Annotated in this window: 103 protein-coding genes and 2 pseudogenes (2 of these 105 cut by a window edge); 56 read left to right on the plus strand and 49 right to left on the minus strand. The window is 61.4% G+C overall.

The window, feature by feature from the left end; genetic code table 11:
* On the minus strand, positions 1-840 hold the 5' portion of the coding sequence (locus tag J7U39_RS00255; protein ID WP_210629746.1) for an ROK family protein. It extends 78 nt beyond the left edge of the window; 840 of the gene's 918 nt are visible here — the first part of the coding sequence; its start codon is at positions 838-840; its stop codon lies off the left edge, out of view.
* A gap of 306 nt (positions 841-1,146) precedes the next feature.
* Between J7U39_RS00255 and J7U39_RS00260 the strand changes: the two genes are divergently transcribed.
* From J7U39_RS00260 to J7U39_RS00300, 9 genes are all read left to right on the plus strand, one after another.
* Positions 1,147-1,725 carry an exopolysaccharide biosynthesis protein gene (locus J7U39_RS00260; RefSeq protein WP_210631558.1) on the plus strand — a complete coding sequence of 193 codons (579 nt, stop codon included), beginning with the start codon at positions 1,147-1,149 and terminating at the stop codon, positions 1,723-1,725.
* A gap of 113 nt (positions 1,726-1,838) precedes the next feature.
* Positions 1,839-2,792, plus strand: coding sequence for a sugar-binding transcriptional regulator (locus tag J7U39_RS00265; RefSeq protein WP_064805109.1), 954 nt, complete (start codon positions 1,839-1,841; stop codon positions 2,790-2,792).
* 145 nt (positions 2,793-2,937) lie between these two features.
* Positions 2,938-4,248: a sugar ABC transporter substrate-binding protein gene (locus J7U39_RS00270; RefSeq protein WP_210629747.1), complete on the plus strand. Its 1,311-nt coding sequence runs from the start codon at positions 2,938-2,940 to the stop codon at positions 4,246-4,248.
* A gap of 136 nt (positions 4,249-4,384) precedes the next feature.
* A complete protein-coding gene (locus J7U39_RS00275) occupies positions 4,385-5,257 on the plus strand; it encodes a sugar ABC transporter permease (protein WP_085780200.1) in 873 nt (290 codons plus the stop codon).
* 1 nt (position 5,258) lies between these two features.
* On the plus strand, positions 5,259-6,089 hold the full coding sequence (locus tag J7U39_RS00280; RefSeq protein ID WP_085860523.1) for a carbohydrate ABC transporter permease: 831 nt from the start codon (positions 5,259-5,261) through the stop codon (positions 6,087-6,089).
* Positions 6,090-6,105: 16 nt separating this feature from the next.
* The gene (locus J7U39_RS00285; protein ID WP_210629748.1) at positions 6,106-7,104 is read left to right on the plus strand and encodes an ABC transporter ATP-binding protein; all 999 of its coding nucleotides are present in this window, start codon (positions 6,106-6,108) and stop codon (positions 7,102-7,104) included.
* Between the two features lie 82 nt (positions 7,105-7,186).
* Positions 7,187-8,668 carry a mannitol dehydrogenase family protein gene (locus tag J7U39_RS00290; RefSeq protein ID WP_210629749.1) on the plus strand — a complete coding sequence of 494 codons (1,482 nt, stop codon included), beginning with the start codon at positions 7,187-7,189 and terminating at the stop codon, positions 8,666-8,668.
* A gap of 98 nt (positions 8,669-8,766) precedes the next feature.
* Positions 8,767-9,456, plus strand: a complete 690-nt coding sequence (locus tag J7U39_RS00295; RefSeq protein ID WP_210629750.1) for an HAD family hydrolase — start codon at positions 8,767-8,769, stop codon at positions 9,454-9,456.
* Complete coding sequence (locus tag J7U39_RS00300; RefSeq protein ID WP_210629751.1) at positions 9,456-11,039, plus strand: FGGY-family carbohydrate kinase; 1,584 nt, start codon at positions 9,456-9,458, stop codon at positions 11,037-11,039. The genes J7U39_RS00295 and J7U39_RS00300 overlap by 1 nt, the downstream gene beginning before the upstream one ends.
* Before the next feature lie 10 nt (positions 11,040-11,049).
* Here J7U39_RS00300 and J7U39_RS00305 read toward each other — a convergent pair whose 3' ends face one another.
* Positions 11,050-11,904, minus strand: a complete 855-nt coding sequence (locus J7U39_RS00305) for a MurR/RpiR family transcriptional regulator (RefSeq protein ID WP_011426888.1) — start codon at positions 11,902-11,904, stop codon at positions 11,050-11,052.
* 230 nt (positions 11,905-12,134) lie between these two features.
* Here J7U39_RS00305 and J7U39_RS00310 point away from each other — a divergent pair, with 230 nt between their 5' ends.
* Entirely contained in the window at positions 12,135-12,848 is a 714-nt protein-coding gene (locus J7U39_RS00310; RefSeq protein WP_210629752.1) for a sulfate transporter family protein, read from the plus strand.
* Positions 12,849-12,851: 3 nt separating this feature from the next.
* Here J7U39_RS00310 and J7U39_RS00315 read toward each other — a convergent pair whose 3' ends face one another.
* On the minus strand, positions 12,852-13,277 hold the full coding sequence (locus tag J7U39_RS00315) for a VOC family protein (protein WP_210629753.1): 426 nt from the start codon (positions 13,275-13,277) through the stop codon (positions 12,852-12,854).
* 78 nt (positions 13,278-13,355) lie between these two features.
* Between J7U39_RS00315 and J7U39_RS00320 the strand changes: the two genes are divergently transcribed.
* On the plus strand, positions 13,356-13,934 hold the full coding sequence (locus J7U39_RS00320) for a TetR family transcriptional regulator (protein ID WP_210629754.1): 579 nt from the start codon (positions 13,356-13,358) through the stop codon (positions 13,932-13,934).
* Here the strand turns inward: J7U39_RS00320 and nth are convergent.
* Positions 13,899-14,696 carry an endonuclease III gene (nth, locus tag J7U39_RS00325; protein ID WP_210629755.1) on the minus strand — a complete coding sequence of 266 codons (798 nt, stop codon included), beginning with the start codon at positions 14,694-14,696 and terminating at the stop codon, positions 13,899-13,901. The two genes, J7U39_RS00320 and nth, sit on opposite strands and share 36 nt — an antisense overlap.
* On the opposite strand from nth, the gene J7U39_RS00330 reads away from it, so the two are divergent.
* Entirely contained in the window at positions 14,695-15,192 is a 498-nt protein-coding gene (locus tag J7U39_RS00330; RefSeq protein WP_210629756.1) for a DUF2244 domain-containing protein, read from the plus strand. The two genes, nth and J7U39_RS00330, sit on opposite strands and share 2 nt — an antisense overlap.
* A gap of 78 nt (positions 15,193-15,270) precedes the next feature.
* Positions 15,271-16,143, plus strand: coding sequence for a bifunctional helix-turn-helix domain-containing protein/methylated-DNA--[protein]-cysteine S-methyltransferase (locus tag J7U39_RS00335; protein ID WP_210629757.1), 873 nt, complete (start codon positions 15,271-15,273; stop codon positions 16,141-16,143).
* A gap of 65 nt (positions 16,144-16,208) precedes the next feature.
* On the opposite strand, the gene J7U39_RS00340 is transcribed toward J7U39_RS00335, so the two are convergent.
* Entirely contained in the window at positions 16,209-17,192 is a 984-nt protein-coding gene (locus J7U39_RS00340; protein ID WP_210629758.1) for a sugar-binding transcriptional regulator, read from the minus strand.
* 426 nt (positions 17,193-17,618) lie between these two features.
* On the opposite strand from J7U39_RS00340, the gene tal reads away from it, so the two are divergent.
* Complete coding sequence (gene tal / locus J7U39_RS00345; protein WP_210629759.1) at positions 17,619-18,584, plus strand: transaldolase; 966 nt, start codon at positions 17,619-17,621, stop codon at positions 18,582-18,584.
* Positions 18,585-18,676: 92 nt separating this feature from the next.
* The gene (locus J7U39_RS00350; RefSeq protein ID WP_210629760.1) at positions 18,677-19,351 is read left to right on the plus strand and encodes a DUF1345 domain-containing protein; all 675 of its coding nucleotides are present in this window, start codon (positions 18,677-18,679) and stop codon (positions 19,349-19,351) included.
* Here J7U39_RS00350 and J7U39_RS00355 read toward each other — a convergent pair.
* The 3 genes from J7U39_RS00355 to J7U39_RS00365 all read right to left on the minus strand — a co-directional run bounded on the left by J7U39_RS00355 (position 19,348) and on the right by J7U39_RS00365 (position 21,187).
* Positions 19,348-20,145 (minus strand): anti-sigma factor, encoded by a 798-nt coding sequence (locus tag J7U39_RS00355; RefSeq protein WP_210629761.1) that lies wholly within the window; start codon positions 20,143-20,145, stop codon positions 19,348-19,350. The two genes, J7U39_RS00350 and J7U39_RS00355, sit on opposite strands and share 4 nt — an antisense overlap.
* On the minus strand, positions 20,142-20,885 hold the full coding sequence (locus tag J7U39_RS00360; protein ID WP_210629762.1) for a sigma-70 family RNA polymerase sigma factor: 744 nt from the start codon (positions 20,883-20,885) through the stop codon (positions 20,142-20,144). The genes J7U39_RS00355 and J7U39_RS00360 overlap by 4 nt, the downstream gene beginning before the upstream one ends.
* A gap of 92 nt (positions 20,886-20,977) precedes the next feature.
* A complete protein-coding gene (locus J7U39_RS00365) occupies positions 20,978-21,187 on the minus strand; it encodes a hypothetical protein (protein ID WP_210629763.1) in 210 nt (69 codons plus the stop codon).
* Here J7U39_RS00365 and J7U39_RS00370 point away from each other — a divergent pair.
* From J7U39_RS00370 to J7U39_RS00380, 3 genes and pseudogenes are all read left to right on the plus strand, one after another.
* Positions 21,186-22,152 (plus strand): annotated as a pseudogene (locus J7U39_RS00370) (MBL fold metallo-hydrolase). The gene J7U39_RS00365 and the pseudogene J7U39_RS00370 overlap by 2 nt on opposite strands.
* A gap of 20 nt (positions 22,153-22,172) precedes the next feature.
* Positions 22,173-22,638 (plus strand): annotated as a pseudogene (locus J7U39_RS00375) (tetratricopeptide repeat protein).
* A gap of 62 nt (positions 22,639-22,700) precedes the next feature.
* A complete protein-coding gene (locus tag J7U39_RS00380) occupies positions 22,701-23,144 on the plus strand; it encodes a DoxX family protein (RefSeq protein WP_210629764.1) in 444 nt (147 codons plus the stop codon).
* An 82-nt stretch (positions 23,145-23,226) separates the two neighbouring features.
* Here the strand turns inward: J7U39_RS00380 and J7U39_RS00385 are convergent, their stop codons facing one another.
* The 7 genes from J7U39_RS00385 to J7U39_RS00415 form a co-directional block, all read right to left on the minus strand.
* A complete protein-coding gene (locus tag J7U39_RS00385) occupies positions 23,227-23,400 on the minus strand; it encodes a DUF1328 domain-containing protein (protein WP_004678026.1) in 174 nt (57 codons plus the stop codon).
* Between the two features lie 118 nt (positions 23,401-23,518).
* Entirely contained in the window at positions 23,519-24,946 is a 1,428-nt protein-coding gene (locus J7U39_RS00390) for a gamma-aminobutyraldehyde dehydrogenase (RefSeq protein WP_210629765.1), read from the minus strand.
* Between the two features lie 13 nt (positions 24,947-24,959).
* Positions 24,960-25,772 carry an ABC transporter permease gene (locus tag J7U39_RS00395; RefSeq protein WP_210629766.1) on the minus strand — a complete coding sequence of 271 codons (813 nt, stop codon included), beginning with the start codon at positions 25,770-25,772 and terminating at the stop codon, positions 24,960-24,962.
* Positions 25,762-26,724: an ABC transporter permease gene (locus J7U39_RS00400; protein ID WP_210629767.1), complete on the minus strand. Its 963-nt coding sequence runs from the start codon at positions 26,722-26,724 to the stop codon at positions 25,762-25,764. The genes J7U39_RS00395 and J7U39_RS00400 overlap by 11 nt, the downstream gene beginning before the upstream one ends.
* Positions 26,721-27,707: an ABC transporter ATP-binding protein gene (locus J7U39_RS00405; RefSeq protein ID WP_210629768.1), complete on the minus strand. Its 987-nt coding sequence runs from the start codon at positions 27,705-27,707 to the stop codon at positions 26,721-26,723. Before J7U39_RS00405 ends, J7U39_RS00400 begins: the two co-directional genes overlap by 4 nt.
* 213 nt (positions 27,708-27,920) lie before the next feature.
* On the minus strand, positions 27,921-29,081 hold the full coding sequence (locus J7U39_RS00410; protein WP_210629769.1) for an ABC transporter substrate-binding protein: 1,161 nt from the start codon (positions 29,079-29,081) through the stop codon (positions 27,921-27,923).
* A 118-nt stretch (positions 29,082-29,199) separates the two neighbouring features.
* The gene (locus J7U39_RS00415; protein ID WP_210629770.1) at positions 29,200-30,108 is read right to left on the minus strand and encodes a LysR family transcriptional regulator; all 909 of its coding nucleotides are present in this window, start codon (positions 30,106-30,108) and stop codon (positions 29,200-29,202) included.
* A gap of 179 nt (positions 30,109-30,287) precedes the next feature.
* On the opposite strand from J7U39_RS00415, the gene J7U39_RS00420 reads away from it, so the two are divergent.
* Complete coding sequence (locus tag J7U39_RS00420) at positions 30,288-31,049, plus strand: hypothetical protein (RefSeq protein ID WP_210629771.1); 762 nt, start codon at positions 30,288-30,290, stop codon at positions 31,047-31,049.
* A 67-nt stretch (positions 31,050-31,116) separates the two neighbouring features.
* Here J7U39_RS00420 and lysS read toward each other — a convergent pair whose 3' ends face one another.
* From lysS to J7U39_RS00445, 5 genes are all read right to left on the minus strand, one after another.
* Positions 31,117-32,613, minus strand: a complete 1,497-nt coding sequence (lysS, locus tag J7U39_RS00425) for a lysine--tRNA ligase (RefSeq protein ID WP_210629772.1) — start codon at positions 32,611-32,613, stop codon at positions 31,117-31,119.
* 22 nt (positions 32,614-32,635) lie between these two features.
* On the minus strand, positions 32,636-34,102 hold the full coding sequence (gene gltX, locus J7U39_RS00430; RefSeq protein ID WP_210629773.1) for a glutamate--tRNA ligase: 1,467 nt from the start codon (positions 34,100-34,102) through the stop codon (positions 32,636-32,638).
* 242 nt (positions 34,103-34,344) lie between these two features.
* A complete protein-coding gene (locus J7U39_RS00435) occupies positions 34,345-35,094 on the minus strand; it encodes a TerC family protein (protein ID WP_210629774.1) in 750 nt (249 codons plus the stop codon).
* A gap of 99 nt (positions 35,095-35,193) precedes the next feature.
* Positions 35,194-36,033, minus strand: coding sequence for an AraC family transcriptional regulator (locus tag J7U39_RS00440; protein ID WP_210629775.1), 840 nt, complete (start codon positions 36,031-36,033; stop codon positions 35,194-35,196).
* 107 nt (positions 36,034-36,140) lie between these two features.
* On the minus strand, positions 36,141-36,821 hold the full coding sequence (locus J7U39_RS00445; RefSeq protein ID WP_210629776.1) for a TetR/AcrR family transcriptional regulator: 681 nt from the start codon (positions 36,819-36,821) through the stop codon (positions 36,141-36,143).
* A gap of 152 nt (positions 36,822-36,973) precedes the next feature.
* Here J7U39_RS00445 and J7U39_RS00450 point away from each other — a divergent pair, with 152 nt between their 5' ends.
* From J7U39_RS00450 to xylA, 5 genes are all read left to right on the plus strand, one after another.
* Entirely contained in the window at positions 36,974-38,182 is a 1,209-nt protein-coding gene (locus J7U39_RS00450; protein WP_210629777.1) for an HlyD family secretion protein, read from the plus strand.
* A 44-nt stretch (positions 38,183-38,226) separates the two neighbouring features.
* Complete coding sequence (locus J7U39_RS00455; RefSeq protein ID WP_210629778.1) at positions 38,227-39,828, plus strand: DHA2 family efflux MFS transporter permease subunit; 1,602 nt, start codon at positions 38,227-38,229, stop codon at positions 39,826-39,828.
* Positions 39,829-40,029: 201 nt separating this feature from the next.
* Positions 40,030-41,052, plus strand: a complete 1,023-nt coding sequence (locus J7U39_RS00460) for a LacI family DNA-binding transcriptional regulator (protein WP_210629779.1) — start codon at positions 40,030-40,032, stop codon at positions 41,050-41,052.
* A 20-nt stretch (positions 41,053-41,072) separates the two neighbouring features.
* Entirely contained in the window at positions 41,073-42,527 is a 1,455-nt protein-coding gene (xylB, locus tag J7U39_RS00465) for a xylulokinase (RefSeq protein WP_210629780.1), read from the plus strand.
* A 202-nt stretch (positions 42,528-42,729) separates the two neighbouring features.
* Complete coding sequence (xylA, locus tag J7U39_RS00470; RefSeq protein WP_210629781.1) at positions 42,730-44,040, plus strand: xylose isomerase; 1,311 nt, start codon at positions 42,730-42,732, stop codon at positions 44,038-44,040.
* A 61-nt stretch (positions 44,041-44,101) separates the two neighbouring features.
* On the opposite strand, the gene J7U39_RS00475 is transcribed toward xylA, so the two are convergent.
* Positions 44,102-45,133, minus strand: a complete 1,032-nt coding sequence (locus tag J7U39_RS00475; protein ID WP_097597195.1) for a LacI family DNA-binding transcriptional regulator — start codon at positions 45,131-45,133, stop codon at positions 44,102-44,104.
* 256 nt (positions 45,134-45,389) lie between these two features.
* Here J7U39_RS00475 and J7U39_RS00480 point away from each other — a divergent pair, with 256 nt between their 5' ends.
* The 5 genes from J7U39_RS00480 to J7U39_RS00500 all read left to right on the plus strand — a co-directional run bounded on the left by J7U39_RS00480 (position 45,390) and on the right by J7U39_RS00500 (position 51,714).
* Positions 45,390-46,916 (plus strand): sugar ABC transporter ATP-binding protein, encoded by a 1,527-nt coding sequence (locus J7U39_RS00480; protein WP_210629782.1) that lies wholly within the window; start codon positions 45,390-45,392, stop codon positions 46,914-46,916.
* Positions 46,917-46,993: 77 nt separating this feature from the next.
* A complete protein-coding gene (locus J7U39_RS00485) occupies positions 46,994-47,998 on the plus strand; it encodes an ABC transporter permease (protein ID WP_210629783.1) in 1,005 nt (334 codons plus the stop codon).
* A gap of 86 nt (positions 47,999-48,084) precedes the next feature.
* A complete protein-coding gene (locus tag J7U39_RS00490) occupies positions 48,085-49,032 on the plus strand; it encodes a substrate-binding domain-containing protein (RefSeq protein ID WP_011426857.1) in 948 nt (315 codons plus the stop codon).
* A 248-nt stretch (positions 49,033-49,280) separates the two neighbouring features.
* Positions 49,281-50,336 carry a sugar phosphate isomerase/epimerase gene (locus tag J7U39_RS00495; RefSeq protein ID WP_210629784.1) on the plus strand — a complete coding sequence of 352 codons (1,056 nt, stop codon included), beginning with the start codon at positions 49,281-49,283 and terminating at the stop codon, positions 50,334-50,336.
* A 190-nt stretch (positions 50,337-50,526) separates the two neighbouring features.
* On the plus strand, positions 50,527-51,714 hold the full coding sequence (locus tag J7U39_RS00500; protein WP_210629785.1) for a Gfo/Idh/MocA family oxidoreductase: 1,188 nt from the start codon (positions 50,527-50,529) through the stop codon (positions 51,712-51,714).
* An 85-nt stretch (positions 51,715-51,799) separates the two neighbouring features.
* On the opposite strand, the gene J7U39_RS00505 is transcribed toward J7U39_RS00500, so the two are convergent.
* The gene (locus tag J7U39_RS00505) at positions 51,800-52,201 is read right to left on the minus strand and encodes a DoxX family protein (protein WP_210629786.1); all 402 of its coding nucleotides are present in this window, start codon (positions 52,199-52,201) and stop codon (positions 51,800-51,802) included.
* 252 nt (positions 52,202-52,453) lie between these two features.
* Between J7U39_RS00505 and J7U39_RS00510 the strand changes: the two genes are divergently transcribed.
* Both J7U39_RS00510 and J7U39_RS00515 read left to right on the plus strand, forming a co-directional pair.
* The gene (locus J7U39_RS00510) at positions 52,454-53,848 is read left to right on the plus strand and encodes a GH1 family beta-glucosidase (RefSeq protein WP_210629787.1); all 1,395 of its coding nucleotides are present in this window, start codon (positions 52,454-52,456) and stop codon (positions 53,846-53,848) included.
* Positions 53,849-53,929: 81 nt separating this feature from the next.
* Positions 53,930-56,143 carry an EAL domain-containing protein gene (locus J7U39_RS00515; protein ID WP_210629788.1) on the plus strand — a complete coding sequence of 738 codons (2,214 nt, stop codon included), beginning with the start codon at positions 53,930-53,932 and terminating at the stop codon, positions 56,141-56,143.
* A gap of 42 nt (positions 56,144-56,185) precedes the next feature.
* Here the strand turns inward: J7U39_RS00515 and J7U39_RS00520 are convergent, their stop codons facing one another.
* The 3 genes from J7U39_RS00520 to J7U39_RS00530 form a co-directional block, all read right to left on the minus strand.
* A complete protein-coding gene (locus J7U39_RS00520; protein WP_210629789.1) occupies positions 56,186-57,115 on the minus strand; it encodes a rhodanese-related sulfurtransferase in 930 nt (309 codons plus the stop codon).
* Positions 57,116-57,201: 86 nt separating this feature from the next.
* Positions 57,202-58,110 carry a CHAD domain-containing protein gene (locus J7U39_RS00525; RefSeq protein WP_210629790.1) on the minus strand — a complete coding sequence of 303 codons (909 nt, stop codon included), beginning with the start codon at positions 58,108-58,110 and terminating at the stop codon, positions 57,202-57,204.
* Entirely contained in the window at positions 58,088-58,576 is a 489-nt protein-coding gene (locus J7U39_RS00530; protein ID WP_210629791.1) for a CYTH domain-containing protein, read from the minus strand. Before J7U39_RS00530 ends, J7U39_RS00525 begins: the two co-directional genes overlap by 23 nt.
* 154 nt (positions 58,577-58,730) lie before the next feature.
* Between J7U39_RS00530 and J7U39_RS00535 the strand changes: the two genes are divergently transcribed.
* The 4 genes from J7U39_RS00535 to J7U39_RS00550 all read left to right on the plus strand — a co-directional run bounded on the left by J7U39_RS00535 (position 58,731) and on the right by J7U39_RS00550 (position 61,219).
* Positions 58,731-59,369: a 2-dehydro-3-deoxy-phosphogluconate aldolase gene (locus J7U39_RS00535; RefSeq protein WP_210629792.1), complete on the plus strand. Its 639-nt coding sequence runs from the start codon at positions 58,731-58,733 to the stop codon at positions 59,367-59,369.
* Between the two features lie 111 nt (positions 59,370-59,480).
* On the plus strand, positions 59,481-60,200 hold the full coding sequence (locus J7U39_RS00540; RefSeq protein WP_210629793.1) for a tellurite resistance TerB family protein: 720 nt from the start codon (positions 59,481-59,483) through the stop codon (positions 60,198-60,200).
* A gap of 117 nt (positions 60,201-60,317) precedes the next feature.
* Entirely contained in the window at positions 60,318-61,013 is a 696-nt protein-coding gene (locus tag J7U39_RS00545) for a GNAT family protein (protein ID WP_210629794.1), read from the plus strand.
* On the plus strand, positions 61,010-61,219 hold the full coding sequence (locus J7U39_RS00550; RefSeq protein WP_210629795.1) for a hypothetical protein: 210 nt from the start codon (positions 61,010-61,012) through the stop codon (positions 61,217-61,219). Before J7U39_RS00545 ends, J7U39_RS00550 begins: the two co-directional genes overlap by 4 nt.
* A gap of 37 nt (positions 61,220-61,256) precedes the next feature.
* Here J7U39_RS00550 and J7U39_RS00555 read toward each other — a convergent pair whose 3' ends face one another.
* The 3 genes from J7U39_RS00555 to J7U39_RS00565 form a co-directional block, all read right to left on the minus strand.
* Positions 61,257-62,333 (minus strand): nickel/cobalt transporter, encoded by a 1,077-nt coding sequence (locus tag J7U39_RS00555; protein WP_210629796.1) that lies wholly within the window; start codon positions 62,331-62,333, stop codon positions 61,257-61,259.
* Positions 62,327-62,968, minus strand: coding sequence for a DUF1007 family protein (locus J7U39_RS00560; RefSeq protein WP_210629797.1), 642 nt, complete (start codon positions 62,966-62,968; stop codon positions 62,327-62,329). The genes J7U39_RS00555 and J7U39_RS00560 overlap by 7 nt, the downstream gene beginning before the upstream one ends.
* Before the next feature lie 130 nt (positions 62,969-63,098).
* Positions 63,099-63,992, minus strand: a complete 894-nt coding sequence (locus J7U39_RS00565) for a LysR family transcriptional regulator (RefSeq protein ID WP_210629798.1) — start codon at positions 63,990-63,992, stop codon at positions 63,099-63,101.
* 23 nt (positions 63,993-64,015) lie between these two features.
* Between J7U39_RS00565 and J7U39_RS00570 the strand changes: the two genes are divergently transcribed.
* From J7U39_RS00570 to J7U39_RS00595, 6 genes are all read left to right on the plus strand, one after another.
* Entirely contained in the window at positions 64,016-64,525 is a 510-nt protein-coding gene (locus J7U39_RS00570; protein WP_210629799.1) for a hypothetical protein, read from the plus strand.
* Entirely contained in the window at positions 64,522-65,655 is a 1,134-nt protein-coding gene (gene odc2, locus J7U39_RS00575) for a type III PLP-dependent enzyme (RefSeq protein WP_210629800.1), read from the plus strand. The genes J7U39_RS00570 and odc2 overlap by 4 nt, the downstream gene beginning before the upstream one ends.
* A gap of 96 nt (positions 65,656-65,751) precedes the next feature.
* The gene (locus J7U39_RS00580; RefSeq protein ID WP_210629801.1) at positions 65,752-66,342 is read left to right on the plus strand and encodes an N-acetyltransferase; all 591 of its coding nucleotides are present in this window, start codon (positions 65,752-65,754) and stop codon (positions 66,340-66,342) included.
* Between the two features lie 221 nt (positions 66,343-66,563).
* Positions 66,564-67,589, plus strand: a complete 1,026-nt coding sequence (locus tag J7U39_RS00585) for a serine hydrolase (protein WP_210629802.1) — start codon at positions 66,564-66,566, stop codon at positions 67,587-67,589.
* 110 nt (positions 67,590-67,699) lie between these two features.
* On the plus strand, positions 67,700-68,854 hold the full coding sequence (locus J7U39_RS00590; protein WP_210629803.1) for a GGDEF domain-containing protein: 1,155 nt from the start codon (positions 67,700-67,702) through the stop codon (positions 68,852-68,854).
* A 141-nt stretch (positions 68,855-68,995) separates the two neighbouring features.
* Complete coding sequence (locus J7U39_RS00595) at positions 68,996-69,973, plus strand: phosphodiester glycosidase family protein (protein WP_210629804.1); 978 nt, start codon at positions 68,996-68,998, stop codon at positions 69,971-69,973.
* Positions 69,974-70,070: 97 nt separating this feature from the next.
* Here the strand turns inward: J7U39_RS00595 and cysE are convergent, their stop codons facing one another.
* The 4 genes from cysE to J7U39_RS00615 all read right to left on the minus strand — a co-directional run bounded on the left by cysE (position 70,071) and on the right by J7U39_RS00615 (position 74,214).
* The gene (gene cysE / locus J7U39_RS00600) at positions 70,071-70,892 is read right to left on the minus strand and encodes a serine O-acetyltransferase (RefSeq protein WP_210629805.1); all 822 of its coding nucleotides are present in this window, start codon (positions 70,890-70,892) and stop codon (positions 70,071-70,073) included.
* 319 nt (positions 70,893-71,211) lie between these two features.
* A complete protein-coding gene (locus J7U39_RS00605; RefSeq protein WP_210629806.1) occupies positions 71,212-72,201 on the minus strand; it encodes a WD40 repeat domain-containing protein in 990 nt (329 codons plus the stop codon).
* On the minus strand, positions 72,201-73,280 hold the full coding sequence (locus tag J7U39_RS00610; RefSeq protein WP_210629807.1) for a GTP-binding protein: 1,080 nt from the start codon (positions 73,278-73,280) through the stop codon (positions 72,201-72,203). The genes J7U39_RS00605 and J7U39_RS00610 overlap by 1 nt, the downstream gene beginning before the upstream one ends.
* Before the next feature lie 145 nt (positions 73,281-73,425).
* Complete coding sequence (locus J7U39_RS00615) at positions 73,426-74,214, minus strand: creatininase family protein (protein ID WP_210629808.1); 789 nt, start codon at positions 74,212-74,214, stop codon at positions 73,426-73,428.
* Between the two features lie 85 nt (positions 74,215-74,299).
* Between J7U39_RS00615 and J7U39_RS00620 the strand changes: the two genes are divergently transcribed.
* The 3 genes from J7U39_RS00620 to J7U39_RS00630 all read left to right on the plus strand — a co-directional run bounded on the left by J7U39_RS00620 (position 74,300) and on the right by J7U39_RS00630 (position 76,947).
* A complete protein-coding gene (locus J7U39_RS00620) occupies positions 74,300-74,812 on the plus strand; it encodes a MarR family transcriptional regulator (RefSeq protein ID WP_210629809.1) in 513 nt (170 codons plus the stop codon).
* Positions 74,813-74,931: 119 nt separating this feature from the next.
* A complete protein-coding gene (locus J7U39_RS00625; protein WP_020922290.1) occupies positions 74,932-75,954 on the plus strand; it encodes a LacI family DNA-binding transcriptional regulator in 1,023 nt (340 codons plus the stop codon).
* A 27-nt stretch (positions 75,955-75,981) separates the two neighbouring features.
* Positions 75,982-76,947 carry a 2-hydroxyacid dehydrogenase gene (locus J7U39_RS00630; RefSeq protein WP_210629810.1) on the plus strand — a complete coding sequence of 322 codons (966 nt, stop codon included), beginning with the start codon at positions 75,982-75,984 and terminating at the stop codon, positions 76,945-76,947.
* 92 nt (positions 76,948-77,039) lie between these two features.
* On the opposite strand, the gene J7U39_RS00635 is transcribed toward J7U39_RS00630, so the two are convergent.
* A complete protein-coding gene (locus J7U39_RS00635) occupies positions 77,040-77,819 on the minus strand; it encodes a gamma-glutamyl-gamma-aminobutyrate hydrolase family protein (protein ID WP_210629811.1) in 780 nt (259 codons plus the stop codon).
* Between the two features lie 289 nt (positions 77,820-78,108).
* Here J7U39_RS00635 and J7U39_RS00640 point away from each other — a divergent pair, with 289 nt between their 5' ends.
* Positions 78,109-79,215: a TRAP transporter substrate-binding protein gene (locus J7U39_RS00640; RefSeq protein WP_210629812.1), complete on the plus strand. Its 1,107-nt coding sequence runs from the start codon at positions 78,109-78,111 to the stop codon at positions 79,213-79,215.
* 81 nt (positions 79,216-79,296) lie between these two features.
* On the opposite strand, the gene J7U39_RS00645 is transcribed toward J7U39_RS00640, so the two are convergent.
* Both J7U39_RS00645 and J7U39_RS00650 read right to left on the minus strand, forming a co-directional pair.
* Entirely contained in the window at positions 79,297-80,790 is a 1,494-nt protein-coding gene (locus J7U39_RS00645) for a TRAP transporter large permease subunit (protein WP_210629813.1), read from the minus strand.
* A gap of 20 nt (positions 80,791-80,810) precedes the next feature.
* Positions 80,811-81,350 carry a TRAP transporter small permease subunit gene (locus J7U39_RS00650; protein WP_210629814.1) on the minus strand — a complete coding sequence of 180 codons (540 nt, stop codon included), beginning with the start codon at positions 81,348-81,350 and terminating at the stop codon, positions 80,811-80,813.
* A 327-nt stretch (positions 81,351-81,677) separates the two neighbouring features.
* Between J7U39_RS00650 and J7U39_RS00655 the strand changes: the two genes are divergently transcribed.
* The 6 genes from J7U39_RS00655 (at position 81,678) to J7U39_RS00680 (ending at position 88,583) form a co-directional block, all read left to right on the plus strand.
* Entirely contained in the window at positions 81,678-83,981 is a 2,304-nt protein-coding gene (locus J7U39_RS00655) for an EAL domain-containing protein (protein ID WP_210629815.1), read from the plus strand.
* Positions 83,982-84,123: 142 nt separating this feature from the next.
* Positions 84,124-84,876, plus strand: coding sequence for a hypothetical protein (locus J7U39_RS00660; protein WP_210629816.1), 753 nt, complete (start codon positions 84,124-84,126; stop codon positions 84,874-84,876).
* A gap of 224 nt (positions 84,877-85,100) precedes the next feature.
* On the plus strand, positions 85,101-85,325 hold the full coding sequence (locus tag J7U39_RS00665) for an aa3-type cytochrome c oxidase subunit IV (protein WP_011426827.1): 225 nt from the start codon (positions 85,101-85,103) through the stop codon (positions 85,323-85,325).
* Between the two features lie 309 nt (positions 85,326-85,634).
* A complete protein-coding gene (locus J7U39_RS00670; protein ID WP_210629817.1) occupies positions 85,635-86,783 on the plus strand; it encodes a Re/Si-specific NAD(P)(+) transhydrogenase subunit alpha in 1,149 nt (382 codons plus the stop codon).
* Entirely contained in the window at positions 86,783-87,181 is a 399-nt protein-coding gene (locus J7U39_RS00675; protein WP_003582338.1) for a proton-translocating transhydrogenase family protein, read from the plus strand. The genes J7U39_RS00670 and J7U39_RS00675 overlap by 1 nt, the downstream gene beginning before the upstream one ends.
* A 7-nt stretch (positions 87,182-87,188) precedes the next feature.
* Entirely contained in the window at positions 87,189-88,583 is a 1,395-nt protein-coding gene (locus J7U39_RS00680) for an NAD(P)(+) transhydrogenase (Re/Si-specific) subunit beta (protein WP_210629818.1), read from the plus strand.
* Positions 88,584-88,614: 31 nt separating this feature from the next.
* On the opposite strand, the gene J7U39_RS00685 is transcribed toward J7U39_RS00680, so the two are convergent.
* From J7U39_RS00685 to J7U39_RS00705, 5 genes are all read right to left on the minus strand, one after another.
* Positions 88,615-89,097 carry a DUF992 domain-containing protein gene (locus J7U39_RS00685; protein WP_210629819.1) on the minus strand — a complete coding sequence of 161 codons (483 nt, stop codon included), beginning with the start codon at positions 89,095-89,097 and terminating at the stop codon, positions 88,615-88,617.
* 59 nt (positions 89,098-89,156) lie between these two features.
* Positions 89,157-90,809, minus strand: coding sequence for a sensor histidine kinase (locus J7U39_RS00690; RefSeq protein ID WP_210629820.1), 1,653 nt, complete (start codon positions 90,807-90,809; stop codon positions 89,157-89,159).
* A gap of 431 nt (positions 90,810-91,240) precedes the next feature.
* A complete protein-coding gene (locus tag J7U39_RS00695; protein WP_210629821.1) occupies positions 91,241-92,107 on the minus strand; it encodes a tetratricopeptide repeat protein in 867 nt (288 codons plus the stop codon).
* Between the two features lie 134 nt (positions 92,108-92,241).
* A complete protein-coding gene (gene rpsU / locus J7U39_RS00700) occupies positions 92,242-92,454 on the minus strand; it encodes a 30S ribosomal protein S21 (RefSeq protein ID WP_003585885.1) in 213 nt (70 codons plus the stop codon).
* 156 nt (positions 92,455-92,610) lie between these two features.
* On the minus strand, positions 92,611-94,161 hold the full coding sequence (locus tag J7U39_RS00705; RefSeq protein ID WP_247241746.1) for an adenylate/guanylate cyclase domain-containing protein: 1,551 nt from the start codon (positions 94,159-94,161) through the stop codon (positions 92,611-92,613).
* Between the two features lie 355 nt (positions 94,162-94,516).
* On the opposite strand from J7U39_RS00705, the gene J7U39_RS00710 reads away from it, so the two are divergent.
* A complete protein-coding gene (locus tag J7U39_RS00710) occupies positions 94,517-96,688 on the plus strand; it encodes an adenylate/guanylate cyclase domain-containing protein (RefSeq protein WP_210631559.1) in 2,172 nt (723 codons plus the stop codon).
* 6 nt (positions 96,689-96,694) lie between these two features.
* Here J7U39_RS00710 and J7U39_RS00715 read toward each other — a convergent pair whose 3' ends face one another.
* Positions 96,695-97,714, minus strand: coding sequence for a FecR domain-containing protein (locus J7U39_RS00715; RefSeq protein WP_210631560.1), 1,020 nt, complete (start codon positions 97,712-97,714; stop codon positions 96,695-96,697).
* Positions 97,715-98,021: 307 nt separating this feature from the next.
* Between J7U39_RS00715 and J7U39_RS00720 the strand changes: the two genes are divergently transcribed.
* The 4 genes from J7U39_RS00720 (at position 98,022) to J7U39_RS00735 (ending at position 103,257) form a co-directional block, all read left to right on the plus strand.
* Positions 98,022-99,275 carry a sarcosine oxidase subunit beta family protein gene (locus J7U39_RS00720; RefSeq protein WP_011426818.1) on the plus strand — a complete coding sequence of 418 codons (1,254 nt, stop codon included), beginning with the start codon at positions 98,022-98,024 and terminating at the stop codon, positions 99,273-99,275.
* A gap of 109 nt (positions 99,276-99,384) precedes the next feature.
* Positions 99,385-99,726 (plus strand): sarcosine oxidase subunit delta, encoded by a 342-nt coding sequence (locus J7U39_RS00725; RefSeq protein WP_210629823.1) that lies wholly within the window; start codon positions 99,385-99,387, stop codon positions 99,724-99,726.
* Entirely contained in the window at positions 99,723-102,716 is a 2,994-nt protein-coding gene (locus J7U39_RS00730; RefSeq protein WP_210629824.1) for a sarcosine oxidase subunit alpha, read from the plus strand. Before J7U39_RS00725 ends, J7U39_RS00730 begins: the two co-directional genes overlap by 4 nt.
* Complete coding sequence (locus tag J7U39_RS00735; RefSeq protein ID WP_210629825.1) at positions 102,709-103,257, plus strand: sarcosine oxidase subunit gamma; 549 nt, start codon at positions 102,709-102,711, stop codon at positions 103,255-103,257. The genes J7U39_RS00730 and J7U39_RS00735 overlap by 8 nt, the downstream gene beginning before the upstream one ends.
* Positions 103,258-103,394: 137 nt before the next feature.
* On the opposite strand, the gene J7U39_RS00740 is transcribed toward J7U39_RS00735, so the two are convergent.
* The 8 genes from J7U39_RS00740 to J7U39_RS00775 all read right to left on the minus strand — a co-directional run.
* Positions 103,395-103,883 (minus strand): MaoC family dehydratase, encoded by a 489-nt coding sequence (locus J7U39_RS00740; RefSeq protein WP_210629826.1) that lies wholly within the window; start codon positions 103,881-103,883, stop codon positions 103,395-103,397.
* A gap of 89 nt (positions 103,884-103,972) precedes the next feature.
* Positions 103,973-105,949: a glycogen debranching protein GlgX gene (gene glgX, locus J7U39_RS00745; protein WP_210629827.1), complete on the minus strand. Its 1,977-nt coding sequence runs from the start codon at positions 105,947-105,949 to the stop codon at positions 103,973-103,975.
* Between the two features lie 12 nt (positions 105,950-105,961).
* On the minus strand, positions 105,962-107,593 hold the full coding sequence (locus J7U39_RS00750) for an alpha-D-glucose phosphate-specific phosphoglucomutase (protein ID WP_210629828.1): 1,632 nt from the start codon (positions 107,591-107,593) through the stop codon (positions 105,962-105,964).
* Between the two features lie 6 nt (positions 107,594-107,599).
* Positions 107,600-109,042, minus strand: coding sequence for a glycogen synthase GlgA (gene glgA / locus J7U39_RS00755; protein ID WP_210629829.1), 1,443 nt, complete (start codon positions 109,040-109,042; stop codon positions 107,600-107,602).
* A 3-nt stretch (positions 109,043-109,045) separates the two neighbouring features.
* A complete protein-coding gene (glgC, locus tag J7U39_RS00760) occupies positions 109,046-110,308 on the minus strand; it encodes a glucose-1-phosphate adenylyltransferase (RefSeq protein ID WP_210629830.1) in 1,263 nt (420 codons plus the stop codon).
* 18 nt (positions 110,309-110,326) lie between these two features.
* Positions 110,327-112,534, minus strand: coding sequence for a 1,4-alpha-glucan branching protein GlgB (gene glgB, locus J7U39_RS00765; RefSeq protein ID WP_210629831.1), 2,208 nt, complete (start codon positions 112,532-112,534; stop codon positions 110,327-110,329).
* On the minus strand, positions 112,531-114,993 hold the full coding sequence (locus tag J7U39_RS00770) for a glycogen/starch/alpha-glucan phosphorylase (RefSeq protein WP_210629832.1): 2,463 nt from the start codon (positions 114,991-114,993) through the stop codon (positions 112,531-112,533). The genes glgB and J7U39_RS00770 overlap by 4 nt, the downstream gene beginning before the upstream one ends.
* A 274-nt stretch (positions 114,994-115,267) precedes the next feature.
* On the minus strand, positions 115,268-115,343 hold the 3' end of the coding sequence (locus J7U39_RS00775; RefSeq protein WP_210629833.1) for a TadE/TadG family type IV pilus assembly protein. It continues 1,157 nt past the right edge of the window; the window shows 76 of its 1,233 coding nt (coding positions 1,158-1,233); the start codon falls outside the window, past its right edge; the stop codon is at positions 115,268-115,270.

The following is a 115,343-nucleotide window of genomic DNA, read 5'->3' on the forward strand; positions in this document are numbered from 1 at the left end:
CACCACCAGCGGACGGTCGAACTTGCGCAGGGTGCGGGTGCGCACCGCCCGGTCGAGCTTGGCCAGCAGCGGCTCGACATTGGAAAGCCCGCCGCCGACCGGCACGATGGTCGCGCCGGTGATGTTGATCGTCAGGGCGAGCGGCGAGGCGACGAGATCGACATAGACGTCGATGGTGCGGGTTGCCTTCTCCTCGCCGCGCCGCCACTGATCGATGATTTCTTCGCTCGCAAGGTCGAGATCATGCAGCGTCTTGTGCAGGCGCTCCAGGCCGCGCGCGCCGCCAACGGTGTCGACACAGCCCTTCTGGCCGCAGCCGCAGGCATAGGCGGGAATGGCGACGGGAGGATTGCCGGCCGCCGATGCGATGATCGGTCCATGACCCCATTCGCCGGCAAAACCTCCGGCCTCGTTGACGAGGCGCCCATCGGCGACCAGGCCGCCACCGACACCGGTGCCGAGAATGGCGCCGAAGACGATACGGTGGCCGCGGCCGGCTCCGAGACCGGCTTCAGCCATGGCGAAACAGTCGGCGTCATTGGCGATCAAAACAGGCAGGGCGAGTTCGGCTTCTAGGTCGGCTGCGAGCGTGCGGTCGTGGATGCAGGGAATGTTGGCGCAGGTCAGGCGCTGGGTATCGGGATCGACGACGCCAGCGATCGACAGGGCAATGCGGCTCGGCTGTTCGCCGGTCTCGGCGATAATGCTGCACAGGGTCTCGACGAAAGCGGCAAAATCCTCCTTCGGCGTCGGACGGCGGCCGAGGGGGACGATGTCTGTCTCGGAGCGGGCGATGCCGCCCTTGATGGCGGAGCCGCCGATGTCGAATGAAATAATCATTGCCTGCCTGCCGTTTCTCTGGCCATCAGCGTCTGCTCGCACTGTTGGCCGGGAATTTCAAGCCTTCATGCACCTGCCTGCCATGCGCTTGCGGCGCAAAGGAGCGACGGTCGAACGTAAATCGCCGCCGACAGGTCTTTCATTGATTTCCTGTCCCTTAAGTCATTCAATTGGCATATTGCGCGGCCAGGATCGGACCCCGCACTTCCATCATCTACCGGTATCATGACCATCGAAAACGCCGATTCCAACAGACGCAGAAGACCCCGTCCGCCACGTCCCAAAGGCCGCCGCCTCTCAGCGGTCCTGCGGCAGCTGGCAGGCGACCGAAGCCGGGAGTGGATCTCGATCGGCGATCTGTTCGAGACGATGGGTGACAGGGCGATCAGTGCTCTGATGCTGATCTTCGCGCTGCCGAACGCCTTTCCCACCCCGCCCGGCACCTCGGCAGTGCTCGGCGCGCCGCTGGTTTTCCTGGCGGTGCAATTGACCTTCGGGCTGAAACCCTGGCTGCCGAAGGCGATCGCAAACCGGTCGATGCGGCGGGAAGACTTCGAGACCATCGTCGGCCGCATCCACCGTTGGCTCGCCTGGGCGGAGCGCATGCTGAAGCCGCGGCTTGCGATCTTCGCCGAGCCGCCGGCGGAATATTTCGCCGGCCCTGCCTGTCTGCTGCTTTCGATCGTGCTGGTTCTGCCGGTTCCGCTCGGCAACATCCTGCCGGCGATCACCATCTCGGTCTTCGCTTTCGGCATCATGGGGCGTGACGGGCTCTTCGCGCTCATCGGCTTTATCATGACGACCGTGTCGCTCGTCATTGCCGGCAGCGTGATCTACGGTCTCGCAAAGGCGTCGATTTATTTCGTCATGCAATGGTTTGCCTGAGCGGTGGCGTCAACAGGCTCGACATTTTCGGGAATTTTGTTTTGATCTGGCGCATAGAGACTCACATCAAGCCGGCGGCGGCAAGCCGGCTCATTTTGCGCGGTAGGCAGTAGATGGCAAAAAGATCAGAGACCCCTGCACGGCTCGACGATGCAGCCCGTGCCGGCTGGCTTTATTACGTCGCCGGACGCACGCAGGATGAAATCGCCGCCGCGATGGGCATTTCACGGCAATCGGCGCAGCGGCTGGTCTCGCTTGCGGTCGCCGAGCGTCTGATCAAAGTGCGGCTCGACCATCCGATCGCCGCCTGCCTCGAGCTTGCCAACCAGCTGCGGCGAAAATTCGGGCTGAAACATGTGGAGGTGGTGCCGAGCGACGCGGGTTCCTCATCGACCACCGTCGGCATCGCCGAGGCGGGTGCGGCCGAGATCGAGCGCTGGCTGAAGCGGCCGGAACCGATCGTGCTGGCGGTCGGCACCGGCCGCACGCTGAAGGCGGCGGTCGACCAGCTTCCGGCGATCGAATGTCCCAATCACCGGATCGTCTCGTTGACCGGCAATATCGCGCCGGACGGTTCGGCCGCCTATTACAACGTCATCTTCAGCATGGCGGATGCGGTGAAGGCGCGGCACTATCCGATGCCGCTGCCGGTGCTCGTCACCTCGGCCGAAGAACGGGAGCTGCTGCATGGCCAGCAATTGGTGCGCTCGACGCTCGACATGAGCGCGCAGGCCGACGTCACCTTCGTCGGCATCGGCGAGCTCGGCATCGACGGGCCGCTCTGCGTCGACGGCTTTCTGGAAAAGGACGAGATGATGGAACTGATGCGCGGGGGCGCCGTCGGTGAAATCTGCGGCTGGATCTTCGATGTCGACGGCAAGCTGCTCGACAACCCGATCAACGAGCGCGTCGCCTCGGCGCCGATCCCATCCCGCGAGGCATCGATGGTCATCGGGCTCGCCAAAGGCAAGCGCAAATTCAAGGCGATCAGAGCGGCCGTTGTCGGCCATCAGATCAACGCTCTGATCACCGACGAAGAGACGGCCGAATTTTTGCTCAAAAGCTGAGCAAAAAATATCTCAATCAAATCAAAGGGATGACCTTTGTCTTCGGCATCGCAGCAACGATTGCCGATTGACATTTTTCGTCAAGTGGTGAGTAATTGCTCATGAGCAAAGCGAATGCTCACATCTCGTCTTCTGGGAGGAAGATATGACATTGAGAACTTTCCTGCTGGGCGCCTGCTCAGCATTGGCGTTTGCCAGCATGGCTTCGGCCGAAACGCTGACAATCGCGACCGTGAACAACGGCGACATGATCCGGATGCAGAAGCTGACGGATGATTTCAAGGCGAAGAATCCCGGTATCGACCTTGAATGGGTCACCCTCGAAGAAAACGTGCTGCGCCAGAAGGTCACGACCGACATCGCGACCAAGGGCGGCCAGTACGATGTTCTGACGATCGGCACCTATGAAGTTCCGATCTGGGCGAAGCAGGGCTGGCTGCTGCCGCTCGACAACCTAGGCGACGCCTACGACGTCAACGACCTGCTGCCGGCCATCCGCAGCGGCATCAGCATGGACGGCAAGCTCTATGCAGCGCCGTTCTATGGCGAAAGCTCGATGGTCATGTACCGCAAGGATCTTTTCGACGCCGCCGGTCTGAAGATGCCCGATGCGCCGACTTGGGACTTCATCGCAGACGCTGCGAAGAAGATCACCAACAAGGACAAGGAAATCTACGGCATCTGCCTGCGCGGCAAAGCCGGTTGGGGCGAAAACATGGCCTTCCTGACGGCGATGTCGAACTCCTTCGGGGCGCGCTGGTTCGATGAGAAGTGGAAGCCGCAGTTCGATCAGCCCGAGTGGAAGGACACGCTGACCTTCTACGTCAACCTGATGAAGGAAGCCGGCCCTCCGGGCGCCTCCTCCAACGGTTTCAACGAGAACCTGGCGCTGTTCCAGACCGGCAAGTGCGGGATGTGGATCGATGCAACGGTCGCCGCGTCCTTCGTCTCCGATCCGAAGCAGTCGCAGGTCGCCGACAAGGTCAGCTTCGCGCTCGCTCCGGACAAGGGCCTCGGCAAGCGCGGCAACTGGCTCTGGGCCTGGAACCTCGCTATTCCGGCAGGCTCGCAGAAGGTCGAAGCCGCCGAGAAATTCGTCGCCTGGGCAACGAGCAAGGACTACACCAACCTTGTTGCCGAGAAGGAAGGCTGGCTGAATGCACCTCCCGGCACCCGCACCTCGCTTTATGCGAATGCGGAGTATCAGAAGGCTGCCCCCTTCGCCAAGATGACGCTCGATTCGATCAACTCGGCCGACCCGACCAAGCCGACCGTCAAGCCGGTCCCCTATGTCGGCGTCCAGTTCGTGGCGATCCCGGAATTCCAGGGCATCGGCACGGCGGTGGGCCAGCAGTTCTCGGCAGCCCTTGCCGGCCAGATTTCGGTCGATCAGGCGTTGAAGAGCGCACAGCAGCTGGCAACCCGCGAAATGACCAAAGCCGGCTACATTAAATAAAACCTCCTGAGAAGAGGCGGATCCTTGACAATCCGCCCCTCTGGGCCGCCGATTGCCCGAACCGCATCGGCGGCCTCTTTCCAGATTAAAGCTGCCTTGCGGCCGCTCCCTGCTTCAGATCAGATCGGTGATTGCCATGGCAACAACACATACTCGCTCCGCGGCGCGCCTGATGATTGCGCCCTCCGTGCTGTTCCTCTTTGCGTGGATGATCGTTCCGCTCGCGATGACGATCTACTTCTCGCTGCTGAACTACAATCTGCTCAGCCCCGGCATGGAGAGCTTTGTCGGCCTGCTGAACTACGAATATTTCCTGTCCGATCCGGCCTTCATCGCCGCGCTGATCAATACGCTGCTGCTTGTCGCCGGCGTTCTCGTCGTTACCGTCGTCGGCGGAATTGCCTTTGCGCTGTTGCTCGACCAGCCGATGTACGGCCAGGGCATCGTGCGCATCCTCGTCATCGCGCCGTTCTTCGTTATGCCGACAGTGGCGGCACTCGTCTGGAAGAACATGTTCATGAACCCGGTCAACGGCCTGTTTGCGCATCTGGCGAAGGCGCTCGGCCTGCAGCCGATCGACTGGCTGGCGAATGCGCCTCTGTTGTCCGTCATCCTCATCGTCGCCTGGCAGTGGCTGCCCTTTGCCACCCTCATTCTGTTGACGGCGCTGCAGTCGCTCGACGAAGAGCAGAAGGAGGCCGCCGAAATGGACGGCGCCGGAGCAATCTCGAAATTCATCTATATCATCCTGCCGCACATGGCGCGCGCCATCACCGTGGTGATCCTGATCCAGACGATCTTCCTGCTTTCGGTCTTCGCCGAAATCCTCGTCACCACCAATGGCGGGCCGGGCACCGACAGCACCAATCTCACCTATCTCGTCTATGCGCAGGCACTCCTGCAGTTCGATATCGGCGGCGCTTCGGCAGGCGGCATTGTCGCGGTCGTGCTTGCCAACATCGTCGCGATCTTCCTCGTCCGCCTCGTCGGCAAGAATCTGGAGGCTTGAGATGGCCAGAAAAGTCACAACTCAGCGCAAGGTCATCATGACCGCGATTGCCTGGACGCTCGGCATCCTGATCTTCTTTCCGATCCTCTGGACGTTCCTGACCAGCTTCAAATCGGAAGCCGATGCCATTGCCTCGCCGCCGCAGTTCCTGTTCTTCCACTGGACGACGGAAAACTATGCGGAAGTGCAGAGCCGGTCGAACTATCTCAGCCACTTCATGAACTCGGTGGTCATTTCCTTCGGCTCGACGCTGATCGGGCTGGTCATCGCCATTCCGGCCGCCTGGGCGATGGCTTTCGCGCCCACCAAGCGGACCAAGGACGTGCTGATGTGGATGCTCTCGACCAAGATGATGCCGCCCGTCGGCGCGCTCATCCCCATCTATCTGATGTTCCGCAATTCTGGTCTGCTCGACACGCGCACCGGGCTGGTGATCGTGCTGACGCTGATCAACCTGCCAATTATCGTCTGGATGCTCTACACCTACTTCAAGGAAATCCCCGGCGAGATCCTGGAAGCAGCCCGCATGGACGGAGCGTCGCTGATGAAGGAGATCGTCTACGTGCTGACGCCGATGGCGGTGCCCGGCATTGCCTCGACGCTGCTTCTGAACATCATCCTTGCCTGGAACGAGGCGTTCTGGACGCTCAACCTCACCGCCTCGAAGGCAGCGCCCTTGACGGCCTTCATCGCCTCCTATTCCAGCCCGGAAGGCCTGTTCTACGCCAAGCTTTCGGCGGCCTCGACCATGGCGATCGCGCCGATCCTGATCCTCGGCTGGTTCAGCCAGAAGCAACTCGTCCGCGGCCTGACCTTCGGCGCAGTGAAATAAGAAAAGGGAGACAAACATGGGCAGCATTACCCTTCAGAAGGTTTCCAAGGTTTTCGGCGAAGCCAAGGTCATCCCTTCGATCGATCTCGATATCAACGACGGCGAATTCGTCGTCTTCGTCGGTCCGTCCGGCTGCGGCAAGTCCACCCTGCTCAGGCTGATCGCCGGCCTCGAGGACGTCTCCGGAGGCAAGATCGTCATCGACGGCAAGGACGCCACCGAAAAAGCGCCGTCCGAGCGTGGCCTTGCCATGGTGTTCCAATCCTATGCGCTCTATCCGCATATGAGCGTGCGCAACAACATCGCCTTCCCGCTGAAGATGGCAGGCGTCGACAAGGCGGAGATCGACCGCAAGGTGACGGATGCCGCGCGGGTGCTCAATCTCACGGACTATCTGGAGCGAAAGCCGCGCCAGCTTTCCGGCGGTCAGCGCCAGCGCGTCGCGATCGGCCGCGCCATCGTGCGCCAGCCTTCGGCCTTCCTGTTCGACGAGCCGCTGTCGAACCTTGACGCCGCTCTGCGCGTCAACATGCGCCTCGAAATCAGCGAACTGCATCAGCAGCTGAAGACGACGATGATCTATGTCACCCATGACCAGGTCGAGGCCATGACCATGGCCGACAAAATCGTCGTGCTCAATAGGGGCAATATCGAGCAGGTCGGCTCGCCGCTCGAACTGTACAGCCGCCCGCGCAACCTTTTCGTCGCCGGCTTCATCGGTTCGCCGAAGATGAATTTCATCAAGGGTCAGAATGCTGCCGTGCTTGGCGCGCATACGATCGGCATCCGCCCCGAACACATGCTGCTGTCGATGGAGAGCGGCGACTGGAAGGGCAGGGTCGTGGTCGCCGAGCATCTCGGCTCCGATACGTTCCTGCATATCGATGTCGAGGGGATCGGCATGGTGACGGCGCGCGGCAGCGGCGATTTCGCCGCCAAGGCGGGCGATATGGTCTATCTGACGCCGGATCGTTCGCGCATTCATAAATTCAACGAGGGCGGCCTTGCCATCTGAGCAGGCGGCCGGGTGGGGGCAGGCATGCGAGCCGGGCGATGGCGCCCGGCCGTCTCGGTAAGACCTTCAAGAGGACTGAAACATGACGTGCAAACTATCGCTGGCAACGCTTTCGGACGCGGCGCGCACTGCCGCCATCCCTTCCTATGAGAGGGCGTCGCTGAATGCCGGCATCATGCACTTCGGCGTCGGCAATTTCCACCGCGCCCATCAGGCGATCTATCTCGACGATCTCTTCAACCACGGCGTCGATCACGACTGGGCAATTGTCGGTGCCGGCGTTCTGCCATCGGATGCCGCCATGCGCGAGAAGCTTGCGGCGCAGGATTTCCTGACGACGGTGGTGGAGCAGGACAACAACAAAACGGCGGCGCGAGTGACCGCCCCGATGATCGATATTCTGCCGGTGGGCGATCCCGCCGCCATCATCGCCAGGCTTGCCGATCCTGAGATCCGCATCGTCTCGCTGACGATCACCGAGGGCGGTTATTTCATCGATGCGTCAGGCACGTTCAATCCGGCCCATCCTGCTATCGCCGCCGACGGACAAAATCCCGGTGCTCCGAAGACGGTCTTCGGTCTGATCGTTGCCGGCCTGAAGGCGCGCAAGGACAAGGGCATCGGGCCCTTCACCGTGATGTCCTGCGACAACATTCCTCATAACGGCGTCGTCACCGCCAATGCCGTGATCGGCACAGCCGCCCTTTCGGATGCCGCCCTTGCCGACTGGATCAGGGCTAACGTCGCCTTCCCAAACGCGATGGTCGATCGCATTACGCCGGCGACCGGCCAGCGGGAGATCGATTTCCTCAGGGACAATTTCGGCATCGAGGATAACTGGCCGGTTTATTGCGAAGAATTCAAGCAGTGGGTGCTCGAAGACAAGTTCACGGCTGGCCGCCCGGCCCTGGAAAAGGTTGGCGTCACCTTCGTTCCCGATGTCACGCCTTACGAGCATATGAAGATCCGCATCCTGAATGGCGGACATGCCGCGATCGCCTATCCAGCGGCGCTGATGGACATTTATTTCGTGCATGATGCGATGGAAGATCCGCTGATCCGGGCTTTCCTGGCCAAGCTTGAGAAGGACGAGATCATTCCGATCGTACCGCCGGTGCCGAATACCTCGCTGACGGATTATTTTGCTCTCATCGAGCATCGGCTTCTCAATCCGAAGATCGCCGACACCATCCCGCGTCTGGCGCAGGACGGCTCGAACCGCCAGCCGAAGTTCATCCTGCCGTCGACGCTCGACAATCTGCGCCAGAGCAGGGACGTCATCGGCCTGGCGCTGGTCTCGGCGCTCTGGTGCCGTTATTTCGCCGGCAAGACCGACAGCGGCAAGGATATCGTCTTCAACGACGCCAGCGCCGAGCGCCTGCACGCGGCGGCCCTGAAGGCAAAGGACGATCCGTCGGCCTTCCTTGCCTTTGATGATATTTTCGGCGAGGTGGCGAAATCGGACCTTTTCCGAAGACGGTTCGCTCATGCTCTTAAAACCTTGTGGGAAAAGGGTACGCGGGAAACGCTGCAGCTCTATCTCGACGACAAGCTCGCAATGTAAGGGAATGCGGATGGCGGCATCGGCTGGCGCCATCCATCCCGCTTTGCGGGCGAAGCGGCATGATCACGAGTCTGAATTGAAGTCAGGTTGGGTCTTTCATGGCTGATGCTGAACCACGGCTGGTCATTTTCGATTGCGACGGGGTGCTCGTCGACAGCGAGCCGATCTCGATCAGCGTACTCGTCCGGGCGATGAGCGATCTCGGCGTTTCGATCACCGAAGACCAGGCCTATGAGCGTTTTCTCGGTCGCAGCCTGGCAACCCTCATCGATACGCTTGAAACCGAGTTCAATATTCACGCCGGCGAAGAATTCCTCGAGCGCATCCGCACCGATCTCTACGCGCGGTTCCGCACCGAGCTGAAGCCGATGGACGGCATCGCGGCGACGATCGACGGGCTCGGCATTCCCTGCTGTGTCGCTTCATCAAGCCAGATGGAGCGAATCCGGCTGTCGCTGTCCGTCACCGGACTTCTCGACAGGCTCCCCGACATTTTCAGCGCGACGATGGTCAAGCGCGGCAAACCGGCGCCCGATCTCTTCCTCCACGCGGCGCGACAGATGCATGTCGAGCCGGGATCCTGCCTTGTCATCGAGGACAGTCCGGCCGGCATTGCCGCCGCCAAGGCGGCGGGCATGACGGTCTTTGCCTTCACCGGCGGATCGCATGCGAATTTCGCCGGATACCGGGCCGAACTCGACCGGCTTTCGCCTGATGTGGTGTTTGACGCCATGCCGGATTTGATACACCTTGTCCGCAACCATAAGCTGGACGGGACCGAGATTTGATGCGTGATCATGTGGTTGCGGTGGATGTCGGCACCGGCAGCGCGCGCGCCGGCGTCTTCGATGCCAGCGGCCGTCTGCTGGCCAAGGCGGAACATCCCATCGTCATGAACCGGCCGCGTGAAAACCACGCCGAGCACGATTCCGAAGACATCTGGTCGGCCGCCTGCACCGCGGTGCGCAGGGCGATGGAGCAATCCGGTATCGCCGCCGCCTCGGTCGGAGCAATCGGCTTCGACGCGACTTGTTCGCTCGTCGTCCGCGATGTCGAAGGCCGGCAGATCAGTGTATCCACCAGCGGCGAGCAGCGTTTCGACACCATCGTGTGGCTCGATCATCGGGCGCTGAAGGAAGCCGACTTCTGCACGGCGACGGAGCACAGGGTGCTCGAACATTCCGGGCACGTCATGTCGCCGGAAATGGAAATGCCGAAGCTGATGTGGTTGAAGAAGAAGCTGCCGGCGACATGGGAAAAGACGGGCTATTTCTTCGATCTTGCCGATTTCATGACCTGGAAATCGACGGGATCGACTGCCCGTTCTCGCTGCACGCTGACGGCAAAATGGAACTATCTCGCCCATCTCGAAAAGGGATGGCAGCAGGATTTTCTGCAGCGGATCGGGCTCGACGATCTTCAGGCCCGCGGCGGGCTACCGGATGAGACTGTGCCGGTCGGCGGCAGTATAGGCCGGCTGACGGCTGATGCGGCCGAGGCGCTGGGGCTGACCACGGAGTGCCATGTCTCGGCGGGAATGATCGACGCCTATGCCGGCGCGCTCGGGGCGCTCGGCGGTTATGCCGCCGATCCTGTAACACGTGAGCTTAAGCTGGCACTGATCGCCGGCACGTCGAGCTGCATCGTCGCCTTCTCGCAGGAGTGTAAGCCGAGCCACGGCATGTGGGGGCCTTATTATGAGGTTGTCTTCCCGCAGTCCTGGCTGGTGGAGGCGGGGCAATCTGCGACCGGTGCGCTGCTCGACCATATCGTGCGCATGCATGCGGCCGGCGGCGAGCCGACGGCGGCGCTGCACCAGAAGATCGTCGCGCGCATCGCCGAATTGCGGGCAGAGGAGGGCAACGCTTTCGGCGAGCGCATTTTTGTGCTGCCAGACTTTCACGGCAATCGCTCGCCGCTTGCCGATCCGCATGCCGTCGGTGTGATCAGCGGGCTGACGCTCGACACCTCCTTCGACGGGCTCTGCGCGCTCTACTGGCGGTCTGCAGTCGCGATCGCTCTCGGGATCCGCCATATCCTGGAGACGATGAAGGAATATGGCCACGTGCCCGATACGCTGCATATCGCGGGCGGACACGTGAAGAACCCGGTGCTGATGGAGCTTTATAGCGACGCCACCGGCTGCAAGGTCGTGGTGCCGAAGATGAACGAGGCGGTGCTGCTCGGCACGGCGATTGCGGCATCCGTCGCCTGCGGCCTGCACGAGAATTTGGCGGCAGCCGGCGAAGCGATGTATCCGGGTGGCGACGAACGGCTTCCAGACAAGGCAAAACAGGCGCTTTACGACCGCGACTATCGCCGTCTTCTGGCCATGCACCGGCACCGCGCCGAACTGGAAGCGATGTTCTGAAAGCTCACATCTAATGGTTCGCGGTTTCACCGAGGACGGTCGCAAATTCCAGCATGCGGCGGCGGCGGAGGGCTGCCTCCTCTCCGACTTCGAGAATGACGGATTCGGACAGGCAATCGAGCAGCGCAATCAGCGGCGGAAGATTGTCGAGATCAGGGGCGCGTGCCGGCGGCAAGGACAGCATGACGTTTGACTGATCCGCCATCCAGTCTGCTTGCTGCGGCGAAATTAGCACGACCTTGTAGCCGTAGCGCCGCGCGGTTCTGGCAAGCAGCCGCGCCTTGGCGAAACGGCGGCAATCGATGATGACGAGCAAAGCGTCGTCCACGGCCTGCCGGGCGAAGAGTTCGGCAAAACGGTTGTCGGTGGCATCGAGCGTGCGGACGCCATCGCGGGCCTGCGTCAGCCGCTGGCAGAAGTGATTGGCAAGGCTTGCGAGCCGCGCATGGGTGGCGATCGATACTTCGCGGGCCGTGCTGATCAGGCGGACGGCTTCGGCCCAAAGCGGCTGCGCCGTCAGATGATAGATGTGATGCAGGGCCTGGATCTGCTCGGCAACCAGCACGGCAAGCGGCTTGCCCTCCGCGGCGTCCGCATGCAGCTCGCTCATGGCGCTCTGCAATTGCGCCGGCGATGTCGTCACGGTCTCGCGAATTTCCACTTTGACGCTGTCCAAACCCTGGTAGCCGAGCGCGCGCAGGAAGCGCCCAACGGTCATCGGCGAGAGGTCCAGCCTGTCGGCGACAGATGCTGCCGTCTCAAACGGCAGGTCGTTGAGGTGCTCGGAGAAATATTTCGCGATGCGACGCTCGGCCGGTGTGCCGCTTTTTACGTATTGCCTGAGTTTGTGCACAAAGTCTTCCACATCAGCCTCCCCGTATTTCCTCAGAGGCGTTCCGTGGATGCGCTAACGCGACCCTTTGTCTTTGCAACTATTTTCGGAAGCTGCTTCTCAGGCTCGTATTTCTGCGTCCGATAATATTATATTCGTTCTAATATTGCGACAAGTTTCTATTAAAGCATGCAATTTTATTCTCTCTTGTCGGTAGCATTCGCCTTTCCTACATCTTCTGCGTAACCGGAGACGCTGAAGAAATGATTCTTGATGCCGCACGCCTTTCGCTCGCCAATCTGTTCGCGCCGGAGACACGCTCGGTCTTCTGGAAAGTGCTCGGCCTGACGCTTCTCGTCCTCGTCGGCCTCTGGTTCGCGCTACGCGGGGCCTTCATGGCCTTTCTCTTTCCCTGGCTCACCAGCTTCTTTCCCGAGATGCCGGACTGGGCGGGGTGGTTCGCGCTGGTTTTCGCGATCTTCGCCGGGATCGGCCTTGCGCTCGTGCTGGCGCTGCTGCTTTCGCCTGTGACGGCGCTGATCGCAGGCCTTTTCCTCGACGATGTCGCCGACGTTATCGAAAAACGTGACTATCCCGGCGACGCGCCGGGTGCCGCAATGCCGCTCGGCCCGGCGATGGCGAGCTCGATCAAATTTCTCGGGGTTGTGATCCTTGGCAATATCGTGGCGTTGTTGCTACTGTTCGTTCCCGGCGTCAATCTGGTCGCGTTCTTTCTGGTGAACGGCTACCTGCTCGGACGGGAATTCTTCGAATTCGCCGCCATGCGCTTCCGTCCGCCTCATGAGGCGCGGCTCTTCCGCACCAAACATGCGCCGACGGTCTTTCTCGGCGGGCTGGTGATCGCCCTCTTTCTGGCGATCCCGGTGGTCAACCTGCTGACGCCCCTCTTCGCGGCGGGTATGATGGTGCATCTGCACAAGCTGATTTCCGCAAAGGACGCCGGTTTCCGCGCCTGAGGCTCAGCCAGGTAATTCAGATGTCTCGTACATTGCCGCGAATTCGGCGCTCGGCGGGATCGGCTTGATGATGTCGATCAGCACGCCGTTCGGATCGGCGGTGATAAAATGCCGCTGGCCGAAATCCTCGTCGCGGATCTCCTGCAGGATCGGAAGGTTTGCGCTACGGCAAGCAGCGTAGACCGCATCGACATCGGCAACCTCGAAATTGAGGAGCAATCCGGACACTTTGCCCCGAGCCGCAGCCGGAATGGTTTCGTGGTTGCCATCGAGAACGGCGAGAGCGACATGCTTCTCCTCTTCCGACTGCAGATGTACGTACCAGTTGCTCTCGAACACTGCCCTGAAGCCGAAATGCGCGCAGTAGAAGCGGGCGGAACCGGCGACGTCGTCGGTCATGATGACAGGGTAATAGCTCGTCGATTTCATCCCTTTCCTCCTTGGATGCATACAGCCTGTATGTTTTTTGCTCTTAACATACAGGCTGTTTGTATGTAAATGGGAGAAATGAGCCGCAGCAATCGCCAAAGAACGGAACAGACAAAAAAGGCGCTGATCGATGCCGGACGACGCCTCTTCGTCGAAAAGGGGTATGCCGAAACGGCGACGCCGGAGATCGCAGCGGCGGCGGGTATGACGCGCGGAGCGCTCTATCATCATTTCGAGGACAAGAAGGCGCTGTTTCGCGCGGTCGTCGAAGCCGAGGCGCGCGCAGTTGCCGAAGCGATCGCGGCATCTTCGACACCCGATGATACGCCGCGCGACGCGCTGACTGCGGGCGCTGCGGCCTATTTCAATGCGATGATGGCAGAGGGCCGCACGCGGCTGCTGCTGATCGAAGCGCCCGCCGTTCTTGGTCTGGCGGCGACTCAGGCGATCGATGCTGACAATGCCGAAACGACCTTGCGGGCAGGACTTGCAGCCATGTTTCCGAGAGCCGGCGCTGCGCTCGAGCCTCTGGCATTGCTGCTATCGGCGGCCTTCGACCGCGCTGCGCTGGCGATCGAAGCGGGTGCCGAACGGCGGAGTTACGAGCAGGCAATCGCTGCTTTACTCGACGGCCTCGCCAATCACCTGCGGCGGTAGCTCGACGAGTGGGGCCGGCACGTCCGAGCTCTTCTCCGACGATTTGCAAATGTCGGCGATGACGCAGCACTCGCATTCGGGTCGGCGTGCCTTGCAGGTGTAGCGCCCGTGGAGGATCAGCCAGTGATGGGCGTGATAGAGGTAGTGTTTCGGCACCACTTTCATCAATCGCGCTTCGACTTCATCCGGTGTCTTGCCGGGAGCAAGCCTGATGCGATTGGCGATCCGGAAGATGTGCGTGTCGACGGCCATGGTGGCCTGGCCAAAGGCCATGGACAGCACGACATTGGCAGTTTTGCGGCCGACGCCAGGCAGGCGAACCAGTTCCTCACGCGTTTCCGGCACCTTGCCGGCGAAGTCGTCGACCAGCATTTGCGAGAGCGCGATGACGTTTTTCGCCTTGTTGCGGTAAAGGCCGATCGTCTTGATGTAATTGCGAAGCTTGTCCTCGCCGAGATCGAGCATTTTCTGCGGCGTATCGGCCACCTTGAAGAGCGCCCGCGTCGCCTTGTTGACACCGGCATCGGTGGCCTGGGCGGAGAGAGCCACCGCCACGACAAGGGTGAAAGGGTTGGTGTGCTCCAGCTCGCCCCGCGGCTCGGGCCGCTGCACCGAAAAGCGACGGAAGATTTCCTCGCGTTCAGCCGGCGAATAGGCGGTTTTGACCGCCGCCGCCGGTTTGCGGCGGGTGATCATGTTCGTGCCTTGCGGCAGGGATTTGAGTTTCGGATTCGCCATAGAAACTCTATACTCAGCGGTCATGATGGAAAGCAACGCCAACAGCTCCAACGAGCAGCCTGTTTTCGCCGCCGAGCTCTTCCCCCACCGGTCGCTCGGCCGCCGGGGCTTCAAGGTGCTGCTCATTCTGTCCGGCGCCGTATGTTTCCTCTACGGGATGTTCTTCATCGCCAGCGGCGCCTGGCCGATCGGCTTCTTCTTCGGATTGGATTTCGCGCTTCTTTACGGCGCCTTCTGGCTGAATTACCGCTCCGGACGGGTGCGCGAACAGGTCACCGTGTCGCGCACGGACGTATCGGTGCGCAAGGTTGCCCCATCGGGGCGGATCGTGGAGCATCATTTCAACCCGTTCTGGGCGCGGTTCCTCGTCCGAAGGCACCAAGAGATCGGCATCCTCTCCATGCATATTTTCGGCGAGGGCCGGCGCACGGATATCGGCTCCTTCCTCAATCCTGACGACCGCGAAAGTTTCGCCAAGGCCTTCAAAGGCGCGCTCGCCACGGTCAAACAGCGTATCTGAGCCTATAGGCGAGCGCGCAAGAATCGGGTGGTTTACGCTCCGCCTATTGATTATCTCCTTGTTACAAGGAGAAAGACTATGGATATGATTGCGAACCTGCAGACCGACATCACGCCTGACGGCCCTGATTATGATATCGTCCGTCGGGTCATCGAACTCATCACCGAGGATTATCGCGATCAGCCGTCGCTGGAGGCGATCGCCGCTAGGCTCAACCAGTCGCCGACGCAATTGCAGAAGACCTTCACCCGCTGGGCTGGCCTCTCGCCGAAAGGTTTCCTGCAGGCGGTGACGCTCGACCACGCCAAGCGGCTGCTGCGCAAGGAAGACATGCCGTTGCTCGAGACGTCGATCGAAGTCGGCCTCTCCGGGCCAAGCCGCCTGCACGACCTTTTCGTGACCCATGAGGCGATGTCACCTGGCGAATGGAAGGCAAAAGGCGGCGGCCTCTCCATCCGCTACGGCTTCCACATCTGCCCCTTCGGCGTGGCGCTGATCATGGTGACCGATCGCGGTCTTGCCGGCCTTGCCTTCAGCGATTCCGGCGGTGAAAGGGCTTGCCTCGAGGACATGACCGGCCGCTGGCCGAATGCCGAATACATCGAAGACCTGCAGGCGACGATGCCCTATGCCGCCCGCATCTTCCAACCCGGAAAATGGTCTTCCGAGCAGCCGCTCCGCGTCGTACTGATCGGCACGGACTTCCAGGTGCGCGTCTGGCAGAGCCTCATGAAGATACCGTTCGGCAAGGCGGTCACCTATTCCGACATCGCCAACGATATCGGCCGGCCGACGGCGCAGCGCGCTGTCGGCGCGGCGGTGGGCGCAAATCCGATCTCCTTCGTGGTGCCTTGCCACCGGGCGCTCGGCAAGAACGGGGCGTTGACGGGTTACCACTGGGGCCTCACACGCAAACGGGCGATGCTCGGCTGGGAATCGGCGCATGCGTAAAGCATGCCTTGCTAAAAAGCACGGCATGAGGCGCGGCAAGCCGACCTGAAAGATCACGGCGCGCTTCAGGCCTGTTCGGCCAGATCAAGCAATGCTCGCGCCGCACCTTCATCGGTGATCAGCGTATTGCAGCCGATGCGCTTGATCGTGGCGCGGATGGCGGTGGCGCGGTGGGCGCCGCCGGAGGAAAGCACGATGTGCTTGGCCTCTTTCAACATATCGAGGTCGACGGACATCACGCGCTGGTTGATCGAGTGGTCGACCGAATTGCCGTCCCTGTCGAGGAAGTTGAACATGGTGTCGCAGACGCAGCCGGCATTGATCAGCTCGCGCAACTCGGCCTTCGATATCCAGCCTTCCGATAGCGAGGTCGAGTGCGGCCCGATATCACCGCAGCTGACGATCGCGAGATCGAGGTTCTCGGCGAGACGGTAAATCGTGTCCAACCCGCATTTGTCGATCAGATTGCGTTTGGTTTCGATGGAATCGACGAGAAGCGGCGCCAGGAACATGTAACATTCGGCGCCGAGCTGATTGGCCAGCCGCCAGGTGTAATCGATCGGGTTCGTCTGGTGCACGGCAACGATGCCGCCGAGCAGCGAAACGACCTTGCAATTGGCGCGGCGTGGCGGCCGGAAGCTCGCCAGCGAAGCGGTCATGGTGCGGCCCCAGCCGACGCCGATTGTATAGTCGTCGGGGATGGCTTCGGAGAGGAACTGGCCAAGCGCCAAGCCGACATTCTTTGCCAGCGAATCGACATCGCAATGAACCGGCGCAGGCACGACGATCGCCTCGTCAAGGCCATAGGCGCGCTCCAGCTTGACGGACAGCTCGACGCATTCGCCGATCGAATCGTTGATCCAGATCTGGACTTCGCTGCGTTTCATCGACTCGTCGAGCAGGCGGATCACCGTTGTCCGGCTGATGCCGAGCTGTTCGGCGACGTCTTTCTGGGTCAGGCCTTCATTGTAATAGAGCCATGCGGCCCTCAGCCGCAGCGAGGACGCTTCCGAATAGGCGGTATGGGTGCCGCGTTTGAGCTTGACCACGTCTCCTCCCGCAGGATTTTCGCCTAAGTCCCTTGTGGGACGAAAGGCTGCGCCTGTGCGTTTGTCGCCGGGATAATGACGGGTGTGACACTTATGTCAATCGGAATGCACAAATGTCCTTGACTTTTCCTTGCGCGAACGGCGATAGTCCTCGCGACACGAAGTCGTCCCTGTCCCGTTCGAGGAGGACATAGTGCGGGCATGCCGAAAGTCACGATCGGTCTCCGAGCCGCAGGCGACCCCGCTTGTGTTCGAGGAGCCGTTCGACTGCATCAGGAACATGGCCAGTGTGCTTCACGTTTATGAATCATCAGTGACGGTTGCGCCTGTCCTTCACCGCTGGATGCAGGCCGTTTGTCCCCAGATCACCTTTGCCGGGCGGAACGCGCCGGCCCCGCAGCCCAAGTTCAACAAGGATTATTGACCATGACATCCAAGCTTGACCAACTTCGCGAGATTACCACCGTCGTCGCGGATACCGGCGACATCGAGGCTGTCGCGCGCCTGAAGCCTGTGGATTGCACGACCAATCCGAGCATCGTGCTGAAGGCATTGGGTACGCCGATGTTTGCCGACGCCATCAAGGAAGCCGTCGCCTGGGGCAAGAAGCAGGGCGGCAATCCGGAAGCGGTCTCCTCGGCCGTCGCCGATCGCCTCGCGATATCCGTCGGCGCCGCGCTGGTGAAGCTCGTCCCGGGCCGCGTCTCGACCGAGGTCGACGCCGATCTCTCCTTCGATACCGAGGCTTCGCTTGCCAAGGCACGTTCGATCATCGCCGCCTACAAGGACCGCGGCATCGATCGGGACCGCATCCTCATCAAGCTCGCTTCCACCTGGGAAGGCATTCGTGCCGCGGAAGTGCTGCAGAAGGAAGGCATCGACTGCAATCTGACGCTTCTGTTCAGCAAGGCCCAGGCGATTGCTTGCGCCGATGCCAAGGTGTTCCTGATCTCCCCCTTCGTCGGCCGCATCCTCGACTGGTACAAGAAGTCGACCGGCAAGGACTACACCGCCGAGGAAGATCCGGGCGTCATCTCCGTTCGCGAGATCTACAATTACTACAAGGCGAACGATATCAAGACGATCGTCATGGGTGCCTCCTTCCGCAACGCCGGCGAGATCGAAGCCCTTGCCGGCTGCGACCGGCTGACCATCAGCCCGGCGCTGCTCGACGAACTTTCCAAGGATGACGGCAAACTGGAGCGCAAGCTCTCGCCGGAAAGCCGCAAACCCGATGCCAAGGTCTCGGTCGACGAAAAGACCTTCCGCTGGATGATGAACGAGGACGCGATGGCGACGGAAAAGCTCGCCGAAGGCATCCGCGCCTTCGCCAAAGACCTGACGACGCTGCGCACCATGGTGCAGAAGGAACTGCAGCTCGCCGCCGCGTGATAGAGCACCTCAAGGATCGAAGGCGCGGATGCCGGCTGGCAACCGCGCCTTTTTCATGCTCTTATCAATGACATATGCTGTCGGAGACCGATATGGCGGAGGAGGAACCGGCAAGTTCGCCTGTGGCACTTGCACTTGCCCGCAAGCACGCAAGCTTCATCATCGCCGCTGTTGCTGGACTGGTGGTCTTCTTGGCTGTCACCTCGCGGGAGGTCAGCGCCGGCAATATCCTGTTCGGCTGGAATATCAGCGCCATTGTTTTTGTCGCGCTCAGCTGGCGCAAGATGCTGCGGGCGACGGTCGAAACGATCCGGAAACGCTCCGCCGATCTCGATTTTTCGGATACCGTTTTGCTGTCCCTTTCGATCGGCGCTGCGCTTGCGAGCATCGCCGGCATCGGCACCGAGCTTCATTCGATCAAGGAGGCGCCACCTGACGTCGCGCTGACGCGGGCGGGTGCCGCGGTGCTGACGATCCTGATCTCCTGGATTTTTCTGCATACGCTTTTCACCATCCACTATGCCCATTACTTTTATGGCGGGGCGGACGAAGAGAGCGGCCTCAAATTTCCCGACGGAATCGAAGAGCCCGGCTATTGGGACTTCCTCTATTTCTCCTTCACCATCGGCGTTGCCGCGCAGACCGCGGATGTCGGGGTCAGTTCGACCAGCATGCGCAAGCTAACATTGCTGCATGCCGTGCTGTCGTTCCTGTTCAACACGACGATCCTGGCGCTGGCGATCAATGTCGGCGCAAGCCTGCTTTAACCCCTTGCCGCCTTCCTGAAGAGCGCCTCGAACTCGGCCAGATCGCCGGCGGCGACATCTGAAATCGCTGAGAAAACGAGCCCGCCATCCGACCATTGCTCCATATTGTAGCCGTCATGCACGGCTGTCGTCTCTGCGGCCGATCCTGCGGGCCAAACGAACAGGTTGATGACATGGCCGTGGCGCCGATAGACGAGGGCCGCAACGGCGCGACCACCGAGATAGTCGACCCGCCCGCCGATCAGTGGAAAGCCGTCCTTGGATAGGTCGCTGACCGGCGGTGAAAAATCGAGCTTGCCGTTGAACCACGGTTTTACCGTATGCTGATCCGAGGTCAGCACGTCGGTCAGATGGTCGGCCATCATCGACCTGATATGGCTTGAAAGGATCTGTTCCTGCAGAAGCGCGGTCTGAGACGGTGCGTTGACGAACAGGAAGGCGCCGACCGCCAATGCCGCGAGTGAAGGAACGAAGCTCCATTGCCGGAAGAAAACCAGGGCGCGGCGCCATCCGGCCACCCGGAGTGGCAACGGCAGGCCGGATGTTGTCGCCTGTTCAAACGACAGCATCGACAGGACATGTGAACGCAGCGCTTCGGGCGGCCGCCATTTGACGCCATCTTGATCGATGATCTCTCTCACGGCCTGAACCCTTTCCACCTCCGCTCTGCAATCCGTACAGGCAGCAAGATGATCCTCGAATTGTGCCGCGTGGTCTGAATCGAGTTCGCCATCGACAAAGCCATGCAGCATGACACGCCATTCCGGGCAGCCTTTTTGGTGCGTGTCGCTCATCCTGCAATCTCGCCTTTGTCGCATGCGTGCCAGGCTTCACCAAATTCATGCCGCGCCCTTGCAAGCCTCGACATGACAGTGCCGATCGGCGCGTCGATGATTTCGGCGATCTGCCGGTAGGAGAGATCCTCAAGCTCCCGCAAGACGAGGATTTCCCGCATTGCCTCGGGGAGCCGACTAATGACAGCGCGCACGCGCTGCTGTTCACTTCGCCGGATCGTCGCCGCCTCTGGCGAATCCTCCTCCGAGGCGATCTCGTTCTCACCTGTTTCATCGTCGTCGCCATCACTCAGATGCCGCTCGAACCGCGCCTTGCGGCGATCCTGCTGGCGCCAGGCATGGCAACAGTTTCTCACGATGGCAAAGAGCCAGGCGCGCGGATCGCCACCGCGATAGCTATCGAAGTTGCGGAAGGCACGCAGGACTGCATCCTGGACGATATCTTGCGCCGCATCCGCGTCGCGGCTGAGGAAGCGGGCAAAATTATAGGCAGCGTCAAGGTGCGGAACGATCAAGTTCTGAAAGCGCTGCATGAGTTCACGCTGCGCGCTCACATCGGCCGCCGAAGCAACCTGCTCGCCGCTCGACTTTTCCGAGACCATAGGGTGGAACAACCGCGCTGCGCTGTCGAGAAGCAAGGCCAGCGGCGATGGTCGAAGACGGTCCTTCCAATGTCGCCACGCCAACGGCAACCACTCGTTTGATCCGATGGGATTGGTGATCTGAGCGTCTGTCATCATCCTCCCCTGCCTCAATAGTAGCCGAATTTAAAAGCGAGATCCTCAGGCATGGAGTGCGGTCCCTTGCCGTCTAGACCGACCGGCACGCGGTTTTATTCCAACCGAAGCCAATTTATTGGCACGCGGCCGGACAGCCGGCCGGGGCGATAGAAATGACGATGTCTTTTCAAGCGCTTGAACAAACGACGCTCGAGATCGGGAATAAGCGCGTCCGGCTGGCGATCTAGTTCATCAGCGAGGGAATCCGAATAATTGCGGTCTTCGCCAGCTGAAATCTCATCGACAAGAGGAGGCATATCCATGTTTAACATGTCACGTCGCGCCGTCCTTGGATCGGCTGCCGCGGCAGCTGCATTCGGGCTGTCGTCGAAGCTCGAATTCGTCGGGCCGGCGCTCGCCGCAACAACGCTGGAGCCGACCGTCGGCTTCTACAAATATCAGGTCGGCGATGTCGAGGTCACGGCGGTCTACGACGGAATCTGGAAAAAACCGCATGACCCGACCTTCATCAAGAATGCCTCGATCGAGGATACCAAGGAAGCGCTTTTCAAGGCAGGGCTTACGACCGAATTCATGCCGATCCCGCTGACGGTGGTCGTCCTGAAACTCGGCAACCGGCTGATCATGATGGACGCCGGCTCGGGCGTCGGTCAATGGCAGGCAAATGCCACACATCTGCCGGCGAATATGGCAGCCGCCGGCATCGATTATAAGAGGATCGACACGATCATGCTCTCGCATTTCCACCCGGATCACGTCTGGGGATTGATGGAAAAGGGAACGAACGATCCCGTCTTTCCGAACGCCGAACTCATCGTCAATGCCATCGAATATAACTGAGCCCGGCCGGGTCGAGAAGCTTGCCGAAGGCCGCAGGCCGGCCGGCAAGCGCATCGCCGAGGTCTTTCCGAAATGGAAGAACTGGAAACTGGTGGACGAGGGTGCCGAGGTTGCGCCCGGCGTTCGGCTTCTTGCTGCGCCAGGCCATACACCGGGTCATTCGACCTATCTTGTCGCCTCCGGCAGCAAGCAACTGCTTGTCTCGGCCGATATCATGTACGTGCCGGCGCTGCTTGCGCCGCACCCCGACTGGCAGGGCAGTTATGATCAGGATGGGCCGGCGGCCATCGACACCCGCCGCCGTCTCATCGACCGCATCATTGCCGACAATATCGCCATTTGCGGCTCGCATTTCCCCTTCCCCGGCTCGGGCACCTTCGTCAAGGACGGAAGCGCCTATGGCTTTACGCCGACAGTCCAGGCCTGAAAGGCCGAATGGAGATCATCATGATGAAATATCTCATTCTCGGATTCATCTGGCTCTGCGCCATATCCGCGGGCTTCTCCGCGGTGACGGGCGCTTCCCGCTTTTGCTGTCGATAATATGGAATCGACGGACGCTCCCGATTTGACGTCGGTACGCGCCAAGATCGATGCTAAGGATTATGCCGGCGCCCTGGCGGAGCTTCGCGGTCTTGCCGAAGACAATCAACAGGCAGATGTCTATAATCTTATGGGGTATACGCTGCGCAAGACCGGCGACTACAGATCGTCGCTGACCTACTACACCAAAGCACTTGAGCTTCAACCCGATCACAAGGCTGCGCGTGAATATCTCGGCGAGCTCTTTGCCGAAACGGGCGAGATGGCGAAGGCGGAGGAGCAGCTATCATCGCTGAAGCAACTTTGCCCAAGCGGCTGCGAAGAACTCGAAGACCTGCAAAAGGCCATCGCTGCCAAGGGTGGCAACTGACGAGTCCATGAACGTGAGAACGGGCGGCCAAGCCGCCTGTTCTCTGCAAATCGGAGGGTGTAATGGATAGCGCCGCAAGCCGGTCTCAACTGGCCGATTTCATTCTTCTCCTGGGCAGGCTGCTCCTGTCGCTGATCTTCCTGCATGAAGGTTCGGTGCTCGCATCAGATATCAGCGCGACCGTCGACACTTTCGCAAAACTGGGGCTTGCCACGCCGGTTGCATTTGCTGTCATAGCACTTCAGCTCGGCGCCGGCCTTTCCATTGCCGCGGGTTTCCTCAGCCGGCTTGGCGCGTTAGCGCTGGCCTTCTTCTGCCTGGCGACCGCCTTGATGTTTCACACGAATTTTGACAGCCAGAACGAGCTCCTGCATTTCGAGAAGGATCTGGCGATTGCCGGCGGCATGTTCGTCCTGGTGGCTTCGGGGGCGGGGTCGATATCGATCGACAACCTGCTGAGAAAGCGGGGTAGCAGCCTTCATCCCTGGCTGAGGGCGATGATGTAGCCAATTGGCTGCAAGCTTTTGCGCGCCATGAACATTCCGCGGCTCCGAGCCGCGGAATTGCTCCGGCTTGTGCGGTGCTCGGTTACAAGACCGCCTGGCCGGCCATCAACGCCAGAACCAGGAAGATCAGGAAAATCACCAGCGCGATACCGAAGAGCACGCGGGCGATGGTCGCTGTGGCGGCGGAAACGCCGGAGAAGCCAAAGAAGCCGGCGATGATCGAAATAACGAAGAATATCAGAGCCCATTTCAGCATGACACATCATCCTTTGCGTTTGCCTGAGAAGACGCGGCAACCGGGAAATTGTTCCACTACGCGCGAAATCGGATGATGTTCTCTGCCATTGGCTCCTATAATCCTGCCGGTTTCACCGTCAGCCATGATTGATCATCACGTGACGCACGGCGGTATAATCCTCCAGCGCATAGACCGACATGTCCTTGCCGTAGCCCGACTGTTTGAGGCCGCCATGCGGCATCTCGTTGACCAGCATGAAATGGGTGTTGATCCAGGTGCAGCCATATTGCAGGCGGGCGGCGGTCTTCATGCCGCGGCCGATATCCCTGGTCCAGACCGAGGAGGCGAGGCCGTAATCGCTGTCGTTCGCCCAGGCGATGGCATCATCGGCGTCGGAGAAGCGGGTGACCGAGACGACCGGGCCGAAGACCTCACGACGGACGATCTCGTCGTCCTGCAGGGCGCCTGATATGACGGTCGGGGTGAAGAAGAAGCCCTTGTCGCCGGAGACCTTGCCGCCGGTGGTGATTTCCATGTGCTTGTGCTCGGAAGCGCGGGCGACGAAGCTTTCGACGCGGTCACGCTGGCGCCTGGAGATCAGCGGACCGATCTCGTTTTCGGTATCGTCGGCCTGGTTGAAGCGGATGCTTGAGACGGCCGAAGAGAGATCTGCGACGAAATTGTCGTAGACCTTGGCGTCAGCATAGATGCGGCAGGCCGCGGTGCAGTCCTGACCGGCATTGTAATAGCCGAAGGTGCGGATGCCGGCGACGACGGCATCGATGTCGGCGTCGTCGAAGATGATAACCGGGGCCTTGCCGCCGAGTTCCAGATGAGTACGCTTCACGGTCTTGGCGGCGGCCTGCAGCACCTTCTTGCCGGTGGCGACATCGCCTGTTATCGAGACCATGTTGACCTTGGCATGGTTGATCAGCGCATTGCCGACGCTTTCGCCGCGGCCGAGGATGACATTGACGACGCCTTCGGGCAGGATATCGGAAAGCAGCTTCGCCATCTTCAGCGCGGTCAGCGGCGTCTGCTCCGACGGCTTGAAGACGACGGTATTGCCGCCGGCGATTGCCGGCGCCAGCTTCCAGGCCATCATCATCAACGGATAGTTCCACGGCGCGATCGAGCCGACGATGCCGATTGGATCACGGCGGATCATCGAGGTGTGGCCGGGCAGGTATTCGCCCGCGGCCGGTCCGTGCAGGTTGCGCACTGCCCCCGCGAAGAAGCGGTAACAATCGACGATCGCCGGGATTTCATCGTTCAGCACTGAATTGATCGGCTTGCCGCAGTTCAGCGCTTCCAGCGCGGCGAAACCGGCGGCATCCTTCTCGATAGCGTCGGCGATCTTCAACAGGTAACTCGAGCGTTCGGAAGGCGTCGTCTGCGACCAGCTCTTGAAGGCTTTTTCGGCGGCATCGACGGCGGCATCGACCTGGGAGAGCGAGGCTTCGGGAAGGTCGGTGACCGTCTCGCCAGTTTTCGGGTTCAGGATGTGCTCTTCCGTCTCCGTGCCTTTTTCGAAGCGGGAACCGATCAACATTTGCGTATCCATGATGTTCTCCCTGTTATTTGCCGGCGCCGGCGATCTGGTCGCCGTCGCGGGTGAGGTAATAGGCTGCCAGGATCGGCAGGAAGGTGACGAGCACCACGACCATGGCGACCACATTGGTGACGGGGCGCTGGCGCGGGCGGATGAGTTCTTCGAGCATCCAGATCGGCAGGGTCGATTGCTGACCGCCGGTGAAGGTGGTGACGATGACCTCATCGAAGGACAGGGCAAAAGCGAGCATGCCGCCGGCAAGCAAGGCGGTGCCGATATTCGGCAGGATGACATGGCGGAAGGTCTGGAAGCCGTCGGCGCCGAGATCCATCGAGGCTTCGATCAGCGAGCCGGAGGTGCGGCGGAAGCGGGCGACGGCGTTGTTGTAGACGACCACCACGCAGAAAGTGGCGTGGCCGAGCACGATGGTCCAGACCGAGAACGGGATGTCGAAGAGGCTGAAGGCGGAGCGCAGCGCTATGCCGGTGATGATGCCGGGAAGCGCGATCGGCAGGATGACCAGCAGCGAGATCGCCTCGCGGCCGAAGAACTTCGTCTGGCTGACGGCCGCGGCACAGAGCGTGCCGAGGATGAGCGCGATCGCGGTGGCGATGACGGCGACCTGCACGGAAAGGCCGAGCGCCGACCAGACGTCTGGCCGATTCCAGGCAACGGCGAACCATTGCAGCGTCAACGCGGGTGGCGGCCACTGATAGCTCTTCTCCTCCGTCGTGAAGGCATAGACGAAGATCAGCAGGATCGGCAGGTGCAGGAAGAGCAGCCCGCCTGCGGCGGCGATCTTCAGGGGCAGCGGCGATGTCTTGAGGTCAGAGCGCATCGAAGGCCCCCAGTCTTTTGGCGAGCGACAGATAAAGCGCCATGATGACGATTGGCACGACCGAGAAGGCGGCCGCCAGCGGCACGTTGCCGGCGGTTCCCTGCTGCGCATAAACGGCCTGGCCGATGAACAGCCTGGACGAGCCGATGATCTGTGGGATGATGTAATCGCCGAGGGTCAGCGAAAAGGTGAAAATCGAACCGGCGACGATGCCCGGCAGCGCCAAGGGCAACAGCACGGTGCGGAAGGTCTGGCGCGGTGTCGCGCCGAGATCCGCCGAGGCCTCTATCAGGTTGCCGGGCACACGCTCGAGCGCGGCCTGCGTCGGCAGGATCATGTAGGGCAGCCAGATATAGACAAAGACGATGAAGGTGCCGAGGTAGCTGACCGAAAGCGAATTGCCGCCGACGACGGGCAGGTTCAAGACGCCCTGGAGAAGCCAGGAGAGATGGAGCTGTTCGAAGATCCAGGTCAGGATGCCTTCCTTGGCGAGGATCAGCTTCCAGGCGTAGATCTTGACGAGATAGCTCGACCAGAGCGGCAGCATGACGCCGAGATAGAACAGCACCTTCCATTTGCCCTGCGCATAACGCGCCGCGTAGTAGGCGATCGGGAAGGCAATCAATGCAGAAGCGATGGTGACGAACGCGGCCATCATGACGGTGCGGATGATGATGTCGAAGTTCGTCGGGCTCAGAAGCTGGGCGTAGGTCGCAAGGGTGAATTCGTAATTCACCAGTCCGGAGAAATCGTCGATCGAGAAGAAACTCTGCAGAAGCAGGGCGATCAGCGAGCCGATATAGATGATGCCGAGCCAAAGCAGCGGTGGCGTCAGCATCAGGAAGAGCAGCAGTTTCGGGTGTCGCCAGAAGGCATCCGACATTCGGCCGAAGACGCCGCTGCGTGCCGGAAGGATCGATGTCTTGCCGTCGGAGATGATGAGTGCCGTCATGCCACATCGTCCATGTAGTGGATATCGGCGGGCTGCCAGGTGAGCCGGATGCCGGCGCCGACATCCGGCACAGGCGTGCCTGCCGGCAGCGTGACATGCAGCCGGCTGCCGCTCAGATCGACGCTGAGACGGGTGGCGGCGCCGAGGAAGCTCGCATGCTTGACCTTCGCCTCGATGCCATCGCTTGCCAGCCGGATCGCCTCGGGGCGCAGGCTCGCCCAGCGTTTCTCGCCGCCGAGCGCGGCCATCAGATCAGGCGCGATCACATTTGACGAGCCGACGAAATCGGCGACGAAGCGGGTCTTCGGGCAGCGGTAGATATCTTGCGGCGTGCCGTGCTGGACGATATTGCCATTGTTGAAGACAGCGACGCGATCGGCCATCGACAGCGCCTCGCCTTGATCATGGGTGACGAAGACAAAGGTGATGCCGAGCGCGCGCTGCAGGCTCTTCAATTCCTCCTGCATCTGCTCGCGCAGCTTCAGGTCCAGCGCACCGAGCGGCTCGTCGAGCAGCAGCACCTTCGGCTTATTGACCAGCGCGCGGGCGAGCGCCACGCGCTGCCGCTGGCCGCCGGAGAGCTGGCCGGGGCGGCGAGCGCCGTAGCCCGGCAGCTTGACAAGTTCGAGGGCATCGCTGGCCGCCTTCTTCCGCTCCGCCTTGCCGACGCCCTTGACCATCAGCCCGTAGGCGACATTGTCGAGAATGTTGAGATGCGGGAAGAGCGCGTAATCCTGGAAGACGGTGTTGACGTTGCGGCGGTAGGGCGGAATGCCGTCGGCCGTCTCTCCGAAAATCTGGATGTGGCCTGATGTCGGCTGTTCGAAGCCGGCGATTAATCTGAGGCACGTCGTCTTGCCGGAACCGGACGGCCCGAGCATGGCGAAGAACTCGCCCGGCGCGATCTCGAGATCGACACCGTCGACGGCGCGGACCTGGCCGAAATGGCGCGATACCTGCTGGAAACGGACGGCTGACGTCATGAGAGGACTCCGGGTCTTGTCTGTTTAAAGAGGGCTTGGTCCTGGCCAATATAGACCCCGCCCCAAGCCCCTCCCCCAGGGGGAGGGGCTTAACCCGCCGTACCCCTTCGCAAATACCTTGGTGTTTCGGCAGATTTGGCGGTGCCACTCTTAGCCGCTCCCCCTTGTGGGGAGGGGTTGGGGAGGGATTCTTACGCATACGATCGGATCGGCTCACCGTCCGCCGATCACGCCGATGTAATCCGACACCCAGCGGTGATAGGGCACGCATTCGTTCTGCGTTGCGCATTTGGCGACCGGGGTCTTCCAGAATTTGATCTTGTCAAAGTGATCGAAGCCGTTGGTGGCGCAGCCGGTTTCGCCCATCAGCTCGTTGCCCTTGCAGGCGGCGGGAACGGAGGGCACGGCGCCGAACCAGGCGGCGGCGTCGCCCTGGACCTTGGCCTGAAGGGAATGTTCCATCCACATGTAGGCGCAGTTCGGATGTTCGCTGTCGGCGTGCAGCATTGTCGTGTCGGCCCAGCCGGTGACGCCTTCATCCGGGAAGGTGGAGGCGATCTTCTGCTTGTCGGCCTGCAGCAGGTTGACCTGGAAGGGCCAGGAGCCGGAGGCGACGACACCTTCATTCTTGAAGTCGTCGATCTGGATCATCGCGTCGTGCCAGTAGCGCGAGACGAGCTTGCGCTGGCCGCGCAAAAGGTCGAGAGCGGCCTTGTACTGGTCTTCGGTGAGTTCATACGGGTCCTTGATGCCGAGATCCGGCTTGTGGGCCATCAGATACATGGCCGCATCGGCGATATAGATCGCGCCGTCATAGGCCTGCACGCGGCCCTTGTTCGACTTGCCGTCCGGCAGGGTCTGCTCCTCGAAGACGACGCCCCAACTGGTCGGCGCCTTGTCCTTGAAGGCATCGGTATTGTACATCAGCACGTTCGGTCCCCAGAGATAGGGCACGCCGTAATGTACGCCGCCGACCGTGTACCACGGGCCCTCCTGCAGGCGCTTGTCGACATTTTTGAAGCTCGAAATCAGATCGGTATTGATCGGCTGGACACGCTTGCCGGCAATGAGGCGGAGCGACGCGTCACCAGATGCGGTGACGAGATCGAAACCGCCCTCGTTCATCAGCGACACCATTTCATCGGACGTGGCGGCCGTCTTGACGGACACTTTGCAGCCGGTCTCCTTTTCGAAGCCGGTGACCCAGTCGTAATTCTTGTCGGTTTCGCCGCGTTCGATGTAGCCGGCCCAAGCGACGATGCTGACCGCGCCTTCCCCCTTGCCCAAGGCCTTCAGCGGTTCGGCGGCGACCACCTGTGTCGCGAAGCTCAGGCAGGCGAGCGCTGCCGTGCAGGATTTCAACAGATTCGTCATCGTTCGTCTCCCGGTTTGGTGCCACTTTGTGGCAATTTGTTCCCGGCTGAAAAAGTGACGCGAAAAACCCGGTTTCGCAAATTCATTTATCAGAAAGGCGATATCGGAAATTCCGATATCAGCGGATTCGACCGGAACGCAGAGTTTCGGCGATGCCGACGAAATCGCGCGCCGCCTGCGGCAGGCTGGAGCCCTTGCGCCAGACCATGCCTACCTGGACCACCGGCAGCGAGCCGGAGACGTCGCGGCTCTCGATGCGGTCACCTTCGAGCGACCACGGGCGGTAGACGAGATCGGGAAGCAGCGCCACGCCGGCGCCCGTGGCCACCAGGCTGCGCACCGCTTCCACCGAACGGGTGCGGAAGGCGACATGCGGGCGGGCGCCGAGTGCGGAGAGCAGCTTGCCGGTATTCTCCTCAATCTCGTCGACTGTCAGCATGATCAGTGGTTCGCGGGCGATATCGGCGACGGAGATGATATCGGCCGACACCAGCGGATGGCCCATCGGCAGCCAGAGGCGATAGGGCGAGGTTTCGAGGATTTCCGCCTGCAGCGCCATGCGGTCGCGCAGATTGGATATCACCATCACCGCCACGTCGAGTTCGCCGCCGACCAGGAGATGTTCGAGGTAGCCGCCATTGTCCTCGATGGCGCTGACTTCGATGCCCGGGCAGGCGCGGCGGTATCGCGCCAGCAGATCGGAGAGCACATAGCCGGCGACAAGCGAGGTGACGCCGATGTTCAACGTGCCGGAGAGAGCACTCTGCTGGCCGGAGAAGCTGGTTCGCGCATCGGAGACGGAGGCGAGAATCTTGGTCGCGTGACGGAGGAACTGATGTCCGTTGTGGGTGATCGTCAGGCCGCGCGGATGGCGCTCGAAGAGTTCGACGCCGAGATCAGTTTCGAGCTCCTTCAGCGCTTCCGTCACCGAGGATTGGGAGATCGAAAGGTTCTGCGCGGCTCGCGTCACCGAACCCTGTTCGGCGACGGCCACGAAGTATTGGATCTGGCGAAGCGTGAAGGCCATGGGCGTTTAGAGCATGGCGGAATGTGCCGTGGCAAGCAGCCGATAAATTCGGACCTTTTTTGGGATTTTCCTGAAATGGAGCGAGCTCGGCGCAGCCACTTAAACTTTCCGAAACGTCATTTCCCTAGCATTCTCAGCACCTGTCCTGCGTTGGAGTTTGAGATGGCGGAGCAGTTGGCGTGAAGGCCTTACTGCGCATATTCCGGCCTTCCCGGAAATTGGCAATCATCATCGGCGGAGTCGCGCTTCTGGCGGGCGTTTCCGGCGGCGCGGCGCTTTATGTCGGCAAGGACAGGCTGGTCGGCGTCTCTGGTGGCGGTCATGGGCTCGAATGCAGCGACGTCAACCTCGTGACGATCAGGAAGCAGGATCATGTCTGGGTCCGCAAATACATCAAGACCGAACCGACCGATGGCATGACGCGGGTCAGGACTGCACTTCGTGTTGCCCAGGCCGTCTATGCCGCGCAGAAACCGGATCTGGTACAGGTGGTGGTGCTTGATGAGAACGGCCCGACGCTGCGTGCCGATATTCGCGGTCGGGCGATCGGAGCTGATGTCGTCTTCATCCCGCATCCGGACAAGACCGTTCCCGGCCTCGACGACAAGCGCTATACCGCACGCTACTATGACGGCAAGGCCAGCGAAAACGGGCTGTTCTTCGGCGAGCGCATCGAACTGCCGGCCGACGAGATCGCGATGATCAGCGCTTCGTTCAAGGATCCCGAGGATTGTGTCGATCCGGTCGCCGTTGCATCGACCAAGGGCGAGGCGACGGGCAAGAAGACTGAGGATAAGGACAACAAGGCCGAGGGCGGCGGACACGGCGCGGCACCGGCTGCCGAAAGCGAAGCGCCGCCAACTGCAGAGAGTCACGGCGCCGATGCGGTGGCCGAGGCGCCGGCCGAAGAGCCGCCGGCGCAAGCCCCCAAGGCCCACTGAACGGGCGGCATGTAAAAAGCGGAGCGCCGGCCGGCACCCCGCTTTGCATTTTCCGATTCTTTTCCTGTCAGTCGGCCTTGTTGCGGCGGGCCGGGAAGAGAATGACGTCGCGGATCGACGGAGCGTTGGTCAGAAGCATGATCAGCCGGTCGACGCCGATGCCGAGGCCGCCGGCAGGTGGCATGCCCTGGTCGATCGCGTCGAGGAATTCGTCGTCCAGCTGTTTTTCCTTCTCGCCGCGAGCGAGCGCCTGTTCCAGTTGCTCGACCATGCGGCGGCGCTGCTCTTCGGGATCGTTGAGCTCGGAGAAGGCGTTGCCGAGTTCCCAGGCGTTGCAATAGGTCTCGAAGCGTTCGACAAGCCGCGGCTCGCCCGGCACTTCCTTGGCGAAAGGCGAGATGTCCTTTGGGAAATGCGTGACGTGAGCCGGCTGAATCAGTGTCGCTTCCACCTTTTCCTCGAAGATGAAGGCGAGGCATTCGCCCCAGGTCCAGTCCTTCTCGACCGCAAAGCCGGCAGCCTTGGCGGCGGCGCGGGCTTCCTCATCGGTCTTGATGGCGAGGAAATCGATGCCGGTCGCTTTCTTGACGGCATCCGGCATCGGCACGCGCTTGAACGGTCCCTTGAAGGAGAGGCGCTTGTCGACGAAGTCGAATTCCGTGGTGCCGTGGATCGAGAGCGCCAGGGTCTCGAACAGCCGCTCGACGAGATCCATCATGTCCTCGTAATCGGCATAGGCCCAATAACACTCCATCATGGTGAATTCGGGATTGTGCCGAGTGGAAACGCCTTCGTTGCGGAAGTTGCGGTTGATCTCGAAGACCTTGTCGGTGAGGCCTGAAACCAGAGTGCGCTTCAGAAACAATTCCGGCGCGATGCGCAGGTACATGTCGAGCTTCAGCGTGTTGTGATGCGTCTTGAACGGCTCGGCGGTGGCGCCGCCATAGACGGAATGCAGCATCGGCGTCTCGACTTCCATGAAGCCGTCATTTTCCATGAAACGGCGGATGCCGGAGACGATCTTCGAGCGCTGCTGGAAGCGCAGCTTCGAATCCTCATTGGTCATGATGTCGAGATGGCGCTTGCGATAGCGCAGCTCGATGTCGGAGAGGCCGTGCCACTTCTCGGGCATCGGCAGCAGCGACTTGGTCAGCATTTCGATCTTCTGGGCGTTGATCGTCAGTTCGCCGCGCTTGGTGCGGCGCACGATGCCGGTGACGCCGATGATGTCGCCGATGTCGATCATCGGCAGCAGGTCGCGGGCCTCTTCCGGCGTCGTGTCCTTGTGGCTGAAGATCTGGATCTTGCCGGAAGCGTCGCGGATATCCATGAACATGCCGGAGTTGCGCGAGGAATAGACGCGGCCGGCGACGGTGACGACATCCTGCGTCTCGACGTCCGGTTCCAGAGATTCATACTTGGCGCCAAGCTCGGCATTGGTCAGCGTCCGGTGGAAATGCGCCGGATAGACCTCGCCGATCTGCTCGCGCAGCAGCTTCAGCTTCTGGGCGCGCACTTCGGTCGCGTCGGAGGAGAGGGTGTTTTCGGTCTTGTTGTCAGCCACTGTCGAAATCCTCTGACTATTCTTACTTCGAGCCGACGAGGGCGGCGACCGCCTGGGCGGCGAGTTTGAGGCGCTGGCGCACGACGGAGCGGCCGAGGATGGCCATGGAATCGAAGAGCGGCAGGGAACGCGACGAGCCGGAGACGGCGACGAAGAGCGGCGAGACCACGACCTTCAGCTTCTTGCCCATGCGATCGGAGATGGCGCGCAATTCCGCTTCGATCGTCTCCACATTCCATTCCAGGATCTTTTCGAGATCCGGCTGAACGGTGTTGAGGATCTCGAGGATCTCCTCCGGCGGCGACTTGATCTTGGCGAAGTCGGACGGCTGCAGGCCGAGATCGGACTTCAGCAGGAAGCTGGCGAGATCGGGCAGCTCGCCGAGCTTGGAAATGCGGGTCTGCGACAGGCGCAGGCCAGCCTTCAGGCGGTCGTTCTCCATCGCCCAGGTCAGCACGCGCGCCTGGAATTCCTCTTCGGAGAGCTTCTCGCGGATCCAGCGGCCGTTCAGCCAGTCGAGCTTCTGGATGTCGAAGATCGCGCCGGCCTTGGAAAGGTTTTCGGGGTCGAACTTCTCGGAGAGCTCATCCATCGTCAACAGCTCTTCACCTTCAGCGATCTGCATGAAGAACAGGCCGAGGAAGTTCATCAGCGCCTCGGGGATATAGCCGAGCGCGGAGTAATAGGAGATCGAGGTCGGGTTCTTGCGCTTCGACAGCTTCGACTTGTCGGCATTGCGCATCAGCGACAGATGCATGAAGACCGGCTGCTCCCAGCCGAAATAGCGATAGAGCAGGATGTGCTTCGGCACCGAAGCCAGCCATTCCTCGCCACGCGCCACATGGGTGATCTTCATCAGATGGTCGTCGATGACGTTGGCCATGTGATAGGTCGGCATGCCGTCGGCCTTGATCAGGACCTGCATGTCGACGGAATCCCACGGAATGGACACGTCGCCATAGACGCCGTCGGTAAAGTCGCAGGAACCCTCCGCCGGGATCTTCATGCGGATGACCGCGGCTTCGCCCGCCGCCATGCGTGACGTCACCTCTTCCGCCGTCAGATTGAGGCAGTGGCCATCATATTTCGGCGGCTTTCCGGCGGCGCGCTGCGCCTCGCGCATCTGCTCCAGCCGCGCGGGCGTGCAGAAACAGCGGAAGGCATGGCCATTGTCCAGCAATTCCTGTGCATAGGGCTGATACATCGGCTTGCGGTCGGACTGGCGATAGGGGCCGTAGGGGCCGCCGATATCGGGGCCTTCCTTCCAGTCCAGCCCGCACCATTTCAGCGCGTCGAGCACCTTCGTCTCGAATTCCGGGGTCGAGCGCGTCGCATCGGTATCTTCGATGCGCAGGATGAACTCGCCACCGTGCTTCTTGGCGAAGAGGTAGTTGAAGAGAGCGATGTAAGCGGTGCCGACATGCGGCTCGCCGGTCGGCGAGGGAGCGATGCGGACGCGGACGCCGGAAGCTGTCCCGGAATTTGTCATTGTATGTGCCCGTCAATGAAGCCGGACTGCTTTCACGGGAAAGCAAGGTTCGGCCGGAAGGATGCAGATATCTTCATCGGCAAACCGGCCGATAAAGGGCATTCGCCCGCACCATTCGCCGATCGTCCGTTCGGCTGGCCTTAGGCCATATTCAACCGGGCGCGTCAAGAAAAACCGCGTCCGCAACGGCTTGCCGGCGCTGAGAGAGTGCACCGGTTGCGGCGCGCTCTCCCGTATCAGCCTCAATGCGCGCCTTCGCGTTTCCGCTTGCGGGCGTTGCGTGCGAACATGTTCAGCACCTCGACCAGTGCGGAGAAGGCCATGGCGGCGTAGACGTAACCCTTCGGCACATGGAAACCCATGCCTTCGGCGATCAGCGTCGTACCGATCATCAGCAGGAAGGCGAGCGCCAGCATGACGATCGTTGGATTCTTCTCGATGAAGTTGGCGAGCGGGGTCGCGGCAACCAGCATGACGGTGACGGCGGCGATGACGGCGATCACCATGATCGGCAGATGCGGCGTCATGCCGACGGCGGTGATGATGCTATCGACGGAGAAGACCAGGTCAAGCAGCAGGATCTGGCCGATGGCCGATGCAAAACCCGTGGTGGCGGACTTCGCGATGAAATCCTCCTGATGATCCACCGGGTCGACCGTGTGGTGAATTTCCTTGGTGGCTTTCCAGACGAGGAACAGGCCGCCGGCGATCAGGATCAGATCCTTCCAGGAGAAGCCGTGCCCGAAGGCCGTAAACAGCGGTTCGGTCAGCTGTACGATCCAGGCTACGGTGCCGAGCAGCGCCAGGCGCATGACCAGGGCAAGGCCGATGCCGATCCGGCGGGCTTTCTCGCGATGCTCGGACGGCAGTTTGTTGGTGAGAATGGAAATGAAGATCAGGTTGTCGATACCGAGAACGACTTCCATCACCACCAGTGTGATGAGCGCCACCCAGGCGGCCGGGTCCTGAATGAGCGTCATGATTTCCTGCATTAGCTTATATCCCCTTGCGTCACCGATGACGCCCGCAATGTAGTGTCCGCGGCCTGCTGCACAAGCGCCGCAAGGGGATATACGAAATCGATGTGACTTTTATTCCCTGACAGGTAGCCAGATTTCAGTGACGCCCATCCCGGTATAGGGATCGAAGCGTTCGTCGTAACGTTCGAACATGTCGGGCGTCTCGCCGTGTTCCAGGCCAGACGTTGGCCACCATACGCCGAAAATTCGGTTCATGGTCGAGGAAATGCCGGAGACATGGCCGCGATGGGTGAAGACAGCGTAGCGTTGGCCCGGAAGCCTGAGCGTCGTAAAATCCGGCGGAAGGTCGCTGGCATCGGAGATCTCGACGCCGGCCATATAGCGATACTTCTCCGCTTCGCCATCGATATGGGTGCAGACGCCGTAGGCGACATTGCCTTTTTGGCCTGCAACATGACCGAAATGGGCGTTGAATTTCTGCCAGAGAGAGGGGATGGCGGCGTTACCGCCATAGGGATAGGTCTCCTGCAGGCCGGCAAGGAGCATCGGTTGACGCTTTTCGAAGCGGGGCGGTTCGAGGGCGTTGAGGTGGGCGGGGTCCATTCTGATCGGCTCCAGCAAGACAAGATTGCGGGCGTGCCCCTGTCTGCGCACCGCATCCGGCGTCATGCCGAACTGGTCGCGGAAGGCACGGGTGAAAGCCTCGTGCGAGCCGTAGCCCGCGCAAAGCGCAACCTCGAGAATGGTGGATGAGCCGCCGACCAGCGCGGGCACGGCGCGGCTGAGGCGCCGCCCCCTGATATAGCTGCTGATCGAGTGGCCGGTGACGAGCCCGAAGACGCGTGACAGATGATAGCGTGACAATCCGGCGGCTTCCGATATCTCTTCCAGCGATATATCGCTCTCGAAATGGCTCTCTATAAACCAGATCGCCCTTGCGACGGCGCTCATCCTCGCTCCCTTGGTTGCGGCTTCTTCCTTAGAGAAAAGCCGGCAGCCGGGTTTGATCGTTCTTGCGGAGTTTTGGCCGAAGGAGAGCGGCAGTCAACGGTGCGGGGTTAGGCAGTCTCGTGCCGGCGCACGCCGTAGGCTGCCATGAAGACCTTGATCGCACCGCGGATGACGCGGTCGATTTCCTCACGAGTCGGCGGTTCTTCCATGCTGCCGAACAGACGGAGCTTGAAGAAGCTGCCGCTGGCAAGATCGAGAAACTGGCCCGCGGCCAGATCGATGTCGTCGATCTCGAGCCGGCCTTCGGCGACATGCTGTTCCAAAAAGTCGCGCATGATGGTGCGCAGGTTTACCGGTCCTTTGAAGAAGCGTTGACAGAGCTCGGGCATGCGGTCGCGAACGCCGAGAACAGTGCGCATCGCGCTGATGACCTTTTCATCGGTCATGTGGGTGACGAAGCTTATCCCGAACTCGTACAGGCCGGCTTCGGGGTCGTCATGCTCGGCAAGCGCCGTGCGCACGGCCGCCACGAAAGCGGCGCGCTCGGTCTCGATCATCGCCGAAAACAGTTCTTCCTTATTGGTGAAATAGACGTAGAGCGTTCCCTTGGAGACTCCGGCCTCGCGCGTCACGTCGTTCATGCTGGCGGCGTCGAAGCCCATTTTCATGAACACGCGCTTGGCGCCGGCAAGAATTTGCTGGCGCTTGGCCGGATCTTCGCCCGCAGCAAATCGGCCTCCGGCAGCGGGAGGGCTGAATACGGCGGCGTGGTCGGGTTTTAACGTCATGTCTCCTTAACCGTGTTTACGGTTTCGCATTTTCCTTAAAAGAAATCGAACCGATTGGTTCTATACATCTTGATATGACGATAAAACAGGTTTATGTCAACTGAACCGAACCGTTCAGTTCGATTATTACTCCAAAGATCGGTAAAGTGGCCATGTCGAGCAACCAGAAAAGCAACGTCGCGCGTATCGTCAGCGAAAACGCCGAGCCCGAAGAGGCAAAGGTCGCGGTGGTTGCAGAGGCTCCGACGGCGGAAGCCCTGGAAAAGCCGGCTGCTCCCGCGCAATCGGCGCCGGCCGAGGCCCCGGTTGCTGCTTCGGCAAAGAAGCGCCGCAGCCCGGTGCTGCCGATCGTCGTGCTTGCCCTGCTTGCGGGCGGCGGCTGGTATGGATACGAATGGTGGATGAACGGCCGGTTCATGGTGTCGACCGACGACGCCTATATCGAAGGCGATATCGCGACCATCTCGCCGAAGGTTACCGGCTATGTCGCGAAGGTGAATGTTGTCGCCAACCAGGAAGTCAAGGCAGGCGACGTTCTCGCTACCCTTGATAACGGCGACTACCAAAATGCCCTCGATCAGGCGAATGCCCAGATCGCGACCGAGCAGCTTTCGCTGAGCCGTATTGATGCGCAGATTGAAGGCGCCAAGGCGAGCCTCGTGCAGGCTCAGGCCCAGAAGACTGCCCTCGAAGCGACGGTTCGCGGCGCGGAAATCAAGCAGAAGCGCCAGAGCGACCTGCAGGCGAAGTCGGTCGGCACCACCGCGGATCTCGATGATGCTAATACGGCCCTCGATCAGGCCAAGGCCAATCTTGCCGGCGGCGACGCCAATATCGTGGCGGCACAGGCCAATATCGCCATCCTCGAAGCCCAACGCAGGGAAGCCGAAGGTTCCGTCCGCACGCTGGAAATCCAGCGCGACAAGGCCGCCCGCGACCTCTCCTTCACTGTGCTCAAGGCGCCCTATGACGGCATCGTCGGCAATCGTTCCATCCAGGAAGGCGATCTGGTCTCGCCCGGCCAGCGCCTGATGGCGCTCGTTCCGGTGCGCCAGCTTTATATCGACGCCAATTTCAAGGAAACGCAGATCCAGCATCTCGTTCCAGGCTCGAAGGTCAACGTCCATGTTGATGCCTATGACGACCATCCGATCGTCGGTACCGTCGAATCGATCTCGCCGGCCTCCGGTTCGGTCTTTTCGCTGCTGCCACCGGAAAACGCCACGGGCAACTTCACCAAGGTAATTCAGCGTGTGCCGGTGCGCATTGCGCTGCCGCAGGATGCGCTCGACAGCGGGCGTTTGCGCGCGGGCCTCAGCGTCGTCGTCGACGTCGATACCCGCACGGCACCGAACAAGTAAACCTTCGGAGCAATTCCAGCAAAAGGAAAGGCGGAGGTGGTCCGATGGCCGGGAGCGCGACAGCAACAGCGGGAACGATGCCGGCGGTGCCTGCCCACGCCGGAGATCGCATGGATCCGAGGAAGCTCATCGCCTTCTTCGCGATGGTGCTCGGCATGTTCATGTCGATCCTCGACATTCAGATCGTCTCTGCTTCGCTTGCCGAAATTCAGGCCGGCCTGTCGGCCGGTTCCGACGAAATCGGCTGGGTGCAGACGGCCTATCTGATCGCGGAAGTGATCATGATCCCGCTTTCGGGAACGCTGGCGCGCATCATCTCGACGCGCTACCTCTTCGCGATCTCGGCCGCCGGCTTCACCATGGCGAGTGCGCTTGCGGCGACGGCGACGAATATCGACCAGATGATCGTCTACCGCGCCATCCAGGGCTTCATCGGCGGCGGCATGATCCCGTCGGTTTTCGCGGCCGCCTTCACCATCTTTCCGCCGTCGAAGCGCAGCATCGTCTCGCCGATCATCGGCCTGATCGCGACGCTGGCGCCGACCATCGGCCCGACCGTCGGCGGCTATCTCAGCCACGCCTTCTCCTGGCACTGGTTGTTCCTCGTCAATATCGTTCCGGGCATCATCGTCACGCTGGTTACCTGGAACTTCATCGACTTCGACAAGCCGGAACTGTCGCTCTTCAAGAAGTTCGACTGGTGGGGGCTGATCTCGATGGGCGTCTTCCTCGGCGCGCTGGAATATGTGCTCGAAGAGGGCAACTCGAACGATTGGTTCAACGACAATTCCATTGCGCTGGCTGCCGTCGCTTCCGGCGTCGCGGCCATCGTCTTCTTCTATCGCGCCTTCACGGTGGAGTTTCCCGTAGTCGATCTCAAGGCCTTTGCGAACAGGAATTTCTCCTTCGGCTCGGTGTTTTCCTTCGTCATGGGCATCGGCCTTTACGGCCTTACCTATATCTACCCGGTCTATCTCGGGCGTATCCGCGGCTATGATTCGCTGATGATCGGCGAGACGATGTTCGTCTCTGGCCTTGCGATGTTCTTCACCGCGCCGATCGCCGGGCGGCTGTCGACCAAGATGGACCTGCGCCTGATGATGGTGATCGGTTTCATCAGCTTCGCCGCCGGCACATACATCATGATCCACCTGACGGCGGATTGGGATTTCTATGAACTGTTCATTCCGCAGATCCTGCGCGGGTTCGGCCTGATGATGTGCATGGTGCCGATCAACAACATCGCGCTCGGCACGATGCCGCCGTCGCGCATCCGCGGCGCGTCCGGCCTATTCAACCTGACTAGAAACCTCGGCGGCGCCGTTGGTCTCGCGGTCATCAATACCGTGCTCACCAGCCGGCAGGATGTGCACTACGAGCGGCTGCGGGAGAATATGGACTGGGGCAATCCGGCGGCGATCGATCAGATGAACAACATGACTGCCAATTTCAGCAGTTACGGCATGGACGGCACTTCAGTCGCGATCAAGCAGATGGTCGGCCTCGCCACCAAGCAGGCGGTCATCCTTTCCTTCAGCGATGTGTTCCTCATCCTGACTGCGCTGTTCGTTGCGATGATCCTCGGTGTCGCCATGATCAAGAAACCCGCGCCGCAAGGCGGCGGAGGAGGTGGCGGCGGCCACTGACCTCCGGCCCCGTCCCTTGAAAAGGCCCTCTTCGGAGGGCCTTTTTGTTGCGGTTTTCAGGCCTCTGTGTCATCAGGGGGGCGCTGATCGAATCGATGCCAACGGGCGGTAATGCCGGTAAAATAATGCGGAAATCGCGCCGCTGGATTTTTTGATTTACGTACATCAAATTTGGCGCTAATGGTCTCGTCAGGAGGAATGATGAGGCCAACTGTTCACGATATCGCCGCTGCGGCGGGCGTCAGTCTCGCGACTGTCGACCGGGTGCTCAACCAGCGTCCTGGTGTGCGCCATGTCACGCGGGAGAAGGTCGAGACGGCAATCCGCGAACTCGGTTATGTCAGGGACGTCGCCGCCGCCAATCTCGCCAAGGGTCGCACCTATCCGCTGGTCTTCATCCTGCCGGCCAGCGACAATTCCTTCATGCACGGGCTCAATGCCGAAATCCGGCAGGCGATCCTTCGCTCGCCGGCCGAACGCACCGATATTCGCACCATCGAGGTGCCTGCCTTCGATCCGGCCGCTCTTGTCGCCGTGCTTGACGGGCTTTCCCGCGAAAAACCTTGCGGCATCGCAATGGTTGCGACCGATGCGCCTGAAGTGCATGCCGTCGTCGACAGGCTGGTGCATGCGGGCTTTCCCATCGTCACGCTGGTGTCCGATCTTACCGGATCGCTGCGCCATCACTACGCCGGCGTCGACAATATCGCGGCAGGCCGCACGGCGGCCCGCCTGCTCGGCCGATTCCTCGGGCCGCGAAAGGGCGAGATCGCCGTGCTCGCCGGCTCCATGCTGGTGCGCGACCATCGCGAGCGGCTGGAAGGATTCACCTCGGTCGTGGCGGAGGAGTTTCCCAATCTTGCGATCCTTCCGGTTCTGGAAGGGCGTGACGATCCTGAGATCGCCCATATGCTCGTCGCCGAGGCACTTGGGAATGCCGACATTATCGGCGTCTATAGTCTCGGGGCAGGCAATCGCGGCCTTATCCGGGCGCTGAAGGAGAAGGCCGTCGATCGGACGCTGACGGTCATTGCCCACGAGCTGACCGCCCACACGCGGACGGCGCTCATCGACAACACGATTGATGCGATCCTCAATCAGAATGCCGGTCATGAGGTGCGCAGCGCCATTCGCGTGCTGAAGGCCAAGGCGGACGGGCTCGCCGTCATCGAAGCGCAGGAGCGTATCCGCCTCGACATATTCCTGAAGGACAATCTGCCGTAACGGCAAAGGGAGAATGCCACATGTATCTCGGTCTCGATCTCGGAACCTCCGGCGTCAAGGCGATGCTGATCGACGGCGACCAGAAGATCGTCGGTTCGGCCAACGGTGCGCTCGACGTCTCGCGCCCGCATTCCGGCTGGTCGGAACAGGAACCGGCTCACTGGGTGCGCGCGACCGAGGAGGCCGTGGCCGGCCTCAAGGCGAAACATCCAAAGGAGTTCGCCGCAGTCACGGGCATCGGCCTTTCGGGCCAGATGCACGGCGCCACGCTGATCGACGCGAGCGACAAGGTATTGCGGCCCTGCATTCTCTGGAACGATACACGCAGTCACGTCGAAGCCGCCGCACTCGACGCCGACCCGCGTTTCCGGGCGCTGACCGGCAATATCGTGTTTCCCGGCTTTACGGCGCCCAAGCTCGCCTGGATCAGGAAGCATGAGCCTGAGACTTTCGCGAAGGTCGCCAAGGTATTGTTGCCGAAGGATTATCTGCGTCTCTGGCTGACCGGCGAATATATCTCCGAAATGTCGGATTCGGCAGGCACCTCCTGGCTCGATACTGGCAAGCGCGGCTGGTCGTCGGAACTGCTTGCCGCCACCGGCCTTTCGAGGGAGCAGATGCCGGCGCTTGTCGAAGGGACCGATCAGGCCGGCAGACTGCGGTCCGAACTCGCGGCCCAGTGGGGCATATCAGGCTCGGTCGTCGTTGCCGGCGGCGCGGGCGACAATGCAGCCTCGGCCTGCGGCATGGGCACGGTCAGCGATGGCGCGGCCTTCGTCTCACTCGGCACCTCGGGCGTGCTTTTTGCCGCCAACGGCTCCTATCTGCCGAAGCCGGAAAGCGCCGTGCATGCCTTCTGCCATGCGCTGCCCAACACCTGGCATCAGATGGGCGTCATCCTCTCGGCCACCGATGCGCTCAACTGGCATTCCGGTGTGACCGGCAAATCGGCCGCTGATCTCACAGGCGAACTCGGCGAGACACTGAAGGCGCCGAGCGGCGTCACCTTCCTGCCCTATCTCTCCGGTGAGCGTACGCCACACAATGATGCCGTCATCCGCGGGGCCTTTATCGGGCTCGGGCATGAAAGCAGCCGCGCGGCGCTGACCCAGGCCGTGCTCGAAGGCGTGGCTTTCGCCATTCGCGACAATCTCGAAGCGCTGCGTTCGGCCGGCACCGGCATCTCCCGCGTGACGGCAATCGGCGGCGGTTCGCGCTCGCAATATTGGCTGGCGTCGATCGCGACGGCGCTCGGCGTTCCGGTCGATCTACCGGCCGACGGCGATTTCGGCGCAGCTTTCGGTGCGGCCCGTCTCGGCCTAATCGCGGCGACGGGTGCGGATCCGATCGCCGTCTGCACGCCGCCGATGACGGCAGGCACGATCGAACCGGTCGCGGCGCTTAAGGGCGCTTACGAGGACGCTTACAAGCGCTATCGGGCGCTCTATCCGGCGATCAAGTCGCTGGCGCATTGAGAACTCGAGCCGGCGGCCCCCTCACCCTACCCTCTCCCCGGGGGAGAGGGGGAGTTCGCAGCAATGGCTTTGAAAGAGCTGCAACGTAGCGGCAAGTCCCTTCTGCCCTCGGGGAGAAGGTGCCGGTAGGCGGATGAGGGGCTGCCTCCGCAGACAAGAATTCAGAACTGCCAAGAGATACGAACCCAAAGGAGACCCCAATATGAGCACCGGATTTTTCGGCGATATCCAGAAGATCAAATATGAAGGCCCTGACAGCACCAATCCGCTGGCCTTCCGCTATTACCAGCCGGACGAGATTGTTCTCGGCAAGCGCATGGAAGACCATCTGCGTTTTGCGGTGGCCTATTGGCACACCTTCACCTGGCCCGGCGGCGACCCCTTCGGCGGCCAGACCTTCCTGCGTCCCTGGTTCGAAGACACGATGAAGGCCGCCAAGCTCAAGGCCGACGTCGCTTTCGAATTCTTCTCGCTGCTCGGTGCGCCCTATTACTGCTTCCACGACGCCGACGTGCGCCCTGAAGGCAAGAACTTTGCCGAGAACACCAAGAACCTCAACGAGATCGTCGATTATTTCGCCGAGAAGCAGGCAGCCACCGGCACCAAGCTGCTCTGGGGCACAGCGAACCTCTTCTCCAACCGCCGCTACATGTCGGGTGCGGCGACCAACCCCGATCCGGACGTCTTTGCTTTCGCAGCTGCGACGGTCAAGACCTGCATCGACGCTACGCAGAAGCTCGGCGGCGAGAACTACGTGCTCTGGGGCGGCCGCGAAGGTTACGAGACGCTGCTCAACACCGATCTCAAGCGCGAGCTCGACCAGCTCGGCCGCTTCCTCAACCTCGTCGTCGAATACAAGCACAAGATCGGCTTCAAGGGCACGATCCTGATCGAGCCGAAGCCGCAGGAGCCGACCAAGCACCAGTATGATTACGACGTTGCGACTGTCTACGGATTCCTCAAGAAGCACGGTCTCGAAAACGAAGTGAAGGTCAATATCGAGCAGGGCCATGCGATCCTTGCCGGCCACTCATTCGAGCACGAGCTGGCGCTTGCCAATGCGCTTGGCATCTTCGGCTCGATCGACATGAACCGCAACGACTACCAGTCCGGCTGGGACACCGACCAGTTCCCGAACAACGTTCCGGAAATGGCGCTCGCCTATTACCACGTTCTGGCGGGCGGCGGCTTCAAGACCGGCGGCACCAACTTTGATGCGAAGCTGCGCCGCCAGTCGCTCGATCCGGCAGACCTCTTGATCGGTCATATCGGCGGCATGGATTGCTGCGCCCGCGGCCTGAAGGCGGCTGCCAAGATGATCGAGGACAAGGCTCTGTCGCAGCCGCTTGCCGACCGTTATGCCGGTTGGGAAACGGCCGAGGCGCAGAAGCTCTTCCGCGGCGAGTATTCGCTCGATGAGATCACGAACTGGGTCGAGAGCAAGGACGTCAACCCGCAGCCGAAATCCGGCAAGCAGGAACTGCTCGAAAACGTCGTCAACCGTTACGTCTGATGACAGGCGCCGGCGGCCATCGGTCGCCGGCGCATTTGTTAGCCGGCTATGCCATCTCCGTTCAGCGCTTCAACCAGTTGCGCGACGGCGCTGAGACGGAGTTTCGCACCACCAGATCCGGCCTAAGCAGGATTTCCGTCTCGGCTGGCTGTCCGTCGGACAGGAGCTCCAGCAGCAGCGCCATCGCCTGTTTCCCGATCGCCGTTCTCGGCTGACGGATCGTCGTCAGCGATGGGGATATGAAGACGGCCTGCGGCACATCGTCGAAGCCGGTCACCGAGAAATCCCGCGGAATATCATAGCCTCGCGCGCCGAGTCCGATCATGACGCCGATCGCCGTCTGGTCGTTCACGCACATAAAGGCGGTCGGAAGCGTGTCGCGCATGAAAAGCTGCTCGACCGCATGCCGTCCGCTTTCGATCGTGCCGTCGCCTTCGAGCACGATCCGCAAATCGGGCGGGACGCCGGCAGCGTCGAGACCGGCATCATAACCCATGCGGCGCCTGGTATAGGCGAGCCGAGTGCGGGAATCGCCGATGAAGGCGATCTTGCGATGGCCTTCGGCCAGCAGCAGATCCACGGCCTTTCGCGCGCCCTCGGTATCGTCAACGCCGACATAGGGAATGCCGCCGTTGAAGACCGGTTCGAAGACCCCGACACTCGGCGGTAGGCGCGCCGTCATGGTCTGGTGACCGAAGGGCAGGATGCCGGTGAAGAGGATGAGCCCAGCCGCCTGGTTGGAGTTGAAGAATTTCAGATATTCCAAGCCGCGCTGGGCATCGTTCTGGGTGTGGCCGATCAGGACGCCGTAGCCGTGGGCGCGAGCCTCGTTCTCCAGTCCGACGAGAATGTTGGAGAAATTGGGATCGCCGATGTCGGGCGCCACCACGAGGATCATGTTGGAGCGGCCGAGCCTCAGGCTGCGCGCCATGGCATTAGTCGTATAACCGGTGATGGCGATCGCCTGGTTGACCTTGAGCCGCGTCGAGTTGGCGACCTTCTCCGGCGTGTGGATCGCCCGGGAAACCGTCGCGATAGAGACCTCGGCGATCCGGGCGACGTCTTCGATTGTTGCGGGCGTGGAATTCGACACTGGGCTCTGCCTTAAGGCTGTCTTCGCCGCGACACTACACAGACTTGTCGAGAGGTCAAAGGTAAGCGTCAACTCATCTGTGTTAATCCACGATGTAAACCTTTACATGCTTTATGTAAAGGTTTACATAAGGCTCGAAGCGGTCGGGAGCCGCATGCGCGTGCCTGTTTGAGAGCCCAAGGCGGTTTTCACAAGGAAAATGTGCGCTAGTTCAAAGCGGAGCGTTGCCGGGTGCGGCGCTCTAGGGGAGGGCATAATGACCGTGGAGATCGCCGACACCGCACCCGTGGTGCTGTCCGCCAGGCGCATATGTAAATCCTTCAGCGGCGTGCAGGTCCTCTTCAGCGTCAACTTCGATCTCCGCGCCGGCGAAATCCATGCGCTCATGGGCGAAAACGGCGCCGGCAAATCCACCCTCGTCAAGGTGCTCTCGGGTTTCGAACAGCCGAGTTCCGGCGAAATCCTGCTCGACGGCAAGCCTTTGGTGCTGCCGGCGAATGGCGCTGCGGAAGCGCTCGGCATCGTCATCATTCATCAGGAATTCAACCTCGCCGACCATCTGACCGTGACCGAGAGCCTATTCCTCGGTCGCGAGGTTACGCGTCTCGGCGTGCTCGACCGTAGGTATATGCGGGCTGAAACGCGCAAGGTCCTCGACGTGCTCGGTTCGCATGTCGATGAGAATGCCTTGATCAGCACGCTTTCCATCGCCGACAAGCAAATGGTCGAGATTGCCAAGGCGATCAGTCGCGATGCCCGTGTCGTCTTTATGGACGAGCCAACCGCCGTGTTGTCGCGGGAAGAGACCAATATGCTGTTCAAGCAGGTCCGCAAGCTTCGCGACCAGGGCACGAGCTTCGTCTTCGTGTCCCATAAGCTCGACGAGGTGATGGAGCTGACCGACCGGGTGACGGTGCTGCGCGACGGCCAGTGGATCAAGACGTCGCCGACCGCCATTTTGGATGGCGAATCGATCGCGCAGCTGATGGTCGGCCGCGAGCTTTCCAGCCTCTATCCGGCCAAGGTCGAGCCCAATGTCGACGAGGAGATCGTCCTCAGCGTCTCTTCGGTGTCGACGGGATATGTCAGGGATGCGAGCTTCGAAGTGCGCAAGGGCGAGATCATCGGGTTTTCCGGCCTGATCGGCTCCGGCCGTACCGAGCTGATGGAGGCGATTGCGGGACTGCGGCCCCGCCTCGAGGGCGAGGTGGTCATCAAAGGGCAAACGGTTCCCTCCGGCGACGTGCACGCGGCCAATCGCTGCGGCCTCGCCTATATGACCAAAGACCGCAAGTCGAAGGGTCTGCTGCTGCGCTCCGGCATGGCGACCAATCTGACGCTGCAATCGCTCGGACGGCATTCGCGCCACGGCTATCTCAGCCCGAGCAGCGAGGCGGCCGCACTGGCGAAAGCCAAACGTCGTTTCGACATCAGGGTTCGCGACAGCGCTATCGTCGCGGGCCGCATGTCGGGCGGAAACCAGCAGAAGCTGCTGCTCGCCAAAGTCATGGAGACCGATCCCGACATCATCATCATCGACGAGCCGACGCGCGGCATCGATGTCGGCACCAAGCAGCAGATCTATCATTTCATTTCGGCGCTCGCCCGGGACGGCCGGTCGATCATCGTCGTTTCGTCGGAAATGCCTGAAGTCATCGGTCTCTGCACGAGAGTGGCCGTCATGCGCGAGGGGCGGATCGTCGGCGTGCTCGAGGGCGACGAGATTTCCGAGCAGGAGATCATGCGTTACGCCGCCGGGCTCAAAAAGAAGGTGGCTGCGTGAGGGCGGAGCAAGACTTCGCCGACGCGGACAATAAATAGGATACCCAGACGATCTGGGACGGGAGGTTGGTTTTGGACATGAGCATTAACGAGGAGACCAAGGCGATCCGGCGCAGGTCCTGGCGTGACGTTGATCTGCGCGCGGTTGCACCGTTTGCCGCCTTGGCCTTGCTTCTCGTCGTCGGCGCACTGGTCAATCCGAACTTCATCGGCATCACCAATCTTGCCAACGTCGCGACGCGCTGCGCTTTCATCGCTATCATCGCGGTCGGCGCCACTTTCGTGATCTCGGCCGGAGACCTCGACCTTTCCGTCGGCTCGATGGTCGCCTTCGTCGCCAGTCTGATGATCCTGCTCATTAATTCAGGCGTCATTGCCGATCCGGTGCTGATGCTGACGGCAGCGGTGGTCTTTACGGTGATGGCGGGGGCTCTTTGCGGCCTCGCAAACGGCCTCATCACCACCGTCGGCAAGATCGAGCCTTTCATTGCCACGCTCGGCACAATGGGCATTTATCGCGGCCTGACCACCTGGCTGTCGCAGGGCGGCGCGATCACGTTGCGCTCGAGTGAAATCCAGACGCTCTACCGTCCAGCCTATTTCGGCAATATTCTCGGCGTTCCCGTGCCGATCTTGGTAATCCTCGTCGTCACCGCAATTGCAGCCTTTATCCTCTATCGCACCCGTTACGGCCGCCATGTCGTGGCTGTCGGTTCGAACAGCGACGTCGCGCGCTACTCGGGCATTGCAGTCAACCGCGTGCGCACGATTGCCTTCGTTATCCAGGGTCTCTGCGTGGCGATCGCCGTGCTGCTCTATGTACCGCGTCTCGGTTCCACCTCGGCAACGACCGGTATCCTGTGGGAGTTGCAGGCCATCACCGCCGTCGTCGTCGGCGGCACGGCTCTCAAGGGCGGCGCAGGCCGGGTCTGGGGGACCATCTGCGGCGCCTTCATTCTCGAACTCGTCGGCAACATCATGCTGCTTTCGAACTTCATCAGCGAGTATCTCATCGGCGCGATCCAGGGTGCAATCATCATCATCGCCATGCTGGTGCAGCGGTCGCTGGTTCGCAAATCCTAAGGCAAAGAGCTTCTCGGATTGGCCGGGCTTCACGGGGCACCCGGCTCGAATTGGACAAGTCCCTGATATTTTGGGAGGAAATAAGCATGCGCAAGCTCATGTTGGGTCTGGCTGTTGCGGGGGTGGCTTTTGCCGGCGCAGCCTACGCCCAGGACAAGAACTACACGATCGGTGTGTCCATTCCGGCCGCCGACCACGGCTGGACCTCTGGCGTCGTGTTCCATGCCGAGCGTATCGCCAAGAAACTGATGGCCGAACATCCGGGCCTGAACGTCATCGTCAAGACTTCACCGGATGCCGCGACGCAGGCAAACGCCGTGCAGGACCTCGATACACAGGGCATCGACGCGCTGGTCATCCTGCCGTCGGACCCGGATCCGCTCGTCAACGCCATCAAGGAAGTCAAGGACAAGGGTAAGTTCGTAGCACTTGTCGACCGCGCGCCGTCGAACAACGATAATTCCGTGCGTGATCTTTACGTCGCCGGCAACAACCCGGCACTCGGCGAAGTCGCCGGCAAGTACATTGCCGAAAAGACGCCGGAAGCCGAGGTCGTCGTTATCCGCGGACTGCCGATCCCGATCGACCAGCAGCGCCAGGATGGCTTCGACAAGGGTATCGCCGGCTCCAAGGTCAAGGTTCTCGACCGCCAGTATGGCAACTGGAACCGCGACGACGCCTTCAAAGTGATGCAGGACTACCTGACGAAGTACCCGAAAATCGATGTCGTCTGGTGCCAGGACGACGATATGGCCGTCGGCGTACTGCAGGCGATCGAGCAGGCCAAGCGCACCGACATTCAATATGTCGTCGCCGGCGCCGGCTCCAAGGACATGGTCAAGAAGGTCATGGACGGCGACAAGCTGATCCCGGTCGACGTTCTCTATCCGCCGGCAATGGTCGGCACGGCAATGGAGCTGACGGCGGCGGCGCTCTACGATCAGGTCCCGGTTCACGGCAATTACATCCTCGACGCAACGCTCGTCACCAAGGAGAATGCCAAGAACTTCTACTTCCCGGATTCTCCGTTCTGATCCGACGACCGAAAGACGCGCCCGTTCGAAAGGACGGGCGCATTTTTATGCGCGCATGCGGCGCGGCGCTGAAAATGCTGCACGTACCTCTTGCCCGCCAACGCCCATCATGATTAGCTCGCAACCATATCGCATCTGGCCTCGCGCCAAATCCGCGAGGCAGGACAAGGAAGCGCCTTGCACCCGTCAAAATGCGTGCTACAAGTTTTCAGAAACGTTTACGGTCGATGTTCAGGGAGGAATCTGACATGAAGACGATCAAGGGCCCCGGCCTTTTTCTTGGCCAGTTCGCGGGCGATACCGCGCCTTTCAATTCCTGGGACGCGATCACCAAATGGGCGGCCGACATCGGTTACAAGGGCGTCCAGGTGCCGACCTGGACAAGCCAGCTGATCGATCTGAAGAAGGCCGCGACGTCGAAGGATTATTGCGACGAATTCGCCGGCAAGGCCCGCGAAAACGGCATCGAAATCACCGAACTTTCGACCCATCTGCAGGGCCAGCTCGTCGCCGTTCACCCGGCCTATGACGAAGCCTTCGACGGCTTCGCGGCCCCCGAGGTGCGCGGCAACCCGAAGGCGCGCCAGGAATGGGCGGTCGAGCAGGTCAAGCTGGCGCTGACCGCATCGAAAAACCTCGGCCTCAAGGCGCATGCGACCTTCTCCGGGGCGCTTGCCTGGCCCTTCATCTATCCCTGGCCGCAGCGTCCCGCCGGCCTGGTTGAGACCGCGTTCGACGAACTTGCCCGCCGCTGGACGCCGATCCTCAACCATGCGGATGAAAACGGCATCGACGTCTGCTACGAGATCCATCCGGGTGAAGACCTGCATGACGGCATCACCTTCGAGATGTTCCTGGAGCGGGTGAAGAACCATTCCCGCGCCAACATGCTCTATGATCCCTCGCATTATGTCCTGCAGTGCCTCGATTATCTCGAGAACATCGACATCTACAAGGACCGCATCAAGATGTTTCACGTCAAGGATGCCGAGTTCAATCCGACCGGGCGCCAGGGCGTTTACGGCGGTTACCAGGGCTGGGTGGAACGCGCCGGCCGCTTCCGCTCGCTCGGCGACGGCCAGGTCGATTTCGGCGCGGTCTTCTCGAAGATGACGGCCAATAATTTCGACGGCTGGGCCGTGGTCGAATGGGAATGCGCGCTGAAGCATCCGGAGGATGGCGCCCGCGAGGGGGCCGAATTCGTCGCCGCCCATATCATCCGCGTCACGGAAAAGGCCTTCGACGATTTTGCCGCCGGCGGCACGGACCAAGCGGCCAATCGGCGGATGCTGGGGCTTTCCTAAACAGGGCATCTGGTGGGTGCCCCTCACCCTAACCCTCTCCCCGTAAACGGGGAGAGGGGACTTGCCCGACCAAACGTTGAGAGCGGAAAAGCCGCTGCGGCATATCGCCTCCGCCCCGCTTGCGGGGCGAAGGGGGCAGCAGCCGGATGAGGGGCGCACCCGCACCAGATTCAATTTCAGGAGGACAAGAATGGCAATCGAAGCATCATCCGAACAGACCCGCGAGCCGCGCATCCGGCTTGGCATGGTGGGCGGCGGCGCGGGCGCGTTCATCGGTGCAGTGCACCGCATCGCAGCCCGCATCGACGATCAGTACGATCTCATCGCCGGCGCGCTGTCGTCGACGCCTGAGAAGGCGGTTCAGTCCGGCCGCGACCTTGGCCTCGACCCGTCGCGGACCTATTCCAGCTACCGCGAGATGGCGATCCGCGAGGCGAAGCTGAAGAACGGCATCGAGGCGGTGGCGATCGTCACGCCGAACCATGTGCACTATGACGCGGCCAAGGAATTCCTGAAACGCGGCATTCATGTCATCTGCGACAAGCCGCTGACATCGAACCTCGCCGATGCGAAGAAGCTGAAGAAGGTGGCCGACGAGAGCGGCGCGCTCTTCGTGCTGACGCATAATTACACCGGCTATCCGATGGTCCGCCAGGCGCGGGAGATGATCGCGAACGGGGAACTCGGCGATATAAGAGTGGTCCAGGCCGAATATCCGCAGGATTGGCTGACGGAAGCGGTCGAGCAGACCGGGCAGAAGCAGGCTGCCTGGCGCACCGATCCGGCCCAGTCCGGCGTCGGCGGGTCTACAGGCGATATCGGCACACATGCCTATAATCTTGCCTCCTTCATTACCGGACTGGAACTCGACAGCCTGGCCGCCGACCTCGACAGCTTCGTTCCCGGCCGCCGGCTGGACGATAACGCCCATGTCATGCTGCGCTTCAAGGCGAAGGGCGCGGAGAAGCCGGCTAAGGGTATGCTCTGGTGCAGCCAGGTAGCGCCGGGCCATGAAAACGGCCTGATGGTGCGCGTCTATGGCAGCAAGGGCGGGCTGGAATGGACCCAGAAGGACCCGAATTACCTCTGGTACACGCCTTTCGGCGAGCCGAAGCGGCTGATCACCCGCGGCGGCGCCGGCGCCGGAGCGGCTGCCGGGCGCGTGTCACGCGTGCCGTCAGGGCATCCGGAAGGGTATCTCGAAGCCTTTGCGACGATCTATACGGAAGCCGCGCATGCGATCAACGCCCGCAAGAGGGGCAAGGAAGTCGATAAGGCGGTGGTCTATCCCACAGTCGACGACGGCGTGAAGGGTGTCGCCTTCGTCGAGGCCTGTGTTGCCTCGTCCAAGAAAAACGGCGCCTGGGTCAAGCTCTGATCTTTGGCGATCCGTGCGTCGGATGGCGCGGAGTCGCAGGAAATGCCGCGGCGGTCTTGGGCCGCCTCGGCTTGTCCGTCAGGCCTCAGGCCGCAGCGCGGTCGCGCTTCATGAGGCCGTCAATGCTGAGCGGGCCGGCGCCTGCCGCCACCAAATAGAGAAACACGAAGCAGAACAGGATCGCGGCGACGCCACCGTTCTGCGCGGGATAAAAGCTCTTCCCCGCATGGCCGATGAAATAGGCGAAGGCCATCAGGCCGGAGAGTACGAAGGCTGCAATGCGTGTCTGGAATCCTATCACCACGACGAAGCCGAGGGTGAGTTCGATCAGCCCGGCGATCCAGGAGAGCGAGCCCATCGGCGGCACGCTTGCCGCGGCCGGAAAGTGCAAAATCTTCTGCGTTCCGTAGCTGAAAAGCACGAGCGACGAGACGAGGCGCAGCAGGCTCAGCAGATGCGGCTGCAGCAGATGGATCGAAGACAGCATGGGATTCCTTTCACGTTGTGATGTCTTCGCTGTGTAGTGATCATGGGCTCGGCAGCAAGTCACGACTGCTGACATTCGCGTTATGAGAGCGTGGGGGCCGAAAGTATGGCGACCGAGGCGACGGAACGATGCCGTTCTGTCACTAGTCCTGCAACGTTGCAGTTTTTCTTCCCCAGCACCTGTACTTTGCTTGCCGGCTTGGCTAAATCCGGCCCACGGGCAACCCACATTGCTGAGAGCCGGGGAATACAGATGATCGACGCCAAGACGCTTGCAAGCCGCTTTCCCGGTGATTTCACCTTCGGCGTTGCCACCGCCGCCTTCCAGATCGAAGGCGCCAGCAAGGCCGATGGCCGCAAGCCGTCGATCTGGGACGCCTTCTGCAACATGCCCGGCCGCGTCTATAACCGCGACAACGGCGACATTGCCTGCGACCACTATAACCGCCTGGAGCGAGACCTCGATCTCATCAAGGACATGAGCGTTGAGGCCTACCGTTTTTCCATTGCCTGGCCGCGGATCGTCCCGGAGGGCACGGGCCCGGTGAACGAGGCGGGCCTCGATTTCTACGATCGGCTGGTCGATGGCTGCAAGGCGCGCGGGATCAGGACCTTCGCGACGCTCTACCATTGGGACCTGCCTCTGATGCTCGCCGGCGACGGCGGCTGGACGGCGCGCTCGACCGCCTATGCCTATCAGCGCTACGCCAAGACTGTGATGAACCGCCTCGGCGATCGTCTCGACGCCGTCGCGACATTCAATGAGCCCTGGTGCATCGTCTGGCTGAGCCACCTTTACGGCATCCATGCTCCGGGTGAGCGCAACATGCAGGCTGCCCTTCACGCCATGCATTACATGAACCTCGCCCATGGCCTCGGTGTCGAGGCAATCCGTTCGGAAGCTCCCAATGTGCCGGTCGGGCTCGTGCTCAACGCCGCCTCGGTCATCCCGGGCTCCGACAGCCCGGCCGATCTGGCAGCCGCCGAACGGGCGCATCAGTTCCACAACGGCGCCTTCTTCGATCCCGTCTTCAAGGGCGAATATCCGAACGAATTCGTCGAGGCGCTCGGGGACCGCATGCCCGTGATCGATGACGGGGATCTGAAGCTCATCAGTCAGAAGCTCGACTGGTGGGGTCTGAATTATTACACGCCCGAGCGCGTCACCGACGATGCCGAACGAAAAGGCGACTTCCCCTGGACGGTGAAAGCGCCGCCTGCAAGCGACGTCAAGACCGATATCGGCTGGGAAATCTATGTGCCCGGATTGAAGCTCCTGGTCGAGGACCTCTACCGCCGCTACGACCTGCCGGAATGCTACATCACCGAGAACGGCGCCTGTGACAATACCGGTGTCGTCGGGGACGAGGTCGACGATACGATGCGCCTCGACTATCTCGGCGGTCACCTCGATGTCGTGGCCGACCTCATCAAAGACGGCTACCCCATGCGCGGCTATTTTGCCTGGAGCCTGATGGATAATTTTGAATGGGCGGAAGGCTATCGCATGCGCTTCGGTCTCGTTCATGTCGATTATGAGACGCAGCGGCGCACGGTGAAGAAGAGCGGTAAATGGTATCGCGCACTCGCGGCTGAATTTCCGAAAGGCAATCACACGCCGGCTCAGCATAGCAAACTGAAAAAATAGACCAGCGGAAAGCTGCAACAGGCGGTTGCTTAAACGTTTCTGAACCCTTGACTGGCAAACTCCGCTGGTCAGGGAGCAGGAATGCAGATACTCGCAAAATTGCAGGGCAGGGGATCGGGAATAGGCCGTGACGTCACCGTCACGGGCGTGCTGCTCTCCTTCGCCGTCATCGTCGCGGTCGCCACCATCATGGTGCTGACGGCACTCGAACGCGTGGCTGAGAACGCCAATGTCCTTGATGACGAGCGCTCGCGCGAAACGACAATCGGCGCGTTGAAGACCTTCGAGGATCAGCTCGGTGCGACGCTCGACGATTATGCCGCCTGGGACGATGCCGCCGCCAACGTCTATGCGTCGGATGGCATGGCGTGGACGGTCAGCAACTACGGCGAGATGTCGGTCAACAGCTCACTTTTCGACATGGCAATCGTTGTCGATGATGCGAAGAACTCGATCATGGCGTATCGCGACGGCAAACCGATGGAGGAGCCGCCCGCGGATTTCTTCGCGCCTTCGCTGTGGAAGCTGTTCGACGTGGTCAAGGCGGCCGGTCCGGCCGATTCGCCCCAGGCGGTCGGATTCATCACCACCAAACGCGGCATTGCCGCTGTCGGCGTGGCATTGGTGCGGAAGAAATCCGGCGCGCTTGATGCGCCCGCCGGGCAGCACCGGTATCTCATTTTCGCACGCCATCTCGATGACGACAGGGTGGCCGGACTCGGCCAGACCTATGTGATCGGCGGACTGAGGCTGGCGCCGCCGAGTTTCGAGGCAGAATATTTTGTACCTATCGCCGATCCGTCGGGGGCAACGATCGGCAAGCTCGTCTGGAATTCGCGCTCACCCGGCAATATTGCCTACGCGCAGGTACGACCGATGGTCATCGAGGCACTCGGTCTCGTCGGGCTTTTCTTCGGGGTGCTTCTGGCCATCGGCTGGCTGGTCGGCCGACGCCTGAAGGCGGAGGAAAACAGCGCGCGCGAAGAGGCGCTGCGCGACAGGCTGAGCGGCCTTTCCAATCGCGACGGCCTCGGGCTCGCCGTCGATCGTTGTGTCCTCGAAGCGCGCCAGAGCAAACGCAACGTGCTGCTCCTCTATCTCGACCTCGACGGTTTCAAGGAAGTCAATGACAGCTATGGACACGGCACCGGTGACCAATTGATCCGCGCGGTCGCGGCCGGCCTCAAGGTATTGATCCCGCAAGGCGCAGTTCTAGCCCGCATCGGCGGCGATGAATTTGCGATCGCCTTTCTCTCCGATGGCGAGAACGCCGCCGCCCTGCAGCTCGCCGAGCAGATCCTCGATTTTCTCGTCGAGCCGCTGGAGATCGGTCGCCGTGTCGTCGTCGTCGGCGCCAGCATCGGCATCGCCATGTCGCCTGCCGGCGCAATCGATCGCGAGGAACTGGTGCGCCGTTCCGACCTTGCCATGTATAAGGCGAAGGAGGCGGGCCGTGCGCGCATGACGCTTTACGACCCGTCGATGGATGCGGACCGGCAGCAGCGCAATGCGCTGGAACTCGATCTCAGAATCGCCATTGAAAGCGGTGATCTGACACTTGCCTATCAGCCGCTGGTCGATGCGGCCACGCATGCGCTCACCGGCGTCGAGGCGCTGGTGCGCTGGAACCGTCCGGGCCACGGCCCGGTTTCGCCAGAGGTGTTCATTCCGATCGCCGAGACCAGCGGCCTCATTGAATCACTCGGCCTGTTCGTGCTGCGCAAGGCCTGCGAGACGGCCAAGCAGTGGCCGGAGCTGAACGTATCTGTCAATGTCTCGCCCGGCCAGTTCCGCAATCCAGCCTTCACCGACTATGTGCGCTACGTGTTGAAGCAGACGGAGATCGAGGCCAGCCGCATCACTCTCGAGATCACCGAAGGGTATATGATCCAGAATCCGCAGCGTACCCGCCAGTCGATCGAGCGGCTGAAAGGTCTGGGGGTCAAGGTGGCGCTCGACGACTTCGGTTCCGGCTTCTCATCGATCGGCTATCTCCGGCAGTTCGGCTTCGACCGCATCAAGATCGACCGCTCGTTGGTGATGGGCGTCAACGAGGACAAGCGCCAGCGCGAAATGCTGCAGGCGACGGTGGCGCTCGCCCGCTCGCTCGATATCCCGGTGACGGCGGAAGGCATCGAAACCGAGGGGCAGGCGGTCGCCATGCGCCTGTTCGGCTGCGACTGTCTGCAGGGCTATTTGTTCGGAAAGCCTGCGGCGGCCGAGCGAATTACCGAGATGCTCAACGAGCTTCGTACTGCGGAACAGTCAACCCCGTGCCGTCTCGGCGCGGCCTGACGGCGAAATTCTGGGCGCAAAGCTCATTCAACAGCAACAAGCTCAGCTGCCGATATGCCGTTGGCCGCGTTTTTTTGCCAGCGCGATCTGATGCTGCCGTTGACGGTAGCGCAGCCGGTCTTCTTCTGTGCGTCTTGGATAGCAGTGGCTGCAGGAAACGCCTTCCTCATAAAGCGGCGAGGCAATTTCCTCTGATGTGATCGGGTTGCGGCAGGCGTGGCACAGCCGGTGCTCACCCTCCTTCAGCCCGTGTTCGACGGATACACGCTCATCAAACACGAAGCAGGCGCCCTCCCAGAGGCTTTCTTCCTGCGGCACTTCCTCCAGATATTTCAGGATGCCGCCCTTCAGATGATAGACCTCGTCGAAACCCTCGGCCTTCATGAAGGCAGTGGCCTTTTCGCAGCGTATGCCGCCGGTGCAATACATGGCGACTTTCGGCTTGTTGTGCAGTCCCGTATTCCGGCGCACCCAATCCGGAAATTCGCGGAATGTCTTGGTCTTGGGGTCGAGCGCGCCGCGAAAAGCACCGATCGCCGTCTCATAGTCGTTGCGGGTGTCGATGACGATCGTATCGGGATCGGAGATCAGCGCATTCCAGTCCTTGGGCGCGATATAGGTGCCGACCACCTTGTTGGGGTCGATGTCCTCGACGCCCATGGTGACGATTTCCTTCTTCAGCTTCACTTTCATGCGCAGGAAGGGCATTTTCGAGGCGCGGCTTTCCTTGTGCTCCAGGCCCGCAAATTCCGGCTGGACGCGCAGGAAGGCGAGCACGGCGTGAATGCCGGCATCCGGTCCCGCGATCGTACCGTTGATGCCCTCATGCGCCAGAAGCAGCGTTCCCTTGACGCCGTTTTCCTCGCACAGCGCCTGCAGCGGGGCCTGCAAGCTGGCAAAGCGCGGCACGGATACGAAATGGTAGAGCGCCGCTACGAGGAACGGGCCGGTGTGTGTCAGGCTGTCGGTCATGCGCCGGAAATACAGAAAATTGACCGGTCGCGCAATTGCCTTCCGCGCAGGCGGCCGACCGCCTCCAGGATCGCGCCTGCCATCGCTCAACTTGCAGCCGTCAACCAGAGAAGCTCGATACGCTCCGATTCCTCGTCGGGATCATCGGCGAAGACGGCTTCGGCCTTGAGGAGGGCCTGCCGCCGGTCTTCCTGCTGGCGGACGATGATTGCCTCAAGAAGATGCGCCAGGTCGTCGTTGCGGGTGAAGAGCTGCGGCTCGGCTTCGACCAGTTCGCAGAGTACGGCAAGGTCATGGATGCGGCCGAGATCCTCGACGAGCTCCTTGGCCGCATCCTGCTTGGCCTTCATCGCACCCGGCCAGACGTCGCGCAGAAGAGCGTGGTAAAGCCGGTAGTCGTAGGTGCGTTTGCGCAGATCATGGAAATCGCCGGCCGATGCATCACCGTGGCAGTTGGCGAGCGCGGCCTCAGCCTTGCGCGCCGTGCGGCGCCAGCTCTTCGCCAGCATGCGGGCATTCTTGCGGTGGCTGCCATCGAAGGAGATTCCATCCAGAGCGGAAATCGCCTCTCTGAGCACGTCCGAGGTTTCCATCAGCTGCCGTTCAAGACCGCTTTCGGCCTCCGCCATCCAGTCGCGGCGCCCCTCGAGAATGATGACGATCCGGCCGAGTGCCTCGCTTTCCTCTTTCCCGCGGGCTGAATGCTGCAGATATTGCGCGGTGCCGATGAGCGCGGCAGCGTCGCGGATTGCCGAAAGCGAGCGCGCGGCGTCGCGCAACCTTGCATTTTCCTGCTCCTGGAAATCAGGCACCTCGCGTGCGACGAGCCGGTAGAGCGAGCGCAATCTCTTCAGGTTTTTTCGGAAGGAATGGATCGCCTCGTGCGCACCTTCCGGCCGTTCTTCGAGAAAGGTAATGGCACCTTCCAGCTGCTCGGTCGCGATGCTCCGGAATGCCTCGGTGAAATCGGCGTCAGGCCGAATGCGATAGGCCATGCCTGTCGTGCTCGTATTCTGTGGCAAGGGCCTGGTTGGAATAGCGGAAATCGCCGGTCACTTCGCGACCAAGCCAGGCAGGCAGGACGGGTTTGTCGGTTTCTGCCGTCATCTCCACCTCGGCAATCACCAGCCCGAGATGCTCGCCGGCAAAGACGTCGACTTCCCAGACGAAGCCCTGATGCGGGACGCGGTAGCGCGTCTTCTCGATGACGACGCCGATCGCGCTCTGCAACAGCTCCTCGGCATCGGCAATCGGGATGTCATATTCGAATTCGTCACGGGTGATGGCACTGCGGCCAATCTTGATCGTCAGCTTCGCTTTCCTGCCGTCGAGGGTGCGAACGCGGACGGAACGGTCGTCCATCGAGGCGATGTAACCCTGCCTCAGGACAGACTTGCTCTCGACGGCGGAACGCCATCCGTCGCCGCGTACAAGAAACTTCCGCTCGATCTCTTTCGCCATGTCAGTGAACCTTTTGTGACGAATGCCGCACGGTAGACCAATTTCCAAGCATTTCATACCTTCTTCTCACGCAGCCGGGTTTTATCTCGACAAGGGTCGGCGAGGGCGTTATTCGGGATGCAAATTTCAATCGTTTCAAGGAGGTCGTGCGACCATGGGCGAGAAAACAGAGAAGCTCCTTTCCATCCTGAAACTCCAGCCGGTCGTTCCGGTCCTGATCGTTGACGATGCCAGGTCGGCGGTGCCGCTGGCCCGCGCGCTTGTCGCAGGCGGCCTGAAAGCAATCGAGATCACCATGCGCACGCCGGCGGCGCTCGATGCCGTGCGCGCCGTCGCCGCCGAGGTCGAGGGCGCCGAAGTCGGCGCCGGCACCATCCTGAATGCCGCCCATTGGGAAGCGGCTGTCGAGGCCGGCTCGAAGTTCATCGTCAGCCCGGGCACGACGCAGGAGCTGCTTGATGCCGCTGCCGATTCCGACGTGCCGCTGCTTCCGGGAGCTGCGACCGCCAGCGAAGTCATGGCGTTGCGTGAGGAAGGTTATCAGGTGCTGAAGTTCTTTCCGGCTGAGCAGGCTGGGGGCGCCGCTTATCTTAAAGCGCTTTCTTCGCCGCTCGCCGGCACGCTGTTCTGCCCGACCGGCAGCATTTCGCTGAAGAACGCCAGGGATTATCTTTCGCTGCCGAACGTCGTCTGTGTCGGCGGTTCGTGGGTTGCGCCGAAGGAACTGGTCGCAGCCGGCGACTGGGCCGGCGTTACCAAGCTTGCGGCTGAGGCCGCCGCTCTGAAGGCCTGAGGTTGCATGAGCGGGGTATGAGCGCCAGGCACAGCCCCACGCCCAATATTTGTATTTCAGCCGTCGCAAACCTATGTTCTCCTCCGGCCTCAAACAGGGAGACGACGAGGAATGTTCGACGCAAAGAAGCTTCTCGACCAGTTCTTGGGTTCGCAGGTGCCGGGTCTCGGCGGTTCAGTCCGCGACAGGGCGGGCGAGGCCATACAGACGGCAAAGAACAATCCGATGAAGAGCGGCGCGATCGCAGCCGTGCTTCTCGGCACCAAGACCGGCCGCAGTATTGCCGGCAACGCATTGGCGATCGGCGGTCTTGCTGCTATCGCCGGCCTTGGCTATCAGGCTTACAAGAACTATCAGGCTGGGCAAGCGCCCGCGGCCCCCTCGGATGCGCCGTCGGCAAACAATCCGGTGCTCCTGCCGCCGCCCGTCGACTCCGGTTTCGGACCAGCATCGCCTGCCGGGAGCAACGAATTCGTGCTGGTGCTGATCCGGGCGATGATCGCCGCCGCCAAGGCCGATGGTCATATCGACGACGCCGAACGCGTCCTGATCATGGACAAGATCAAGGCTGCTGACGTCAGCGGCGAGGCTGCGGCTTTCATCGAGGGAGAACTTGCGTCTCCGACGGATATCGACGCGCTCGTTGCTGCGGCGCTCACGGAAGAACAGCGCGTCGAGCTCTACACCGCCTCGCGGCTGACCATCGATCCGGATTCGCGCGCCGAGCGCGGTTATCTCGATCTGCTCGCCGGCCGGCTCGGCCTTGCTGATCAGCTGGTCGACCATATCGAGGCGACGGTGTCATCCGCCAAGACGACCTTGTCACAGTGACATGCCGGCCGATTGCCTTTATCGGGCGACTGGCCTATCCACTCCCGGAGCCTTCCCCGGTCAAATTGACGCGTTCGTCAATTTAACCGGGGAAGGCTCTGGAATAGGGGAGTGAACATGCGCGATCTTGCAAATTTCAAGGGCTGCCCGGCGCCAAAGCCGGTTACGCTGAAAGGCCGTTTCGTCACCGTCGAGCCCTATCGCCGCGAGGAGCATCTCGAAGCGCTGTGGGAAGGGCTCGGCGGCATGGGCATCAACCCGCTGCTGCTCTATTTTTCGCAGGATGATTTCTCGGGCATCGAGGACTTCGCCAGCTGGCTGGAAAACGTCCACACCAAGTCCGGTTGGCTCACCCATATCTTCCGCGACAACGCCACCGGCAAGGTTGTCGGCATGGCGAACTACATGCGCGCCGACCCGGCAAACGGCGTCGTCGAAATCGGCGGCGTGGCTCATGGTCGCGCTATGAGCCGTTCGCCGCTGTCCACCGAAGCGCACTATCTGATGGCCAAACATGTTTTCGAAGATCTCGGCTATCGCCGCTACGAATGGAAATGCGATAATAAGAACGAGGCGAGCAAGACGACGGCACTGCGCTACGGCTTCAGCTTCGAAGGGGTGTTCCGTCAGCACATGATCTCCAAGCATCGCAACCGCGACACCGCCTGGTTCTCGATGATCGACGCCGAATGGCCGCTGATCAACGATGCTTTCGAGGCCTGGCTTTCGCCTGCAAATTTCGACGCGGCCGGCAATCAGATCCGTCGCCTGCAGGATATTCGTGCGGATCTGGAGAAGGAAAGGCTCGCGTGAGCCCGGAAAGCCGCTCGCAGGCGATCGCCGCCGCTGTCATCTTGCTCGGCGCCGGCCTCGTCGTCTACTTTCTGCCGACCATCGTTCTATGGATCGGCAATTTCTCGCCAACGCTGGGGATCGCCGTCGGCTTCTGCCTGATCATGGCGTTCTTTGCGATCTTCTGGCTGCGGGCGCGCTACCAGCGTCGCAGAGATAGACAGTAATCCAGGGGCGTCCGGGGGCACGGAGCCCTGAGGGTGTCTAGCCTTGCAGCGAAGCTCCGAGCAGGACGGCGCCCATCAGGATGACGAGCAGGGCGCCGAGGATTTCGATGGCGTTGCCGACCCAGACCGAAGCCGTCGAGCCGCGTCCGGAGAGACGGACCGCCGCACCTTTGGCGGTGACGGCAAGCGTCGCGAGCACGGAAACCGTGATCGCCGTGCCGAGCGACATGGCGGCGACCGAAAGCGCGCCGCCGAGATAGAGGCCGTTCAGCAACGAGAAAGTCATGACAAGCAAAGCCCCTGAGCAGGGTCGAAGGCCGACGGCTACGATCGCCGACCAAGCCTCTCGAGCGCTGAACCTGTCGCCGGCGAGCAGGGCCGGGTCCGGCACGTGCGTATTGCCGCAGGTCTCGCAGGCCATGCCGGGAACGAAGCTGTGGCCGGCGTTCACGGCCTGCGCCTTGCCGTTGAAGGCATAGGCCTGGCGTTCGGCTGCGTTATCCTTCCAATCCAGCATCATGGACACCGGACCGGCCGACGTCGCCACCAGCCGGCGGCGCGGCAGATTGCGAGCTATCAAACGCAGTTTGCGGAACAGCAGCCAGCCGCCGAAGAGGATAACCATGACGAAACTTATAATTTCCATGGCATGAGTGGCTGTCGTCAGTGTAATGCCGGTGCCGCGCAGCACCAGCCAGGCGCCGCCGACCAGCGCCACAGCGACGACGCCCTGGATGAAAGCCGAAATGAAGGAAATAACCACGCCGCGCTTCAACTCGACCTCGTTGGCGATCATGTAGGAGGAGATGACCGCCTTGCCATGGCCGGGGCCGGCGGCATGGAAGACGCCGTAGGCGAAGGAAAGGCCGACCAGCGATGTCAGCTGCCACGGATCCTCGCGCATGCCCTTCAACGCACCGGTCAGCGCCCGATAGAAAGCCTGCTGTTCATAGTTCACGTAGAGCAAAAGTGGCGCAAGCGGCCCGCCGGTCGGTTGGAAACTGGGTTCGGCCGTGCCGATGCCGAGCGGCGATTGCGCGTGGGCGAGGCTTGCCGCGGTCAGGAGCGCAAGGAGCGCCGCGGAAAGGATCAGGGACGGACGTTTTATCAGCATGTGAGCTCCAGCCGGGTGGCGAAGAGTTTGGACATGTTGGTGCCGGTGGGATCGTTGAAAAAGGCGTCTGTCAGCGACTGCTTGTTTTGCGAGATCACCTCGTCGGCATCCGGCCTTATCACCTGGTGCTTGCAGGCCTTGAAGCCGTCGCCCACCGTTGCCAGCTCGTTGTCTGTGGGGAAATCGATCGACGTATAGAGCGTCGGATCGTAGACGCCGAAGGTAAGCCTGCCCTTGAGCGGCATCTTCTCCACCGGCTTGACCGCAAAGAACATCAGGAGCTGGCCGTTCTTATAGTCGACATGGATGATGTCGGGCTGCTGGACGGTGATGCTCTTCCCGTTGATCGTCAGGTTCATGTAATAATCGTAATCGGCAAGCGATTGCTTCACCGTTTTGCCGACCTGCGCGAGTTCGTTCGGCTCCAGCTTCAGATCGGTGTTCTTGTCGAAATCCATGACGACCGAGGAGGAGAAGACCTCGTCAAAGCGCCAGACATTGCGCAGTTCCTCGATACTGCCGTCAGCGCCGGCCACGACTTCGAGCCGCGCCTCCACGAAGATGTGCGGATGCGCGAAGGCGGCGGCCGGCGCCAGCGAAAGAAGCGCGGTGATCAATGGTATGGATTTGTTCATGCGTCCCGCTGCCTTGTTCGCTCGACCCGAGTTCTTGCCAGAAATTGGGACGGAATTGGGACCGGCTTGTCGGTGAGTCCCGATCGGCACCGCTCCATCGTCCGGCCCGACCGGTCTTGCCGTGCAGATCTCACGGATGCTTCTTGAACCAGTTGTGCAGGTAATCGACAAAGATCCTCACCTTGGCCGGCAGGTAGCGCCGGTGCGGGTAGACGGCATAAATGCCGCGGTCGGTTGGTATGTAATCGTTGAATAGCGTCACCAGTTCGCCGCTTTCGATCGGCTTGCGGGCGATGAAATCGGGAATGAGGGCGATGCCGATGCCGGCGAGGGCGGCGCGGAGTGTCGCGTGCGGGCTGTTGACCTCGATCGGCCCGGAGACGGCGACGGCGAAGGTTGTGTTGTCAGGATTGTGGAAGCGGATGCTCCCCTGGGTGCGTGAATTGGTATCGACGATGAAGGGAAGATTGGACATGTCGCTTGGATGCTCCAGATCCGGATGGCGCTCGAGAAAATCCGGGGTGGCGCAGAGATGGACGCGGAAATCGGAGATCTTGCGAGCAATCATGCCGGAATCTTCGAGCTTGCTGATCCGGATCGCCACGTCAAAGCCTTCCTCGATCAGATCGACGAATCGGTCATCGGCGGCGATCTCCAGCGAAAGGTCCGGGTTCTCGCCGGCGAAATCGATCAGCGACTGGCCGACGTCGGCATCGACGAAGGTGCGGGGGACGGAGACGCGCAACCGTCCCTTCAGCTGTGCATTGTTTTCGCGCACTAGATCGGCAAGGTTGTCGATCTCCTTCAAAATGTCGGAGGCGCTGCGATAATAGGTGTGGCCGGCCTCCGTCATAGAGAACTGCCGGGTCGTGCGGTTGAGCAGCAACGCGCCGAGTTCGTCTTCCAGTTCGCGCACATATTTGGACAGCAGCGCCTTCGAGCGGCCGGTGCGCCGCGCGGCGGCGGAAAAGCCTTCGGCCTCGACGACTTCAATGAAGGCGCGTATGCGGGTCAAGGTGTCCATGAAATCCCCACAGGTGTTTTGGAATGTTGAACAAATCGCGCCGGTTTGTTCAATTATTTTTTGACCTCAAGATCAAAAAATCGCTTGATTATGAAGGCGAATATTCTTATCTCACCAGTCAGCCCAAAGTCGCACGTGCCCATGGGTGTCCGCCGAACCCTCGAATTGGTGAGGAAATCGGTAAGGTACCTGGAATTAACCCCTCCAGTCGCTATTCCGGCCAACCGGAAAATGCGAGGACGCCTGAAGCAACGACGGTGCGGGCCTTTTTGTTCTCTCCCTGCTTTCCATCAGCGGGGGTTACTGAAGAGGCACACCATCATTGCCGGAAGTGCGGTTGGGACTCTCCCTCCAATCCATGGCAGACAAAGCCGAACTTACACCGCGTTTGCGGCGTTGGTTCATTATCCGCGCATCGAGCGCTTGCTGTGGTTCCGGGGTCTCCACCGGCTGGTTCCAATGCGAGTTCTCGTATGCCCTTTGTCCTCCGGATCATGCCGGAGCTCTGGAACTGGAAGAGGGAACTGATATGACCACCCAGCGCATCCGCGACTTTCTCGCAACCCGACGTCCCGACGGTCCCTGCCTCGTGGTTGACCTCGATGTCATCAGCGACAATTTCCACGCTTTCCGCCACGCCATGCCGGATAGCGCCATCTACTACGCCGTCAAGGCCAACCCGGCTCCGGAAGTGCTGAAGCTGCTCGCCAGCCTCGGCTCCAATTTCGATTGCGCATCCGTTGCCGAAATCGAAATGGCGCTCGAAGCCGGTGCGACCGCCGCCCGCATCTCCTATGGCAACACGATCAAGAAGGAACGTGATGTCGCCCGCGCGCATACGCTCGGCGTCAGCCTCTTTGCTGTCGACAGCCACGAGGAAGTCGAGAAGATCGCGCGCGCCGCGCCCGGCGCCCGTGTCTTCTGCCGCGTGCTGACCGATGGCGAAGGCGCCGAATGGCCGCTGTCGCGCAAGTTCGGCTGCGTTCCGCAGATGGCCGTCGACGTTCTCGTCTACGCTCATCAGCTCGGCCTGCAGTCCTACGGCGTCTCCTTCCATGTCGGGTCGCAGATGACCAAGGTCGATGCCTGGGATTCGGCTCTTGCCGATGCCAAGCGTGTCTTCGTCCAGCTGGCCAAGCAGGGCATCCACCTGCAGATGGTCAACATGGGCGGCGGCTTCCCGACCAAGTATCTGCGTGACGTTCCGTCCGCGGAAGCTTACGGAAAGTCGATCTACCAGGCGCTGCGCACGCATTTCGGCAACCAGATCCCGCAGACGATCATCGAGCCGGGCCGCGGCATGGTCGGCAATGCCGGCGTCATCAAGGCTGAGGTCGTGCTGATCTCCAAGAAGTCGGACAATGACGACGCGCGCTGGGTCTTCCTCGACATCGGCAAGTTCGGCGGTCTCGCCGAAACCATGGACGAGGCTATTCGTTACCCGATCCGCACCGAACGCGACGGCGACGAGATGGAGCCCTGCGTGATCGCCGGCCCGACCTGCGACTCGGCTGACGTGCTGTATGAAAAGAACCTCTACCCGCTGCCGCTGTCCCTGACGATCGGTGACGAGGTCCTGATCGAAGGCACCGGCGCCTATACGACGACCTACTCGGCAGTCGCTTTCAACGGCTTCGAGCCGCTGAAGGCCTACGTCATCTAAGGTCTTGTTTCTGCTAGTCCCGTCACCAGCCGGGGCGGCAAATCCACAATTCTCCGAAGTCACCGTCTGAAGCGGTTTTGAGTGCGGGAGGCCACGATGGCCGCTGTTCTTGATTCTGTCCGCGCATTCTTTGCGCCTTCCATTTTCACCATCGACGCCGAAAATCCGTCGGATGTCGTCGCGCGTGAAAACCTGCTCGATCGCGTCATGGGCATTGACCGTCGCAAGAAGTCGTCGGAGAAGATCCGCCGCAACCGCATTGCGGCCGAAGGACTTGCGCTGGTCGCTCGTGATCGCGACGGCCATCTGATCGGCACAGTGCGGCTCTGGAACGTCGAGGCCGGCGTCAACGCTGAAGGCACGCCGATCAATGCGCTGCTGCTCGGTCCGCTGGCCGTCGATTGCCGTCACGGCGGCAAGGGCGTCGGCTCGGCCCTGATGCGCGCGGCGATCCTCGAGGCAAAGAACCGCGGGCATGGCGCGGTCCTGCTCGTCGGCGATGCCGCCTATTACGAGCGTTTCGGCTTCTTCGCCGAAAAGGCTCGCCATCTTGTCATGCCCGGTCCGTTCGAACGTTCGCGCTTTCTCGCCCTTGAGCTCACCGACGGCTGGCTTGACGGCGCGGCCGGAATGATCGTCCCCTCGGGACGCATGCTGGCCAGGGCGCCGGTTCGCCGCGCAGCTTGAGCTGCGCGCCCGCCGGGCAGGTGGGGATCTCTTCCCTGGTCGGCGACGTCCGCGCCGCTTGGCCATGTAGGCAGGCGGGCCTGCGATGGTTGCGGCGCGGATTGTCTTTCAGTGACAGAGCGGTGAGGAGTGCGAATAATGGGCTCACCAGCAGACACGATCGCGTGAAAAGTGCCATAGGGCATGCGAAGATGCCGCTGCGATATCCTATCATGTGCCGCATGATCCGTATTTTTTCCCTTCTCCTTTTTCTCTGCCTGCCGTTTGGCGCAACAGGCCCGGCGTCTGCCCAGGGCACGGCATCCGCCGCCGGGCTTGGTCCGCGTCTCGACCAAGCGGCGACCGATCCGGCGCTGCGACCGCTCAAGACGGTGGTCGTCGCTCGTGAGGGACGCGTGCTCGCCGAACGCGCCTTCCGTGGTCATTCGCCGTCGGAATCGACCAATATCAAATCCGCTTCGAAATCGATCATTTCGGCGCTTGTCGGTATCGCGATCGGCAAAGGACTGCTTGATGGGCCGGACCAGAAGATCGCGCCGATCCTGAAGGCCGATCTTCCTTCATCGGCTGATCCGCGCCTCAACGACATCACTATCGGCAATCTTCTCTCCATGCAGGCGGGGCTCGACCGTATGTCCGGGCCGAATTATGGCCGCTGGGTCTCCTCGCGCAACTGGGTGCGCTTTGCCCTTTCGCAGCCTTTCGTCGACCAGCCCGGTGGGGAGATGCTCTATTCCACCGCATCCACGCATCTGCTTTCGGCCATTCTGACCAAGGTCAGCGGCCGGTCGACCATGGCGCTGGCGCGCGAATGGCTCGGCCCAATCGAGGGTTTCCGCATCGGCGCATGGGAGCGCGACCCGCAGGGGATCTATCTCGGCGGCAATCAGATGGCGATGAGCGCCCGGTCCCTGCTTGCCTTCGGCGAGCTCTATCGCAATGGCGGGCGTACGACGGAGGGAGTGCAGGTGGTGCCTGCCGACTGGATCGTGCAATCCTGGCAGCGCCGTACCAATTCACGCTTCTCCGGCGACGAATATGGCTATGGCTGGTTCACGCGTGAGATCGGCAGCGAGCAGGTGCATTTCGCCTGGGGTTATGGCGGCCAGATGCTCTACATCGTGCCGTCGCTCGATCTGACCGTCGTCATGACCTCGGAAGAGAGCGGTCCCTCGGCCCGAAACGGCTACCGGGATTTGCTGCACGATCTGCTGGCCGATATCATCGGCACGGTGCGGGCCGCTTGACCACGGCGGCGGCAGGGAAAACCACCGATCGTTCAAGTTTTAACGAAGGCTCCAATCAAACCGCAAAATCCTTGCTGTAGGTTCCGCCACCAGAACTTCGGAAAAGCGCCATGCTACTGGATCTCAGGACGATCTATTTCATCGTTGCCGTAAGCTGCTTCGTGCTGGGGATTCTCCAGCTTGCAGCCTATGCAACAGGCCGCTTCGAGAGGTGGCCGCTTTGGTGGGGCTTGAGCAACCTCTTCGTCGGCGTCGGTTCCTTCCTCGTGGCGCTGCGCAATTTCGTTCCCTACGCGGTCTCGGTCGACGGCGGCAATATCGTCACCGTCGCGGGTTATATGCTGATGTTTTTTGCCGTGCGCGTCTTTTCGGGACGGGTTCTCGACCAGCGCACCTTCTGGCTTGCCATCTCTCTCGTCAGCGTTCCCGTCGTGCTGATCGTCAGCGATCCCGCAGCGGTCTCGGCAAGGCTTCTTTACGTCTCAGTCATCTGCAGCCTATGCGATCTTGCGGTCGCAGGGGAGGCGATCAGCATTGTCCGCCGCGAGAAGCTCTATTCCGCCGGTCTGCTCATCGGCCTCTATGTCTGCACCGCCATGATCTTTGCGGTCCGCAGCATCCTTGCTGCGACCGGCGAGATCGGCGGGCCGGATCCATTCGGCGGCAGCGTGGTCCATAGCTGGATGGGGGTATCGGCGGTGGCTTTCATCATGCTGCGCAGCATGGCCATGGTGCTGATGGCAGCCGAGCGCAGCCGCAATCAGCTGACCGAACTCGCCCATCACGATCCACTGACCGGCGCACTCAATCGGGGCGGCCTTGCCCAGCATTTGCCCGCTCTCGCTTCCCGGCCGATATCGCTGCTGATCATCGATATCGACCATTTCAAGCAGCTGAACGACAGGCATGGCCACGCCGCCGGCGACGAGATCCTGCGGCTTTTCGCCAGCATTTGTAAAGGCATCATGCGCTCAAACGATCTGCTCTCCCGGCAAGGCGGAGACGAGTTCCTGGCGGTGCTGAAAAACCTCTCCCAGGAAGATGCGGTGGCGATTGCCGAGCGCATCCGTCTCGACTTCGCCGCCGCCGTCACGCAGCGGCAGGATCTCGCCGTCTTTCCGACGCTGAGCATCGGCGTCGCCACGCGGGAAGGCGGCGGAGAATTCGAACGGCTCGTACACAAGGCCGACGAGGCGCTCTATCGCTCGAAGCGTGAAGGTCGCAACCGCGTCGAAGCCTTCGGAGAAAATCAGCAGGCTGCCTAAGGGCCGTACTTATCGGCGAAGCCTAGGTGCCGCCTTTGATGTATTTGGACGTCGTAGAAAAGCCTCACTTGAAATCGCATTTGCGCAGGGCGAACCATCGCGTCGCATACTGAACCCGACTATTTGCTCATAGAGAATTTGATGTCAGTAATTCGCAAGCTCCTATTCGGGCTGACGGCAGCTTTTGTCGTTATGATTGTTGTCGGCGCCGGTTGGCTCTGGCAGGTCGCCGGCGTTTATGGGTTCAACACGATATTGCGCCGTGGCGGAACCTACTGGATCACCGTTAAGCCTGACGATGAGCGGCTATCGGCCTCGATGCAATTGGCGTTGAAGAGCCCGGTTCCGGCCGTGCAGCCGGGATCGCTGGCCTGGCAAGAACCTGAAATTGGCTTCGAGGTGGCGGAGCTGCCGGTGCTTGCCAATGGTCGTGAAGTCGATCGCATTTTCCTCAGCAGAATTGATCCGGCGCGCTTCCGCTTCGTCGTCCACAATGCGTCACAGGGTGTTAAGGGCATTGACGAATGGGAACATGCCTTGCCCAAGGCCGTGCTGATCGTCAATGGCAGCTACTACGACATGCATGGCCGGCCCGACACGCCCTTCATCAGTGAGGGTGTAGCGATGGGTCCCCAGCAGTATGATGCGAAGGCAGGCGCCTTCATCGCGGACGCTGCCTCCGCCGACATCCGTGACCTGACCCATCAAGATTGGGGAAGCGCCTTCGCCGGGGCGACGAATGCGATGGTTTCTTATCCGCTCCTGATCGGCGACGATGGTCAGACTCATGTGAATGTGAAAAGCCGCTGGCTGGCCAATCGAACCTTTGTCGCCAAGGATGGCTCAGATCGCATCGTGATCGGCACGACGAAGGAGGCGTTCTTTTCTCTCGATCGGTTGGCGGAATTTCTCAAGGCGTCGCCACTTGATCTCAAGGTCGCCCTTAACCTTGACGGCGGACCCCTCGCGCACCGCAGCGTTCGGCTGAACGGGTATAGCCAGAAATTTTATGCGCGATGGGAGGCGCAGGTCGAGGATGACAACGTCAAATTGCTACGTTGGCCGATTCTTCAGGCCACTTGGGCCATGCCGATGGTTTTGACGGTCGAGCGGAGATAGTTTGAGGGCAAAGCCGCAAGAACAATACCTGTCGTCTCCGCCGGCATTCGAGCTCCGTCGTCACATCGCAATCGATTCATCGATCGGAGGATTTGCGCTAAATATTCTGATCCATCGTCTCGGCCGGGATCTCATCGCCGCGATGGATACGAACGACAGCGGCCGGCACGCCGGCGACCGTGCAATGTTCGGGAACCGGCTTCAGCACGACGCTGCCGGCGGCGATTTTGCTGAAGGCGCCGATTTCGATATTGCCGAGTATCTTGGCGCCGGCGCCAATCATCACGCCGTGGCGGATCTTCGGATGACGGTCGCCCGTCTCTTTGCCGGTGCCGCCTAGCGTGACGTTCTGGAGGATCGACACTTCGTCCTCGATGACAGCCGTTTCACCGATGACGATGCCCGAGCCATGGTCGAGCATGATGGCGGCGCCGATCCGTGCTGCCGGATGGATATCGGGGCCGAAGACCAGCGAGGCCAGATTGGCGAGCCAGGTGGCAATCTCCGGGCGGCCGCCGTTCCAGAGCGCATGGGCGATGCGATGGGTCTGCAGCGCATGGAAGCCTTTGAGGTTCAGAAGCGCGTGCAGAAACGTCGTGCAGGCCGGGTCGCGCTCGCGTACGGCGGCGAGATCGGCCTCGACTTTCCGCATGATGTCGTCATCAAGCGCAGACAGGATGAGATCCAACAGATCGCCTGTTTCAACTTGCGCCACCGCGAGCCGCGCGGCTAGCACGCGGGCGAGGATCTCATGGCTGCCGGCAGCGTCCGTCACCTGCTCGGCAAGCAGCCGCCGCAATATCGGCTCGCGCGTCGCAAGCTCGTTCGCCTCGGCGCGGATCACGGCCCAGACGGCGGATACGCTATCGAGGGACTGAGCCTGTGGCTCGGCCAAACCGAGGCCGGTCGATTCCGGCATTGGCGTTTCCTCCGTCCGTCACGCCCAGGTGATCGCTGCGCGGATTTTTATGTTTCCTCTGGCCAAGACAGTGGCAAGCCCGATATTCTAAAGCCTTGGCATCCGATCTTCTAGCCAGTTCGTTCAGGCAGGCGTCGGCTTCGGAAGCCGGCGCGCGAATGAAAGAGCACGTCAGGCTCTTCTTTCCCAGGCGTCTGCAGCGGGCAGCGGCTCCCACAGAGTGACAGGCCGAATCCTTACCGCCGCTCGTAGTTGGTCGGCGCCAAGTGCGACGATTTTAGGTTCCGTCAAGGCATCGGCCATTGCGGGTAACGCAGCCTCATGCCGAAATGTCGACGACACCGCAATCGCCGGCTTCCGAGGCGAACGCAAGCAGCTTGCCGTCCCTGCTCCAGCTCATCGCCGTGATCGCGCCCTTGCCGGGGCGGCGAAGCAGCGCTTCCTTGCTGTCGGCGATGCGCACAGCCAGGATCATCCCATCGACGAAGCCGATGGCAAGGATATCCTCCAGCGGATGGAACTTCACCGACGTCGCCATGATGTTGGCGCGAGTGCCGAGCTCCAGCGGCGCCTTTCCCATCGGCCCGTCCTTGCTCTGGAACGGCCAGACGATGGCCGCCGGCGCGCCCGAGGAGGCGAGCCATTTGCCCTTGACCGACCAGGAGAGGGATTTCACCTTGGAGGGGTAGCCGGTCATGCGCATGTGCCGGGCTTCCGCGCCGGGTTTGCTGTCGAGCTTCCAGCCATGCAAGGCGTTTTCCTGCATCGAGGTGACGAGGAAATTGCCGTCAGGCGAGAAGGTCACGCCGGTATGCGCACCCTTCCATTCGAGATCGACCGGTTTGGCGCTCATGCCGACCCAGTGGAGCGACACGCCATTGTAACGGGCGGCGGCGATGCGCAGACCCTTCGGCGCGAAGGCGATTCCTTCGACGGTGCGCTCCTCAGCGAATTCCTTGGTCGTGCCGTCGGCAAGACGCACGAGCGAACTCTTGCCGTAGGAATAGGCGATGGCGCCTTGCGGGCCGGCCGCGACCTGAGAAATCCACTTGCGCGGCGCGGTCGCGAGCTCGCTGACGCTGCCGTCGGCGGCGATGCGCAGGACCTTGCCATCCTCGCCGCCGGAGATCAGGCTTTCGCTGTAGGGATCGCGGATCGCGGTGAGCATGCCCTGATGGGCCTCTGAAACCTTCTCGCCGCCATCCAGCCGGTGAAACGTACCGTTTGCGCTTGCGAAGAAGGGGACATCACCCAAAAATTCGACGGCCAGAACGTGGCCGTCGAGATCAAGCGGCGCAACTGTCGGCATCAGGCGGCTGCCTCGCAGGCCTTGAAGGAAGCCTCGAGTTTTTCGCGGTCGAGATCGCGGCCGATGAAGACGAGACGGCTTTCATGCTTCTCGCCATCCTTCCACGGACGCTGGTGATCACCCTCGATGATCATGTGTACGCCCTGGACGACGTAACGCTGGGGATCGTCCTTGAAGGCGATGATGCCCTTGAGGCGAAGAATGTTCGGGCCTTGCATCTGGGTGACTTTCTGAATCCACGGGAAGAAGCGCTCCGGATTCATCTCGCCGCCGCGCAGCGACACCGACTGCACCGTCACATCATGGATCGCCGACATCGCACCATGATGGTGATGGTCGTGATCATGGCCATGATCGTGATGGTGGTGGTCGTGATCATGATCGCAATCCGGGCCGCAGACGTGGTCGTCATGGCCGTGTTCCAGGAAATGCGGATCGTTTTCGAGCGCGCGCTCCAGGTTGAAGGCGCCCTGATCGAGCACGCGCGCGAGATCGACGCCGGAGCGGCTGGTCTTGTAGACGCGGGCGGCCGGGTTGATGGCGCGGACGATGTCTTCGATCACATCGAGCTCTTCCGGGGTAACGAGGTCGCTCTTGTTGATGACGACGACGTCGGCGAAGGCGATCTGGTCTTCGGCCTCACGGCTGTCCTTCAGGCGCAGCGGCAGGTGCTTGGCGTCGACGAGGGCGATGACGGCGTCGAGCTCGGTCTTGGCGCGAACGTCGTCGTCCATGAAGAAGGTCTGGGCGACCGGTACCGGATCGGCGAGACCTGTCGTCTCGACGATGATGCCGTCGAAACGGCCGGGGCGGCGCATCAGGCCCTCGACGACACGGATCAGGTCGCCGCGCACCGTGCAACAGACGCAGCCGTTGTTCATCTCGTAGATTTCTTCATCCGACTCGACGATCAGGTCGTTGTCGATGCCGATTTCGCCGAACTCGTTGACGATGACCGCGTATTTCTTGCCGTGGTTTTCGGAGAGGATGCGGTTGAGCAAGGTCGTCTTTCCCGCACCGAGATAACCGGTGAGCACAGTGACGGGAATAGGCTTCTGGGTGGAGATCGCGTCGGTCATGAGAACCTCTAAATTAGGCGTACGGCCGAGCGGCTAGGGATCGGCCGCTTGAACGGTTGGTCTCATATAATGGCATGGGCACGGCAGTTCAAAGGATTTTATATGTTATAAGATCACGTTGCCGGCCGATGCGGATGATCCCTCTTCAACTCAGTGCGCTGACGTCGAAGGCATCGACATCCTCCAACAATTCCACCAACCCCTTCACCGCATGGGCAATCAGCGCCTCGCCCTTTTCAGCCGTCGCAGCCGCGGCATTGCCCGCCACGCCTTGTTCATTGATATCCGACATCTTCCAGCCGAAGGCATGCGGGCCGTAGGCGCGCAGGTGCTTGAAGCGGGTGGCGAATTCCGTCTGCCGCGAGGGAAAATCCTCAGCCTTTGCCATGTCTACCTTGTCGGGGTGAAGCGCCAGCATCACCGAGGTCTCGATATCGCCGCCATGGATGCCGATCGCCTTTTCTGCCAGTGGGATCACGCCATCCGGCAGGCCGAAGCGGGTCCAGCTCGTCGCTACCGCCAGCATGGCAAAGCGGACCCGCGCCTCGGTCGCGACGACTGATATCAGAGGCGAATTGCCGCCATGGGCGTTCAGCATCACGAATTTGCGAATGTCTCTCTTCGCCAACCCTTCGGCAATGCCGAGCCAGCGGTTGACCGCTTCTTCGAAGGCGAGCGTCTTCGTTCCTTCAACATCCATATGCTCTATGGAATATCCGACCGATTCGGCGGGCAGGAAGGTAACGGGTAGGCCGGCGGGCAGGGCCATCTTCAATCGTCCGGCGATGCCTTCGGCAATCAGCGTGTCCGTTTCGAAGGGCAAGTGAGGGCCGTGCTGCTCGTGGGCGCCAAGCGGCAGTACGGCGATCGGATGGCGCCCGGCAGGGGCGCAGACCGAGCCGCTGTCCTCGAAACGGGGCGAAGGCGTCATCATCCGGTCGTTGCCTCTTGTTTATGACGAGATCATGGGCAATGTCATAGCGCAGTGGCGTCGGGGCTTAAAGATCAAAGGGATGGCTATGGGAAAGAAGCATAAGGACGGCAAGAAGAGCAAGTCCAAGAAGAAGGACCAGACGGAGTACACGCTCGTCGATCTTTCTCCGGCGCTCACCCAGGCGGCCCGTTCCATGCGCACGGTGCTCTCGCGCAACCTGTTCGAAAGCGGTCTCTATGCCGGCCAGGACGGCGTCATTCTCTCGCTTGCCGAGAGCGACGGCATGACAGCGGGCGGTCTTGCGCAAAAGCTCGGCGTGAAAGCGCCGACGATGACGCGCACAATCGGTCGCATGGAGGCGCAGGGGTTTCTCGAGCGCAAGCCCGATGCCGAGGATGCACGCCTCACCAAGGTCTATCTCACTGCGCTGGGCCGTGACAGCGTGCGGGCGATCGAGATGGCGGCCTCGGCCTGCGACAGGCTGGCGACGCAGGAATTTTCAGAAAAGGAAATCCGCAATCTGGTTCGTCTGCTGAAGGCGATCGACGCCAATCTGCAGGCCGAAGCGCAGGCTATCGAAGAGCCGGACGAAGACTGAAATTTCCCCTGAAAGACGAATTGCCTCCGCCGGTTAAATCTTTTAATTAAACATTTTAAGGGCGGCGCCGTTTCCGGCGTGGTCTCTTGCTGCCTTGCGTGCTGCCTGGAGGAGGACACGTGGTCCAGAAGATCAAGCTTTCGACAATCGCCGAGACGCTCGGCATCTCAACGGCGACCGTGTCGCTCGCCTTGCGCGACAGTCCGCTCGTCGCCGGCAATACGCGGGAGAAGATCAAGGAGCAGGCGCGCGCGCTCGGCTATATCTACAATCGCCGCGCCGCCAGCCTGCGCACCTCGCGCTCGGGCATCATCGGCGTCGTCGTCCACGATATCATGAACCCATTTTACGGGGAGATTCTGAAGGCGATCGAAAGCGAGCTCGATCGCAGCCGTCACACCTTCATTCTTTCCAACCATTACGACAATGTCGAAAAGCAGCGCACCTTCATCGAGACGCTGCTGCAGCTCGGCGGCGACGGCGTCATCATGTCTCCAGCAATCGGTACGCCGCCGGAAGATCTGCAACTGGCGGAAGAGAACGGCATGCCGGCGATCCTGGTCGCCCGCTCGATGGACGGTCTGGAGCTGCCGACCTATCGCGGTGACGACAGCTATGGCATCTCGCTCGCCACCAACCACCTGATCGGTCTCGGTCACCGCTCAATCGCCATGATCGGCGGTACGGACCAGACATCCACCGGCCGCGACCGCTACCAGGGCTATGTCAATGCCCTGCGCAAGGCGGGCATCGAAGTCGATCCGAACCTGCGCATTCCCGGGCCGCGCTCGAAGCAGGGCGGTTTCGAGGCGGCGGTACATTTCCTCTCGCTGCCGCAGAAACCGACGGCGGCCGTCTGCTGGAACGACCTCGTCGCGATTGGTCTGATGAACGGCATTGCCCGCGCCGGCCTGGTGCCGGGCCGGGATATTTCCGTTACCGGTTATGACGATCTCGAGGAGGCCTCGATCGCCACGCCGGCGCTGACAACCGTCTGGAACGGCCAGACCGAAGTCGGCCGCCTGGCTGCGCGCGCGCTTCTCGATCGTCTTGCCGGCAGCCACGAACCGGATGGCATGCATCTCATCAAGCCGGAAATGCGCATCCGCCAGTCGACCAGTCCCCATCGGCCCCGCGCCTGAACCAGCCCCCGTCCAAGAGGAAAAGCCATGTCCCGCATCGCCATTCTCGTTCCTGGGAAGATACACGAGCGTGTTCTCGAAAGGCTGAAGGATCGTTTTGAGATCATCGCTGTCACCCGCGAGGAAAAGCTAGCGCTCGACAGCGACACCGCCGGCCGCATCCGCGGCGTCGCCGTCTCCGGCGCTTTTCCCGGCGCCTGGATGGACCAGTTGCCTGACGTCGAGGTGATCGCCAGTTTCGGCGTCGGTTATGACGGCATCGATGTGAAGCGTGCGGCGGAAAAGGGTATCGTCGTCACCAATACGCCGGACGTTCTGAACGACGAGGTTGCTGATACGGCGATCGGCCTGCTCCTGAACACCATTCGCGAGCTGCCGCGGGCCGAAGCCTGGCTGCGTCAGGGCAATTGGAAGCCGGGCACGGCTTATCCGCTGTCACGCTTTTCGCTCAAGGGCCGTCATGTCGGGCTCTACGGCCTTGGCCGCATCGGCGTCGAGATCGCTAAACGGCTGGAGCCGTTCAAGGTGAAGATCAGTTATCACACGCGTTCGCGCCATCCGGATGCACCGTATGATTATCACCCGACGTTGAAGGGATTGGCGGAGGCGGTGGACACGCTGATCGCCATCGTTCCGAAAACGCCGCAGACGCATAAGACGATCGATGCCGATATCCTGGCCGCTCTCGGTCCGAACGGAATTCTCGTCAATGTCGGCCGCGGCTGGACGGTTGACGAAGAGGCGCTGAGTGCCGCCCTCGCATCAGGCGCGCTCGGTGCGGCCGGCCTCGACGTCTTTTACGAAGAGCCGAGCGTCCCATCCGGCCTGCTGGAAGCGGCCAATGCCGTGCTGCTGCCGCACGTTGCTTCGGCCTCCGTGCCCACGCGCATGGCAATGGCCGATCTGGTCGCCGACAATCTCGTCGCCTGGTTCGAGGTGGGGGCGGCGCTGACGCCGGTGCCGGAGACACCGCAAAAGGCGAAGCGAGACTGAGCTCGGCTGCCTCTGAGATACCATGCGTGCTTGAGGACGCACAAAGGACGCTCGTGCTTTCCGGAAATCGGCACCGACGGTCGGCCGATGCGCTAGGCGATCGCCTGCGCGGCGACAACCGCCAGTTTTCTGGCGGCGTAGCTGCGGACGGCGTCGCCGAAGGCGGCAAACAGCTTGTTCGACGCCTTGTCGGTTTCGGCCCAATATTCCGGATGCCATTGTACGCCGACGGCGAAGGCCCGGGCATCGATAACGGATACTGCCTCCACCGTGCCGTCTTCGGCGGTGGCTTCCACCTGCAGGCGCGGTGCGGTTCTGGCGATCGCCTGGCGATGCAGCGAATTCACGCGGATATCGCCCGGGCCGAGAATGCCTGATATGCAGGAGCCTTCCTTGACATGGACGGTCTGGCGGATGGCATACATGCCGTCACGGTCGACGCCCTCCGGCCGGCGATGGTCCCAGATGCCGGGCTGCTCATGGATCTCGCTTGCCAGCGAGCCGCCGAGAGCGACGTTCAGTTCCTGAATGCCGCGGCAGATGGCAAGCAGTGGGATGGCGCGGTCGATGGCGCGGCGAATGAGCGGCAGGCTGGTGGCGTCGCGCGCCGGGTCGAAGGGGCCGTCCCGGTCGGTCGCCTCGGCGCCGTAAAGCGAGGGATGCACATTGCTGGCCGAGCCTGATACCAGCAGACCATCGACGCGGTCGAGCACCGCGTCGGGATCATAGCCTGCCTCGAAGGCCGGGATCACGAAGGCCATGACGCCGGCCGCATTCAATGCGGCACTGAGATATTGATGCTGTACGGCATGCCAGGTCGCGCCGTCGAAGCTGCGGATATCGGCAGGAATGGCAATGATCGGTTTCGTCATCTTTGCACCGGTAAAATCTTCTGCTCGTCGTTTTTGCCGCCAGAACGGTGGTGATGTCAACGCCTGGCTTTGTCCGACGACCAATTGCGCCGCAAACGGCGTCGCGGTTCCGGCGCCCGCGCTAAGCTGCTGATTTTGATGGGCGCCGCGCGCGCTCCCTATTGCTATCCTGATGCCAAAGGCTAATAGACTAAAGCTTGAATCGCGGCCCCCTCCATGCTTAGCTCTGCCCTCGCTGCGGGTAGGGATGGATTGGCCGCGCAGTGCCATCTATACGGGAGGTTTTTTGATGGATCGTCGTTCGTTTTTCAAGAAGGCGGGAACCGCCGGCGCCGGAGCGGTTGCCGCAACGGCGCTGGCAGCGCCTGCGATCGCGCAGGAGAATCCGAAGATCGCATGGCGTATGACGTCATCGTTTCCGAAGAGCCTGGACACGATCTATGGCGGTGCGGAAGACATCGCCAAGCATGTTGCCGCCGCCACCGACGGTAATTTCACGATCCAGCCTTTCGCGGCCGGTGAAGTCGTGCCGGGCCTGCAGGCTGTCGATGCGGTGGCCGCAGGGACCGTCGAGGCAGCACACACCACCTCCTATTATTTCGTCGGCAAGGATCCGGCCTATGCCTTCGGAACAGCCATCCCGTTTGGATTGAACAGCCGCCTGACCAATGCCTGGTTCTACGAGGGCAATGGCAATACGCTGATGAACGAGTTCTACGCCACACAGGGCATGTATGCCCTGCCGGCCGGCAATACCGGCGCGCAGATGGGCGGCTGGTTCCGCAAGGAGATCAATACGCTTGACGATCTGAAGGGTGTGAAGATGCGCATTGCCGGCCTTGCCGGACGCATCATGGAGAAGGTCGGCGTCGTCCCGCAGCAGATTGCCGGCGGCGACATCTACCCGGCGCTCGAAAAGGGCACGATCGATGCGGCCGAGTTCGTCGGTCCCTATGACGACCTGAAGCTCGGCTTCCACAAGGTGGCGAAATACTACTATTACCCGGGCTGGTGGGAAGGTGGCCCGACGGTGCACGCCTTCTTCAACCTGGAAAAGTGGAGCAACCTGCCGAAGCACTATCAGGCAGCGCTCGCCGACGCCTGCGCCTTCGCCAACACCAACATGCTGGCGAAATACGACATGAAGAATCCGACGGCGCTGAAACAGCTCGTTGCGGAGGGTGCGACGTTGCGCCCCTTCAGCCAGGAGATCATGGAAGCCTGCTTCCAGGCGGCAATGGGCATCTACGGCGAAATTTCGGCCAACAACCAGTATTTCAAGAAGATCTACGAGGACCAGACCGCCTTCAAGCGCGACGCCTATCTCTGGATGCAGCTTTCGGAATACACCTTCGATACATTCATGATGATCCAGCAGCGGGCCGGGAAGCTTTAGGCTTGCCACGACCGACATCGACGCTTTAGGCGAATGCAAGAAAAACCCCGGATCATTGATCCGGGGTTTGTTTTTGTTTGGCTATTTGGCTGGCGCCGGCGGGGCGCCCGGCAGGCCGTTCAGCGGCGGCAGGGTCAGGCCCGGAATCTGCGGCGAGCCGTTGCCCCCGCCGCCCACCGGCGGCAGGCCGAGCTGGCCGCCGAAGCCGGGGACTTCGATCTTGATCGAGTTCGGATCGACCTTGGGGCCATGATCCAGCCAGTAGGTGACCGACTGCGGCCAGAAAATCACGATCGCCACGAGGATGATCTGCATGCCGACCCAGGGAAGGGCGCCCATGTAGATATCCGAGGTCTTGACGTCCTTGCTGGCGATCGAGCGGAGGTAGAAGAGCGCAAAGCCGAAGGGCGGATGCATGAAGCTGGTCTGCATGTTGACGCAGATCAGCACGCCGAACCAGATCAGGTCGATCCCAAGACTGGTGGCTACGGGGGCGAGCATCGGGATGACGATGAAGGCAATCTCGAAAAAATCGAGAAAGAAGGCGAGCACGAAGATGAAGATGTTGACGAAGATCAGGAAACCGACCGGGCCGCCGGGAATCCCCGACAGCATGTGCTCGATCCAGCGCGAACCATCCATGCCCTGGAAGACCAGGCTGAAGCAGGTGGAGCCGATCAGGATCATCACCACCATCGACGTAATATGGGTGGTCGATGTCATTGCTTCGCGGATCAGCGGCCAGGTAAGACGGCGGTTCATGGCTGCCAGGGCCATGGCGCCGACGACGCCGAGCGCGCCGGCTTCCGTCGGCGTCGCAAGACCCATGAAGATCGTACCGAGCACGAGAAAGATCAGCACGATCGAGGGCACCATGCCCATCAGCACCCTCGCTAAAAGCGCCCAGTTGAAGTCACCGCGCACCTCTTTCGGCAGCGGCGGCATCGATTTCGGCTGGATGATCGACATCACCAGGATGAAGAGCACGAAAATCGTCACCTGCAGGATCGAGGGGCCGATGGCGCCGAGATACATGTCGCCGACCGATCTGCCGAGCTGGTCGGCGAGGACGACGAGCACGAGCGAGGGCGGGATCACCTGGGTGATTGTGCCCGAAGCGGCAATGACGCCGGTGGCAAGGCGCGGGCTGTAGCCATAACGCAGCATGATCGGCAGCGAGATCACCCCCATGGTAATGACAGAGGCGGCTACCGTGCCGGTGATGGCGCCGAGCACGGCGCCGACGAGGATGACCGCATAGGCGAGGCCGCCGGGAACGCCGCCGAAGAGCTTGCCGGTGCCTTCGAGCAGATCCTCGGCAAGGCCGCAGCGTTCTAATATCGCCCCCATGAAGGTGAAGAAGGGAATGGCGAGCAACAGGTCGTTGGAGACGATGCCGAAAAAGCGCAGCGGCAGCGCTTGCAGAAAGGCTTCGCTGAAATGACCGGTGACGATGCCGATGATGCCGAAGAACAGGCCGACGGCGGCGAGTGAAAAGGCGACCGGAAAGCCATAGAGCATGAAGATGACCATGCCCAGGAACATGGCCGGCGGAATGATGCCGAAATCAAACAAATCCGTTCCTCCCGGGAGCGCTACTGCAGCGGCTTTTCGTATTTGGTGTCGATGCTGATGTGGCCGGTCAGCGCCGCGATCCGTTTGATCAGCTCGGAAACGCCCTGGAGGGAAAGCAGCGCGAAGCCGGCGACAAGGATCAGCTTGACGGGCCAGCGGATCAGCCCACCGGCATTGCCCGATATTTCTCCCTGCCGATAGGAAAGCGCGAAGAAGGGCCAGCAGAGCCAGGTGAGGAACACGCAGACGGGAATGAGGAACAGGATGAGGCCGACGATGTCGATCCAGATCTTCGCCTTGTCGGACACTGCGCCATAAATCAGGTCAACACGAACGTGCTCATTGTTGCGCAGCGCATGCGAGGCGCCGAGCATGACGACGAAGGCGAAGAGGTACCACTGGATCTCAAGCCAACCGTTCGAACTGTAGTTGAAGGTGTAGCGGACGATGGCATTACCGGCGCTGATGAGACAGCAGAACAGGACCATATATTCGGAAAGTTTGCCCATGATCCGACTGACCGAATCAATCAGCCGGCTTGCCGCCAGAAGTCTCGACATTCGTTTCCCTTGTTCTTGTCCTGCCATTTTTCGGCAGCTTTCCCTCTTTGGAATCGGTGTAGACCACGGCTTTTGAAATTGGAAGGATAAATGCTTCGCGTTAGAGCATAGTCTAAGTCGCAACGGGCGGTCTGTATGGTTCGCCGATGTTTTAACAACCCAGGCGTGGATAAATTATTTTCCAGTTTTCGCCAGGAGGATGCATTATCTCGCGTAAGCTGTGGTGTTCATCCGTTGGTTTTAGAAAATTTGACCAAATGTTTGATTCGATTGAAATCAATTTTTAAAGGGTTGGGCTTAGAATCCCCGCGCACAGGGAAAGTGTGGATGAAGCCAGATAACCCGAACAGGGTCCCTATTGATGTGTATTTGTCGTTTGTGAGCTCCCTTTCCGGGAACCGCATGACGCTTCTTGTCGGCGTGATCGTCCATGTCGCCACGTGCCTTGCAGTGGCTGCCAAGACACAGTACTCCATCTACATCCTGCTGTCGGTCGCCTTCCTTCTGGTCTTCAGCGCTCGCATGGCCATCTTCCGGCAGTTCGATCGTATCGACAAGCAGAGCCTGTCGCGCGCCGGGATCGAACGTTGGGAGAGGATTCTTGTTGCCTCCGGATCCTGCACCACCGCACTCCTCGGCATCGCCAGCGGCTACGCTATCTTCGTCGTGCACGATTCCTTTGCGGAGCTTGCCTGCATTTCCGTCACCATGGCGACCATGGTTTCCGTTGTCGGGCGCAACTACGGCTCGCGTTTCGCGGTCGACCTCCAGACGGCCTTCTGCTGCCTGCCGATGATCGTCGGCAGCCTGCTGGCGCTGGACTTCTATCGCGGCGTGCTGTCGATCTTTCTCATCCCGTTCTGGCTGACGACGCGGGCGATGGCGAACGGCGTGCGCGAGTTTCTGTATGAGAATGTTATCGCGCGCCGGGAAATCACCATCATCGCCGACCGTTTCGACACGGCGCTCAACAACATGCCGCATGGCCTCGTGATGGTCGATGCCGAAAACCGCATCCAGGTCGTCAACCGCAAGGCCTGCGAACTGTTGAAAATCGGCGCGCCGGAGCGGTTGAAGGACCGCGATCTTGGCGCCGTGCTGCGCTATGGCGCACGCTACAGCTTCATGGACGCCTCACAGCCGGAGCTCATTCTGCGCCAGCTCACCCAGGTGGCCGAAGGCAACCTGTCGCGCACGCTCATTCATTTTCCCGAGAGCCTGTCGCTCGAATTCTCCGCCAGCCGCAGGGCTGACGGCGGCGCAGTGCTGATCTTCGAAGACGTATCCAGCCGTGTGAAAGCCGAGCAGAAGATCATGCACATGGTCCGCTTCGATGCGCTGACCGGCCTGCCGAACCGCGAGTATTTCGGCCAGCTGGTGCAGGAGTATCTCGCCAAACATCCGAGGAAATCGGGGCCCCTTGGCTTTATGGTGCTCGATATCGACGAGTTCAAACATGTCAACGACATGCGCGGTCACGTCACCGGCGACCATCTGCTTTGCGCCATCGCCGCCCGCATCAAACAGGTCTGTGGCAACGCCATCCTCGGCCGGCTGATGGGCGACCAGTTCATCCTGTTCTTCCCGCATGCGAAGGAGCCAGCCTCACTCGACCTCGAGATCCGTCGCGTGCACGCTGCGATCCAAGGCCATTTTGAGGTCGATGAACTGACCTTCCTCATTTCGCTCAGTGCTGGTTACGCCATTCTCGAAAGTTCCGCTTTTGCGATGGACGAATGGAGCGTCAAGGCGGATCTTGCGCTGTTCGAGAGCAAGTCGCGCTTCAGGGGCGGTATATCGGGCTTCGAACGCGAGATGGACGGGCGCTATATCGAGCAGCAGAAGCTGAAAGCAGACCTTCGCGAGGCGGTCACGGCGCAGGCGCTGCATCTCGTCTTTCAGCCAATGTTCCGGTCTGACGGCTCGCGCATCGAATGCGCCGAGGCGCTGGCGCGCTGGGTGCATCCGGAGAAGGGTTCAATTCCGCCTGATGTCTTCATCCGGCTCGCCGAGGATATGGGCATCATCTCCGACATCACCCGTTTCGTGCTGTTCAAGGCCTGCAGCGAATGCATGACCTGGCCGGAGCACATCGCCGTCTCGGTCAACCTCTCGGCACGGGATTTGCGCGATGCCGACATTCTGTCGGTGGTCGCCGACGCGCTTGCCAATTCCGGGCTCGACGCGGCGCGGCTGCATCTCGAAGTCACCGAAAGCTGCCTGATCGACGAGCCGCAGGCTGTGCGCGCCATCCTGGCGGAACTCAGAGCCCGCGGCATCACCATCGCGATCGACGATTTCGGCACCGGCTTCTCCAGCCTCAGCTATCTCGACACGCTGCCGCTCGATATCGTCAAGATCGACCGCTCTTTCGTGCGTAATATCGTCGAGGATACCCGTCGCCTCAAGCTCTTGCGCGGCACGGTCAACCTCGCTAGGGAACTCGGCCTCAAGATCGTCATCGAGGGGGTTGAGACCGAAGAGCAGCTCGCATTGCTCAACAAACACCGCAGCACCGATCTGGTGCAGGGCTATGTTTTCTCGCAGCCGGTGCCTTCCCAGAACATCCCGCTTCTGCAACAGGGCGTCGGCCGCCGCGTCGTCCAACGTCGCCGCAACAAGGTCGCCTGAGCACTCGGCAGCCGCCTATTTTTCCTTGTCACACTCCCCCGCCGTTAACCTTAATACCTTATAAATGGTCCGAATTATCGGATTTCCTTGCCTAAATCTCGCGGGCATATGATTAATGATCCGTTAACGAGTGGATCAAAATATGTCAGACACACTGTTCACGCGTAGTGATTTCAGTACGAAAATTTTGGAAATTCTCGATCACGTCGAATATCGCCGTGTCGAAAGCAGCGAAGACATGGAGGAGGTGGAGCGGCTGCGCTACAAGGCCTACAAGGCCCACGGCGCGCTGTCGCTTGCCCCGGAAGGCCTATTGGACGATGTCGATTTCGACAGCCATGCTTATATCTTCGGTCTCTACTATTATGGCGAACTGGTCAGTACGATCCGAATTCATTATGTGACGCCGGAGCATCGTATCAGCCGATCCGGAGAGGCCTTTCCCGAGGCGATGGATGAGCTTTTGGACGCGGGGCTGACCTTGATCGACCCGGCGCGTTTCGCAGCCGATCCGGAGCTCACCGCCAACATGCCATGGGTTCCCTATCTGACGCTGAGACCTGCCATCGTCGCGGCAGCGTATTTCCGGGCTGACCGCGTTATTCAGTCCGTCCGGCCCCCGCATGCCGCCTTCTACAAGCGGGTCTTCTATGCCGATACCATCGTGCCCGGCCGACTGGCGGAGAGTTACGGGGTTGATGTCACGCTGATGGCGACGAATGTGGTGGAGGTGGGGCGCAAGTTGTTGACGCGCTATCCTTTCTTCATCTCCAGCGCCAGCGAACAGCGCATGATGTTTTCGCGCACACCCCACGATACGCTGCCGCCGCTTACCATCATCCCGACGGCGCGCTTCGTGCCGCAAGGTGAATTCGGCACCGACCTGCCGCTGTAATTTCTCCTGCTCTGCGAATGAGGAGAAGTCATATAGCGGTAACAAAATCCGCAGCCGACGCCCTCACGTTTTTTCCTTGCGGAAGAAGGTGGTTTGGAACCGCGGCTGCGGCATTCTCATGCATTGCGCTTTCGCCTGTCATTGTGTAATTCCTGCAGGCAGGGACTTCCCTCGGCGTAAGAGGGAATCAGGCAGCGCAAAAGCATTTCAGGGAGACGATATTTATGGCCGAACATCATACCGGACCGGTCGAGACCGGCGCGCCGATGGATTACAAGGAACATGAGCAGACCTACAACATGTTCATTGCCGGCACGAAATACGGCACGATGCTTCTCGTCGTTCTCCTGCTGGCGATGACCGCCGGTTTCTTCGGCGGCGCCGGCCTTCTCGGTGGCCTCTTCGTCTTCATCGTTCTTCTCGCCGCCGGCATCTTCCTGTTCCGCTGATCGCGGCTGGCGCATCGGCCTGAAAATCGCAATTGACTTTCAGCAAACACGACGTGTCGACTGAGGGAGTTGGAGCGTCTTTGTGCGTCCGGAGGGGGACGCACGGCGCTCTAAGGGGAGGGGAGGCTTCTCCGAAGCTTTGTGAATTAGAGCGGTTCAGCTTTTCACCGAAGCGCAGAACCGCTCTAACATTTTGGATTTACGCAATTCCGGACGGAAAACCGATTCGCACTTTCCTGGAATTGCTCTAGGTGCTTGGCCTGCGCAGGCGAGCCTGCGGCGGTCTGGCTGACCCGGAGGAGGGGGCAGTTGGGCAATATTGTTTTCGTTGCAAAGGAAGTCACGGACGGAGAGACGCGAGTCGCGGCTTCCGCCGAGACCGTGAAGAAGATGAAAAGTTTCGGCTTCGATGTCGTCGTCGAAGCCGGCGCCGGTACGGCGTCGCGCATTCCGGACGCCGAGTTCGAGGCCGTCGGCGCGAGAATCGGCAGTTTTGCCGATGCCGCCTCGGCCGACGTGGTGCTGAAGGTGCGCCGCCCGAGCCCATCGGAAATCGCGGGTTATAAGAGCGGCGCCGTCGTCATCGCGATCATGGACCCCTACGGCAATGAGGAGGCGATTGCCGCACTCGCAAGTGCCGGGCTTTCGGCTTTCGCCATGGAGCTGATGCCGCGCATCACCCGCGCCCAGTCGATGGACGTGCTCTCCTCTCAGGCCAATCTCGCCGGCTACCAGGCCGTCATCGAGGCCGCGGCGGTCTATGATCGCGCCATGCCGATGATGATGACGGCGGCAGGCACGGTGCCGGCCGCCAAGGTCTTCGTCATGGGCGCCGGCGTTGCCGGCCTCCAGGCGATTGCGACGGCGCGCCGCCTCGGTGCTGCGGTCTCGGCCACCGACGTGCGCCCGGCGGCCAAGGAGCAGGTTGCCTCGCTCGGCGCCAAATTCATCGCTGTCGAGGACGAGGAGTTCAAGGCAGCGGAAACGGCCGGCGGTTATGCCAAGGAAATGTCGGCAGACTATCAGGCGAAGCAGGCGGCGCTCGTCGCCGAACATATCGCCAAGCAGGATATCGTCATCACCACGGCTCTCATTCCCGGCCGGCCGGCGCCGCGGCTCGTCTCGCGCGCCATGCTTTCCTCTATGAAGCCAGGTGCGGTCGCCGTCGACCTCGCGGTCGAGCGCGGCGGCAATATCGAGGGTGTCGTCGCCGGCGAGGTCGCCGACGTCGACGGCGTCAGCGTGATCGGCTTTGCGAATATGCCGGGCCGGGTCGCGGCCAGCGCCTCGGCGCTTTACGCCAAGAACCTCGTCACCTTCCTCGAGACGATGGTCAACAAGGAAATGAAGGCGGTCGTCGTCAACCTCGACGACGAGCTCGTCAAGGCAACGATGCTGACCTATGCCGGCGACGTGGTTCATCCCGCCTTCGGCGGCGCGAAGAAGGGAGACATATGATGGCCAGCGAAGCGATGGACAGAGCGCTGCAGCAGTTGAACGACGCCGTGACGGCCGTCGCCACTGCAGCCGCGCATGCCCCGGAAGCGGCAAGTGCGGCAACGGGCGGGGCAATTGATCCCTTCGTCTTTCAGCTGGCGATCTTCGTCTTGTCGATTTTCGTCGGCTATTACGTCGTCTGGTCGGTGACGCCGGCGCTGCATACGCCGCTGATGGCGGTGACTAACGCGATCTCCTCGGTCATCGTCGTCGGCGCGCTGCTGGCGGTCGGCATCTCCACAAGCGGGCTTGCGACCGGCTTCGGCTTCGTCGCCCTGGTGCTGGTTTCGGTCAACATCTTCGGCGGCTTCCTGGTCACGCAGCGCATGCTTTCGATGTACCGCAAGAAAGACAGGTGAGGGACCGATGACCAATATCGCAGCCTTCCTCTACCTCGTTTCCGGCGTCCTCTTCATTCTGGCGCTGCGCGGCCTGTCGCACCCCGCCACCAGCCGCAAGGGCAATCTCTACGGCATGATCGGCATGGGGATCGCCATCCTGACGACGCTGGTGTTGGCGATGCCCAATTTCGCCGGCTTCGTGCTGATCGTCCTCGGCCTTGCCATCGGCGGCAGCGTCGGCGCCTATGTCGCCCGCACCATCGCCATGACCTCGATGCCGCAGCTCGTTGCCGGTTTCCATTCGCTGGTCGGCCTTGCCGCCGTGCTGGTCGCCGCCTCCGCGCTTTATACGCCCGCCTCCTTCGGCATCGGCGATATCGGCCATATCCACACCGAGGCGCGCATCGAGATGGCGCTGGGCGTCGCGATTGGGGCGCTGACTTTCACCGGCTCGATCATCGCCTTCCTGAAGCTCGACGGGCGCATGTCCGGTAAGCCGATCCTGCTGCCCTACCGGCACCTGATCAATGCAACCCTGCTGGCGCTGATCGTGCTCTTCATCATCGGCCTTGCCGCGACCGAAAGCCACTTCGACTTCTGGGCGGTCGTGGCACTGTCGCTGGCGCTCGGTGTCCTGCTGATCGTGCCGATCGGCGGGGCCGACATGCCCGTCGTCGTCTCGATGCTCAATTCCTATTCAGGCTGGGCTGCGGCCGGCATCGGCTTCACGCTCGGCAATCTGGCGCTGATCATCACCGGCGCGCTCGTCGGTTCCTCAGGCGCCATCCTGTCCTACATCATGTGCAAAGGGATGAACCGCTCCTTCATTTCCGTCATTCTCGGCGGCTTCGGTGGCGAGACGGCGTCGAGTGGGGCCGATACGTCAGACAAGACCGTCAAGCTCGGCTCGGCTGAGGATGCAGCCTATCTGATGGCGAATGCCTCGAAGGTCATCATCGTGCCGGGATACGGCATGGCGGTCGCCCAGGCCCAGCATGCGCTGCGCGAACTTGCCGACAATCTGAAGAAGAACGGCGTCGAGGTGAAATATGCTATCCACCCGGTCGCCGGCCGCATGCCCGGCCATATGAACGTGCTGCTGGCCGAAGCCAATGTTCCCTATGACGAGGTCTTCGAGCTCGAGGATATCAATTCGGAATTTGCCCAGGCCGACGTCGCCTATGTCATCGGCGCCAATGACGTCACCAATCCGGCAGCGCGTGACGACAAGACCTCGCCGATCTACGGCATGCCGATCCTCGACGTCGATCGGGCCAAGACTTGCCTGTTCGTCAAGCGCTCGCTCGGTTCGGGTTATGCCGGCATCGACAACACCCTGTTCTACAAGGACGGCACGATGATGCTGCTCGGCGACGCCAAGAAAATGACCGAGGATATCAACAAGGCGATCGCGCATTGAGCTGATGAACCGCCCTTTTGGGGCGGCTTTCTCATATCTCGCCCGGCACCAGCGTCATCTTCTCTACGCCGATCGCCAGGTTCAGCCCTTCCTGGGCCTGGACATTCAGCGGCTGCAGCATGAAAGCTTTGTTGGTGCCGCCGGCGATCACTTTGGCGCCGGCGCCGGCGCCAATGCTCGCATCAGCGCCGACACCGTAATATTCGCCGGCAAGGGCGAATTGTGGCATGTCGGTGCCGGTCTTTGCCAGGACCTGCCAGATCATCACGCTCTTGCCCGTCTGGCCGATATCGAGGCCGAACTTCTCGATTTTACCGGCATAGACTGCCTTGGCGCCGCCGGCTGCCGGCGTGTAGGTGCAGATGAGGTTCTTCTGTGAGGTGACGATCAGACCCTGACCGCCATCCGATCCGCAGACCAGGCGGCCAAGCGTCACATAATTTTCCGCGCTCGCCGGGCTTGCCCAGGCGGCCGCCGTCAGAGCCACGGCGGCCGTCATCGTTTGCTTGAACATGGTCCGTCTCCTTGTGAACGACCTGTTCGAAACGGGTTGAGGTTGCGATTGTTCCTGAGTTATTCCCGCTCCAGCGTGGAGCGCTGAGCTGTCAGAACCCATAACAGGCCTTCTGGCCGGAAATCGATCTCTACCGTACCGCGGAAGGCCGAGGCGGCGTGCGCCTTGATGACGGTCGTGCCGAAACCCGAGCGCGACGGCTCTGTGACCGGCGGGCCGCCGCGCTCCTCCCAGGTGAAGCGGAGCAGGGCATCCGGCTTGTCTTCATCCCCCACATCGTGCCAGTCGAAGCGGACGCGGCCCTGCGGGGCGGAAAGCGCACCATATTTCACCGAATTGGTGGCGAGCTCATGCAGGGCAAGGCCAAGATTCTGCACTGCATCCGGCTTCAGCACGAAATCTTCACCGCTGACCTCGATCTGTTCGCGCGCATGCGGGAAGGCCTGGAGGTGGATGTCGATAACGCGCCTTAGCGACACGCCTCCCCATTGCTCGCTGGTCAGGAGCTCGATCGAACGCGCCAGCCCCTCCAGGCGGTCGGCGACAGCGGCTTGAAAGGTTTCGACGCTTTCGGCCTGTTTGGCAAGCTGGCGCATCATGGCCTGAGCAAGCGTGAGAAGGTTCTTGGTGCGGTGGACGAGTTCATGCATGACGAAGCGCAACCGGTCCTCGGTCTGGCTGCGATCGAATGAGGCGTTCGAAAGAGCGATCGCCACCTGGTTCGCCTCGATGACGCTCGTTTCAACGGGCGAGACGATGTGGCCTTCGCCCATGCGGTTCGCCATGTCGGCAATCTCGCGGATGGTGCTGCGGACTTGCCTGGCGACAGCATAGGCGGCCAGGATCGCGACGAGCACGAGTGCGACGCCGCCGATGATGAGGAAACGCCAGGTGCTGAGAATCGACGCCTGCGCCACCGGCCCCCAGATCACCGTCTTCCACGACCAGCCAGGAATCTGTGCGTAACCGAGGAGCATGTGCGGCAGGATCGCCTTGTCTTCGAAAACACCCCGGGAAAAGCTAAGCGCCGGCAGGATGCGCGGATCGAAGGGGGTGCCAGGCGTGAGGGCGGCGGGACCGGCGGCAACAACCACGTGGCCGCTTTGATCGATGACGGCGGCCGACCAACCGGGGGCAAGACCTTGGGTCGTCACCAGCCGGCCGAGATCCCTGGCGTCCTGGGTGATGATGAGGGCGGCGACAGGATCGCCCTGCCTTGGCAAAGTGACGTTGTAGACCCACTCGCCGCTGGTTCTGCCGTGAAAAACATCGGACGCCTCGATTTGGCCGGATTTCATTGCGGCATCGAGCGCGGCGATGTTTGCCGTCTTTTCGAGCGGCGTGCCGAAAGGCCGGCGCGTGTTCAGCAGTTGCTGGCCATTGCGGTCGACGGCAAGGACATAGAGCGCATTGTTCCGCAGAGCCGTTTCCGTGCGCTCGTGGAAGGAGGCGAGATCGCCGTTTTCAAGTTCAGGAGAGCTCGAAAGCAGCCGCAGCGTCGTCGCCATGTCCTGAAGCTGGCGATCGATGATGCGCGAAAGGGCAAGCGCGTCCTGCGCCGTCTCGCGCTTCAGCGTCGAGCGCTGGTTGTCCTCCAGCTGCAGCAGAAGCAGCGCCACGAAGGCGAAGATCGGCAGCGCGATCGCCACCGCCATGGCAACCAGATAGGTGCCGATCGAAGCTTTGGGAAAAAACAGTGCGACGATCTTCATTTATTGCGCGCCGCCGCCACAAGTCCCGGTATTGCCGCGTCCCTTGTGCGTCTTGAAGGACGCGCGGCGCTGCTGTGCGCGCTGTCCGCAACAATTTCGTCTGCGGTCAGGAAAGCAAAGATCCGCATCTCTCGCAAACCGCCCTCAACGTGTTTTCGCACACCCCGATAGCGGGCTATCGAAGCAGCCACATGTTAGGGGGAGCAAAAGCAGGTTGCAACATACTATGACATGCCATCGAAGCCGGCGGCGGTTTTTCCGTCCCTCTTTTCAAAGCGATGCGGCGCCTTCATGACGGCTTACTCTGGCCACCCGTTGCTGCACGCGCACCGGGGCCGGTCATCGATAAAGCGGTTCTGCCGGAGATTTATTTTCCTGCAACGCCAAGGTTCTGGGGGCATCCGATGTTCCGGCCGCCCCAATTCACATCCTTAGCCGGCTGGAGCGCCGACTCGGGCGAGACCATCGCGGGCCGGCTGGTATTTCGGGTCAAGTCCGACCGCATGGCGATAGGAGCGGGCAGCTTTTGCCTTGTCGCCGCGGCGTTCGTAGACAAGAGCCTGGTTGGCCCAGGATTCGGCGATGTTGCCGTTGAGATCGATCGCGTGATTGAAATCGGCAAACGCGTTGTCGTCGTCATTCAGCGCAATATAGGAGATGCCGCGGCCATTATAGGGCTCGGGCGAATTCGGCGCGAGCGAGATAGCCTTCGAGAAATCGTCGATTGCCTTATCCTGCTGATTGCGCTTCTGGTAGATCAGGCCACGATTGTGATAGGCGCGGCCATCGGTCGTGCCGAGCTGGATCGCCTTGCTGAAATCGTTGAAAGCTGCATCGTCCTGTCCGGCTATGCGATAGACATTGCCGCGGCCGATATAGGCGACGTCGTAGCTCGGATTGATCTGCAGGGCGGCATTGTAGTCGGCAATCGCCTGCTGCTGCTGGCCCATGTTGCGATAGACGAGCGCGCGGTTGGCATAGGCCTGGAAGAAGCGCGGGTTGATCTGCAATGCAGTGTTGAAATCATTTAGCGCCTGACGGAACTGGCCGCCGCGGCCATAGGCTGAACCGCGGACATTATACCCTTCGGGATCCCTCGGATTGGCGTTGATAACGGCCGTCAGCGACGCGATGTTTTCTTCCGAGCCCTGCGCCTTGTCGATGCGGATTACGGCATCCGTCGTGTTGGTCGTCTCGCAGCCGGCGAGGCCAACCATGGCCGCCAGCGTCAAGGCCGGCAGGAATGCGGTTTTCTGAAAGCGCCAAGCGCGGGACGGATTGAAGGTGGTATCAGCCATTCGGGCTCGCTTTCCCCATGCGGCATATCCGATATCTGGATACGCGATCTTCAGCGGCAAACTAAAAAGGCGGCGGCGAACCCATCGCCCCCGCCACAATGCATCTGAAAACGTCGAAAAAACGACGGCAACGCTTAGCGTGCGACCAGGCCTTCGCGCTGGGCGCGCTTGCGGGCCAGCTTGCGAACACGGCGAACAGCCTCGGCCTTTTCGCGAGCGCGCTTCTGCGACGGCTTCTCGTAGTAGTCGCGCATCTTCATTTCGCGGAAAATGCCTTCGCGCTGCATCTTCTTCTTGAGAGCGCGGAGAGCCTGATCGACATTGTTATCGCGGACAAGTACCTGCACGAGAATCACGTTCCTTTGGTTTGGTTGATGCCTGAGGCAGCGCAGCGCCAGGGGCAAAAATATAACGTTCGCGCGGCCGCAGCCTTGCGATTGGTGATGCGGGATAGCAGATCGAGTAGGGGAAGTCCAGATGGATATCGGCGGCAGGTGGAAAAATCACATCTGCCCGGCATCCTGTCTCAAGCGAGCCGCTTCCGGCGGGGCCTCGTCCAGGGCGGCGATTGCCTCCTTGAGCGCCGTCCTGACCCGGAGTCGATCGGCAGGCTCCAGCCGGCTCATATCCAGATGCAGGTCGAGACCCGAGAGATGTTCGCTGAGAACCCGGCTTTTGTGTTCGGCGCCGAGCGTCAGTCCATCGACGGCATAGGGCACGACCTCGCGCTGGATGCCCTTCATGGTGATCGGCGGCAAGGGATGGGCATCGACAATCTCGTTCACCAGCGCATAGGTTTCGTAGCTGATGACGATTTCTCCGCCCTGGGCGATCGACTGCAGCCTGGCTGCGAGATTGGCCTCCGCCCCGATGATCGTATAGTCCATGCGATCGTTGCTGCCAAAATTGCCGACGTTGCAATAACCGCTGTTGATGCCCATGCGCACGACGAAAGGCTCCTCGGTGCCGTTTCTGCGCCATCTGTCCTTGAGTTCGCCGAGGCGGCGCTGCATGTCGACGGCCATGCGCAGGCAGGCTTTCGCATCCTCCTCCGGACCCTTCGTTTCCGGGTCGCCGAAGAAGACCAGCATGGCATCGCCGATGAACTTGTCCACCGTGCCGCCATGGGCGAGGGCAATGTTCGACATTTCGGTGAGATATTCGTTGAGCATCTCCGTCAGCGCTTCGGGCTGCAGCCGCTCGGTGGTCGCGGTGAAATCCTTGATGTCGGAGAAGAAAATCGTCAGGCGCTTGCGCTCGGTATGGACGACGACGTCTTTCTGTCCGCTGAAGATGCTTTTGTAGATCTGCGGCGACAGATAGCGTGAAATCTTCAGCGAAACGCTCGCCAGGAATTCGTTCGCCGCTTCGAGATCCCGGTTGGCGCCATGGATCGCGCGGGCCTGCTGGCGCTGCAGCAGAATGAAGCTGAGGCCGATGACGGCGACAAAAAGAAAATAACAGAGCAGATATTTGAAGGCGAAAACGTTGCTTGCATAGGGTTGCTTGATCACCACTTCCTGAATGCCGCGCACATCGCCGACCTTCCAATCGGTCTTCGGGCTTTCCGGGTGGCTGTTGTGACAGGCAACGCAGGCCTGGCTCATGACGACGGGCGTAATGAGCCGTAGGGTATCGGTCAATCCGACGCGGGTGAGGTCGCTCAACGTCTGCTGCGGATTGGCGCGCAACGCGGCAAGCGCTCGTTTCTCGAAATCGTCGAGCTCGTGGGAAGCGCGGCTCTTGAACGGCAGATCGGAGACGAAGCGGTATGTGATGTTGGCCTGCTGCTCCTTTATGACGTCGCCGAGTTCCAGCGAAAGTGTTGCCGGCAGCGGGATGGCGCCTGGGATATTGGCGTAGTTGTGGGAAACGACCGTGCCTGCGGTCGCGCCGCTGGCGTGCGCGGCCAGAACGCGTCCGACGACATTGGCGGAATAGTAGGAGCGGATGCTCGATATTAGCGAGCTCATATCGCGCGCCTGGCGTCTGAGGGTGTTTCCGGAGAGATCGCTGATGTCGAGCCAGACGGCAAGCGGCAGTCCTGCAAGCATCGCCAGCACGACGACGATCAGCCAATAGCCGCTGCGGCGCACGGCGGTTTCGGAAATCACGGGAGCCCCTCACTCTTCGACATAAAAGCATTCGCGCTTCGGCCGTTACAAGAACATTTCGCCGCGCCCCCGGCAAGCTCGAAGCCGAGCCGTCCAAGCAAAAGCATGGCGGAACGACAGCGTCGTCGAATTTGCAGACACTGTTGCGCCGACCGGCGGGAAGCGGAAGGCTGGAAAGCGAAAAGAAGCGTCGGGAGCGCATGGGCGAATGGCGTTCGGACAGAAAGCGGCGTAGCGTGTCGGCCGACAGGCGCGGGCCGCTCGATCGGCCGTGGGAGGGACACCGGTTGAGATGATGACGCGCGTGCAGCAGATCGGTGTCGTTATCGGCCTGGTGATCGTGGCGGCCCTGACGATGCTGCGGGCAGACGATCCCGGAATCTTCAAGCTGATCCGTGGCGTGACTTTCGACGAGTACCAGCGCCTGCTTCCGAGAACATTCGAGCCCATGCCGGTCCATGTGATCGACATCGACGAGGCGTCGCTGCGCGAGTTCGGTCAATGGCCGTGGCCACGGGACCGGTTGGCCATGCTGGTGGACCGGCTCTCCGACATGGGCGCTGCGGCCATCGCCTTCGACGTCCTCTTTTCAGAGCCGGACAGGCTGTCGCCGCGCAACGTCGTGCGCGAGGTCGCGGGGGTTGACCCGTCCCTGGCCGAGAAGCTCCCCGACAATGACGAGATATTTGCCCGCTCGATCTCCGGCAAACCCGTCGTGCTCGGCTTCGGGCTTTCCAACGAGGGCAGTTACCGGCCGCCTGTCAAGGCGGGCTTTGCTTTCACCGGGGAAAGCCCCGTCTCGGCTCCGCCCTACCTTGCCGCATCGACGCCGCTCAGGCCGCAATTGGAAGCCAACGCGGCAGGGCTCGGCCATATCAGCCTCAATCCCGGCAATCCTTCGCCGGTGGTGCGGGCGGTGCCGTTGTTCCTGACCGACGGCGTGCAGCTCTATCCCAATCTCGCCGTCGAGGCGTTGCGCGTCGCGCAGGGTGTATCGACTTATGTAGTGGCCGGCGCGCCCGATCGGGCCGGCGTGATGACATCGGCAAAGATCGGCGATTTCGTCGTGCCGCTAACGGCGGCGGGCGAATTCTGGCTCTATGTCAGCCCCGACCGAGCCGAGCGCTATATCTCCGCCCGCCAGGTGCTCGCCGCCGGAGGCGCCCCTCCCGAGGTCGCTGCCGCCATTGACGGCAGCATCACCTTCATCGGCACCTCGGCGGCAGGCCTGCAGGACATCCGCGTCACGGCGCTCGGCGAGAATGTTCCCGGGGTTTCGATGCATGCGCAGGCCGTCGAACAGATTCTCTCCGGCCGCTTCCTGTCGCGGCCCGATTGGGCGGACGGCCTGGAAATCCTCACGATAGCGGTGCTCGGCTGCCTGCTCGTAGTGGTGACGACTTTCGTCAGTCCCGCCGTCGCACTGGTCTGCGGCCTGCTTATTACCGCAATGGCGCTCGTGGCCTCCTGGCTCTCCTTTCTTTATGCGGGGCTTCTTCTCGATCCGCTGGCTCCGATCGTCAGCGGATCGATCACCCATTTTGCCGCAACCTCGTTCCGCATTCTGGTGATCGACCGGGAAAGGCGCGAGGTGCGGCGCGCCTTCGGACATTATCTTTCTCCGTCACTGCTCCATCGCATCGAACATAACCGCGATGCCTTGCGCCTCGGTGGGGATGACCGGGAGCTGACGGTAATGTTCGTCGACGTCAGGAACTTCACCGAGATCAGCGAAAGGCTGGCACCGACGGATGTCGTTGCCTTCCTGAATACATTGCTCGACGCGCTGAGCCGTCATGTCGTGGCCAACGAAGGTACTCTCGACAAGTTTATCGGCGATTCGATCATGGCATTCTGGAATGCGCCGGTCGATGTTGCGGATCACGAAATCAAGGCGGTTCGCGCGGCGCTCGCCATGCGCGAGACACTCGCCGAACTGAACGCCGCCGACGCCTTCGGTTTCGGATCCGATCAGGAGGTCGGCATCGGCATCGGCATCCATACCGGCGTTGCTTGCGTCGGCAATATGGGCGCCAAGACCCGCTTCAACTATTCGGCTGTCGGAGATGCCGTCAACGTCGCGGCCCGCATCGAATCGTCCTGCAAGGAAGTCGGCTTCGATATTCTTATCTCCGACCGCACCGCACGCTCAGTGCAGGGAATGGCGCTGATCGAAGCGGGCGCCCTTCCGCTCAAGGGGAAGAGCAGCCGGACACAGATCCTTGCCGTCGTCGGCGATGAACGGGTGGCGGTGTCCCAGGAATTCGCCGCGCTCGAGGTCGTTCACCGGCAGCTGATGCAGGCCCTGCAATCGCATTCCAGGAACAGCCGTAAGCTTATCGGGACCGCAAAGCTCAGGGCAGTGCAGGTGATCGGCGGTCTGGCGGAATTCTACCAGCGCATATCCGGCAGGACCGGTCATTTCCGCGAAGTGCCGGAGGGAATCGAAAAGAGCGCTGCAGACTGACGGGCCTCAGCGGCCACGACCCCTGTCGTGGTTGCGATCGTTGTCATCATCATGATCACGATTGTGATCGCGATCGTGATGTTCATGATCACCGCGGTTGTGTCCGCGATGATCCTCGCCGTGATTTCCGGGCTTGCCGTCATTGTCATGCCGGCCATGGCCATCATGCTTGTCCGGTCTATCCGGCTTGTCATGATGGGGCTTGTCATGATGCGGCCTCTCATGGTCATGATGGGGCTTATCGGGCTTGCTCGGTCGCTCCTTTTGTGGCTCGGCCTGTCTCTGCGGCGGATCCTGTCTTTGCGGAGCTGGCGCAATTGCCGGCGGAGGTCGCACTCTGTCTTTTCGTTCCGGTGCAACCGAGGCCATATTGCAGCCGCCGAGCATGCCGATGCCGCCCGCAAGCCGCTGGTTGCCGGAGAGGAAGGGGAGGGCGCGGGGATTTCCGAGTGTATCGAGAACGCTCGGATCGACCCGGCGGGCCGGCGACATATCGCCGTTCGGCTTGGCGACGACGCAATCGCAGCGCTGCTGCAACTGGCGGCAGCCGCCCGGGCCGCAGAAGCTGGCCGCACCGTTCAGCAAGACGACGGCCGTGGTGCCGTCCTGGCCGACGTAGAAATCGAATGCGGTGCCGCGCACGCCGATGGTGCCGGCGGGCGTCAGAATCTGGTAGGCCGAGGATTGGGAATTGCCGCTGACCCAGCGAAAGGTACCTTTCGCTGCCTTGATGGTGAGTTTCTTGACCGATTGTGAATCGTCGAAGACATATTTGTCGATGACGACCGAAGAGCCCCAGCCGACCGCCAGCTTGGTACCGTCGCGAAACAGGAATTGGCCGAGTCCGGATTGCGATGTCCTGATACGCTCGTCGCGGTGAACGCTGTTGTTGACTTCGATCGGGCCGGCTTGTCCCGTCACCTCGGTCTTGATAACCACAGCCTGGCCGACCGGCTCGGCGGCAGCTGCCAGCCGGACGCCGCATAGCGCAATGTAAAGCGCCTGGAATAAACCCCGCCCCCGTATGCACATGATACACCAGTCCCGGCAACGGGGAAAAATTAACATCATACTAACTGCTTGTCTTTTCACCCTCTTGGGTTAGGCAAGTCTGCCGCCGGGAGAACGGCGTTCTTCGCAGCATCATGCAAGATGACGTTCGTTTCAGAGTCATCGCTGGACAGCATCGGAAACTGCACAGTTTTCGACACGATGTCGTTCAGTGTCAAAAGTGAAGCTCTCGCACGTCGCAAAAGAGCCGTTGTGCCGCATTTGGATTTGCGATTTGTATGGGCGCGAGAACAGCCCCCTTGCCCGAAGGAGAAGAAGGCGGATGCGGAAATATTCGGTTTTTGCCGTGGCGCGGGAGGCCCTTCGCGGCCACAGAGGTTGGGAGAAGCAGTGGACTTCGCCGGAACCGCGCGCCGAGTACGATGTCGTTATCATCGGCGCTGGCGGACACGGCTTGGGAGCCGCCTACTATCTTGCCAAGGAGCACGGCATCACCAATGTGGCGGTGATCGAGAAGGGCTGGCTCGGCGGCGGCAATACCGGGCGCAATACGACCATTATCCGTTCGAACTATCTCTATGAAGAGAGCATGCACATTTACGAGCATTCGATGAAGCTCTGGGAGGGGCTTTCACAGGAGCTCAACTACAATGTGATGTATTCGCCGCGCGGCGTGATGATGCTCTCGCACAATATTCACGACCAGCAGTCGTTCAAGCGACACATCCACGCCAACCGGCTTTACGGCATCGACAATGAATGGCTGACGCCGGAGCAGGCGAAGGCCTATTGTCCGCCGCTCGACATCTCTGCCAGTGCGCGCTATCCGATCAATGGTGCGGCGCTGCAGCGCCGCGGCGGCACGGCGCGGCACGATGCTGTAGCCTGGGGATATGCGCGGGCAGCCTCAGACCGAGGCGTGCACATCATCCAGAACTGCGAAGTGACCGGCATCCGGCGCGGTCCGGACGGACGGGTGACCGGGGTCGAGACTTCGCGCGGCTTCATCGGCGCCAGAAAGGTCGGCGTATCGGCCGCGGGCCATACATCGACAATCATGAAGATGGCGGATGTGCGCGTGCCGCTGCAGTCGAGCCCGCTGCAGGCGCTGGTCTCCGAGCCGCTGAAGCCGATCTTCCCCTGCGTCGTCATGTCGAACACGGTGCATGCCTATATCTCGCAGTCCGACAAGGGCGAGCTCGTCATCGGCGCCGGCACAGACCAGTATAATTCCTATTCCCAGACCGGCGGGTTGCAGATCATCACGCATACGCTCGACGCCATCTGCGAACTCTTTCCGATGTTCCGGCGCGTCAAGATGATGCGGCAATGGGGTGGCATCGTCGACAATACGCCGGATCGTTCGGCAATCCAGTCGAAGACGCCGGTTCCGGGGCTTTACGTCAATTGCGGCTGGGGCACCGGCGGCTTCAAGGCGACGCCGGGCTCGGCCAATCTCTTTGCGCATCTGATCGCCCGCGATGAAGCGCACAAGTTCAATGCCGGCCTGACGCTGGAACGCTTCCGCAGCGGCCGGCTGATCGATGAAGCGGCGGCTGCGGCGGTGGCGCACTGATGATGAACGTGTTCGCTCAGATGCTCGCTTCTTTGGTTATTCACGCCCTCATCCGCCTTGAACGTACCTTCTCCCTGCTGGGGAGAAAGGGAGGAGAAGGAAATTTCATATGCTGCTGATCCATTGCCCTTATTGTCAGGAAGAGCGTTCCGAACTCGAATTCCGCGGCGCGGGTGACGCGCATATCGCGCGGCCGGCCGATATCGCCTCGATCTCGGATGAGGAATTCGAAGAGTATTTCTTTCTGCGTGACAACCCGAAGGGGCTGATCTTCGAGCGCTGGCGGCATATTCACGGCTGCGGCCGCTTCTTCAACGCGGCGCGCGATACGGTGAGCGACAAGTTCATCATGACCTACAAGGCAGGCGAGCCGAAGCCGCGGATCGGTGCCGAGGCCGAACAGCACGGGCCTGTCGAGACCTATGAAGCCGTGGAAGGAGAGGCGCAATGAGCGGTGCCAATCGTATCGTCGGCAAGGGGCGTCTGACGCCTGCAAAGACCGCGCGCTTCAGCTTCGACGGCCAGAGCTATACCGCGCTAGAAGGCGATACTGTCGCCTCGGCGCTGATCGCCAACGGCATTCATCTCGTCGGCCGTTCGTTCAAATATCACCGGGCCCGCGGCATCCTCTCGGCAGGGGCCGAAGAGCCGAACGCGCTGATCGACGTCGCCCGTGACAAGGCGCGCAAGCAGCCGAACGTGCGCGCCACGGTGCAGGAAGTCTTCGACGGCATGATCGTCCAGTCGCAGAACCGCTGGCCTTCGCTTGCCTATGACGTCGGCGCGGTCAACAACCTGATGTCGCCGTTCTTCGCCGCCGGCTTCTACTACAAGACCTTCATGTGGCCGCGCTCCGCCTGGAAACATGTCTACGAGCCGTTCATCCGTCGCGCTGCCGGCCTCGGCGTCGCGCCGACGGAGGAGGATCCGGACCATTATGCCAGCCGCTACGCCCATTGCGACGTGCTGGTGGTCGGCGCCGGTGTGGCCGGACTTTCGGCGGCGCTGGCAGCGGCCCAGACCGGTGCGAAGGTGATCCTTTGCGACGAGCAGGCGGAAGCCGGCGGTGCGCTGCGCTACGATGCCGGCGTCAGGATCGACGGACAGGATGGTTACGCCTGGGCGCAGAAAACCGTGGCGCGGTTGAAGGCGATGGACAATGTCGAAGTGCTCATCCGCACGACCGCCTTCGGTTACTACAACCACAATTTCGTCGGCCTTGCCGAACGCGTCACCGATCATATCGCCAAACCATCGAGCGATCTGCCGCGCGAGCGGCTCTGGCAGGTCCGCGCCAAGCGGGTAATCCTCGCCAACGGCGCGATCGAGCGGCATATGGTATTTCCGAACAACGACCGGCCCGGCATCATGCTGGCTTCGGCGGGGCGGATGTACCTCAATCATTACGGCGTTGCCGTCGGAAGCAATGTCGGCATCTACACGGCGCATGACTCCGCCTACGAGGCGGCTTTCGATCTCAAGCGGGCCGGTGTCTCGGTCGCCGCCATCGTCGACTGCAGACAGGCGCCGGGAGCGGCGGTACTGGCGGAGGCGCGTGCGCTTGGCATCGACGTGCTCACCGGCCAGTCGGTCGTCAATACGGCGGGGCGGCTGCGCATCTCATCGATGACGGTGGCGCGCAACGGCGGCGGTTCGCCGCGCAAGATCGCGGTCGATGCGCTTCTGGTTTCGGCCGGCTGGACGCCGTCGGTGCATCTGTTCTCGCAGTCGCGCGGCAAGGTGGCCTTCGAGGCGGAAAGTCAGCGCTTCCTGCCCGGCACCTATGCGCAGGATTGCCTGTCTGTCGGCGCCTGCAACGGCACCGACGACCTGCAGCGGACGGTCGAGGAATCGCTTGCCGCCGGCGAACTGATGGCGCAGGCCGCTGGCAAGAGCGGCGGCGGCAAGATCACGATCTCGGCCGAGCAGCCCTATGACTGGACCGGCGGGATGATCGGTGCTGCCGAAGGCGCCGGCCCAAAGACGAATGCCAAGGCCTTCATCGATTTCCAGCACGATGTCTGCGCCAAGGATATCCGCCTCGCCGTGCGCGAGGGCATGCACTCGATCGAGCATATCAAGCGGTTTACGACCAACGGCATGGCCTCGGACCAGGGCAAGCTTTCCAATATGCATGGCCTGGCGATCGCCGCCGAAATGCTCGGCAAGGAAATCCCGCGAGTCGGTCTCACCACCTTCCGCGCGCCCTATACGCCGGTGACCTATGGTACGCTGATCGGCCATTCGCGCGGCAAGTTGTTCGATCCGACGCGCAAGACGCCGCTGCACGGCTGGGAAGAAGCGCATGGCGCTGTTTTCGAGGATGTCGGCAACTGGAAACGCGCCTGGTTCTATCCGCGCTCGGGCGAGAGCATGCACCAGGCGGTTGCGCGCGAGTGCCGGACGGCCCGCGAGTCGGCGGGTATCTTCGACGCATCGACGCTCGGCAAGATCGAGGTCGTAGGCCCGGATGCGGCGAAATTCCTCAATCTCATCTACACCAATGCCTGGGACACGCTGAAGCCTGGCAAGGCGCGCTACGGCATCATGACGCGTGAGGACGGCTTCGTTTATGACGACGGCGTCGTCGGTCGCCTGGCGGAGGACCGTTTCCATGTGACGACGACGACAGGCGGAGCGCCGCGTGTTCTCCATCACATGGAAGATTACCTGCAGACGGAATTCCCGGATCTGAAGGTATGGCTGACCTCGGTGACTGAACAATGGGCCGTCATCGCCGTACAAGGGCCGAAGGCGCGCGAGATCGTCGAACCTCTCGTCGAAGGTGTCGATCTTTCCAACGAGGCCTTCCCGCATATGAGTGTCGCCGAGTGCACGGTCTGCGGCGTACCAGCGCGACTCTTCCGCGTTTCTTTCACCGGTGAAATCGGTTTCGAAATCAACGTGCCGGCCGATTACGGCCAGTCGGTGCTCGAAGCGGTCTGGGCCAATGCCGAACCGCTCGGCGCCTGCGTCTACGGTACGGAGACGATGCACGTTCTTCGCGCCGAGAAGGGCTATATCATCGTCGGCCAGGATACGGACGGGACCGTGACCCCTGACGACGCGGGCGTCGCCTGGGCCGTTTCGAAGAAGAAGAAGGACTTCGTCGGCATTCGCGGGCTGCAGCGGCCGGACCTCGTTAAGGAGGGGCGCAAGCAGCTCGTCGGCCTCGTCACCAAGGATCCGAAGCTGGTGCTCGAAGAAGGCGCGCAGGTCGTCGCGAGCCCGAATGAGCCGAAGCCGATGACGATGCTCGGCCATGTCACATCGGCCTATTGGTCGGAAAATTGCGGCAGGTCGATCGCCTTCGCGCTGGTCGCCGGCGGCCGGGCGCGGATGGGCGAGACGCTTTATGTGCCGATGCCGGACCGGACGATCGCCGTCGAAGTGACGGATCTGGTGTTCTTTGACAAGGAAGGAGGCCGCATCCATGGCTGATGTCGCAATTCGCAAGCCGGCGCTGGCCGGCCGTCTCGGCGGCTCCGCCACCGTGCGCCTGTCCGTCGCACCGTCCGCGAGCCGCGTGGCGCTGCGCGCGCCCGCTGGATCGCTCAAAGCACTTTCTTTGGCTCTCGGCCTGTCTGTGCCGATCGCTCCGAAAACGTCCGGCCGCGCCGGTGCGCGCTCGGCGCTCTGGATCGGGCCGGACGAGTGGCTGTTGATCGACGAGGCCGGCGGCGATCTGATGGCGGCATGTTCCAGCGCCGGCGCGCTGCATTCCGCGACAGATGTCTCCCACCGCAACGTGGCGGTCATCGTTTCGGGGCCGGGTGCGGAGACCACGCTTGCGGCCGGCTGCCCGCAGGACCTGTCGCTGTCGTCCTTTCCGGTCGGTGCTGCCTCGCGCACGGTCTTCGGCAAGGCGGAGATCGTACTTTTCCGGACGGAAGAAGATACGTTCCGGGTGGAGTGCTGGCGGTCGTTTTCCGATTACGTCTTCGGGCTCTTGGCCGAGGCGGCGGAAGATGCCGGCCATTGAGGCTTCCAAGCCCGCTGCCTAACCGGATGAGATTTTCAGGGTCGCAAATGACAGTGCCGCCCATTTCGTACCAATGGGCGGCATCCGTGCTGGATGCGGCGAAGTCGTTTCCGGGCGCGTAGGATAGCGGCGCTTTCCTACGCGTCTTCCGGCCGGTCCTTCGGGTCGAACTGGATGATGGTGATCCATCGTGCCGTCAGTGCCGGCTTCTTCTCGTTTTCGATCTCGATCGTCACGTCGTAGGTGGTCATCAGCATGCCGCCGCCCCGGAAGCGGGCGTCGGAGAGCAGAAAACGGCCGCGCACGCGGGCGCCGCTCTTGACCGGCGTCATGAAGCGGACGCGATCGAAGCCGTAGTTGATGCCCATGGTCTGCTCGCGCACTTTCGGCAGGCAATTGTAGTTCATCGCCGACAGCAGGGACAGCGTCAGGAAGCCATGGGCGATGGTGCCGCCGAAGGGGCTTTCAGCGGCCGCGCGCCCGGGATCGACATGAATGAACTGATGGTCGTCGGTCGCCCCCGCAAAAGCGTCGATCATTGTCTGGTCGACGGTAATCCAATCCGAAAGACCCGTTTCCATGCCGATCAATCCCCGCACGTCGGAGAGTGAAATTTCCGTGACCATGAATTCCTCGTGAGAAAAGCCGCCGGGCCAAGCCTTATCGTGCATTTATGACGATTGCGACAAGGATTTGCGTGAGTGTGAGGAGGCGGTCATTTTTCTACGAAAAAGGCGACGGAGCGTGGCTCGACGGTCACGCTGGCGTCGGGCTTCTTCGCTCCCTCCGGGGTCAGTTGGCTCCAGCCCGGCTCGTTTTCCGACGGAAGCACAAAGAGCTGGCGGCTCTCCGAGCGATTGAAAAGCACAGCAAGCCGGGTGTTTCTGCCGCGCGAGGAGCGGTCGCCGGTGGCGAGCAGCATGCCGAGCGTCGAAAGCGACGGCGTCTCCCATTCGGCAACGGTCATCGGTTCGCCGGAGAGCGAGATCCATTCGACATCGCCGTTGCCGGAGAGGAAGCGTGTTTCGGAGAAAACTGTGAAGCGGCGGCGCAACCCTGCGACGAACGCGGTATGCGCGATGAGATCCTCGTTCAGCGCCTTCCAGTCCAGCCAGGTGATTTCGTTGTCCTGGCAATAGGCGTTGTTGTTGCCGCGCTGGCTGCGGCCGCCTTCGTCACCCGCCGTCAGCATGATGCTGCCACGGGTGGCAAAGAGCGTCGATATCAGCGCCATCACGTCATTGATCCGGCGCTTGCGAATTGTGGGATAGAGGGTCTCGCCTTCAACCCCATTGTTCCAGGAATGGTTCTCGTTGTGGCCGTCCCGATTGTGCTCGCCATTGGCGTCATTGTGCTTGCCGGCATAGGAGACGAGGTCGATCAGCGTGAAGCCGTCATGGGCGGCGAGGAAGTTGACGCTGCGCGTCTCTTTGCCGTCGTTGCCGGAGAAGATGTCGGAGGAACCGGCAAGCGCCGTCGCGAGCGAGCCGGTCTTCCACTGGTCGCCCCGCCAGTAACAGCGCAGATCGTCACGAACCCTGTCGTTCCATTCGAGGAAGGGCGGCGGGAAGTTGCCGAGCTGGTAACCGCCCGGACCGATATCCCAGGGTTCGGCGATCATGATCCGGTCGGCGAGCACGTCGTCCGCCAAGATTGCGGCAAGCGTTCCTCCGTCGCGCTCAAACCCGCTCGCGGTGCGGCCCAGCACCGGGGCGAGATCGAAGCGGAAACCATCGACGCCGGCATTGAGGACAAAATGGCGCAGGCTGTCGATGACGAGGCGCCTGACCTCGGGATGATCGCAGGCGATCGTGTTGCCGGTGCCGGTGTCGTTTATGAGTTCGCCGGGGCTGTTTTGGGCGTGGCGGTAATAATGCAGATTGTCGAGGCCGCGCAGCGACAGCGTGGTGCCATAGCGGTCGCTCTCGCCGGTATGATTGAAGACCAGATCGAGGATGACGGCGATGCCTTCGGCATGGATAGCGGCAACGGTGTTGCGCAGCTCCGCCATGCCGCCGGGGGCGATCCGCGGATCGAGCGCCATCAGGCCGACGGGGTTGTAGCCCCAGCCGTTGGTGAGGCCGAGCGGCGGCAGATGGCGCTCATCGATCCAGGCGGTAATCGGCATCAGTTCGATGGCATCGACCCCGATTCGCTTCAGATGCGCGATAACGGAGGGATGGGCAAGGGCTGCGACCGTGCCGCGTTCGGTTTCCGGCACATCGGGGTGAAGGATGGTGAAGGGCCGCACCGCCACTTCATAGATAAAACCGCCCGGCTCGAAGAGTGGCTTGTCGATTGTGGCTGGGGTGTCGGTGGTGACGATCGCCTTCGGCATCAGATCCTGGCTGTCTTCGCCGTAGAGCCCGAGGCGGGGATCGTAACGGAACGGCCGGTCGATCTCCTTGGCGTAAGGGTCGATCAGCAGTTTTGACGGATCGAACCAGAGGCCGTTGTCGGGCGCATAGATGCCGTCGGCGCGATAGCCGTAGCGGGCGCCTTGCCGGAGGCCGTCGACGAAGAGGCGATGGATGTGGTTGCCATCGCGGGCCATCGGCAGGCGCGCGAATTCCTTGTTGCCGTCATCTTCGAAGAGGCAGAGTTCGATCTGCGCGGCATGATGCGACCACACCGCAAATTCGACGCCGGTCTCGAAGACGATCGCGCCCCGCGCCGAATTGCTGTCCCGCATGGTCCCCCCGGATCAGGTGATCACGGTTGGCTCATCGCGTCCCGTGCGCTCACGAATGCTGGCAATGCTTTCGGCGGCCGCAATCAGATCTGCGAGCGCTTCCTGCGTTTCGATGTTGTGACGAGTCGAATCCGGCTCGTAGCGCTCGATATAGACGCGCAAGGTTGCGCCAGACGTGCCGGTGCCCGACAGGCGGAAGACGACACGGGAGCCGCCCTCGAAGAGCAGGCGGATGCCCTGATGCTCGCTGACCGACTTGTCGATCGGATCGTGATAGGCGAAATCGTCTGCCTTCTCGACCTTCAGGCTGCCGATGCTCTTGCCGGGGAGGGTGGAGAGCTGGCTGCGGAGATTGTCCATCAGGCCGTTCGCCGCGCCGGTGTCCAGGCCTTCATAGTCGTGGCGCGAGTAATAGTTGCGGCCGTAGGTCTGCCAGTGCTGAGTGACGACGTCGGCGACGCTCTCGCCACGCACGGCAAGGATGTTCAGCCACAGCAGCACGGCCCAGAGGCCGTCCTTCTCACGGACATGATTGGAGCCGGTGCCGGAGCTCTCCTCACCGCAGATCGTCGCCATGCCGGCGTCGAGCAGGTTGCCGAAGAACTTCCAGCCGGTTGGCGTCTCATACATGCCGATGCCGCGTTTTTCAGCGACGCGGTCGGCCGCGCCCGATGTCGGCATCGAGCGGGCGATGCCGGCGAGACCGCCGGAATAGCCGGGGGCGAGATTGGCGTTGGCGGCAAGGATCGCCAGGCTGTCGGAGGGGGTGACGAAGATGCCGCGGCCGATGATGAGGTTGCGGTCGCCGTCGCCGTCGGACGCGGCTCCGAAATCGGGCGCGTCCTCGCCCATCATCTCATCGAAGAGTTCCTTGCAGTGAACCGGGTTCGGATCGGGATGATGGCCGCCGAAATCCGGCAGCGGCATGAAGTTGCGCACCGAACCGAGGGGCGCGCCAAGGCGATTTTCGAAGATCTCCTTGGCGTAGGGGCCGGTGACGGCGCTCATGCCGTCGAAAGCGATGCGGAAACCGAGGCTGATCAGATTGCGGATGGCGCCGAAATCGAACAGCTCTTCCATCAGCGCGGCATAGTCCTCGACCGGATCGATGACCGAGAGGATCATACCGCCGGGAAGCTCGTCCTTGCCGATACGGTCGAGATTGACGTCGGCGAAATCGGCGATCTTGTAGCTATCGATCGTCTTGGAACGGGCGTAGATCGCGTCGGTGATCTTTTCCGGCGCCGGGCCGCCATTGTTGATATTGTATTTGATGCCGAAGTCTTCGGTCGGGCCGCCGGGATTGTGGCTGGCCGACAGAATGATGCCACCGAAGGCCTTGTACTTGCGGATAATGTGGGACGCGGCCGGCGTCGACAGAATGCCGCCCTTGCCGACCATCACCTTGCCGAAGCCGTTGGCGGCGGCCATCTTGATCGCCTTCTGGATGACCTCGCGATTGTAGTAACGTCCGTCGCCGCCGATGACGAGGCACTTGCCCTGATAGCCTTCCAGCGAATCGAAGATGGCCTGGATGAAATTCTCCGCATAGTTCGGCTGCTGGAAGACCGGAACCTTCTTACGCAGACCCGAAGTGCCGGGTTTCTGGTCCAGATAGGGCGTGGTGGGTACGGACTTGATCATTTTAGGTCACATGCCTTTCGAGACGAGGCTTGAATAGAGGGCAGCGTAGCGTTCGGCGCTCTTCTCCCAGGAGACATCCGATTTCATGCCTTGCTTTTGCAATTGGGTCCAGAGTTTTCGGTCCGCGTAAAAATGCATGGCACGGCGGATTGCCTGTAGCATGCCCGTTTCGGTCACGGGTGAGAATTGTATGCCGGTTGCCACTTTCGTCGCAAGTGCGGCGTGATTGGCGTCGATCACGGTGTCGTTCAATCCGCCGGTGCGGGCGACGATCGGCACGCAGCCATACCGCAGACCGTAAAGCTGGGTGAGGCCGCAGGGTTCGAAGCGCGACGGGATGATGATCGCGTCGCAGCCGGCCTGCATCAGGTGCGACATCGGTTCGTTATAGCCGATCGAGACGCCGATGCGGCCGGGATGGCGGCTGGCGGAGGCAAGCAGCGCACCTTCAAGCGCAGCTTCGCCGGAGCCGAGCACGACGAGTTTGCCGCCCATGGCGACGATCTGGTCTGCGACGTTGGCGACGATATCCATGCCCTTCTGCCAGGTGAGGCGGCTGATGACGCAGAAGATCGGCGCATCGTCATTGTCGAGGTGGAAGAACTCGGCGATCGAGCGGCGGTTTTCCTCGCGGTTCTTCAGCGTCGTCGGGCCATAATGGGTGTGGACGACGGGGTCGGTCGCCGGGTTCCAGACATCGGTATCGATGCCGTTGACGATGCCATGCAAATCGTCGATGCGGGTGGCGATGACGCCTTCGAGCCCCATGCCGAATTCGGGCGTCAGGATCTCGTCGGCATAGGTCGGACTGACGGTCGTGACCGCATGGGCGGTCTGCAGGCCACCCTTGAGGAAGCCGACGGTGCCGTAATATTCGATGCCGTCGACGGCGAAGGCATGGTCGGGCAGGCGCAGGCCGGGAAAGATGTCGGAGCCGAATTGGCCTTGGAAGGCGATGTTGTGGATCGTCAGCACGCTCGGCAGTTCCGGCGTCGGATAATAGCGCATGTAGACCGAGGTCAGCGCCGCTTGCCAATCATGGGTATGGACGAGATCCGGCCGCCAGCCGGGCAGCAGACCGGCGGCGATCTCTGAAGCTGCGAGCGACAGGGCGGCGAAACGACGCCAATTGTCGGGATAATCCTTGCCGAGCGGATCGAGATAGGGGCCGCCCGGCCGGTCGTAATAAGCCGGGGCATCGAGGACGAGGAGATCGAGGCCCTCGTGTTCAACCTCGAGCACGGTTGCCCGCTCACCGAGCAGGTCCGGGAATTCGAGCCTGACGACGGGGTCGCGAATGACCTTCATGACGGCGGGGTAGCCGGGCAGGAGGGTCTTGGTCTCGACCCCGAAGGCTTTCAGAGCAATCGGCAGGGCGCCGGACACATCGGCCAGGCCCCCTGTCTTGATCAAGGGGAAGACTTCGGACGAAACCGAAAGAACTTTCATAAGTCAGATATCCAGCTTGTCGATCATCGGTTGCGTGATCAGGCAGATGCCGCTTTCCGTCCGTCGGAAGCGCCTGGCGTCGAGCTCGGCGTCTTCGCCGACGACAAGGCCTTCCGGAATGACGACGCCATGGTCGATCACCACATTCTTGAGCTGTGCACGCCGTCCGATCTTCACGTTCGGCAGGATGACCGCCCCTTCCAGTTTGGAAAAGGAATTGGCCCTGACGCCGGTGAAGAGCAGGCTCTTATTGAGGCTGGCGCCCGAGATGATGCAGTCGCCCGAGACGACGGAGGAGGTGGCCGAGCCGCGGCGGTCGTCGTCGTCATGGACGAATTTCGCCGGCGGGGTGATCTCGGCATAGGTCCAGATCGGCCAGGACTTGTCGTAGATATCGAGTTCCGGGACGATGGCCGTCAGATCGATATTGGCCTGCCAGTAGGCGTCGATCGTGCCGACGTCGCGCCAGTAGGGCTCGTGTTCGAAATCGGAGCGGACGCAGGATTTGGCGAAGCGGTGGGCGACCGCCTTCCCGTTCTTGACGATATAGGGAATGATGTCCTTGCCAAAATCGCGGCTCGAGTTCGGGTCGGCGGCGTCGCGGCGCAGCGCATCGAGCAAGAACTTGGTGTGGAAGACGTAGATGCCCATTGAGGCGAGCGCGAAATCCGGCTTGTCCGGAATGCCCGGCGGATCGGCGGGCTTTTCGATGAAGGCGAAGATCTCGTCCTTTTCGTTGACATGCATGACGCCGAAGCCGGTTGCTTCCATGCGCGGCACTTCCAGGCAGCCGATCGTCACGTCCGCGCCGGAATCGACATGCTGCTGCAGCATGTATTCATAGTCCATCTTGTAGACATGGTCGCCGGCGAGAATGACCATGTATTCGACGCCGTAATCCTCGATAATATCGATGTTCTGATAAACGGCGTCGGCGGTGCCTTCATACCACTGCGTTTCGGAAACGCGCTGCGAGGCAGGCAGGATGTCGAAGCTTTCGTTTCGCTCAGGGCGGAAGAAGTTCCAGCCGCGCTGCATGTGACGGATCAGCGAATGCGCCTTGTATTGCGTCGCGACGCCGATGCGGCGAATGCCCGAGTTCAGCGCGTTCGACAGAGCGAAGTCGATGATGCGGGCCTTGCCGCCGAAATAGACGGCGGGCTTGGCGCGTCGGTCGGTGAGTTCCTTGAGACGGCTCCCCCTGCCGCCGGCCAGAACATAGGCCATTGCATCGCGGGCAAGTGGCTGAATACGCTTCTCTACCATTTTCTCCTCCCACCAGTCTTAATTTTCAGGTTCAAGCATGATTGTCGCCAAGGGCGGCAGCGTGATCGAGCAGGTGATATTGCCGCCGGCATCGACGGCCTGCACGCGTCCGCCATTGCCCTTGCCGCTGCCGCCATAGATGTCGGCATCGGTATTCAGAATCTCCCGCCAGCGGCCTGCAAGCGGCAGACGTATGAGATAATTCTCGCGATAGACGGGAGTAAAGTTGGTGATGACGACGATCGGCTTCTGGCCCGGGGCTTTGCGCTGCCAGGCGAAGACGGAATTCTCGCTGTCGTCGGCAATCAGCCATTCGAAGCCATCGCCCTCGCAGTCCCGCTCATGCAGGGCGGGCTTGCTGCGATAGGTGAAGTTGAGGTCGCGCACCAGACGCCGCATGCCCTCGTGCATACGGTATTGCAGCAGGTTCCAGTCGAGCGACCGATCCTCGCTCCACTCGCTCCACTGGGCGAATTCCTGGCCCATGAACAGGAGCTTCTTGCCGGGATAGCCCCACATATAAGCGTAATAGGCGCGCAGATTGGCGAACTTCTGCCAGTCGTCGCCCGGCATCTTGGCGATCAGCGAGCCCTTTCCGTGAACGACCTCGTCGTGCGACAGCGGCAGGACGAAATTTTCCGAATAGGCATAGAGGAGGCCGAAGGTGAGCTCGTTGTGGTGGTGCTTGCGGTGCACCGGGTCGCGCTTCATGTAGCTCAGCGTGTCATGCATGAAGCCCATGTTCCATTTGAAGCCGAAACCGAGGCCGCCTTCATGCACGGGTTGCGAAACCTTCGGCCAGGAGGTCGATTCCTCGGCGATGGTCATGACGTTGGAATGCTGGCCATAGATGCGGATGTTGAGGTCCTGCAGAAAACGGACAGCTTCGAGGTTCTCGTTGCCGCCATATTCGTTCGGGATCCATTCGCCATGCTTGCGGGAATAATCGAGATAGAGCATCGAGGCGACGGCATCGACGCGCAGGCCGTCGAGATGGAACTTCTCGGCCCAATAGAGGGCGTTGTTGACCAGATAGGAAACCACTTCGGTGCGGCCGAAATTATAGATCGCCGTGTTCCAGTCCGGATGGAAGCCCTTGCGCGGGTCTTCGTGCTCGTAGAGCGCCGTGCCGTCAAACCAGCCGAGTCCGTGTTCGTCGGTCGGGAAATGCGCCGGCACCCAGTCGAGAATGACGCCGATCCCGACCTTGTGGCAGCCGTTGACGAAACGGGCGAAGCCTTCCGGCTCGCCGAAGCGGGCGGTCGGTGCGTAAAGGCCCGTCGTCTGGTAGCCCCAGGAAGGGTCATAGGGATGTTCTGTGATCGGCAGGAATTCGATATGGGTGAAGCCCATGTCGACGCAATAGGGGATGAGGCTGGAGGCGAGCTCGTCCCAGGAAAGCATGGTGCCGTCCTGCCGGCGCTGCCAGGAGCCGGCATGCACCTCATAGATCGAGATCGGCTGACGGCGCTTGTCGATTTCGCGCCAGTGCTTCAGATGGGCCTCGTCCTCCCAGACCTGCTCCAACTCGGCAGCGGCGATCGAGGCGGTCTTCGGTCTGAGTTCGCTGCGGCGGGCGAAGGGATCGGCCTTCAGCGGCAGCAATACGCCGTCGTGGCCACGGATCTCGAACTTGTAGGCGACGCCGAGCGGTACATCGGGAGCGAAGATTTCCCAGATGCCGCTGTCGGCGCGAAAGCGCATGACGTGGCGGCGGCCGTCCCAGCCGTTGAAATCGCCGACGACGGAGACGCGCTGGGCGTTCGGCGCCCAGACCGCGAAGTGGATGCCCTGGGCGCCGTCATGTTTGATGAGATGGGCGCCCATCTTGTCGAACAGGCGCAGATGTGAACCTTCGCGGGCGAAATAATCGTCCATCGGCCCGAGCACCGGCCCGAAGCTGTAGGGGTCGGTGACTGCCCATTCGGCATCGCCGCGCCGGGCGCGATAGCGCACCGGCTGCAGTTTGGCGAGCGAAACCGGCCCGGCGAAGAGGCCATCAGCGTGGAGCCGATTCAATTCGCCGATGACGCTGCCGTCGAGCGTCATGGCGGTCACTTCTTCCGCGCCCGGGATGAAACACCGGGCAACGAAAGCGTCGCCGGCTTGGTGCACACCTAGAACGGCAAAGGGATTGGAATGCGAACCGGCAAGGATCGCCGTGATTTCATCTGCCGAAATTTCCCAGGAAAGCTTTACTTCAGGGACGGTTTTCGGCGTTTTCATCCGGCTCTCCAGATTTCGTCTGCATATTGCCTGATCGTGCGATCGGAGGAGAACCAGCCCATCCGTGCGGTATTGTTGATCGTCTTCGTGTACCAGGCGGACTGGTTGGTCCAGATCTGATCGACGTCGCGCTGGGCCTGGGCATAGGCGTCGAAATCGGCGGCGACCATGAACCAGTCATGCGAATAGATGCCGTCGATCAGCGCCGCGTAGCGATTGCGGTCATCGGGTGAGAAGACGCCGGAACCGATGGCCGAAAGCGCCTGGGAGAGTTCGCGGGATCCCTCGATAATGGCGCGGGGGTTGTGGCCATCGCTGCGGACCTTGGCGACCTCATCGGCCCTGAGGCCGAAGATGACGATGTTGTCTTCGCCGACATTGTCGCGCATTTCGACATTGGCGCCGTCGAGCGTGCCGATCGTCAGCGCGCCGTTGAGGCCGAACTTCATGTTGCCGGTGCCTGAGGCTTCCATGCCGGCGGTCGAGATCTGCTCGGAAAGGTCGGCGGCGGGAACCATGACCTCGGCGAGCGAGACATTGTAGTTGGGCACGAAGACGACCTTCAGCAGGCCGCGCACCGATGGGTCGTTGTTGATCGTGCGGGCGACGTCGTTGATCAGTTTGATGATCAGCTTGGCGTTGTAATAGCTCGGCGCCGCCTTGCCGGCGAAGAGTTTGACGCGCGGCACCCAATCGAGCTCGGGATGCGAGCGGATCTGGTCGTAGAGGGCAACCGCTTCGATGATGTTCAGAAGCTGGCGCTTGTATTCATGGATGCGTTTGATCTGGATGTCGAACATCGCCGACGGATCGAGCTTCACGCCCATCCGGCTGGCGACGAGGTTGGAAAGCGCCACCTTGTTGGCCCGCTTCACCGCGGCGAACTTCTGCTGGAAGCTCGGATCGGAAGCATGCGCCTCGAGCGGGCGCAGCTTCTCGGCATCATCGAGGAACGCATCGCCGATCGCCTCGCGGATCAGACCGGTGAGGCCGGGATTGCACTGCTGCAGCCATCGGCGCGGCGTGATGCCGTTGGTCTTGTTGTTGATGCGGTCGGGATAGAGCTTGTGCAGGTCGGCAAAGACCGTGACCTTCATCAGGTCGGTGTGCAGGGCCGAGACGCCGTTGATCGAGTGCGAGCCGATGAAGGCGAGATTGCCCATGCGCACGCGGCGGTCGCCGCTTTCCTCGATCAGCGAGATCGAACGGATCTCGCTGTCGGAGAAGTTCTTGCCCTTGCGGGCTTCGAGCAGAATCTTGGCATTGATCGCGTAGACGATCTGCATGTGGCGCGGCAGCAGCCGCTCGAACAGCGGAACCGGCCAGCTTTCCAGCGCTTCCGGCAGAAGCGTGTGGTTGGTGTAGGAGAAGGTGCGGCGGGTGATATCCCAGGCCTGGTCGAAATCCATGCCGTGCACGTCACAGAGCAGACGCACGAGCTCGGCGACCGAGACGGCCGGATGGGTGTCGTTCAACTGAATGGCCACCTTGTCTGGCAGCGAGGTGAAATCGTCATATTGCTGCAGGTGGCGGCGCAGAATGTCCTGCAGCGAGGCCGAGGAGAAGAAGAATTCCTGGCGCAGCCGCAATTCCTGGCCGGCAGGGGTAGCGTCGGCAGGATAGAGGACGCGGGTCAGGCTCTCGGCCTTGTTGCTTTCGCGCAGCGCGCCGATGTGGTCGCCGGCGTTGAAGGCATCGAGCAGGATTGGGTCGATCGGCTGCGCTGACCAGAGGCGCAACGTGTTGACGCGTTTTCCCCGCCAGCCGACGACCGGCGTGTCGAAGGCGGCGGCGATAACGCGCTCGGCCGGCTTCCAGACGTAGCGCGGCTGGTCGTCATGGGTGGTGATGAATTCAACGGCGCCGCCGAAACCGATTTCATAGGCGCTCTCGCGCCGTTCGAATTCCCAGGGATTGCCGTGGGCGAGCCAGTTCTCCGGCAGTTCCACCTGCCAGCCGTCGGCCATCTGCTGGCGGAACAGGCCGTGGACGTAGCGGATGCCGTAGCCATAGGCCGGAACATCGACCGTCGCCATGCTTTCCATGAAACAGGCGGCCAGACGGCCGAGGCCGCCATTGCCGAGCGCGGCGTCCGGCTCCAGACCGGCGATGACGTTGACGTCAACGCCGAGGGAGCTCAGCGCATCGCGCACCTCTTCCATCAGGCCGAGGTTCGAGACGGCATCGCGCATCAGGCGGCCGATCAGAAACTCGAGAGAAAGATAATAGACGCGCTTGGCTCCGGTCGCATAGACCTCACGGGTGGAGGCCATCCACTTGTCGATGATGCGGTCGCGCACCACCAGGATCGTCGCTGTCAGCCAGTCATGCGGCTTTGCCACCTTGGCATCCTTGCCGATGCGATAGGTCAGGCGTTCGATGATTTCTTCGGCGAGAATTTCCGGCCTTGAGCTGCGGGGAGCGGGAGAGGGGATAACCGGCTTGGAAACGGTATTCATGGTCAGATCTCGCCAATTTTAATTTTGTATCAGGGTGTTATGCCTGATTTAATCGATTTGTCGCCTGCGCTTGCGACAGTTTATGCATCGTTGGGAAGCACTTGCAACAAAGGATTTGGACAAACGGAAAATTTGGGAAACCGTCATATTCACATTGCCGGGGAGGATTGATTTCAATCGCCTTTCCCGATCTGCTGGCCGGCAGCGACAGCCGAAAGCCGCACCGGGTTGTTCCGGCGCGGCTTTCCTTTGCCCCTTTTTCGTGGCGGTATGCTCAGTTCGTCAGACGTGTCAGCTGAGCGGAGGCTTTCGCACCGATCGCCTTAAAGGCGGCAAGGAGGTCTTCCATT

This window comes from Rhizobium sp. NLR16a, from assembly GCF_017948245.1.
In the GTDB taxonomy this organism is placed as follows: Bacteria; Pseudomonadota; Alphaproteobacteria; order Rhizobiales; family Rhizobiaceae; genus Rhizobium.

Bases quoted from the DNA above. Each gene is read 5' to 3' on its own strand.
- J7U39_RS00640 (WP_210629812.1), top strand. From the start codon at position 78,109: ATGGATCGTCGTTCGTTTTTCAAGAAGGCGGGAACCGCCGGCGCCGGA.
- glgA (WP_210629829.1), bottom strand. From the start codon at position 109,042: ATGAAAGTTCTTTCGGTTTCGTCCGAAGTCTTCCCCTTGATCAAGACA.
- glgX (WP_210629827.1), bottom strand. From the start codon at position 105,949: ATGCGGGACAGCAATTCGGCGCGGGGCGCGATCGTCTTCGAGACCGGC.
- glgC (WP_210629830.1), bottom strand. From the start codon at position 110,308: ATGGTAGAGAAGCGTATTCAGCCACTTGCCCGCGATGCAATGGCCTAT.
- J7U39_RS00335 (WP_210629757.1), top strand. From the start codon at position 15,271: ATGGATATGATTGCGAACCTGCAGACCGACATCACGCCTGACGGCCCT.
- J7U39_RS00510 (WP_210629787.1), top strand. From the start codon at position 52,454: ATGATCGACGCCAAGACGCTTGCAAGCCGCTTTCCCGGTGATTTCACC.
- J7U39_RS00320 (WP_210629754.1), top strand. From the start codon at position 13,356: ATGAGCCGCAGCAATCGCCAAAGAACGGAACAGACAAAAAAGGCGCTG.
- J7U39_RS00655 (WP_210629815.1), top strand. From the start codon at position 81,678: ATGAAGCCAGATAACCCGAACAGGGTCCCTATTGATGTGTATTTGTCG.
- J7U39_RS00525 (WP_210629790.1), bottom strand. From the start codon at position 58,110: ATGGCCTATCGCATTCGGCCTGACGCCGATTTCACCGAGGCATTCCGG.
- J7U39_RS00545 (WP_210629794.1), top strand. From the start codon at position 60,318: ATGCGCGATCTTGCAAATTTCAAGGGCTGCCCGGCGCCAAAGCCGGTT.
- J7U39_RS00435 (WP_210629774.1), bottom strand. From the start codon at position 35,094: ATGCAGGAAATCATGACGCTCATTCAGGACCCGGCCGCCTGGGTGGCG.
- J7U39_RS00665 (WP_011426827.1), top strand. From the start codon at position 85,101: ATGGCCGAACATCATACCGGACCGGTCGAGACCGGCGCGCCGATGGAT.
- J7U39_RS00750 (WP_210629828.1), bottom strand. From the start codon at position 107,593: ATGATCAAGTCCGTACCCACCACGCCCTATCTGGACCAGAAACCCGGC.
- J7U39_RS00680 (WP_210629818.1), top strand. From the start codon at position 87,189: ATGACCAATATCGCAGCCTTCCTCTACCTCGTTTCCGGCGTCCTCTTC.
- J7U39_RS00565 (WP_210629798.1), bottom strand. From the start codon at position 63,992: ATGGACACCTTGACCCGCATACGCGCCTTCATTGAAGTCGTCGAGGCC.
- J7U39_RS00660 (WP_210629816.1), top strand. From the start codon at position 84,124: ATGTCAGACACACTGTTCACGCGTAGTGATTTCAGTACGAAAATTTTG.
- glgB (WP_210629831.1), bottom strand. From the start codon at position 112,534: ATGAAAACGCCGAAAACCGTCCCTGAAGTAAAGCTTTCCTGGGAAATT.
- J7U39_RS00480 (WP_210629782.1), top strand. From the start codon at position 45,390: ATGACCGTGGAGATCGCCGACACCGCACCCGTGGTGCTGTCCGCCAGG.
- J7U39_RS00620 (WP_210629809.1), top strand. From the start codon at position 74,300: ATGGGAAAGAAGCATAAGGACGGCAAGAAGAGCAAGTCCAAGAAGAAG.
- J7U39_RS00720 (WP_011426818.1), top strand. From the start codon at position 98,022: ATGCGGAAATATTCGGTTTTTGCCGTGGCGCGGGAGGCCCTTCGCGGC.
- nth (WP_210629755.1), bottom strand. From the start codon at position 14,696: ATGACCGCTGAGTATAGAGTTTCTATGGCGAATCCGAAACTCAAATCC.
- J7U39_RS00615 (WP_210629808.1), bottom strand. From the start codon at position 74,214: ATGATGACGCCTTCGCCCCGTTTCGAGGACAGCGGCTCGGTCTGCGCC.
- J7U39_RS00405 (WP_210629768.1), bottom strand. From the start codon at position 27,707: ATGACGTCAGCCGTCCGTTTCCAGCAGGTATCGCGCCATTTCGGCCAG.
- J7U39_RS00540 (WP_210629793.1), top strand. From the start codon at position 59,481: ATGTTCGACGCAAAGAAGCTTCTCGACCAGTTCTTGGGTTCGCAGGTG.
- J7U39_RS00440 (WP_210629775.1), bottom strand. From the start codon at position 36,033: ATGAGCGCCGTCGCAAGGGCGATCTGGTTTATAGAGAGCCATTTCGAG.
- J7U39_RS00445 (WP_210629776.1), bottom strand. From the start codon at position 36,821: ATGACGTTAAAACCCGACCACGCCGCCGTATTCAGCCCTCCCGCTGCC.
- J7U39_RS00505 (WP_210629786.1), bottom strand. From the start codon at position 52,201: ATGCTGTCTTCGATCCATCTGCTGCAGCCGCATCTGCTGAGCCTGCTG.
- J7U39_RS00730 (WP_210629824.1), top strand. From the start codon at position 99,723: ATGAGCGGTGCCAATCGTATCGTCGGCAAGGGGCGTCTGACGCCTGCA.
- J7U39_RS00590 (WP_210629803.1), top strand. From the start codon at position 67,700: ATGCTACTGGATCTCAGGACGATCTATTTCATCGTTGCCGTAAGCTGC.
- J7U39_RS00485 (WP_210629783.1), top strand. From the start codon at position 46,994: ATGAGCATTAACGAGGAGACCAAGGCGATCCGGCGCAGGTCCTGGCGT.
- J7U39_RS00285 (WP_210629748.1), top strand. From the start codon at position 6,106: ATGGGCAGCATTACCCTTCAGAAGGTTTCCAAGGTTTTCGGCGAAGCC.
- J7U39_RS00275 (WP_085780200.1), top strand. From the start codon at position 4,385: ATGGCAACAACACATACTCGCTCCGCGGCGCGCCTGATGATTGCGCCC.
- J7U39_RS00280 (WP_085860523.1), top strand. From the start codon at position 5,259: ATGGCCAGAAAAGTCACAACTCAGCGCAAGGTCATCATGACCGCGATT.
- J7U39_RS00380 (WP_210629764.1), top strand. From the start codon at position 22,701: ATGGATAGCGCCGCAAGCCGGTCTCAACTGGCCGATTTCATTCTTCTC.
- J7U39_RS00395 (WP_210629766.1), bottom strand. From the start codon at position 25,772: ATGCGCTCTGACCTCAAGACATCGCCGCTGCCCCTGAAGATCGCCGCC.
- J7U39_RS00705 (WP_247241746.1), bottom strand. From the start codon at position 94,161: ATGCTTGCAGGACTGCCGCTTGCCGTCTGGCTCGACATCAGCGATCTC.
- J7U39_RS00605 (WP_210629806.1), bottom strand. From the start codon at position 72,201: ATGCCGACAGTTGCGCCGCTTGATCTCGACGGCCACGTTCTGGCCGTC.
- J7U39_RS00385 (WP_004678026.1), bottom strand. From the start codon at position 23,400: ATGCTGAAATGGGCTCTGATATTCTTCGTTATTTCGATCATCGCCGGC.
- J7U39_RS00350 (WP_210629760.1), top strand. From the start codon at position 18,677: ATGGCGGAGGAGGAACCGGCAAGTTCGCCTGTGGCACTTGCACTTGCC.
- J7U39_RS00685 (WP_210629819.1), bottom strand. From the start codon at position 89,097: ATGTTCAAGCAAACGATGACGGCCGCCGTGGCTCTGACGGCGGCCGCC.
- J7U39_RS00595 (WP_210629804.1), top strand. From the start codon at position 68,996: ATGTCAGTAATTCGCAAGCTCCTATTCGGGCTGACGGCAGCTTTTGTC.
- J7U39_RS00400 (WP_210629767.1), bottom strand. From the start codon at position 26,724: ATGACGGCACTCATCATCTCCGACGGCAAGACATCGATCCTTCCGGCA.
- J7U39_RS00500 (WP_210629785.1), top strand. From the start codon at position 50,527: ATGGCAATCGAAGCATCATCCGAACAGACCCGCGAGCCGCGCATCCGG.
- J7U39_RS00740 (WP_210629826.1), bottom strand. From the start codon at position 103,883: ATGGTCACGGAAATTTCACTCTCCGACGTGCGGGGATTGATCGGCATG.
- J7U39_RS00560 (WP_210629797.1), bottom strand. From the start codon at position 62,968: ATGAACAAATCCATACCATTGATCACCGCGCTTCTTTCGCTGGCGCCG.
- J7U39_RS00520 (WP_210629789.1), bottom strand. From the start codon at position 57,115: ATGACCGACAGCCTGACACACACCGGCCCGTTCCTCGTAGCGGCGCTC.
- J7U39_RS00295 (WP_210629750.1), top strand. From the start codon at position 8,767: ATGGCTGATGCTGAACCACGGCTGGTCATTTTCGATTGCGACGGGGTG.
- J7U39_RS00365 (WP_210629763.1), bottom strand. From the start codon at position 21,187: ATGGATATGCCTCCTCTTGTCGATGAGATTTCAGCTGGCGAAGACCGC.
- J7U39_RS00355 (WP_210629761.1), bottom strand. From the start codon at position 20,145: ATGAGCGACACGCACCAAAAAGGCTGCCCGGAATGGCGTGTCATGCTG.
- J7U39_RS00270 (WP_210629747.1), top strand. From the start codon at position 2,938: ATGACATTGAGAACTTTCCTGCTGGGCGCCTGCTCAGCATTGGCGTTT.
- J7U39_RS00360 (WP_210629762.1), bottom strand. From the start codon at position 20,885: ATGATGACAGACGCTCAGATCACCAATCCCATCGGATCAAACGAGTGG.
- J7U39_RS00515 (WP_210629788.1), top strand. From the start codon at position 53,930: ATGCAGATACTCGCAAAATTGCAGGGCAGGGGATCGGGAATAGGCCGT.
- J7U39_RS00390 (WP_210629765.1), bottom strand. From the start codon at position 24,946: ATGGATACGCAAATGTTGATCGGTTCCCGCTTCGAAAAAGGCACGGAG.
- J7U39_RS00570 (WP_210629799.1), top strand. From the start codon at position 64,016: ATGTTGAACAAATCGCGCCGGTTTGTTCAATTATTTTTTGACCTCAAG.
- J7U39_RS00530 (WP_210629791.1), bottom strand. From the start codon at position 58,576: ATGGCGAAAGAGATCGAGCGGAAGTTTCTTGTACGCGGCGACGGATGG.
- J7U39_RS00585 (WP_210629802.1), top strand. From the start codon at position 66,564: ATGATCCGTATTTTTTCCCTTCTCCTTTTTCTCTGCCTGCCGTTTGGC.
- J7U39_RS00580 (WP_210629801.1), top strand. From the start codon at position 65,752: ATGGCCGCTGTTCTTGATTCTGTCCGCGCATTCTTTGCGCCTTCCATT.
- J7U39_RS00725 (WP_210629823.1), top strand. From the start codon at position 99,385: ATGCTGCTGATCCATTGCCCTTATTGTCAGGAAGAGCGTTCCGAACTC.
- J7U39_RS00330 (WP_210629756.1), top strand. From the start codon at position 14,695: ATGATGGAAAGCAACGCCAACAGCTCCAACGAGCAGCCTGTTTTCGCC.
- J7U39_RS00415 (WP_210629770.1), bottom strand. From the start codon at position 30,108: ATGGCCTTCACGCTTCGCCAGATCCAATACTTCGTGGCCGTCGCCGAA.
- J7U39_RS00315 (WP_210629753.1), bottom strand. From the start codon at position 13,277: ATGAAATCGACGAGCTATTACCCTGTCATCATGACCGACGACGTCGCC.
- J7U39_RS00675 (WP_003582338.1), top strand. From the start codon at position 86,783: ATGGCCAGCGAAGCGATGGACAGAGCGCTGCAGCAGTTGAACGACGCC.
- cysE (WP_210629805.1), bottom strand. From the start codon at position 70,892: ATGCCGGAATCGACCGGCCTCGGTTTGGCCGAGCCACAGGCTCAGTCC.
- J7U39_RS00555 (WP_210629796.1), bottom strand. From the start codon at position 62,333: ATGCTGATAAAACGTCCGTCCCTGATCCTTTCCGCGGCGCTCCTTGCG.
- J7U39_RS00310 (WP_210629752.1), top strand. From the start codon at position 12,135: ATGATTCTTGATGCCGCACGCCTTTCGCTCGCCAATCTGTTCGCGCCG.
- gltX (WP_210629773.1), bottom strand. From the start codon at position 34,102: ATGACAAATTCCGGGACAGCTTCCGGCGTCCGCGTCCGCATCGCTCCC.
- J7U39_RS00635 (WP_210629811.1), bottom strand. From the start codon at position 77,819: ATGACGAAACCGATCATTGCCATTCCTGCCGATATCCGCAGCTTCGAC.
- J7U39_RS00290 (WP_210629749.1), top strand. From the start codon at position 7,187: ATGACGTGCAAACTATCGCTGGCAACGCTTTCGGACGCGGCGCGCACT.
- J7U39_RS00630 (WP_210629810.1), top strand. From the start codon at position 75,982: ATGTCCCGCATCGCCATTCTCGTTCCTGGGAAGATACACGAGCGTGTT.
- J7U39_RS00610 (WP_210629807.1), bottom strand. From the start codon at position 73,280: ATGACCGACGCGATCTCCACCCAGAAGCCTATTCCCGTCACTGTGCTC.
- J7U39_RS00410 (WP_210629769.1), bottom strand. From the start codon at position 29,081: ATGACGAATCTGTTGAAATCCTGCACGGCAGCGCTCGCCTGCCTGAGC.
- J7U39_RS00690 (WP_210629820.1), bottom strand. From the start codon at position 90,809: ATGAAGATCGTCGCACTGTTTTTTCCCAAAGCTTCGATCGGCACCTAT.
- J7U39_RS00770 (WP_210629832.1), bottom strand. From the start codon at position 114,993: ATGAATACCGTTTCCAAGCCGGTTATCCCCTCTCCCGCTCCCCGCAGC.
- J7U39_RS00300 (WP_210629751.1), top strand. From the start codon at position 9,456: ATGCGTGATCATGTGGTTGCGGTGGATGTCGGCACCGGCAGCGCGCGC.
- J7U39_RS00710 (WP_210631559.1), top strand. From the start codon at position 94,517: ATGACGCGCGTGCAGCAGATCGGTGTCGTTATCGGCCTGGTGATCGTG.
- J7U39_RS00495 (WP_210629784.1), top strand. From the start codon at position 49,281: ATGAAGACGATCAAGGGCCCCGGCCTTTTTCTTGGCCAGTTCGCGGGC.
- J7U39_RS00460 (WP_210629779.1), top strand. From the start codon at position 40,030: ATGAGGCCAACTGTTCACGATATCGCCGCTGCGGCGGGCGTCAGTCTC.
- odc2 (WP_210629800.1), top strand. From the start codon at position 64,522: ATGACCACCCAGCGCATCCGCGACTTTCTCGCAACCCGACGTCCCGAC.
- J7U39_RS00695 (WP_210629821.1), bottom strand. From the start codon at position 92,107: ATGGCTGATACCACCTTCAATCCGTCCCGCGCTTGGCGCTTTCAGAAA.
- J7U39_RS00450 (WP_210629777.1), top strand. From the start codon at position 36,974: ATGTCGAGCAACCAGAAAAGCAACGTCGCGCGTATCGTCAGCGAAAAC.
- xylA (WP_210629781.1), top strand. From the start codon at position 42,730: ATGAGCACCGGATTTTTCGGCGATATCCAGAAGATCAAATATGAAGGC.
- J7U39_RS00535 (WP_210629792.1), top strand. From the start codon at position 58,731: ATGGGCGAGAAAACAGAGAAGCTCCTTTCCATCCTGAAACTCCAGCCG.
- J7U39_RS00265 (WP_064805109.1), top strand. From the start codon at position 1,839: ATGGCAAAAAGATCAGAGACCCCTGCACGGCTCGACGATGCAGCCCGT.
- xylB (WP_210629780.1), top strand. From the start codon at position 41,073: ATGTATCTCGGTCTCGATCTCGGAACCTCCGGCGTCAAGGCGATGCTG.
- J7U39_RS00650 (WP_210629814.1), bottom strand. From the start codon at position 81,350: ATGTCGAGACTTCTGGCGGCAAGCCGGCTGATTGATTCGGTCAGTCGG.
- J7U39_RS00455 (WP_210629778.1), top strand. From the start codon at position 38,227: ATGGCCGGGAGCGCGACAGCAACAGCGGGAACGATGCCGGCGGTGCCT.
- J7U39_RS00735 (WP_210629825.1), top strand. From the start codon at position 102,709: ATGGCTGATGTCGCAATTCGCAAGCCGGCGCTGGCCGGCCGTCTCGGC.
- tal (WP_210629759.1), top strand. From the start codon at position 17,619: ATGACATCCAAGCTTGACCAACTTCGCGAGATTACCACCGTCGTCGCG.
- J7U39_RS00490 (WP_011426857.1), top strand. From the start codon at position 48,085: ATGCGCAAGCTCATGTTGGGTCTGGCTGTTGCGGGGGTGGCTTTTGCC.